The sequence below is a fragment of the Streptomyces sp. NPDC047886 genome (assembly GCF_043204435.1).
Classification (GTDB): domain Bacteria; phylum Actinomycetota; class Actinomycetes; order Streptomycetales; family Streptomycetaceae; genus Streptomyces.
In genome coordinates this window covers 1-112899 of record NZ_JBIDCF010000009.1, presented here as the reverse complement: position 1 = coordinate 112899, position 112899 = coordinate 1, and the positions used below count along the sequence as shown (strand labels likewise).

The window sequence follows — 112899 nt, the reverse complement described above, 5'->3', positions numbered from 1 at the left end:
CGGGACGGAGGATCCCCGGACATCCGCAGCCGGCTCTGCGTTCTACAGGTACTGACCGGTGTTCGCCACCGTGTCGATGGAGCGTCCGGTGTCCGCGCCCTGCTTTCCGGTGACGAGCGTGCGGATGAATACGATCCGCTCGCCCTTCTTGCCGGAAATCCGAGCCCAGTCGTCCGGGTTCGTGGTGTTCGGAAGGTCCTCGTTCTCCTTGAACTCGTCCACGCACGCCTGGAGGAGATGGGAGACCCGGATACCCTTCTGATTGTGGTCCAGGAAGGCCTTGATGGCCATCTTCTTGGCCCGGTCCACGATGTTCTGGATCATGGCTCCGGAGTTGAAGTCCTTGAAGTACAGGACTTCCTTGTCGCCATTCGCGTAGGTGACCTCGAGGAACCGGTTCTCCTCGGACTCCGCGTACATCTGCTCCACGACCGACTGGATCATGGCGTGGGCCGCGGCCTCCTTGGATCCGCTGTGCTCGCCCAGGTCGTCCGCGTGCAGCGGGAGCGAAGGCGTCAGATACTTGGCGAAGATGTCCCTGGCGGCCTCCGCGTCCGGACGCTCGATCTTGATCTTCACATCGAGCCGGCCCGGCCGCAGGATCGCCGGGTCGATCATGTCCTCACGGTTGGAGGCGCCGATGACGATGACGTTCTCCAGCCCCTCCACACCGTCGATCTCGGCGAGCAGCTGCGGGACGATGGTGTTCTCCACGTCCGAGCTGACACCGGAGCCGCGGGTGCGGAAGAGGGATTCCATCTCGTCGAAGAAGACGATGACGGGGGTGCCCTCGCTCGCCTTCTCACGGGCGCGCTGGAAGACGAGGCGGATGTGCCGCTCGGTCTCACCGACGTACTTGTTCAGGAGCTCGGGGCCCTTGATGTTGAGGAAGTAGCTCTTCCCCGCAGGCTGGCCGGTCACCTCGGCGACCTTCTTGGCAAGGGAGTTGGCGACGGCCTTCGCGATCAGCGTCTTGCCGCAGCCGGGCGGGCCGTAGAGCAGGATGCCCTTCGGCGGACGCAGCTCGTGCTCCTTGAAGAGGTCGGGGTACAGATACGGGAGCTCGACCGCGTCACGGATCAGCTCGATCTGGTTCCCCAGGCCGCCGATCTTGTCGTAGTCGACGTCCGGCACCTCTTCGAGGACGAGCTCCTCGACCTCGCTCTTCGGGATGACCTCGTAGACGTAACCGGACCTGGGCTCCAGCAGCAGGGCGTCACCGGGCCGGATGGTGGTGTCCAGCAGCGGCTCGGCGAGCCGCACCACCCGCTCCTCGTCGGTGTGCCCGATGACCAGGGCTCGCTCGCCGTCCTCCAGGATCTCCTTGAGGGTGACGATGTCCCCGGCACGCTCGAACTCCATGGCCTCGACCACGTTGAGCGCCTCGTTGAGCATCACTTCCTGGCCGCGCCTGAGCTCGTCGAGCTCGACGCTGGGGCTCACGTTCACCCGGAGCTTGCGGCCCCCGGTGAAGATGTCGCACGTGCCGTCCTCGTTCACCTGCAGGAAGACACCGAAGCCGGCCGGCGGCTGCGCGAGCCGGTCCACCTCTTCCTTGAGGGCCACGATCTGGTCGCGGGCCTCACGGAGCGTGTTCGCGAGCCGCTCGTTCTGTGCGGACACGCCGGCCAGATTGGTCTGCAGCTCGACGATCCGCTCTTCGAGAATCCTCGTGTGACGCGGAGAGTCGGCGAGCTTACGTCGCAGGACGGCGATTTCCTGCTCGAGATAGGCAACCTGGCCGGCTGGGTCCTCAGACCCCCGCCCCGGCCGGATGCCGCGGTTGATGTCGTCGTCGTGGGCTGCCACGGTCCTCACCTCCTCCAAGGGGAGCTGGACGCTTCCTGACCCTACCTGTGTGGGTGGTGATTGAAACCCCTAGATCACAAAGACTCTCGGGGTGTGTCCGATCTTCACCCTTGCGCTCTCCCTCACGTCAGGGGAATACCCACCCATCAACATCGGAAAGCGGGCGGTTGTATCGTCGGTGGGGTCAACACCCGCCCGAGCGGGCCCGACTTACCTCACGACGCTCCACTCGACGCAGGAAACGGCAGGCGATATGACCGCGCAGCAGGAGACTCTCCCGACGGGTGCCGCGGAGGCTCTGGAGGTCTGGATCGACCAGGACCTCTGTACCGGCGACGGTATCTGCGCGCAGTACGCTCCGGAGGTCTTCGAGCTGGACATCGACGGCCTGGCCTATGTGAAGAGCGCGGACGACGAGCTGCTCCAGGAGGCGGGCGCCACGACGCCGGTGCCGCTCCCGCTGCTCCAGGACGTCGTGGACTCCGCCAAGGAGTGTCCGGGCGACTGCATCCACGTCAGGCGGGTTTCGGACAGGGTCGAGGTCTACGGCCCGGACGCCGGGTAACGGCGCACCGGCACGGAGTCACCTTCAGGCGCACCGCACGGAGTGCCGCCTCAGGCGCCCCGCGCTTCGACGGTGGTACGGACGAACGTGCCGCCCCGCCACCGCCACTTGACCCGCTCCCGCTCGTCGGGGCAGCACCGCGGCACGTCCGGCGACGAGTAGCCGAGCAGTGTCGCGGTGACGGCGCCGTCACGTACGGCGAGATCCGTGACGCTCAGCCGCTGGGCCGGCTCGACGAGGGTGGCCACGACGCGCGGCTCGGCCCCGGCACGCGCGGTGAGTACGTAGAGGCCGCTCGGCGGTGTTCCCGAACCCGCGCGGCAGTGGGCCGCTGCGACCGTCTCGGGCAGGCCGTCGCCGTCGATGTCGCCCGTGGCGTGCCGTGCCACCACGCTGGGCGCTCCGGCGCAGTCGAGCGGGAAGGCCACCTCGTCCGGGTCGGGTGCCGGGCCGGAAGCGGGGGCGGGGGCCGTCGTGGTCGCGGCACCGGCCTGGGAGGCCGTGGCGGCCTCGGGCTGGAGGAGTCCCGCCGCGGCGACGACCGCGGCCATGGCGGCGGCGGTGACGAGCCAGTGCGCGGGGCGGGCGTGGGTGTGCGCGAGGTCCGGGACGGCGGAGGTCTGCACGCGGGGTGTCTCCTGTGGGCTGTGCGGTGCGTCGGGGGTTGGCGGCATCGTGCCATATGTCACAGGTGGGCGGAACAGCGGGGAGGTCGTTCCGGCGCGGTGAACGCGAAAGCGCCGCCCCCGAGTTTCCCGTTCGCCGGGGGAACTCGGGGGCGGCGCCGACGCGTTGTCGGGGCATCAGCCCGGGTACGGGTTCGCGCGGGGCGTCAGCCCTTGTTGGGGCCTTCGTAGTCCTCGCCGTACGCGCCCTTGGCGGGGCGGCGGCGGCGCATCGGGGGCTCGACGCCGTCCGCGAGGCGGCGGGCGGTGACCAGGAACCCGGTGTGCCCGATCATCCGATGGTCGGGGCGCACGGCCAGACCCTCGACGTGCCAGTTGCGGATCATCGACTCCCAGGGCTGCGGCTCGGCGTAGCAGCCGATCTCGCGGATGGACTCGACGGTACGGGCCAGCTGGGTGGTGGTCGCGACGTAGCAGCAGAGGATGCCGCCGGGGACCAGTGCCTTGGAGACGGCCTCCAGGCACTCCCAGGGGGCGAGCATGTCCAGGATGACCCGGTCGACGTCGGTGTCGGTCAGGTTGTCCTGGAGGTCGCCGACGGTGAGCTGCCACGCGGGGTGGGGGCCGCCGAAGTAGCGCTCGACGTTGCCCTTGGCGATCTCGGCGAAGTCCTCGCGGCGCTCGTAGGAGTGCAGCATGCCGGTGTCGCCGATGGCGCGCAGCAGGAAGCTGCTCAGCGAGCCCGAGCCCACCCCCGCCTCGACGACGCGGGCGCCGGGGAAGATGTCGGCGAAGGCCAGGATCTGCCCCGCGTCCTTGGGGTAGACCACGGCGGCACCGCGGGGCATGGACAGGACATAGTCGGGGAGCAGGGGGCGCAGCGCGAGGTAGGCGACGTTTCCCGTGGTTCGGACAACACTGCCCTCGGGGGCGCCGATCAGCTCGTCGTGCGGGAAGGAACCCTTGTGGGTGTGGAAGTTCTTCCCGGCCTCGAGCGTGAACGTGTAGTGGCGTCCCTTGGGATCGGTGAGCTGGACCTGGTCCCCGACCTTGAAGGGCCCGCGACGGCGGGCGGCACCGGTCGGTTCGGACATGGGACCTAGCCTACCTGCTCTCTTTCGGGGCTCGGTGCGCCGCCCGGGGCACCCGGGGCGGGGGGGTGGGCGGAAGGGGCGCGCGGCTGTCGAAGGCGCCCCAGCGGCGGACCGGGCCCGCGACCGAGCCCTCAGGCGGCGGCGCCGGGCCTTGCCATGGCCTTCACGAAGGCGCGTTCCACGTCGGCCGTGGACAGGACGCCGTAGATCTCGCCGGTCTCCTCCACCACGAGGTACTCCGTGGCCGGGGTGGCGCGGAGGTGGTCGAGGAGCGCCTCGCCGGCGAGTTCGGCGGGGACCTTCAGGCCGTCGGTGAGGTCCTGGGCGAGGCCGCTGACGGCGACCCAGGGGCGGCGGTGCTGGGGGATGCCGACGATGGCGGTCTCCCGGACGAGTCCGGTCGGGGCTCCTTGGCCGTCCACGACGACGAGGGCGCGGGCGCCGGCTTCGTTGGCCCGGCGGAGGGCCTCGGAGAGGGGGGTGTCGGAGGCGACGGGCACCGCGCGGCGGGTGAGGGTGCGGGCGCGCAGCTCGGGGAGGTGTTCGCGGAGCCGGGCCATGCGCAGGCTGTTGCCGGCGCCGGTCCAGATGATCGCCGCGAGGATGGCGGCGAGCAGGGCGTCGGTGACGGTGTCCATGCCGCTGATGTCGCCGGTGGCGTTGCCGAGGGCGCCGGTGTGGGTGAGCAGCGGCAGTCCGATGAGGACGGTGACGGCGAGGGCCCGGCCGACCCAGGCGGCGGCGACGGTGCCGCTCATGGGCTTGCCGGTGATCTTCCAGACGACGGCCCGGAGCATGCGGCCGCCGTCGAGGGGCAGGCCGGGCAGCAGGTTGAACGCGGCGACGATCAGGTTGGAGATCATCAGGCCGGCGAGCAGGACGCCGGGGACGGTGCCGGGCTCGACGGCCTGCATCCCGGCGTAGAAGACACCGGCCAGGACGAGGGAGAGGAGGGGGCCGACGAAGGCGAGGACGAATTCGCGGCCGGGTGTCTCGGACTCCTTCTCGATCTCGGATACGCCGCCGAAGAACTGGAGCTGGATGCGGCGCACGGGGAGCTGGAAGCGGAGGGCGGCGACGGTGTGCGCGAGTTCGTGGACGAGGACGGAGGCGTAGAACGCGACGGCGAAGAAGAGCGAGACGAGGTAGCGGGCGTTGCCGAGTTCGGGCAGGACCCGGTCGAGCTGTCCGCCGAACACCCAGGTGATGAGGGCCGCCACGAGGAACCAGCTGGGCGCGACGTAGACGGGCACGCCGAAGACGCGGCCCATGAGGATGCCGCCGCCCGGCTTGTCACCTCCCCGCGGGGTACCGCTCGCGGGGGTGGCGCCGGCCGTGTCGGACCTCGGGCGCGAGCTGCCGCTCTCGTCGTCCTGGTTCACGAGTTCCCTTCACTTACGAGGCGTTTCTCGCTCGATCATGCAGTGTGCGAGGGTCTGACGTCGATGGTATGCCGCTCGCTGTCAGTGGCGGGCCGTAGGGTCTGCGTCATGACTACGAGCCCGCAGCCGCCCGCGTCGCTCTCTCCGTCCCGGGCGAGCGACTTCATGCAGTGCCCTCTGCTGTACCGGTTCCGGGTGATCGACAAGCTGCCGGAGAAGCCGAGCGAGGCCGCGACGCGGGGCACGCTGGTGCACGCGGTGCTGGAGCGGCTCTTCGACGATCCGGCGGCGGAGCGTACGTCGGGGCGGGCCAGGGCGATGGTGCCGAGGCAGTGGGACCGGCTGCTGGAGTCCAAGCCGGAGCTCGGGGAGCTGTTCGACGGCGACGAGGGCGGCGAGCGGCTGGCGCGCTGGCTGAGCGAGGCGGAGCAGCTGGTCGAGCGCTGGTTCACGCTGGAGGATCCGACGCGGCTGGAGCCGGCCGAGCGGGAGCTCTTCGTGGAGACGGAGCTCGAGTCGGGGCTGCGGCTGCGCGGTGTGATCGACCGGATCGATGTCGCGCCGTCGGGCGAGGTGCGGATCGTGGACTACAAGACGGGCAAGGCTCCGCGGCCGGAGTACAGCGAGGGCGCGCTGTTCCAGATGACGTTCTACGCCCTGGTGGTGCGGCGGCTGAAGGGTGTGCTGCCGAGGCGGTTGCAGCTGGTGTACCTGGGCAGCGGTGACGTGCTGACGTACGACCCGGTGGAGGCGGACCTGCGGCGGGTGGAGCGGAAGCTGCTGGCGCTGTGGGACGCGATCAGGACGGCCACGGAGACGGGCGACTGGCGGCCGAGGCCGACGAAGCTGTGCGGGTGGTGCGACCACCAGGCGGTCTGCCCGGAGTTCGGTGGGACTCCCCCGGTCTACCCGCTGTCCGTGCGGCCGGTGGAATCGGGGCAGAATGAAGCCGGTCAAGCGAGCCCTTAAGGAGTACCCGTGGCTATCCGCGTCCTACTGGTCGACGACCAGCCGCTGCTGCGCACCGGTTTCCGGATGATTCTGGAGGCGGAGCAGGACATCGCGGTCGTCGGTGAGGCCGGGGACGGCCTCCAGGCCCTCGACCAGGTGCGGGCGCTGCAGCCGGATGTCGTGCTGATGGACATCCGGATGCCCCGGATGGACGGGGTGGAGGCGACCCGGCAGATCACCGGTCCGGGCCGGGACGGCCCGGCGAAGGTGCTGGTGCTGACGACGTTCGATCTGGACGAGTACGTGGTGGAGGCCCTGCGCGCGGGGGCGAGCGGCTTCCTGTTGAAGGACGCGCCCGCGCATGAGCTGGTGCAGGCGATCCGGGTGGTCGCGGCGGGCGAGGCGATGCTCGCGCCGAGCATCACGCGGCGGCTGCTCGACAAGTACGCGGGTCATCTGCCGTCCGGTGAGGAGCCGGTGCCGGACACGCTGAACACGCTGACGGACCGTGAGGTCGAGGTGTTGAAGCTGGTGGCGCGGGGGCTGTCGAACGCGGAGATCGCCGCGGATCTGTTCGTCTCGGAGACGACGGTCAAGACCCATGTGGGGCACGTGCTGACGAAGCTGGGCCTGCGCGACCGGGTGCAGGCGGCGGTGTACGCGTACGAGAGCGGTCTGGTGCGTCCGGGCGCGCAGTAGCCGCGAAGACGCCGGGCCCCGGGTGGCAGGGGATGCCACCCGGGGCCCGGCGCACGGGCGAGTGAGCCGAAGGGGCGCGCGGCTGTCGAAAGGGAGTCGCGCACAGGGAGCGAGGCACGAGCGACCGAGCACGTCGACCGTCGACAGCCGCATAAAGCGCCCCGGAGGCGAACCGAGCCCCGGAGAAGTGGAACCGAGCCCCCGAGAGGGGGCGCGGTCTCAGCCCTTCTTGATCTCCCAGAAGCGGAAGACGGTGGACGCGTCGAGGGTCCACTCCAGGCCCGTGATGGTGTTGCGGGCCACGGCGTACTGCTTGGCCTGCCAGATCGGCAGCATCGGCAGGTCCTCGGCGACCATGTTCTGGAGCTTGGCGAAGTCCGCCTTGGCGGCGCTGCGGTCGGCGGCGGCGGCCGTGTCGGGGATGATCGTCTCGGAGATCTTGCTGTTCTCGTAGTTGTTCCCGAGGACGTTGTCGTCGCCGAAGAACGGCTGGGTGAAGTTGTCCGGGTCCGGGTAGTCCGGCACCCAGCCCTTCACGTACACGCCGTACTTGCCGGCGGCGATGTCCTTCTCGTACTGGTCGTACTCGACGGACTTCACCTCGGCGTCGAACAGTCCGCTGTCGTTGAGCTGCTTGGCGATGGCGCGGACGTGCTCGTCGGTGGCCGGGCCGTAGCGGCTGGGCGTGGAGTACAGGGTCAGCTTGACCTTGTCGGAGACGCCGGCGGAGCGCAGGGCCTGCTTGGCCTTGGCGGGCTGCGGGCGGTCGCCGTAGCGGTCGAAGAAGGCGGTGTTGTGGCCGAGGATGCCGGCGGGCACGACCGAGTACAGCGGTGTCGCGGTGGACTGGTAGACGCCTTCCACGAGGGCGGCGCGGTCGATGAGGTACGCGATGGCCTTGCGTACGCCCAGCTTGCCGACGACCGGGTCCTTCATGTTGAAGACCAGGTGCTGGACTTCGGCGCTGGAGCCCTCGACGACCTCGATGCCCTTCTCGGCGGCCGTCGGGGAGTCGTTGAGGTTCTTGATGTCGGCGGCGGCGAGTCCTCGGTAGGCCACGTCGATGTCGCCGCGGAGCAGCGCGTCGGCCAGGCCCTTGCGGTCGCCCTGGTAGAACTTCAGCGTGACGCCGTTGTTGCGTACCTTGTTGGTGCCCTGGTACTCGCTGTTGACCGAGAAGACGGCCTGGTTGTCGTTGAAGGACTCCAGCTTGTACGGGCCGGAGCCGACGGCCTTGCCGTCGGTGCGCAGGCCGTCGGCGGAGTATTCGCGGTGGTCCACGATGGAGCCGGCGCCGGAGGCGATCTTGCTGGGGAACGTGGCGTCCGGCACCTTGAGGGTGAAGACGACGGTCCGCTCGTCGGGGGCCTCGATCTTGTCGATGGTGGTGAGGAGCGGTCCGGGACCCTCCTCGTCATCGATCTTCATGGCCCGTTCGAAGGAGAACTTGACGTCCTCGGACGTGAGGGGGTTGCCGTTGCTGAACTTCAGCCCCTCGCGCAGGGTGCAGCGGTAGACCGTGTTGCCGCCCTTGTCGAAGTCGCACTTCTCCGCCGCTTCCGGCTGGGGCGTGGTGGCGCCCTTGGGGAAGCCGAGCAGAGACTGGAAGACGTTGTTGAACAGCAGCCAGGAGCCGGGGTCGTAGCCGGCCGCCGGGTCGGTGGCCAGGACCTCGTCGGACATGCCGACGACGACCGAGTCGCCGCCTTCATCGGCGCCCTTGTCCTTGTCCGTACCACAGCCGCTGAGCATGGCGGCGGCGAGCCCCGCGGCGAGCGGGGCCGTCAGCCACTTGTTGTGTGCCTTCACAGGAACCTTGCCTCTGGATCTCTTGTCGGCCGGGCCATGTGCGCGGCCGTGTACAGCAGGAGTCACGCGGTGCCTCGGCCGAGCTCCCAGAGCTGGAGGTCCGAGGAGGTGTTCAGGGCCCATTCGACGCCGGTCACGTCGTCGCGGGAGGCCACGTACTGCTTGCCCTGCCAGAGCGGGAGCACCGGGACGTCGGTGGCGACGATCTCCTGGAGCTGCTCGAAGGCCGGGGAGGCGGCGGTACGGTCGGCCGCCCGGCGCGAGGCCGGGATGAGCTGCTTGCGCGCGGTGTCGCTGACGTAGGGGCTGTTGAGGAAGTTGCCCTCGTCGAGGAACGGCGCGATGTAGTTGTCCGGGTCGGGGAAGTCGGGGAACCAGCCGAGTCCGTAGGCGGCGTACTCGCCGCGCTTCTGGGCGGGCCGGAAGATGGACCACTTGTCGCCCTTGATGGACACGTCGAAGAGTCCGCCGGCGTTGAGCTGGTCGCGCAGCGCCTTGAACTCCTTCTCGGTGCCGGGGCCGTAGTGGTCGGTGGTGTAGTTCAGCGTCAGCTTCACGGGGGTGGTGATGCCGGCGTCGCGCAGGATGCCGGCGGCCTTCTTCTCGCTGGGCTCGCCGTACTTGTTGAAGAACGAGTTGGTGTGCGTGGCGATGCTGGACGGGACGAGCGAGTACAGCGGTGTGGCGGTGGAGCCGTACACCTTCTCGGCGATCTGTCCGCGGTCCACGACGGCGGCCATCGCCTGGCGGACGGCCCTGTCCTTGACGGCGGGGGCCTTGGTGTTGAAGGCGAGGTAGCGGATCTCGAGACCGGGGACCTCCAGGAGCCTGATGCCGGCCTTGGGCCTGGTCCTGAGCTCCTCGATCTGCTCGGGCGACATGGTGCGGGTCATCATGTCGATGTCACCGGCGTCGAGTGCCTCGCCCATGGCGTCGGAGTCGGTGAAGGAGCGCAGCTCCACCTTCTCGTTGTGGAGCTTGATGTCGCCCTTGTAGTGCGGGTTCCTGGTGAAGACGGCCTTGACCAGCTGGTCGTCCTCGACTTCGGCCTTCATGGTGTACGGGCCTGAGCCGTCGACCTGGAAGCCGTCGCGCAGCTTCTTCGCGTCGTACACGTCCTTGCTGACGATGCCGGCGACGGGCGTCGAGAGCTTGTACGGGAAGGTGGCGTCGGGCGTCTTCAGATGGAAGACGATCTCCGTGTCGCCCTTGGTCTCGATGGTGTCGATGTTCGTGAGGAGGCCGGCCGCGCCGTTGTCGGCGTTGATGGCCAGGACGCGTTCGATGGAGAACCTGACGTCGTCGGCGGTGACGGGCTTGCCGTCCCCGAAGGAGACGCCCTCGCGCAGGGTGCAGCGGTAGCTCTCGTTCGCCCGGTCGGTGAAGTCGCAGTGGGAGGCGGCGTCGGGTACGGGCCGGCCGCCGCCGCGCGGGACGCGCAGGAGGGTCTGGAGGGTCTGGCGGAGCACGTTCCAGACGCCGGTGTCGTAGGCGTAGGCCGGGTCGAACGGGGCGGGGGCGTCGGCTGAGGCGCTGAACTCGTCCGTGGTCCCGACGACGATGGCGCGGCCTTCGCGGCCCTGCTCCCCGTCCATGCCGCCGCAGGCGACGAGTACGGGGGCCAGCAGACCGAGCACGGTCGGCAGCACCAAGGTCTTGCGGTTCATCAGGGACGTTCTCCTCATCCGGCACGGGGGTACGGCGGTGCGGAGACTCCGCCGCGGCCGCCCGGTCGGGGCGGCGGCGATCGGGCCGTGATGCGGAACGATCGATCCGGTGTTCGCGACGGCGGGGTGGCCGTCGAGAACCCCCGGAAAGTGCGGCGAAGCCTCGCGAAGAGATTAGTAGGCAATGCCACCCAAGCTGGACCACGCGCGAGTTGACGCGTCATCAGGAAATGATCAATCTGCCCCGCCCATTCATCCCCGATCACCGGAATGATTCGTACACCGCTTCATGAATCAGGACACATGGACACGGCCGAAGCCGCGCTATCCGGGCATGCGGGCGCTTGGGGACGTTCCCGACGTACGACACTGAGTGAGCAAGGTCACGTTGGGGGCATTTCCGGCAGGTCACAGAAAATACATGCCTCGGCGCCCTGAGTTTTCGCCGTATTCAACGAACGACGCTGGGTGTGCGACTCAGTTCATTTCCGTGATCAATGTGCGGAGAAAACCGAGATCGACTTCTTCGAGGGAGCCGACGACGACCCGGCCGTGCGCGGGCGCGATGGGGGCGAGGGAGGGAACGGCGACGACCCGGCAGCCGGCCGCCTCCGCGGCGGCCACGCCGGTGGCGGTGTCCTCGACGACGGCGCATCTCGCCGGCTCGGCGCGCACCCCGCGCGCGGCGAACAGATACGGGTCGGGGTGCGGCTTCGTACGGGGCACCTCGTCGCCCGCGACGGTGAGCGTGAAGCGGTCGGGGCCGAGGGAGCACAGGACCCGGTCGATGATCCGCCGGTGCGAGGCCGAGACAAGGGCGGTGGGGATCCGGTGCGTGGCCAGCTCGTCCAGCAGCCGTTCGGCGCCGGGCATGAGGGGTACGCCGCCGTCGATGCGCTCCTCGAACCGGTCGTTGAGCAGCACGGTGAGCTCGGCGAGGCCGATGTCGGCGCCGGTGGCCTCGATGAGGTACCCCGCGCTGCGGGTCATCGGCCCGCCGACGACGATGTCCCGCCACGACTCGTCCAGCCGGTGGCCGAGCTCCGCGAAGACGGCGACCTCCGCGTCCCACCAGAAGCCCTCGGTGTCGACGAGTGTGCCGTCCATGTCGAGGAAGACGGCCTGCAGGGCGGAGCCTTCGGCCGTGCGGGTCGCGGACGCGGGGACCGTGCTGGTCATCCGGCACACCTCCATGGGGGACGAGAAGGCCGGCCGCCCTCCCCGCGGGAGACTCCCGGTGGGGTGGAGCGACCGGCCTGCGCTGGACCGACCAGTGTACGTCCCGGCACGTCAGCGCGCGTTGAAGTACTTCGCCTCGGGGTGGTGGATGACGATCGCGTCGGTCGACTGCTCCGGGTGGAGCTGGAACTCCTCCGAGAGGTGGACGCCGATCCGCTCCGGCTCCAGCAGGTCGGCGATCTTGGCACGGTCCTCCAGGTCCGGGCACGCGCCGTACCCGAGCGAGAACCGGGCGCCCCGGTACTTCAGAGCGAACATGTCCTCGACGTCCGCGGGGTCCTCGCCGCCGAAGCCGAGCTCGGCGCGCACCCGGGCGTGCCAGTACTCGGCGAGCGCCTCGGCCAACTGGACGGACAGACCGTGCAGTTCCAGGTAGTCGCGGTACGCGTCGGAGGCGAAGAGCTCGGCCGTCGCCTCGCCGATCCGGGAACCGACCGTGACGACCTGGAGGCCGACCACATCGGTCTCGCCGGACTCCTCGGGGCGGAAGAAGTCCGCCAGGCACAGCCGCCGGCCACGCCGCTGGCGCGGGAAGGTGAAGCGGGTCCGCTCGTTGCCGCGTTCGTCCAGGATGATCAGGTCGTCGCCCTTGGACACGCACGGGAAGTAGCCGTAGACCACGGCCGCCTCCAGCAGGTTCCGTGTGTGCAGCTGGTCCAGCCAGCCGCGCAGCCGGGGCCGGCCCTCCGTCTCGACGAGCTCCTCGTAGCTGGGCCCGTCACCCGTACGGGCCTGCTTCAGCCCCCACTGGCCCTTGAACAGGGCCCCTTCGTCCAGCCATCCGGCGTACTCCTTGAGCTGGATGCCCTTGATGACGCGGGTGCCCCAGAACGGCGGCTCGGGTACGGGGTTGTCGGTGGCCACATCGGAGCGCACGCCGCTCTCGGGCGCCCGCTCCTCGACCACGACGGCGCCGGCGGCGCGTACGCGGCGCTGCCTGAGCTCGGGAAGCGCGGCGCCGGGGACGCCCCGCTTGACGGCGATGAGGGCGTCCATCAGCCGCAGGCCCTCGAAGGCGTCGCGCGCGTAGCGGACTTCGCCCTCGTAGATCTCGTAGAGGTCCTGTTCGACATAGGCGCGGGTGAGGGCCGCGCCGCCGAGGATGACGGGGTACTTGGCGGCCAGCTCGCGCTGGTTGAGCTCCTCCAGGTTCTCCTTCATGATCACGGTCGACTTCACGAGGAGACCGGACATGCCGATGACGTCGGCCGCGTGCTCCTCGGCGGCCTCCAGGATCGCGGAGACGGGCTGCTTGATGCCCAGGTTGACGACGTTGTAGCCGTTGTTGGAGAGGATGATGTCGACCAGGTTCTTGCCGATGTCGTGGACGTCTCCACGGACCGTGGCGAGGACGATGGTGCCCTTGCCCTCGGCGTCGGACTTCTCCATGTGCGGTTCGAGGTAGGCGACCGCGGTCTTCATGACCTCGGCCGACTGGAGGACGAACGGCAGCTGCATCTGGCCGGAGCCGAACAGCTCTCCGACGACCTTCATGCCGTCGAGCAGGGTCTCGTTGACGATGTCGAGGGCCGGGCGCTCGGCGAGCGCCTCGTCCAGGTCGGCTTCCAGACCGTTCTTCTCACCGTCGATGATGCGCCGCTTGAGCCGCTCGTCCAGGGGCAGCGCGAGGAGCTCCTCGGCCTTGCCCGCCTTCATGGACTTGGTGTCGACGCCCTCGAACAGCTCCATCAGCTTCTGGAGCGGGTCGTAGCCCTCGGAACGCCGGTCGTAGATGAGGTCCAGGGCCGTGGTGACCTGCTCCTCGTCGAAGCGGGCGATCGGGAGGATCTTGGACGCGTGCACGATCGCCGAGTCCAGCCCCGCCTTGACGCACTCGTCCAGGAAGACGGAGTTGAGCAGGATCCGGGCGGCCGGGTTGAGGCCGAAGGAGATGTTCGACAGGCCGAGCGTGGTCTGGACGTCCGGGTGCCGGCGCTTGAGCTCGCGGATGGCCTCGATCGTCGCGATGCCGTCCTTGCGGGACTCCTCCTGACCGGTGCAGATGGTGAAGGTGAGGGTGTCGATGAGGATGTCGGACTCGTGGACCCCCCAGTTGGTGGTGAGGTCCGTGATGAGCCGTTCGGCGATCGCCACCTTCGTCTCGACGGTGCGGGCCTGGCCCTCCTCGTCGATGGTGAGGGCGATGAGCGCGGCGCCGTGCTCCTTGGCGAGCGCGGTGACCTTGGCGAACCGCGACTCGGGGCCGTCGCCGTCCTCGTAGTTCACGGAGTTGATCACGGCCCGGCCGCCGAGCTTCTCCAGGCCGGCCCGGATGACGTCGACCTCGGTGGAGTCCAGCACGATGGGCAGCGTGGACGCGGTGGCGAAGCGTCCCGCCAGCTCCTCCATGTCGGCGACACCGTCGCGGCCCACGTAGTCGACGCACAGGTCGAGCATGTGGGCGCCCTCGCGGATCTGGTCGCGGGCCATCTCGACGCAGTCGTCCCAGCGGCCCTCCAGCATGGCGGTGCGGAACTTCTTCGACCCGTTGGCGTTCGTCCGCTCGCCGATGGCGAGGTACGAGGTGTCCTGCCGGAACGGCACGGTCTGGTACAGGGAGGCGGCGCCCGGCTCCGGGCGGGGTTCCCGCTCCGTCGGGGCGAGGTCGCGGACCCGCTCGACGACCTGGCGCAGATGCTCGGGCGTCGTACCGCAGCAGCCGCCGACCAGCGACAGCCCGTACTCGCGGACGAAGGTCTCCTGCGCGTCGGCCAGCTCGGGGGCGGTGAGGGGGTAGTGGGCGCCGTCCTTGCCCAATACGGGCAGGCCCGCGTTGGGCATGCAGGACAGCGGGATACGGGAGTGCCGGGCCAGGTAGCGCAGGTGCTCGCTCATCTCGGCGGGGCCCGTGGCGCAGTTCAGGCCGATCATGTCGATGCCGAGCGGCTCCAGCGCGGTGAGCGCGGCGCCGATCTCGGAGCCGAGGAGCATGGTGCCGGTGGTCTCGACGGTGACGGAGACGATCAGCGGGACGTCGGCGCCGATGGCCTCCAGGCCCCGGCGGGCGCCGAGGACGGCGGCCTTCGTCTGGAGGAGGTCCTGGGTGGTCTCCACGAGCAGGGCGTCGGCGCCGCCGGCGATCAGGCCCTCGGCGTTCTGCTGGTAGGCGTCGCGGAGGACGGTGTACGGGGCGTGGCCGAGCGTCGGCAGCTTGGTGCCGGGGCCCATGGAGCCGAGGACCCAGCGCTGCTGTCCAGTGGAGGCGGTGTACTCGTCGGCGACCTCGCGGGCGATCCGGGCGCCGGACTCCGACAGCTCGAAGACACGGCCCGCGATGTCGTACTCGCCGAGCGCGGCGAAGTTCGCACCGAAGGTGTTGGTCTCGACACAGTCGACGCCCACGGCGAAGTACGCGTCGTGGACGGAGCGGACGATGTCGGGGCGGGTCACATTGAGGATCTCGTTGCAGCCCTCGAGGTTCTCGAAGTCGTCGAGGGTGGGGTCCTGCGCCTGGAGCATCGTGCCCATGGCTCCGTCGGCCACGACCACACGGGTCGCGAGGGCCTCACGGAGGGCAGCGGCACGAGTCCTGCTGTCAGCGGAAGGGGTAGGCAACGAGGCCATGGAATAGCTCCCTGGGATGCGACGGCTGTCGGCTTTGCGGCTTCGGGGGAAGGCGCACCCGGCCAGCGTAGCCGCCCCTGTGCCGGGGTGGACACGTTGTCCCACGTGGCGGACGGCATGCTGTGCGGGGGCGAAGTCCGGCCAGCGCCGTCCCGGGACGTTCAGCCATGTGGCCAGCGGTCGGTAACGACCGATAGTGTTCAGCATTGTCGAACCGCATAGGGAAGGGCCGGGGATGGCGAAGAACATCCAGTCGCTTGAACGGGCGGCGGCGATGCTGCGACTGCTCGCGGGTGGCGAGCGCCGTCTCGGACTGTCCGACATCGCGTCGTCCCTGGGGCTGGCCAAGGGCACCGCCCACGGGATCCTGCGCACCCTCCAGACGGAGGGCTTCGTGGAGCAGGACGCGGCGTCCGGGCGGTACCAGCTGGGCGCCGAGCTGCTCAGGCTCGGCAACAGCTACCTGGACGTGCACGAACTGCGGGCGCGGGCCCTGGTGTGGACGGACGACCTGGCGCGGTCCAGCGGCGAGAGCGTCCACCTCGGTGTGCTGCACCAGCACGGCGTGCTGGTCGTCCACCATGTATTCCGTCCGGACGACAGCCGTCAAGTGCTGGAGGTCGGCGCGATGCAGCCGCTGCACTCGACGGCGCTGGGGAAGGTGCTGTCGGCGTACGACCCGGTGGCGCACAGCGAGGCCCTCGAGGTGGAGCGCAAGGCGTACACACCGCGTACGGTCACGGCCCTGAACGACTTCGAGCACCTCCTGGACGTCACACGCGCGCGCGGCTGGGCCGCCGACGTGGAGGAGACCTGGGAGGGCGTGGCCTCGGTCGCGGCGCCCATCCACGACCGGCGCCGGATGCCGGTCGGCGCGGTGGCCATCACGGGCGCCGTCGAGCGCGTGTGCGACGCGGGCGAGCTGCGCTCGGAGCTGATCGCTGCGGTACGGGACTGCGCCCGCGCGGTCTCCCGCGACCTGGGCGCCGGCCGCTTCTGACCCGGGCGGACGGCCGGGGCGCCTGCCCCCGCAGGGCCCTCGCGGGCCTGGTGACGGGGGGCGGACGGCCGGACACCTGCCACCGCAGGGCTCCTCGCGGGCCCGCGCCGCGCCCTCGCGGGTGTCCCGAGCCCGCGCCCGCCCCCACAGGCCCCTCGCCCGCCGCAGGGGCCCCTCTCGGGCCCCCGCCGTCGAGGCCGCGCGCCCGGGGCCGGTCGCGCCACGAGGGATCGCGCACCCGAGCCCCCTCACGAAGGCCGCCGCCGTCGCCGTACGGCCAAAAGCCTCCCAGCGCCTCCACGCGCGCGTGGGGGCGTTCCCAGGGGTTGCGGGCCGGGTGCCGTCGCCCCTCCGGGCGGGCCGGGTCACGTCGCCGCATCATCGGTAACGATCCGGGTCTCCCGCACGAGAACCCTTGACGCCGAATTAACCCGGGGGCAAAACTGCCGTTCATCGGTCGGCATTGTCGAACACCTACCGGCAATACGCGCTAGAGTGTGGCAACGCCAGGAGGCCGGCAACGCCCTCACCAGAGGGCGCGGACCACCGGAGGGACCCGGTGTCCGCCTTTCCCTGGACGAAGGACAAAGGAGTCGCGGGTGTCCAGCTCCGACATCTTCATCGGCGAGGTCATCGGGACCGCCGTACTCATCCTGCTCGGTGGTGGCGTCGTCGCCGCCGTCGTACTGAAGCGCTCCAAGGCGCAGAACGCCGGCTGGCTGGCGATCACCTTCGGGTGGGGATTCGCGGTCATGACCGCGGTCTACATGGCCGGTTCTCTCTCCGGCGCCCACCTCAACCCGGCGGTCACCGTCGGTATCGCGATCAAGGACGGCGACTGGCAGAACGCCCCCGTCTACTTCGCGGGACAGCTCCTCGGCGCCATGATCGGTGCCGCCCTGGTCTGGATCGCCTACTACGGCCAGTTCCAGTCGCATCTCCGTGACCCGGAGATCGTTTCCAAGCCGGTCGCCGGCGCGATCGAGGGCCCCGGCCCCGTCCTCGGCATCTTCTCCACCGGCCCCGAGATCCGGAACGCCTGGCAGAACCTCGCCACCGAGATCATCGGCACGCTCGTGCTCGTCCTGGCCGTGCTCACCCAGGGCCTGAACGACAGCGGCAAGGGCCTCGGCATCCTCGGCGGACTCATCGTCGCCCTCGTCGTCGTCTCCATCGGCCTGTCGCTCGGCGGCCCGACCGGATACGCCATCAACCCGGCGCGCGACCTCGGTCCCCGCATCGTGCACGCCCTGCTCCCGCTGCCCAACAAGGGCGGCTCCGACTGGAGCTACGCCTGGATCCCCGTCGTCGGCCCGCTGATCGGTGGTTCGCTCGCCGCGGGTATCTACAACCTCGCGTTCGCCTGAGCCCAGCCGATCCGTCCGCCCCTTTACAGACATCGAGGAGCACACCCCCTATGACTGCCACTTCGCACGGCACCGGGCCGTTCATCGCGGCCATCGACCAGGGCACGACCTCCAGCCGCTGCATCGTCTTCGACCGCGACGGACGCATCGTCTCCGTCGACCAGAAGGAGCACGAGCAGATCTTCCCCAAGCCCGGCTGGGTGGAGCACGACGCCGCCGAGATCTGGACCAACGTCCAGGAGGTCGTGGCCGGCGCGATCGAGAAGGCCGGCATCACGGCCGCCGACGTCAAGGCCATCGGCATCACCAACCAGCGTGAGACCACACTGCTCTGGGACAAGCACACCGGTGAGCCCGTCCACAACGCCCTCGTCTGGCAGGACACCCGGACCGACGCCCTGTGCAAGGAGCTCGGCCGCAACGTCGGGCAGGATCGTTTCCGCCGCGAGACCGGACTGCCCCTCGCCTCCTACTTCGCCGGCCCCAAGGTCCGCTGGCTGCTGGACAACGTCGAGGGCCTCCGGGAGCGCGCCGAGCGCGGCGACATCCTCTTCGGCACCATGGACTCCTGGGTCATCTGGAACCTGACGGGCGGTGTCGACGGCGGTCGCCACGTCACCGACGTCACCAATGCCTCCCGCACCATGCTGATGAACCTGCACACCATGGAGTGGGACCAGAAGATCCTGGAGTCCATGGACGTCCCGGCGGCCGTGCTGCCGGAGATCCGCTCATCCGCCGAGGTGTACGGCCAGGTCAAGGGCGGCGTCCTCGACGGCGTCCCGGTCGCCTCCGCGCTGGGCGACCAGCAGGCGGCCCTGTTCGGCCAGACCTGCTTCTCCGAGGGCGAGGCCAAGTCGACCTACGGCACCGGCACCTTCCTGCTGCTGAACACCGGCGAGAAGATCATCAACTCCTACTCGGGGCTGATCACCACCGTGGGCTACAAGATCGGCGACGAGGCGCCGGTGTACGCCCTGGAGGGCTCGATCGCCGTCACCGGCTCGCTGGTGCAGTGGATGCGCGACCAGATGGGCCTGATCAACTCCGCCGCCGAGATCGAGACCCTCGCGTCCTCGGTGGAGGACAACGGCGGCGCGTACTTCGTACCGGCCTTCTCCGGCCTGTTCGCCCCGTACTGGCGCTCCGACGCCCGCGGTGTGATCGCCGGCCTCACCCGGTACGTCACCAAGGCGCACATCGCGCGCGCCGTCCTCGAGGCCACCGCCTGGCAGACCCGCGAGATCACCGACGCCATGACGAAGGACTCCGGCGTCGAACTGACCGCGCTCAAGGTCGACGGCGGCATGACCTCGAACAACCTGCTGATGCAGACCCTCTCGGACTTCCTGGACGCGCCCGTGGTGCGTCCGATGGTCGCCGAGACCACCTGCCTCGGCGCCGCCTACGCCGCCGGCCTGGCCGTCGGCTTCTGGCCCGATACCGACGCGCTGCGCGCCAACTGGCGCCGGGCCGCCGAGTGGACCCCCCGCATGGACGCTGACAAGCGTGACAGCGAGTACAAGAGCTGGCTCAAGGCCGTTGAGCGGACCATGAGCTGGATCGAGGACGAGGAGTAAATCGACATGACCACCCTGCAGAGCGTCCCCTCCCTCGGGACGCACCCGGCTGCCGGTTCCCTGCCGAGCCGTGCGGAGACTCGGGAGCAGCTCTCCAAGGCGACGTACGACCTCCTGGTGATCGGCGGCGGCATCCTGGGCATCTCCACCGCCTGGCACGCCGCGCAGTCGGGACTGCGGGTGGCCCTGGTGGACGCCGGCGACTTCGCCGGCGCCACCTCCTCCGCCTCCTCCAAGCTGCTCCACGGCGGTCTGCGCTACCTGCAGACCGGCGCGGTGAAGCTGGTCGCGGAGAACCACTTCGAGCGCCGTGCGGTCTCCCGCCAGGTGGCACCCCACCTGGCCAACCCGCTCACCTTCTACCTGCCGGTGTACAAGGGCGGGCCGCACGGCGCCGCGAAGCTCGGCGCGGGCGTCTTCGCCTACTCGGCGCTCTCCGCCTTCGGGGACGGCGTCGGCCACCTGCTCAGCCCCGCGAAGGCGGCGCAGGACGTGCCCGAGCTGCGCACCGACAACCTCAAGGCCGTGGCCGTGTACGGCGACGACCAGATGAACGACGCGCGCATGGCCCTCATGACGGTCCGTGCGGCCGTCGAGTCCGGCGCCACCGTCCTCAACCACGCCGAGGTCACCGGCCTGCGCTTCACCCGGGGCCGGGTCACCGGCGCGGACCTCAGGGACCGCACCGACGGCACCGAGTTCGGTGTCGACGCGCGCCTCGTGCTCAACGCCACCGGCCCCTGGGTCGACCACCTGCGCCGGATGGAGGACCCGAACGCGGCCCCCTCCATCCGCCTCTCCAAGGGCGCCCACCTCGTCCTGAAGCGCACCTCGCCGTGGAAGGCCGCGCTGGCGACGCCGATCGACAAGTACCGCATCACGTTCGCCCTGCCCTGGGAGGACATGCTGCTGCTCGGTACGACGGACGAGGAGTACGAGGGCGACCCGGGCGAGGTCGCGGTCACCGAGAAGGACACCGCCCAGATCCTGGACGAGGCCGCCTTCTCCATCCGGGACCAGCAGCTCTCCCGGGACCTGATCACCTACGCCTTCGCCGGTCTGCGGGTGCTGCCCGGCGGGCCGGGCGACACCTCCAAGGCCAAGCGGGAGACCGTGGTCACCGAGGGCCGCGGCGGCATGCTCTCGGTCGCCGGCGGCAAGTGGACGACATTCCGCCACATCGGCCGCACGGTGATGACGAAGCTGGCGTCGCTGCCGGGGCGGCCGCTCGGCGAGGACATGGAGCCGATCGCGTCCCTGCCGAAGAAGCTCCCCCTGCCGGGCATCGCCAACCCGAACGCGGTGGCCCACCGGCTGCTCGTCGACGGCGGTGCGCCGGGACCGCGCATGGCGGCGGACACCGCCCGGCACCTGGCCACGCACTACGGCTCGCTCTCCTTCGACATCGCGCGGCTGGCGAACGAGAACCCCGAGCTGGGGCAGCGCATCCACCCGGACGCGCCGGAGATCTGGGCGCAGGTCGCCTACGCCCGTGACCACGAGTGGGCCGAGACGGCGGACGACGTGCTGCGCCGCCGTACGACGCTGACGATCCGGGGCCTGGCGACGGACGAGATCCGGGGCAAGGTCGAGGAGATGCTCGGCGAGAGGAACTGACCCCCGCACGGGTCGGTGTCGAGGGCGGCTCCCGCGCGGGAGCCGCCCTCGGCGTACCCGGTGGCGGGCCGTACCGGCCGGTACCCGCCCTCGGCCGATACAGCACCCGGACGTGTACAGGGGCTGCGGGAGGGGGCCCCGCACGCCGTAAGGTTGGTCCGTACGCACGGAACTTCGGAAGGAGGCCTGGGTGATCGAGCTCGAGGGGGTTCCCGAGCTGATCGACCCGGTCATGGTGGCCGCGTTCGAGGGCTGGAACGACGCCGGCGACGCTGCCTCCACCGCGGTCGCGCACCTGGAACGGGAGTGGAAGGGCGAGGTGTTCGCGGCGCTCGACGCCGAGGACTACTACGACTTCCAGGTCAACCGGCCCACGGTGTGGCTTGACGGCGGGGTACGGCGGATCACGTGGCCCACCACCCGGCTCTCCGTGGTCCGGGTGGGCGGGGACAAGCCGCGCGACCTGGTCCTGGTGCGCGGTATCGAGCCGTCCATGCGCTGGCGCTCGTTCTGCAACGAGATCCTGGGCTTCGCGCACGAGCTGGGCGTGGAGATGGTCGTGATCCTCGGCGCGCTGCTCGGTGACACCCCGCACACGCGCCCGGTTCCGGTCAGCGGTGTCACGTCCGACCCGGACCTCGCCCGCAGCCTGGACCTGGAGGAGACGCGGTACGAGGGGCCCACCGGCATCGTCGGCATCCTCCAAGAGGCGTGCACGCACGCGGGAGTTCCGGCGGTGAGCCTGTGGGCAGCGGTCCCGCACTACGTCTCGCAGCCGCCGAATCCGAAGGCGACGCTCGCGCTGCTGAACCGGCTGGAGGACCTGATCGACCTGCGGATCCCGCTGGGCGAACTGGCCGAGGACGCCCGGGCCTGGCAGGTCGGTGTGGATCAACTCGCGTCCGACGACAGCGAGGTGGCGGAGTACGTGCAGACGCTGGAGGAGGCGCGGGACACCGCTGAGCTCCCGGAGGCGTCGGGCGAGGCCATCGCCCGGGAGTTCGAGCGCTACCTGCGGCGGCGGGACGGCGGCCCGGGCGGCGGCCCCGGTGGCCCCGGTGGCGGGCCCGGGACGGGCCACGCGACGGACATCGGCGACAGCGCGTACCTGCGGGACACCGGGGGCGGTCGGAGCCGACCGCCGAAACCGCCCGAACCGTCCGAGCAGTCCGGATCCTCCGGGGCCTCCGGATCCTCCGGGGCGTCCGGATCCTCCGGGGCGTCCGGGGCGGACGAGGACACGCCACCGACCGGCGGACCCGGCGGCGAGACCGCCGACGGAGCCGACAGCACGGGCGCCGGCAACACCGGCAACACCGGCGGCGACAGCGACGGCAGCGGGGACGGCGGCCCGGAGAAGTCCGGGGAGTAGCGGCGAAGACGGGGCGGCACCGCATCGGCGGTGCCGCCCCTTTCCGTCGCTCGCACCCCGCCGATCACCGGCCGGCTCGTACACGGTCCGGGGTGGGACGGACGTCGAGGCACACCTGCGGCGGATCCGCACGGCCGCCCCGGGCGCGGTCGTGTGGCACCGAAGCGGACCGCCCCCGGACGGGGTGTCCGGGGGCGGTCGGGGTGGTCCCTCGCGGGCGTGCCGCTGTTACAGGGCGACGCCCATCAGGGCGTCGACGGCGCGTGAGACGACGCCGGGCGCGGTCTCGTCGGTGCCGCCCTCGGTGTCCTGGAGCGCGGCCCAGCGGTCGACCGCCGCGAGCGCCCTCGGGGTGTCGAGGTCGTCGGCGAGCGCGTCGCGGATCTCCTCGACGAGAGCGTCGGCGGACGGTCCGTCGGGCCGGGCCACGGCCGCGCGCCAGCGCCCGAGGCGCTCCACGGCCTCTTCGAGGACCTGGTCGGTCCACTCCCAGTCGGCGCGGTAGTGGTGGGCGAGCAGCGTGAGCCGGATCGCGGCCGGGTCGACGCCCGCGCGCCGCAGCGCGGAGACGAAGACCAGGTTGCCCTTGGACTTGGACATCTTCTCGCCGTGCAGGGCGACCATGCCCGCGTGGACGTACGCCTTGGCGAACGGGTACTCGCCGGTCAGGGCCTGGGCGTGGGACGCCCCCATCTCGTGGTGCGGGAAGACGAGGTCGGAGCCGCCGCCCTGCACGTCGAAGCCCATGCCCAGGTGCTCCAGGGCGATGGCGACGCACTCGATGTGCCAGCCGGGCCGGCCGGGGCCGAGGCTGCGGCCGTCCCAGCTGGGTTCGCCCTCGCGGGCGGCGAGCCACAGGACCGGGTCGAGCGGGTTCTTCTTGCCGGGGCGGTCGGGGTCGCCGCCGCGCTCGGCGGAGAGGGCCCGCATGAACGCGGCGTCGTAGTGGGAGACCTCGCCGAAGTGCGGGTCGGCCTCGACGGAGTAGTAGACGTCGCCTTCGAGCTCGTACGCGGCGCCGGCGTCCCGCAGGCGCTCGATCAGCGGCACGATGCCCGGTATCGCCTCGACGGCACCGATGTAGTGCTTCGGGGGCAGCATCCGCAGGGCGGTCATGTCCTCGCGGAAGAGTGCGGTCTCGCGCTCCGCGAGGCCGGTCCAGTCGATGCCGTCGCGTACGGCCCGCTCCAGGAGGGGGTCGTCCACGTCGGTGACGTTCTGGACGTAGTGGACCTGCCGCTTGGTGTCGAGCCACACGCGCTGAACGAGGTCGAACGCGTTGTAGGTCGCCGCGTGACCCATGTGGGTCGCGTCGTACGGCGTGATGCCGCAGACGTAGATACGGGCGACGGGGCCGGGGTCGAGGGTCACTCGTCCACCGGTCGCGGTGTCGTGGATCCGGAGGTCGCGGCCCTTGCCGGGCAGGGCGGGGACCTCAGAAGCGGGCCAGGCATGCATGTCATGAGCGTAACCGGACGCGTGTTCCGGATACGAACCGGATACGGGATCATGACCGGTTACACACTCTTGTGCGATGCGCCGGGATGTGCGGGGGTCAGACGGGCGGCCAGGGGATCGCGGGCCACTGACCGGAGGGTTCCGGGTGCCTGGCCGCCTTGCGCAGGGCGGCGACCCGGTCGCGAACCGCCGCGACCTCGGCCGGAGTGATCAATTCCGCCAGCCGGGTGGCGAGCGTGGCGCCGGCCGCGAGCCGGGCGTCCAGCCGGGCGAGCACCTCCAGCGCCTCCGCCGGGAGCGGTTCGCCCGCCCAGCCCCACAGCAGCGTGCGCAGCTTGTCGTCCACGTGGAAGGTGACGCCGTGGTCGATGCCGTACAGCCGGCCGTCGGGCGCGGGCAGCAGGTGGCCGCCCTTGCGGTCGCCGTTGTTGATCACCGCGTCGAGCACGGCGAGCCGCCGCAGCCGGATGTCGTCGGCGTGGACGAGCAGGGCCGTGCGGCCCTCGCCGACCTGGGCCTGGCCGACCGCCTTCCAGCCGTCGCCCGGCTCGTCCTCCTCCACGAGCGCGAGGAGCGAGACCGACGGGTCGCCGTCGATCCACAGCTGGACCATGCCCTGGCCGTACGGACCGTCCCGCAGCACGGTCGGCGGGACGAGGTCCCAGCCGGTGGCCCGGGCGACCTCGTAGGCGGCGACCTCGCGCTGGGCGAGGGTGCCGTCGGGGAAGTCCCACAGCGGCCGCTCGCCCGCGACGGGCTTGTAGACGCAGTCGGCCGTCTCGCCCTCGTACGAGACCGAGCAGAGCAGCACCGCGTTCGACGCCTCGCGGACCTGGCCCCGTACGGTCAGCTCCCCCTCGGTGAGCAGCGCGTGCGCGTCCACCGCCGTCAGGCCCCCCGGCGGTATCCGTTCTGGCGCGGGCATACGTGTCCTTCCGGATCGAGCGGCAGGCTGCACAGCGGGCACGGCGGGCGGCCCGCGTTGACCACGTCGAGCGCGCGCTTGGCGAACGCCCTCGCCTGCGCGCCGGTCAGCCGGACCCGCAGCATCGGCGGGCCGTTCTCCTCGTCCTGGAGGAGCCGTTCCTCGGCCTCCGCCAGGTCCTCCTCGGAGTCGGCGTCCAGCTCGACCAGCGCCTGCGCCTCGACGATCATGCGCTGTTCGTCGCCGTCCCAGGCGAGGGCCATCGTGCCGACCCGGAACTCCTCCTCGACCGGCGCGTCGAGCGGGGCGGTGTCGGTGACGTCCGAGGGCGCGACGGCCGGTACCGGGGCGTTGCCCCCGGTGCGCCGCACCACCTCGTCCAGCAGCTCGTCCATGCGCTCGGCGAGCGCCGCCACCTGGGTCTTCTCCAGCGCGACGCTGGTGACCCGCCCCCCGGCGGACGCCTGGAGGAAGAACGTACGGCGACCAGGCAGCCCGACCGTACCCGCCACGAAACGCTCCGGCGGGTCATAGAGGAACACCTGACGGGACACGTTCCCTCTCCCTTGACTCGTGAGTTCGGCACCACGGCGGTTCGGCACCACGGCGACCACAGCGGCGCGTCCACCCTACTGTGCCCGGCGATCACGGTGCGCCCGCGCCGCCGCCCACCTCCGCGGCCCCGTCGCCGCCCGTCTCGCGGGGCGCGAACGCCGTGAAGTCGCCCGTGTCGCCGAGCCGTACGAGGAACGGCCGCAGCCGGGTGTACCGGATCACCGTCACCGAGCACGGGTCCACGTGGATCCGCTGGAACAGGTCGAGGTGCATCCCGAGGGCGTCGGCGACCAGGGACTTGATGACGTCTCCGTGCGAGCACATCACATAGGCGGCGTCCTCGCCGTTCTCGGCGTCCACGCGCGCGTTCCACTCGCGTACGGCGTCGACGGCGCGGGTCTGCATGGCCCGCATCGACTCGCCGCCCGGGAAGGCGGCCGCCGACGGGTGCTGCTGCACGATCTGCATCAGCGGTTCGTCGGAGAGCTCCGCGAGCTTGCGGCCCGACCAGTCGCCGTAGTCGCACTCGTTGATCCGCTCGTCGGTGTGCAGGACCAGCTCCGGGCGGGCGGCGAGAAGCGGTCGCAGGGTCTCGCGGCAGCGCTGCAGCGGGCTGCTGACGGCCAGCGCGAGCGGCACGCCGGCCAGCCGTCCCGGCAGCCCGGCCGCTTGGGCCGCGCCGCGTTCGTCGAGCCCGACGCCGGGGGTGCGGCCCGCGAGCAGGCCCGCGGTGTTGGCGGTGGAACGTCCGTGCCGTACGAGGATCAACGTGGCCATGAACGCCAGCCTAGGCGGCGCCACGCGTGCGTGGGGGCCAGGTCCGGGGAAGAATACGCGCCGTGATCGTGGACTGTGCCATCTACCGGGACGGGCGCCGCCGTGCGGGGCCCACCGATGTCGTCGCCGCGCTGGAACAGGCCAGGGACGCCGTCGACGCGTTCCTCTGGATCGGCCTGCACGAGCCGACGGCCCAGGAGTTCGACCGGGTGGCCGAGGAGTTCGGGCTGCACCCGCTGGCGGTGGAGGACGCCCTGAAGGCGCACCAGCGCCCGAAGCTGGAGGTGTACGAGGACTCGCTGTTCATGGTCCTCAAGCCGATCGTGTACGAGCCGCGGGGCGACACGGTGTCGGCCGGGGAGCTGATGGTCTTCATGGGCGACTCGTTCGTCGTGACGGTCCGGCACGGCGAGGGGGCGCCGCTGGCGGCGGTCAGGCAGCGGCTGGAGGCGGAGCCGGAGATGCTCCGGCACGGCCCGACGTCGGTGCTGTACGCGATAAGCGACGCCGTCGTGGACTACTACATCGACGTGGCGTCGGAGCTCCAGGTGGACCTGGAGGAGCTGGAGGCGGACGTGTTCCAGCCGACGGGAGGGGACGCCAAGAACACGGCGTCACGGATCTACACGTTCAAACGGCAGGTGCTGGAGTTCCGCCGGGCCGCGGGGCCGCTCGCCCCGCCGATGGCCCGGCTCGCGGGCGCGGGCGTGCCGTACGTCAGCGAGCGGGCGCAGCCGTTCTTCCGGGACGTCAGCGACCACCTCACCCGGGCCACCGAACAGGTGGAGGGTCTCGACCGGCTGCTTTCGGACATTCTCTCCGCGCATCTCGCGCAGATGGGCGTGCGGCAGAACGACGACATGCGGAAGATCTCGGCGTGGGCGGCCATGGCGGCGGTGCCGACGATGGTGGCCGGCGTCTACGGCATGAACTTCACGCACATGCCGGAGTTGCACTGGCTGTGGTCGTACCCGGCGCTCATCGTGCTGATGGCCGTCGCGGTCGCGAGCCTGTACCGGCTCTTCAAGCGGCGCGGCTGGCTGTAGCGCGCGGCGCCCGCCACTGCCCGACGGGTCGCCCAGGGTGCCGGGGCCCGCCCGGAGCGCCAGGGCTCGCCCGGAGCGCCGGAGGCCGGTCAGAGCGCCGGGGCCCGGTCAGAACGCCGGGGCCGCCTGCGCCGGGCCACCGAGGGCGTCGCGCCGCTGGGGCATCTTCAGGTCGACCATGCGCCGCCAGCCGCCGGCCCGCTCGTACGCGTACATGGCGCGGATGCCCCCGGCCAGGACGGCGGACTTGGCACGGGGCCATCGCAGGATGCGGCCCATGTGGTCCATGACGGCGAGGCTCACGTCGCGGTAGACGGCGATCTCGGCGAGGGCGCACTCGCGCAGGGTGCGCTGGATGGCCCGGCCGTGCCCCGCGTACGCGAGGCGGAGAAGCTCCTCGTGGCAGTAGGCGAGGTGGTTGTCCTCGTCGGCACCGATCATGCGGATGGCCTTGCCCACCTCGGGGTGGTCGCCGAAGTGCTTGACCAGCATGTCCATCTGGTCGGCTGCGCGCTGCTCGGTGACCCGGCTGTGGGACAGGTAGACCAGGATGTCGTCCTCGGTGAGGGCCTCGTCACGGCGGAGCTTTTCGTGGGCGAGACCGATGCCGCGCTGTTCGAGGAGCATCGTGTAGTCGGTCTCCGGCGGGACCGGGACCGGGTCGAGCCCGCGCTTCTTGAGCAGGGCGTTGAAGATCCGCCCGTGCTTGTCCTCGTCGGCGCCGTGCCGGGTGATCTTGGGCGCGAGTTCGCGCAGGGACTCCGGCACGAGGGCCGCGATCCGGGCGTTCTCCCAGCCGCCCTGCGCCTCCCCACTGGCCGCGATGGAACAGAACAGCTGATAGGACTCGTCGTTGTCGACGATCTCCTGGAACAGACTCCGGGCCGAAAGCATCGCTGCCACCTCCACGTGCGCGTCCTGCGCAAAGCGCGTCCTGCTGCAAGGTACGAGTGAAGTGCCGGAGGGATGGGGTGGCAACAGCTGGGCCGGTCGACTCCGCCGAACGGCGGAGCGCGTCGGCAGCCGGGAGGTGTACGGAGGTGTGAGCACGGGAACGCAGGTACCCGCCCGCCCTCGGGTGTCGCGGCGTAACCCGGCGGACCGGTGGCGCGTTGTGCTGCGTGACGGCCGTGGCGGGGATGACCCCGAGCCCCCACCACGGCCGCAGACCTCCTCACAGGGAGCCCGCGCGGATCTCCGCCGCGCGGGTCTCCGGGCCTAGTCGACGAGCCCGGCGCGCTCCAGCGCCTCGGTGCCGGCCCTCAGGGCGGCGATCCGCTCGTCGAGCGTGAACCCGGCGGGGGCGAGGGTCAGGGTCGTGACACCGGCCGCGGCGTACGCCGCCATCCGGTCGGCGATCCGGTCGACCGAGCCCAGCAGGGCGGTCTGGTCGATCAGCTGGTGCGGGACGGCGGCCGCGGCGCCCTGCTTGTCACCGGACAGGTACCTGTCCTGGATCTCGGCGGCCTCCTTCTCGTACCCCATCCGCTGCGCGAGCTGGTTGTAGAAGTTCTGCTTCCGGCTGCCCATGCCGCCGACGTACAGCGCGGTGTACGGCCGGAACGTGTCCGCGAGGGCGTTGACGTCGTCGCCGACGGCCAGCGGCAGGGTGGGGCAGACGTCGAAGCCGTCCATGGTCTTGCCGGCCTTCTCGCGGCCCGCGCGGATGTGCCGCAGCGCCGTGTCCTCCAGGTGCGCGGCGGACGGGAAGATCAGCAGGGCACCGTCGGCGATCTCACCGGTCTGCTCCAGGTTCTTCGGGCCGATCGCCGCGATGTAGAGCGGGATGTGCTCGCGCTGGGGGTGCACGGTCAGCTTGATCGGCTTGCCGGGGCCGCCGGGGAGCGGCAGCGTCCAGTGCCGCCCCTCGTAACTGAGCCGCTCGCGGGACATGGCCTTGCGGACGATCTCGACGTACTCGCGGGTGCGGGCCAGCGGCTTGTCGAACTTCACGCCGTACCAGCCCTCGGAGACCTGCGGTCCCGACACCCCCAGGCCGAGGCGGAAGCGGCCGCCGGAGAGCGAGTCGAGCGTGGCGGCCGTCATCGCGGTCATCGCGGGCTGGCGGGCCGGGATCTGCATGATCGCGGAACCGACGTCGATGTTCTCCGTCTGGGCGGCGACCCAGGACAGGACCGTCGGGGCGTCCGAACCGTACGCCTCCGCCGCCCAGCAGACGTCATAGCCGAGGCGGTCCGCCTCCTGGGCGACCGCGAGGTTGTCGCCGTCCATGCCCGCACCCCAGTAGCCGAGGTTGATGCCGAGCCGCATGCCGGTCCCCTTACTCATCGACTTACTCATCGACTCACGTACTCACGTACGCCCGTACATCCGTACGCCGGTACGCCCGTACGTCATTTACCCACGGGTAACGTTCTTGGTCTGCGGACTCTAGCGCGCGGGCCGTCGATCCGTCAGGGGACGTCGGCGACCTTGGCGCGGGAAGGTTGTCCACAGGCTCTCTCCGCGTGGGCCCTTGGCCAGTAATCTCGCGCCCATGGAGCAGAGGCATCTCGGCCGTACCGGCCTGCGCGTGTCCCGGATAGGGCTCGGCACCCTCACCTGGGGCCGGGACACCGACGAGCACGACGCCGCGGACCAGTTGAAGGTGTTCTGGGAGGCCGGCGGCACGCTGATCGACACCGCCGACGTGTACGGCGGCGGCGAGGCCGAGTACCTGCTCGGGCAGCTCGTGGAGCGGCTGGTGCCGCGCCGCGACCTGGTGATCGCGACGAAGGCGGGCAGCGTGGCCGACCCGGACCGGCGGTTCGACGGGTCGCGCGGCCATCTGCTCGGGGCCCTCGACGCCTCGCTGGCCAGGCTCGGCACCGACTACGTCGACCTGTGGCAGGTCCACGCCTTCGACCCGCAGACCCCGCTGGAGGAGACGCTCCAGGCGCTGGACATCGCGGTCGGCACCGGACGGGCCCGCTATGTCGGCGTGTCGAACTTCTGCGGCTGGCAGCTCGCCAAGGCCGCGACGTGGCAGCTCGCGGCGCCCGGCACGCGGGCCAGGCTCGCCGGCACGCAGATGGAGTACTCGCTGCTCCAGCGGGGCGTGGAGCGGGAGGTGCTGCCCGCCGCGCTCGACCTGGGCGTGGGACTGCTGCCGTCGTCGCCGCTGGGGCGGGGCGTACTGACGGGCAAGTACCGCAACGACGCCACACCGATCGACTCGCGGGGCGCGTCGGAGCAGCTGGCGCCGTTCGTGGAACCGTATCTGGACGACGCCGCGAGCCGGATCGTGGACGCGGTGGTGACGGCCGCCGACGGGCTGGCCGTGACACCGCTCCAGGTGGCGCTGGCATGGGTGCGGGACCGGCCCGGCGTGGCGGCACCGGTGGTCGGCGCGCGCAACGCGCGGCAGCTGTCGGCCGCGCTGTCAGTGGAGGCGCTTACGCTTCCGGACGAGATCTGCCAGGCGCTGGACGATGTGTCGGCGCCCGTGCACCGCTATCCCGATCAGGACTGGAGCACGCTGTGACCGCGCTACCCCGGGGGGCGGCCCCCGGTACCCCGGCCGACGACCAGGACGCCGCCGCACCCGCCGCCGAGGCGGAGACCGGCTCTCCCGCAGCCGACTCCTCGGCAGCCGGCTCCCCCGGCGCGCCCGAGGAGGGCGCCGCCGTGGAGAACGCCGCAGCGGAACCTGACGAGCCGGAAGAGCCCGGCGAGACGGAGGAGCCCGCGGAACCGGACGAGCCCGGGAGCGGCGGGAACGCCGAGGCCCCCGTGGACGCCGAGGGCGCGGGAGCCGCAGCGGCGGCCGATGACGCCGCGCCGTCGGAGACGGAGGCCGAGCTGGCCGCCCAGCGCGAACTGCGGGCCCGGATCGAGCGCCGGAAGGCCGAGAAGGCCGGCCCGATCGAGGCCGGCACCAAACTCAGCGGTACGGCGGCCGACCTGCTGGCGGCCGTACGGGCGGTGGAGAGCGGCGAGAAGTCCGGCGCCGGGTTCTTCGCCTCCCCCGCCCCGGCGCCCGCGCCCCGGAAGGCCGCCCCCGCACCGGCCGCGCCCACGCGGCCGCAGACCGCCGAGGTCGTCGCACGCGCCGCCCGGACGGCGACGCCGGAGACGGTCGCGGCGGTACGGGCCGTCCTGGCCGAGGGCGGCGCTCCGGAGACGCTCGCCCCCCGGGTGGCGACGGCGCTCGGCGACACGGCGCCGGACGCCCTGCGCGACGACCCCTGGCTGCTGCTGTCGGTGTCCGGGGTGCGGCCGGAACAGGCGGACGGCTTCGCCCGCGCGCTGCTCGGAGCCGAGTGCGGCCCCGGGGACGGCCGGCGGACGGACGCGTTGATCGGCTGGCTGCTGGAGCGGGCGGCGCTCCAGGGGCATACGGCGCTGGACGCGGCCGCCGTACGCGCGGCCCTCGCTGAGCGGTCGGTGCCCGAGCCCGACAAGGCGGTGGAGCACGCCGTCGCCGGGGGCGCGGTACTGGTGTTCCACGACGGGGCGGACGAGGAGGAGCCGGAGGAGACCGCGCAGGACGCCGCGCCGGACGCCGGTGGGGCCGCGCCCGTGGTGGAGCCGGTGCCGGTGCTGCTCGGACTGGACCGGTACGCGCTCGCGGAGGAGAGCCTCGCCGACGGCCTGGCCAGGCTCGCCCGGTCAGGGCCCGACGCCCGCTGGGAGGCGGCGCCGCCGACGGAACTGGCCCGGGCGGTCGCCGCGCACGGGCTGGTCGCGCACACCGGCGGCGAGGCGGCGCGCGCGGAACCCGTCGCCCTGGCCGGGGCGGCGCGGGAGCTGGGGCTGCGGGTGGCGGTGGCCACGCACTGCGAGAACGGCCGCCGCCGGCTCGGCCGGGACAGCGGCGCGGTCACGGTGACCGGGCTGCTCTCCGCCGCGGACGGTCCCGGCCGGGACGAGGACGGGGCCCTGGCGCTGGACCTGCTGGTCGTGCTCGACGCCCCGCAACTGGACGTCGAGACCGCCGCGATGCTGGTGGAGTCGGTACCGGACGGGTGCCGTCTGGTGCTCAGCGGCGACCCGGCGGTCCTGCCGTCGGCGGGCGCCGGCCGGGTCTTCGGGGATCTGCTCGCCGCGCGCGCGTGCCCGCAGGTCGCCTCGCGGACGCCGGACTCCGGGCCGATCGGTGAGCTGGTGTCGGGCATCGGCATCGGCGAGCTGAACCAGGTCGACGCACCCGGCAAGGAGATCGTCATCGTCCCCGTGCGGGACGCGGGCGAGGCCGTGCACCGGACGGTTCAGCTCGTCGCCGACTCGGTGCCGAGGGCGTTCGGGGTGACGCCGGAGGAGACCCAGGTCATCACGGTGGGCCATGGCGGCTCGGCGGGGACGCGGGCCCTGAACACAGCGCTGAAGCAGCGGCTCAATCCCGGCCCCGGACGGTTCGGCGGGTTCGATCCGGGCGACCGCGTGGCGTACGCGGCGGCGCCGGGGCGCACGGCGCAGGGCACGGTGCTCTCCGCCGACCCGGCGGGTCTGCACCTGGACTGCGAGGGCGAGCGGCTCGTCGTGCCCAAGGAGCGGGTGGAGTCGGCGGTGCGGCACGGCTGGGCGCTCACCGCGCACCAGGCCGCCGGAATGCGCTGGCCCGCCGCGGTGGTCGTGCTGCCGGGGGACGCGGCGCCGGCCTTGGACCGGAGCTGGGTCTACACCGCGTTCGGCCGGGGCGCCCGGCACCTGTCGGTGGTCCACGGGGTGGACCAGGCCCTGCCGCAGGCGGTCGCCCAGCCGCCGTCGCAGGACCGTACGACGCGGCTGCGCGGCCTGCTGGAGGGGCTGTCGGCCGTGCCCGAGGAGTAGTCCGGCAGCAGCCCCGGAAGCAGCAGAGCCCGCCGGCGGTACACCTGTGGCGGGTCCGCCAGCCGGCGGACCGCCCGCCACGGAGGGCCGCACCCGGCCCGAGCCGGCACCCGGCGGAGGCGGCACCCGCGAGGGCCGCACCCGCGAGGGCCCACCCGGCGGAGGGCCGCACCGGCCGGGGACAGCGCCCGACGGAGGCCGCAGCCCCGAGGGCCGCACCCGGCCGAGCCGGCACCCGACGGAGGCCGCACCGGCGAAGGCCGCACCCGCGAAGACCGTACGTGCGAGGGCGCACCCGGCCCAAGACGGCACCCGGCGGACGGCCGCACCCGCGAAGGCCGCACCCGGCCGGGGACGGCGCGCGGGGGCGGCGCGACCGTGCTTCCCGGGCGGGGACACGTCCGCCCGGGGCGGACCGGCCTCAGCGCGTGTCGTCGGGTCGGTCGGTGAGGTCCTCTCCGTACATCTCGTCCTCGTCGAAGACGGCACTGACGTCGAAGCGGCAGACGACCCGGCCGGGGTCGGCCTGGTCGAACGGGGTGCTGAGCCACTCCCCCGGTTCGGGCAGGTCGTCGGCGGCCGCCACCCAGAGGGTCGAGTCGCCCTCCTCCAGGCCGAACTCCTTGTGCCGGGAGGCGATCTCGTCGGGCTCGTACTCGCCGAACAGCACGCCGAGCGCCGCGTGGATGCTGGAGCCCACCACCGGTGCCGCTTCCGATCCGTCGTCGGCGCGTTCCACGTCCGCGATGCGCTGGGCCTGCGCGAGCAGCCGCTGCGGCTCGGCCACCGCGTAGTCGCGGCGGATCATCACGCTCAGCGCACTCGGCTCGTCGGGACCCGTGTACGGCGGGAGGGTGTCCTCCACGCCCGGGATCTCGAAGGGCGTGACCTCGTCGTACCGGTCGTACAGCCGCTCGTCGTACGCCTCGGCGGCGGACGCGAGGGCGTTGAACGCGGCGTTGACCGCCGGGTCGTCATCACCCGTGCGGTTCTCGACCGCCTCCAGGTGACGGTCCAGTGCGGCCTTGACCGCCTCGGCGGCGGCACGTACCTCGGCAGCGGTGGGCTGCGCAGCATCAGACATAGTGCAGACGCTATCCGTACCTGGGCCGTGCCCGCACAATAGATGCGATGCCGGAATACGAATTTGTCGACGTGTACGTGCCGCGGGGCGTCTCCCGCAAGGAGGCGACCCGCCTGCTCACCGACCGGGCCGAGTACGGGCACTGGGAGCTGGACCGTCTGAGCCTGCACCGGGACGGAAGCCGGAGGGTGCGGCTGCGCCGCCGCATCATCCGCCAGGTCCGGGCCACCTGGTGAACGGCGGAGGGGGAAGAACAGGAGGGAGCGGGCCCCGCCGTGGCGGGGCCCGCTCCTGTGTGCGCCTCGGTGGCGTCTCGCGCGCCTAGGCGGACTGGCGGGCGCGACGGTAGAGGAGCGTGCCGCCGAGCAGCAGGCCGGCGCCTGCCGGGATCAGCATCTCGAGCGGGGCCGCACCGGTGTGCGCGAGCTCGTCGACACCCTTCGGCGGGGTGGCGTCGTGCGGGGCCGGCTTGTTCGGCTCGATCGGCGAGCCGGGCTCACCGGGCGTGCCGGGCTGTCCCGGAGTGCCGGGCTCACCGGGCTTGCCGGGCTCACCCGGGTTGCCGGGGTTACCGGGCTCACCGGGGTTCCCAGGGTTGCCGGGGTTACCGGGCTCACCGGGGTTCCCAGGGTTGCCCGGGTTGCCGGGGTTACCCGGGTTCCCAGGGTTACCGGGGTTGCCCGGGTTCCCAGGGTTACCGGGGTTGCCGGGGTTACCCGGGTTGCCGGGGTTGCCGGGGTTACCGGGGTTACCGGGGTTACCCGGGTTGCCGGGGTTCCCCGGGTTGCCCTGCGGCGAGCCGTTCGCGCAGCTGTTGCCGAACGACGGGTTCAGGCCCCCGACGACGTTGACGCTGTTGCCGCAGGCGTTGACCGGGACGTTCACCGGGGCCTGGACGTTGTTGCCGGACGCGACGCCCGGCGACTTGCTGGTCGAACCGCTCGCGTGCGCGCCGTTCGACTTGTTGACGCACTTGTTCCCGAACGTCGGGTTGAGCGCACCGACGACGTTGACCGAGTTGCCGCACGCGTTCACCGGCACGCTCACCGGCGCCTGGACCGAATTCCCGGACGCGACGCCCGGGGAGTTCGCGGCGCCGCCGTGGGCGCCGGCGCCCGTGTGCGCCTGTGCGTACCCGCCGCCGAGGGCGAGTACGCCACCCGCGGCCGCCACGATGGTCAGGCCCTTTCGAGTGACCTGTCGCATAGCTAGTTCCCTGCCTTCTAGGCTTCCGAATCCCCCCGAGCCCCACGCCCGGAGGCCGAATGCCCACCGGCCCCGGAGCGCATGGCGCGCGCTCCGAGGCCGGCCGGGCTCAAACCCTTACGGGTCGAGGCTCAACGTCAGGCGTTGACGCAGGTGTTGCCGAAGGCGGGGTTCAGCAGGCCGATGATGTTGACCGTGTTGCCGCACGCGTTGATCGGGATGTGGATCGGCACCTGGACGACGTTGCCCGAGATGACGCCGGGGGAACCGACGGCCGCACCCTGCGCACCCGCGTCGGCGACGGCCATGCCCGCACCAGCGAGCACCAGACCACCAGTGGCAGCCGCAGTAGCGACGACCTTCTTGATCATTATTCCTCCTTGTTGGCAATGCGGTCCCAGCCGCGGACCGCACCACCTGTAACGAGGAGAAGTTGAGGGGGCTACGAGCTGATGACTCCGTTCACCCTTTTCGGTCAGACGTGCACACGCGGACGATTATTGGAGTGTCGTTTCAGCCGACTATCCGGTCAGCTGGCGTCGATGAACCGGTCCAGGACGCGTACGCCGAACTTCAGGCCGTCCACCGGTACCCGCTCGTCCACGCCGTGGAACATTCCGGCGAAGTCCAGCTCGGGCGGGAGCTGGAGCGGCGCGAAGCCGAAGCAGCGGATGCCGAGGTCGTCGAAGGACTTGGCGTCGGTGCCGCCGGAGAGCATGTACGGCACGGCACGGGCGATCGGGTCCTCGGCCTTCAGCGCCGTCTGCATGGCGTCCACCAGGGCGCCGTCGAAGCTGGTCTCCAGCGCCTTGTCGCCGTGCACGTCCTCGCGGCGGACGCGCGGCCCCAGGATGCGGTCGAGGTCGGCGAGGAACTCCTCCTCGTACCCGGGCAGGAAACGCCCGTCGACATGGGCGGTGGCCTGGCCGGGGATGACGTTCACCTTGTAGCCGGCGCCGAGCATGGTGGGCGCGGCGGAGTTGCGGAGCGTCGCGCCGATCATCTTGGCGATGCCGCCGAGCTTGGCGAGGGTCGCGTCCATGTCCTCGGGGTCGAGCGGGGTGCCGAGCGCGTCGGACAGCTCGTCCAGGAAGGACCGCACGGTCTTGGTGACCCTGACCGGCCAGGTGTGCCGGCCGAGCCGTCCCACGGCCTCGCACAGCTCGGTGATGGCGTTGTCGTCGTTGGTCATGGAGCCGTGGCCGGCCGTGCCCTCCACGGTGAGCCGCATCCAGTGCATGCCCTTCTCGGCGGTCTCCACCAGGTACAGGCGCAGCTTCTCGTTGACCGTGAACGAGAAGCCGCCGACCTCGCCGATGGCCTCCGTGACGCCTTCGAAGAGGTCGGGGTGCTTGTCGACCAGGTACCGGGCGCCGTAGGTGCCGCCCGCCTCCTCGTCGGCGAGGAACGCCAGCACGATGTCGCGGGGCGGCTTGCGGCCGCTGCGGAGCCGGTCCCTGACGACCGCGAGGGTCATCGCGTCCATGTCCTTCATGTCGACCGCGCCGCGCCCCCACACGCAGCCGTCGGCGACCTCCCCGGCGAACGGGTCGTACGTCCAGTCGGCCGCGTTGGCGGGCACGACGTCGGTGTGGCCGTGGATGAGCAGGGCCGGCCGGGAGGGGTCCTCGCCCTCGATCCTGGCCACGGTGGAGGCGCGGCCCTTGTGGGACTCGAAGATCTTCGGTTCGAGGCCCACCTCGGCGAGCTTCTCGGCGACGTACTCCGCGGCGGCCCGCTCGCCGGGTCCCGAGTGGTCGCCGTAGTTGCTCGTGTCGATCCGGATCAGGTCGCGACAGAGATCGACGACCTCGTCCTCACCGGTCACGGTCCGGGCCGCGTTCGACTCGCTCACGCTGTTCCTCCCACGTCGCTGCTGGTGGTCCCCCACATCCTCCTCCTGACCGCCCCCGGACCCAAGGCCGCCCCCGGGGCGGGGGGCGTGATCGGGCACCTCGAATGTTTGCTATGGTTTTCCACGTCGGAACGGCCCAGGGCCGCGAGACAGACACCTTGTCCGGGTGGCGGAATGGCAGACGCGCTAGCTTGAGGTGCTAGTGCCCTTTATCGGGCGTGGGGGTTCAAGTCCCCCCTCGGACACCAGCGGAAGACCCCAGGCGACCTGGGGTCTTTCTTGTTGTCCGGCGGGCCGTGAGCCGCGCCGTGCCGTCGCATAGGCTCGGCCGCGATGAAGAAGACTCTGGATCCGCTGGAGCCCAAGGCCGACAAGGCGACCGTGCGGCGGCACAACCTGAGCCTGGTGCTGCGGGCCGTGCACGACGAGGGCGAGGCGACCCGGGCGGCGGTGGCGGCGCGGGTGGGGCTGACGCGCGCGGCGGTGTCGTCGCTGGTGGAGCAGTTGCTCGGCGGTGGGTTCCTCACCGAGTCGGGCAAGACGTTCAGCGGGCAGGCGGGGCGGCCCGGCACGGCGCTGCGGGTGGCGCGGACCGGACCGGCCGGGCTCGGGGTCGAGATCAACATCGATTACGTGGCGGTCTGTGTCGTCGATCTCGCGGGCACCGACCGGGTACGGCTCACCGAGCACCTCGACAACCGGGACGTGCCGCCCGGTGAGGTGCTGGCGCGGGCCGCCCGGATCGCGGCGCGGACGCTGGAGTCGGCGGCGGAGCAGGACCTGCACCCGGCGGGGGCGCGGCTGGCGCTGCCCGGCCTGGTGTCGGGGGGCACCGTGCGCCAGGCGCCCAACCTGGGGTGGAACCGGGTCGCGGCCGAGGGGCTGTTCGGGCAGGCGCTCGGGGCGGTGCGGCCGGGCCGGCGGGCGCTGCCGGTCGGCTCGGACAACGAGGCGAACGCGGCGGCGCTGGCCGAGCTGTGGTTCGGCGAACGCGAGGGCGGCGCGGCGCAGGCGCGGAGCTTCCTGTACCTGTCCGGGGAGATCGGGGTGGGCGGCGCGATCGTCGTGGGCGGTGAGCTGCTGCGCGGTGCGCACGGGTTCGCCGGGGAGATCGGGCACGTGGTGGTGGACGCGGAGGGGCCGGAGTGCCGGTGCGGTTCGCGGGGCTGTCTCGAGCAGTACGCGGGGCAGTCGGCGCTGCTGCGGGACGCTGGCGTCGGCGAGCAGGCCGGGCTGCCGGGGGTCGCGGAGCTGGAGCGGCGCGCGGGGGCGGGGGACGCGCGGGCGGTGGCGGCGCTGGAGCGGGCCGGGCGGATGCTCGGGCTGGTGCTGTCCGGGGCGGTGAACCTGCTGGATCCGGACGCGGTGGTGCTCGGCGGGATCTACCGGCCGCTGATGCCGTGGCTGGGTCCCGCGGCGGACGCGGAGCTGACCCGGCGGGTCGTGTCGGGGCTGTGGCCCGCCGGGAGCGGGCGGCTGCGGGCCTCGTCGTCGTCGGGTGACGCGGCCCGGGGCGCCGCCGCCCTCGTCGTACGGGATGTGATCGCCGATCCGGCGGGGCACGCGGAGCGGGCGGGGTAGTCCCGGGCGGCGGCGTTCCCGGGACGGGCCCGGGGCCGCGCGGGTCAGCGGACCGCCAGGAGGTGGTCCATCGCGAGCTGGTCGAGTCGTTCAAAGGCCATGGAGCGGGCCGCGGCGGCCGTGACGTCGAAGTCCTCGTACGCGGTCGGGTCCGCCAGCAGGGCCGCGAGGCCGTCGTCGGCGGTGGGGCGGGCCAGTTCGTGGAGGCGGGAGGCGGTCAGGGCCTCCTGGACCTCGGGGTCGGCACGGAACGCGGCGGCGCGCTCCTTGAGGATCAGGTAGTTGCGCATGCAGTTCCTGGCGGACTCCCACACGCCGTCGAAGCCGTCGGTGCGGACCGGCTTGAAGTCGAAGTGGCGGGGGCCGTCGTAGCCGGCCGTCTCCAACAGGTCGACCAGCCAGAACGCCTGGCGCAGATCGCCCGCGCCGAAGCGGAGGTCCTGGTCGTACTTGATGCCGCACTGGCCGTTGAGGTCGATGTGGAACAGCTTGCCCGCCCACAGTGCCTGGGCGATGCCGTGCGGGAAGTTGAGGCCGGCCATCTGCTCGTGGCCCGTCTCGGGGTTCACGCCGACGAGGTCGGGGCGCTCCAGGCGCTCGATGAAGGCCAGTGCGTGGCCGATGGTGGGCAGGAGGATGTCGCCGCGGGGCTCGTTGGGCTTGGGTTCGATGGCGAAGCGCAGGTCGTAGCCCTGTTCGGTGACGTACTGGCCGAGCAGGTCGAAGGCTTCCCTCATACGGTCGAGGGCGACGCGCACGTCCTTGGCGGCGCCGGACTCGGCGCCCTCGCGGCCGCCCCAGGCGACATAGGTGTGCGCGCCGAGCTCGACGGCGAGGTCGATGTTGCGGAGGGTCTTGCGCAGGGCGTAGCGGCGCACGTCGCGGTCGTTGGCGGTGAAGGCGCCGTCCTTGAACACCGGGTGGGTGAAGAGGTTCGTGGTGGCCATCGGGACCTTCATGCCGGTGCGGTCCAGGGCGTCGCGGAACCGCTTGACGGCGGCCTCGCGCTCGGCGTCGGAGGAGCCGAACGGGATGAGGTCGTCGTCGTGGAAGGTGACGCCGTAGGCGCCGAGCGCGGCGAGCCGCTCCACGCTCTCGACCGGGTCGAGGGCCGGCCGTGTCGCGGTGCCGAAGGGGTCGACCCCTTGCCAGCCCACGGTCCACAGACCGAATGTGAAGGTGTCATCGGGGGTGGGCGTGTAGCGCTCCGACATGGTTCGGCCTCTCAGTGGGCTCAGATTTGTTTTCTTCCATTACTAATATGCCATCCGCCACCTCCGGCCAAGAGCCCAGGGGGCCCGCCACGCCGAAACAGCCCCTGTGCGGAGGAATTTGTTTTGTGTACGATCAAAAAATGGACTCCGTAGTCATCGGGGTGGACAGCTCCACGCAGTCCACCAAGGCCGCCGTCGTGGACTCCTCGACCGGCCGGGTGCTCGCCGTCGGCCGGGCCCCGCACACCGTGAGCGGTGCGGCCGGCGCCCGGGAGAGCGACCCCGAGCAGTGGTGGGCGGCGCTCGCCGAGGCCGTCGCGGCCGGGCTGAGGGAAGCCGGGGCCGAGCCGGCCGCCGTCACCGGGCTCGCGGTCGCCGGGCAGCAGCACGGGCTGGTCGTCCTCGACGGCGCCGGCCGGCCGCTGCGCCCCGCACTGCTGTGGAACGACACCCGGTCCGCGCCGCAGGCCGCCGCCCTCACCGGCGAACTCGGCGCCCGGGGCTGGCTGGAGCGCACCGGCTCCGTACCCGTGGCCTCCATGACGGCGGCCAAGTGGCGCTGGCTGCGCGAGAACGAGCCGCGCACCGCCGACGCCGCCGCCGCCGTGCGCCTCCCCCACGACTTCCTCACCGAGCGGCTCACCGGGACCGCGGCCACCGACCCGGGCGACGCGTCCGGCACCTGCTGGTACAACACGGCGACCGGCGCCTACGACCCGGTCCTCCTCGACCTGCTCGGGCTCGCCCCGGGCCTCCTGCCCGCGCTCGCCCCGTCCGGCGCCGCCCGCGTGGGCACCCTGACCGCGGGCGCCGCCGACGCGCTGGGCCTGCCCGCCGGGGTCGCCGTCGCCGCGGGCACCGGCGACAACATGGCGGCCGCCGTCGGGCTCGGCCTCGGCGCCCGGGGACTGCTGGACCACCCGGTGCTCTCCCTCGGCACGTCCGGCACCGTCTTCGCCGCGACCCGCGCCCGCCCCGCGACGGCCGCGCTCGCCGGGTTCGCCGCAGCCGACGGCCACGGCACCTACCTGCCGCTGGGCTGCACCCTCAACTGCACGCTCGCCGTCGACAGGGTGGCCGCCCTGCTCGGCATCGACCGCGAGGACGCCGCGCCCGGCGGGGAGGCCGTCCTCCTGCCGTACCTCGACGGGGAGCGCACCCCCGACCTGCCGGGCGCCTCCGGGCTGCTCACCGGGCTGCGCCACACCACCACGCCCCAGCAGCTCCTGGGCGCCGCCTACGAGGGCGCCGTGTTCACCCTGCTGCGCGCCCTGGAGGAGCTGCCCGGGGCGGCAGGCGCCGGCGCGCCGCTGCGGCTGATCGGCGGCGGGGCCCGGGGGCGGACCTGGGTGGAGACGGTGCGCCGGCTGTCCGGGCGGGCCGTCGTGCTGCCGCGCGGCACCGAACTCGTCGCGCTGGGCGCCGCCGCGCTCGCCGCCGCCGCCGTGACCGGGGACGACCCGGTGGACCTCGCGACCGCGTGGCGGACCGGCGAGGGCGAGACCCTGCCACCGGTTCATCAGGACCATTCCGCGACGGCCCGGATCGAGGCCGTGCTCGACCGGGCCGCCCCCGCTCTCCTCACCACACTGGGACACCGATGAAGTTCACCGACGGCTTCTGGCTGATGCGTGACGGCGTCCGCGCCTCGTACGCCACCGAGGTCCGCGACCTGCACGTCAGCGACGACCACGTCACCGCGTACGCGGCGGTCAAACGGGTCGAGCACCGGGGGCACACCCTCAACTCGCCGCTGCTGACCGTGGAGTGCTTCTCCCCCGCCGAGGGCGTCATCGGCATCCGCACCACCCACCACGCCGGGAAGGCCCACCGCGGTCCCGACTTCGCGCTGCCCGGCGCCGACACCGGGGGCGGGGCCTTCGCGCGGACCCGGCGCGACGGGCCCGTCACCGAGCTGACCAGCGGCCCGCTGACCGTACGCCTCGACCGGGACGGGCCGTGGGGCCTGACGTTCCTGGACGCCGACGGCCGACGGCTGACGGCGGTCGAGCCGAAGGGCACGGCGTTCGTCGTGGACGCGGACGGCACCCACCACATGGCCGCGCAGCTCGCGCTGGCCGTCGGCGAGAACGTGTACGGGCTCGGCGAGCGGTTCACGCCGTTCGTCAGGAACGGCCAGACCGTCGACATCTGGCAGGCCGACGGCGGCACGAGCAGCGAGCAGGCGTACAAGAACATCCCGTTCCACCTGTCATCGCGCGGCTACGGCGTCTTCGTCAACCACCCGGGCAAGGTGTCGTACGAGATCGGCTCGGAGTCCGTCGGCCAGGTCCAGTTCAGCGTCCAGGACCAGTCACTGGAGTACTACGTCGTGGCCGGGCCGACGCCCAAGGAGGTGCTGGCCCGCTACACCGCGCTCACCGGGCGGCCCGCGCTGCCGCCTGCCTGGTCGTTCGGGCTGTGGCTGACGACCTCGTTCTGCACCTCGTACGACGAGGAGACGGTCACGTCGTTCGTGGACGGCATGGCCGAGCGGAACATCCCGCTGTCGGTGTTCCACTTCGACTGCTTCTGGATGCGCGAGTACCAGTGGTCGGACTTCCTGTGGGACCCGGAGACCTTCCCCGACCCGGAGGGCATGCTGCGCCGCCTCAAGGAGCGCGGCCTGCGGATCAGCATGTGGATCAACCCCTACATCGCGCAGAAGTCGGCGCTGTTCGCCGAGGGCGCGCAGCTGGGGTACCTGGTGCGGAGACCGAACGGCGACGTCTGGCAGTGGGACCTGTGGCAGGCCGGGATGGCGCTGGTGGACTTCACCGACCCGGAGGCGAGGGCCTGGTTCCAGTCGAAGCTCAAGGTCCTGCTCGACCAGGGCGTCGACTGCTTCAAGACGGACTTCGGCGAGCGGATCCCCACCGATGTGGTGTGGTCCGACGGCTCGGACCCGGAGCGGATGCACAACTACTACACGCAGTTGTACAACCAGTGCGTCTTCGAGCTCCTGGAGAAGGAGCGCGGGACGGGCGAGGCCGTGCTCTTCGCCCGGTCGGCGACGGCCGGCGGGCAGCAGTTCCCGGTGCACTGGGGCGGTGACTGCTTCGCCTCCTTCGAGGCCATGGCAGAGTCGCTGCGCGGCGGTCTGTCGCTGAGCCTGTCCGGGTTCGGGTTCTGGAGCCATGACATCGGCGGCTTCGAGGGCACGCCCGACCCGGAGGTGTTCAAGCGGTGGCTGGCCTTCGGGCTGCTGTCGTCGCACAGCAGGCTGCACGGCAACATGTCGTACCGGGTGCCGTGGGAGTTCGGCGACGAGGCGGTCGAGGTGGCGCGGCGGTTCACCGAGCTCAAGCACCGGCTGATGCCGTACCTGTACGGGGCGGCCGTCGAGGCGCGCCGCGACGGCACACCGCTGATGCGGCCGATGCTGCTGGAGTTCCCCGACGACCCGGGCTGCCGGACCCTGGACCGGCAGTACATGCTGGGGCCCGATCTGCTGGTCGCGCCGGTGTTCTCGGCCGACGGCGAGGTCGAGTTCTACGTACCGGAGGGCGTGTGGACGCACCTGCTGACCGGCGAGACGGTGACCGGCCCGGTGTGGCGACGCGAGACGCACGGCTTCGACAGCCTGCCGCTCTACGTCCGGCCGGGCGCGGTGCTGCCGCTGGGCGCGGACGACCAGCGCCCTGACGGGGACTGGCTCGACGACCTGACGCTGCTGGTCCAGCCGGACGCGGACGGGGCCACGGTGGCGGTGCCGGACCTGGCGGGCGCGCCGGCCGCGACGTTCACGGTGGTGCGGGAGGGGGGCGCGCTGCGGGTGACGGCCGACGGCACCGACCGGGAGTTCCGGGTGCGGGTGGCCGGCGGGGAGTCGGCCAGGGGCGCGGGCGTGGTGACGGTGCCGGTGGGGTGACGCCGGGCGGGCGGTGGGTGCGGGGTGCCGGTGGGGTGACGCCGGGCGAGCCGTGGGGTGCGGGGTGCCGGTGGGATGACGCCGGGCGGGCCGTGGGGTGCGGGGTGCCGGTGGGGTGACGCCGGGCGGGCTGGTTACCGTTGTCGGGTGCGACGACGTGGAACGAAAGCCCCGGTGGCCCCGTTGCCGCAGCTCGCCGGGGTCGATCCGGTGCGGCTGCGGCTGCCCGTCGACCCGGAGGGGGCGTGGGCGACCGTACGGGACCATCTGGCCGGGCGGTACGCCGGGGCCGTCGGGGCCGGACGGGTCGACGCGATGCTCGCGGCGGGGCGGTTCGTCGGCGTGGACGGGACGCCCGTGCGCGGCGACGAGCCGTACACCGCCGGGCGGTACCTGTGGTTCCACCGGGACTTCCCGCCGGAGGTGCCGGTGCCGTTCGAGGTGGGCGTCGTCTACCGGGACGAGCGGATCGTGATCGCCGACAAGCCGCACTTCCTCGCCACGACGCCGCGCGGCCGGCATGTCACCGAGACGGCGCTCGCGCGGCTGCGGCGCGACCTGGGGTTGCCGTACCTGCAGCCCGCGCACCGGCTGGACCGGCTGACGGCGGGGCTCGCGCTGTTCGTGGTGCGGCCGGAGGACCGGGGCGCGTACCAGACGCTGTTCCGGGACCGGCGGGTGCGCAAGGAGTACGAGGCGGTCGCCCCGTACGATCCGGGGCTCGCGCTGCCGGTGACCGTGCGCAGCCGGATCGTGAAGGAGCGCGGGGTCATGGCCGCGTACGAGGAGCCGGGCGGCGAGCCGAACAGCGAGAGCCGCGTCGAGCTGCTGGAGCGGCCGGGGCGCGGGGGCGGGCGGCTCGGCCGCTACCGGCTGGTTCCGGCCACCGGCCGCACCCATCAGCTGCGGGTCCATATGAACCGCCTCGGGATACCGATCCTGAACGACCCGGTGTACCCGGTGGTCCGTGAGGACGGGCCGGATGACTGGTCGCGGCCGCTGCAACTGCTGGCGCGGGCGCTGGAGTTCACCGACCCGGTCACGGGAGCCCCGGCACGGTTCGAGAGCCGGCTGCGGCTCAGTGCCCTCGGCTGATCCACTCCTCCAGGTGGGGTGCCTCGGCGCCGACGGTGGTCGGTTCGCCGTGTCCCGTGCGGACGACGGTGTCCGGCGGGAGCGTCAGCAGCCGGTCCCGGATCGAGTCGATGATGGTCGGGAAGTGGGAGAAGGACCGGCCGGTGGCTCCGGGACCGCCGTGGAACAGGGTGTCGCCGGTGAAGACGGTCCCGAGCGCGGGGGCGTGGAGGCAGACGGCGCCCGGGGCGTGGCCCGGCGTGTGCAGCACGGTGAGGCCGGTCCCGGCGACGGTCAGGGTCTGTCCGTCGGCGAGCGGGCCGTCGGGCGCCCGCTCGGGGTGGGTGTGCTTCCACAGGGGCAGGTCGTCCGGGTGCAGCAGGACGGGCGCCCCGGTGGCCGCCGCGAGGGCCGGTGCCGCGTCGATGTGGTCGTTGTGGGCGTGGGTGCAGACGATCGCGCGGAGCGTACGGCCCGCGAGCGCGGCGAGGATGGCGTCGGCGTCGTGGGCGGCGTCGATGACGATCGCCTCCGTGTCGTCGCCGACGATCCACACGTTGTTGTCGACGTCCCAGACCCCGCCGTCCAGCGCGAACGTGCCGGAGGTGACGAGGTGGTCGATGCGGGCGGCCATCAGAAGACCACCACCGAGCGCAGGACGTCGCCCTCGTGCATCCGGGCGAAGGCCTTCTCGACGTCGTCGATGCCGATGGTCTCGGTGACGAACGCGGCCAGGTCGATCCGCCCCTGCTGGTGCAGGTCGATGAGCATCGGGAAGTCCCGGGACGGCAGGCAGTCGCCGTACCAGGAGGACTTCAGGGCGCCGCCCCGCCCGAAGACGTCGAGGAGCGGCAGTTCCAGCTTCATGTCGGGGGTCGGCACGCCGACGAGGACGACGGTGCCGGCGAGGTCCCGGGCGTAGAACGCCTGGGTGTACGTCTCGGGCCGGCCGACCGCCTCGATGACGACGTCCGCGCCGAACCCGCCGGTGAGTTCGCGGATCGCCTCGACGGGGTCCGCGGCGCGCGAGTCGACCGTGTGCGTGGCGCCCATGGACAGCGCGGTGGCGAGTTTGCGCTCGTCGACGTCGACGGCGATGATCCGGGCCGCGCCGGCGAGCCGGGCTCCGACGATCGCCGCGTCGCCGACGCCGCCGCAGCCGATGACGGCGACCGTGTCGCCCCGGCCGACCTGTCCGGTGTTGAGGGCGGCGCCGATGCCGGCCATGACGCCGCAGCCGAGGAGTCCGGCGACGGACGGGGCGACCGCCGGGTCGACCTTGGTGCACTGGCCGGCCGCGACGAGCGTCTTCTCGGCGAAGGCGCCGATGCCGAGGGCCGGTGTCAGTTCCCGTCCCCCGGCGAGGGTCATCCGCTGCCCGGCGTTGTGGGTGTCGAAGCAGTACCAGGGCCGTCCGCGCAGGCAGGCCCGGCAGCGGCCGCAGACCGCACGCCAGTTGAGGACGACGAAGTCGCCCGGCTCGACGTCGGTGACGCCGGCGCCGACCGACTCCACCACGCCCGCGGCCTCATGGCCCAGCAGGTACGGGAAGTCGTCGCCGATGCCGCCCTGTTTGTAGTGCAGGTCGGTGTGGCAGACGCCGCACGCCTGGATCCGCACCACCGCCTCGCCGGGCCCGGGGTCGGGGATCAGGATCGTCTCGACCCGTACGGGCTCGTTCCTGCCGGGGGCGACAACTCCTCGGACCTGCTGTGCCATGGCGGCGCTTCCCTTCGTCACGGTGGTCGTCCCGTACCACTATTCCCTGTGGCACGGGACGAGGGGGGGACGGCCCCGAGGCCCGGCGTCAGTCGCGCCGCTGTTCCGGCGCCGTGCCCGCCGGCTCCGGCGCCAGGGCCAGGACGCGCTTCCTGACCAGGAACCAGCCGCCGACCAGCAGGGCCGCGATCAGCGGCAGACAGGCCACCGTGGTGCGGCCGATGCCGCCGCCCCACCACATCAGGACGAGCACGGACGCCAGGAAGGCGAGCGTGACGATCTGGGTGAACGGGGCCCAGGGCAGCCGGTAGTGGGGCCGGGTGACCTTGCCCTCCTTGGCGCGCCACCAGAACAGCAGCGAGCAGAGCATGATCATGCCCCAGGTGCCGAGGATGCCGATCGAGGCGAAGTTCAGGACGAGCTCGAACGCCTCGCCGGGCATCCAGTAGTTGAGGCCGACGCCGAGGACGCCGAAGCCCGCGGTGAGCAGGATGCCGCCGTAGGGGACCTGGCCCTTGTTCATCCGGGCGGTGAACTTCGGCGCGGAGCCGGCCATCGCCATGGAGCGCAGGATGCGGCCGGTGGAGTACAGGCCGGAGTTGAGGCTGGAGAGGGCGGCGGTGAGCACGACCAGGTTCATCACGCCCGCGGCGCCGGGGACGCCGAGCTTGTCGAAGACGGTGACGAAAGGGCTCTGGTCGGCGGAGTACGCGGTGTACGGCAGGAGCAGCGCCAGCAGCACGACGGAGCCCACGTAGAACAGGCCGACGCGCCACATGATCGAGTTGATCGCCTTCGGCATGATCTTCTCGGGGTTCTCGGTCTCGCCCGCTGCGACGCCGACGAGTTCGACGGAGGCGTAGGCGAAGACGACGCCCTGGACGACCAGCAGCATCGGGAGCATGCCGAGCGGGAAGACACCGCCGTTGCCGGTGATGCTGTGCAGGCCGGGGGTGTGGCCGCCGACGTCGTGCGAGGTGGCGACGAGGAAGATGCCGACGCCCATGAAGATCACCAGGGCGGCGACCTTGACGATCGCGAACCAGAACTCCATCTCGCCGAAGTACTTCACGGAGATGAGGTTGGCGGCGAGCACGATCGCGAGGGCGATCAGGGCGAGGATCCACTGGTCGATGTCGCTGAACAGGGCCCAGAAGTGGGCGTAGGTCGCGGCGGCGGTGATGTCGGCGACGGCGGTGGTCGACCAGTTCAGGAAGTACAGCCAGCCGGCCGTGTAGGCGCCCTTCTCACCCATGAACTCACGGGCGTAGCTGACGAAGGCGCCCGACGAGGGGCGGTAGAGGACCAGTTCGCCGAGTGCGCGCACCACGAAGAAGGCGAACACGCCGCAGACCGCGTAGGCGATGGCGAGGGAGGGGCCCGCGCCCGCGAGGCGGCCGCCCGCGCCGAGGAAGAGGCCGGTTCCGATCGCGCCGCCGATGGCGATCATGTTGACGTGGCGGGACTTGAGGTCCTTGCTGTATCCGGCGTCACCGGCGTCGATGTGGGGCGCGCCCGGAGCCGGGGTGCCGGCTGTCGGGGTCTCGGCCGCAGGCATGGTGCGGTCACTCATCTACGTGTTCGCCTTTGTGAGGGGGTCGTGCGGACCGGCCGTCACACCCGGTGATGAGGGTGGTCACCGTGGCGGAGGGGCCGGTGGCACATCGTCACAGTCCGGCGCCCGCTTGACTGTGGCCTATGTCACGTACAGGCCATATAACGGCAGATCTGAGGTGTTTCTGAGGTTACGCGCGAGTTTCGACGGCGCCTACCGGCCGGTGGGCCCCGGAGCGAGGACGTCCAGCTCTTTCAGCGCGCCCAGGGCGATCCGGCGGGTGAGGTCCTCGGCGCGGTCGGCGTCGCGTTCGCGTACGGCCTCGGCGACCTGGACGTGCAGGGTGACGGCCGCCGGGTCGGGGTCGTCGAACATGACCTGGTGGTGGGTGCGGCCGGTGAGCACCTCGGCGACGACATCGCCGAGCCGGGCGAACATCTCGTTCCCGGAGGCGTTGAGCACGACGCGGTGGAAGGCGATGTCGTGCACCAGGTACGCCTCCAGGCGGCCGCCCCGCGAGGTGGCGACCATGCCGAGCGCCTCCTCGGTGAGGGCGCGGCACTGCTCCGGGGTCGCGTTGCGGGCGGCGAGACCGGCGGCGACCGGCTCGATCGCCGAGCGCAGGACGGTGAGCGAGCGGAGCTGGCGGGGGCGGTCGGCGCCGGCCAGCCGCCAGCGGATCACCTGCGGGTCGTACACGTTCCACTGCTCGGTGGGGCGGACGGTGACACCGACACGGCGGCGTGAGACGACCAGGCGCATGGACTCCAGGACGCGCACCACCTCCCGGACGACGGTGCGGGAGACGTCGAAGCGCTGGGCGAGCTCGTCGGTGCGCAGCACGCTGCCGGGCGGATAGTCACCCGCCGTGATCGCGAGACCCAGGGTCTCCAGCACATGCGTATGGAGCCCCCCGGCCTGTGTCGTCATGGGCCAAGCGTAAGGCGCGGGCGGCGGCGCCGAGAGCGTGGCACTCACCCCCCGGCTTAAAAGTATGACTTTTACATCACAGGCTCTTGAATATGTCGTACCTCATGGGATTCAGTGTGCGGCGAGAAGCCGGAAGACGTCGCGGAAGACAGCGAGGCAGCAACCCCATGCAGATCCCCCATGTCGTCGTCGTGATGGGTGTGGCCGGCACCGGCAAGACCACCGTCGGTCCCCTCGTCGCCGACCGCCTCGGCGTCCCGTACGCCGAGGGTGACGACTTCCACCCGGAAGCCAACATCGCCAAGATGTCCGCCGGGATCCCGCTGGACGACGCGGACCGATGGCCCTGGCTCGACGCCATCGGGCGCTGGGCCCGCGAGCGCTCGGGACTCGGCGGGGTGGTGAGCAGCTCGGCGCTGAAGCGGTCCTACCGGGACCGGCTGCGGGCGGCCGCCCCCGATCTCGTGTTCCTGCACCTGACCGGCGACCGGGCCCTGATCGAGCGTCGGATGGCCGAGCGCCGGGGCCACTTCATGCCCACCGCCCTGCTGGACTCGCAGTTCGCCACGCTCCAGCCGCTCGGCGACGACGAGCCGGGGGTCGCCGTCGATGTCGCCGGCGGCCCCGAGGACATCGCCCGACGGGCCGTCGCCGCGCTGCGCCGGCTCGGCCAGTCCCCCGACACCGTCAAGGAAGCACCGTGACCGGACTCAGCGTCGAGATACTGGCGGCGGACGCCGCCGAACCGATCACTTCGGCGGGCGACGCCCGGCTGGGCATCGCCGTGCTCGCGGGCATCGCCCTCATCGTCCTGCTCATCACCCGGCTCAGACTCCACGCCTTCCTGGCGCTGACCGTCGGCTCGCTGGCCCTCGGCGCGCTCGCGGGAGCACCGCTCGACAAGACCGTCGCGTCGTTCACCCAGGGCCTCGGGTCGACCGTCGCCGGGGTCGGCGTGCTCATCGCGCTCGGGGCGATTCTGGGCAAGCTGCTCGCCGACTCGGGCGGTGCCGACCAGATCGTGGACACGATCCTGGCGAGGGCGAGCGGCCGGGCCATGCCGTGGGCGATGGTGCTGATCGCTTCCGTGATCGGGCTGCCGCTGTTCTTCGAGGTCGGCATCGTCCTGCTGATCCCCGTGGTGCTGATGGTGGCCAAGCGCGGCGGCTACTCGCTGATGCGGATCGGGGTGCCGGCGCTCGCCGGGCTCTCCGTGATGCACGGTCTGATCCCGCCGCACCCCGGCCCGCTGGTAGCGATCGACGCGCTCGGCGCCAACCTGGGCATCACCCTGGCGCTGGGTCTGCTCGTCGCCATACCGACGGTGATCATCGCCGGTCCGCTGTTCTCCCGGTACGCCGCCCGCTGGGTCGACGTCCCGGCGCCCGACGGCATGGTGCCGCAGCGGAACCCGGAGGGCGCCGAGAGGCGTCCGGGGTTCGGCGTCACCGTCGCCACGGTGCTGCTGCCCGTCGTCCTCATGATGGCCAAGGCCCTGGTCGACATCGTCGTCGACGACCCCGCCGACGGCGTGCGGCGGGTCACGGACGTCATCGGCTCCCCGCTGGTCGCCCTGCTCACCGCCGTCGTCGTCGCCCTGTTCACGCTGGGCCGGGCGGCCGGGTTCACCAGGCAGCGGATCTCCACGACGGTCGAGAAGTCCCTCGCGCCGATCGCCGGCGTGCTGCTGATCGTCGGCGCGGGCGGCGGCTTCAAGACCACGCTGATCGACATCGGCGTGGGCCGGATGATCCTGGACTTCTCCGAGGACTGGGCCATCCCGGCGCTGCTGCTCGGCTGGCTGATCGCGGTGGCGATCCGGCTGGCGACCGGTTCCGCGACGGTGGCCACCATCTCGGCGGCCGGTCTGGTGGCGCCGCTGGCCGCCGACATGCCGACCGCGCACGCGGCGCTGCTGGTGCTGGCGATCGGAGCGGGCTCCCTCTTCTTCAGCCATGTCAACGACGCCGGGTTCTGGCTGGTGAAGGAGTACTTCGGGATGGACGTCGGTCAGACGATCAAGACCTGGTCGGTGATGGAGACGATCATCTCGGTCGTCGGGATCGTGTGCGTGCTGCTGCTGTCACTCGTCCTGTAGCCAGTCGGGGTGCCGCTCGCGCGCCCACCGGCGCTCGACCGACCCGGTACGCATGCCACGGCGTGCCTCCGGGTCGGCGAGCGCCTTCGCGATGTGACCCGCGAGCACGACGCCGACGGCGAGGGCCAGCCAGTCGTGGACGAACGTCGCACCCGTACGCCACACCAGCGGGGCGAGGTCCGTGAACCACATCAGCAGTCCGGTGCCCAGCATGACGAGCACGGCTCCGGCGATCCAGGCGGCGTACAGCTTCTGCCCGGCGTTGAACTTGCCCGCGCCGCGCGGCCCCCGGTCCCGGCGCAGCGCCGCCTTCAGCCACGCCCGGTCGGACGTCCCGAACCGGTTCAGCCGCCGCAGGTCCGCCCGGAAGTCCCGGTCCACCAGGCCCAGCAGGAACGGCGCGGGCAGCAGCAGCCCCGACCACTCGTGCACGGTGACGACGAGATGGCGGCGGCCCACGAGCTCGGCGAGCTGCGGTACGTACAGGGCGGCCGCCGTCGCGACGCACAGCAGCGTCAGGGCGGCGGTGGCGCGGTGGACGAGCCGCTGCGCCCGGCCGAACCGCCGCACCACGAGCCCCGGCCGCGTCGCCGCGCCGTCCGGCGCGGACGGCTCAGACGGTGGGGGTGTCGTCCCGGCCGTTGGAACGGCCGACCCAGGCGTCGACGTCATAGCCCCTCTCCTCCCAGTAGCCGGGCCGCACGTCCGAGGTGACGGTGATCCCGGACAGCCACTTCGCCGACTTGTAGAAGTACATCGGTGCGACATAGAGCCGGACCGGACCGCCGTGCGCGTGGCCGAGCGGCTCGTCGCGCATCCGCAGCGCCACCAGGACATCGGGGCGGCGGGCCTGCTCCAGGGTGAGGCTCTCGCTGTACGCGCCGTCGAAGCAGGTGAACCGGATCGCCCTGGCACCCGGGCGCACGCCCGCCGCGTCCAGCAGCCGGGAGAGCGGCACCCCTTCGAACGGGGTCTTCGGGACCCGCCACCCCGTCACGCACTGGACGTCCCGCACGAGGCGGGTCTGCGGCAGCGCGCGCAGCCCGTCGAGGGTGTAGGTGGCGGGCCGCTCGACCAGGCCGTCGACGGTGAGGCGGTAGGTGCCGGCGTCCTTGCGCGGTACGGAGGAGGTCACCGAGTAGTAGCGGAAGCCGCCGCCGTTGGGCAGGAGGCCGGTCAGGCCGGTGGGATCCCTGTCGGCCGCCGAGCCCAGTACGGACTCCAGGCCGCGCTGGAGGTACGGGGCGGCGGCGACCCCGGCGGCGCCCAGGCCGAGCATGGCCAGGACGACCCGCCGGCCGACCGGGGCGCCGCCCGTGTCCTCGGCACGCCCACCGGCCCCCGCGACTTCCGCCCCCTCGGCCCCCTCGGCGCCCTTCGCGCCCTCCGCGCCCTTCGCGCCCTCGGCGTCGTACGGTTCAGTGCTCACGCCGTCGATTCGAGCATCCGGCGGCGGCGCGGGCCAGGGGACGGGGGCGCCCGTCAGAATTCCGTCACATGTGGTCGGGGTGCGTGCGAGACTCGGCGCCATGTCGATCACGCCGGACGTGCCCTCCCGGCACACTGTGCCCGCCGAGACTCCCGTGCCCGCCGAGACCTCCGTGGCCGCCGACTCCCCTGTCGCCTCCGCGCCAGGTCACCGGGAGGCGCTGAAGCCGTATCTGCTGGCGTATCCCGGGCCGTTGCGCGACCGGCTGGTCGCCGCCGTGCTGTCGGGCGAGAAGGTGTCCACGACCGGGCTGCTCGCCGAGTACGAGGCGGAGCGGGAGGAACTCCCGCCGGTCGGCGAGCGCTCGGCGCTCATCGACTCGGACGGACGCGAGGTCGCGGTGCTGGAGGTGACCGAGGTGCGGGTGCTGCCGCTCGGCGACGTGGACCTGCGGCACGCCCTGGACGAGGGCGAGGGGCACCGGTCGGTCGCCGAGTGGCGAGCGGCCCACGAGCGGTTCTGGCACGGCGAGGAGACGCGGGAGGCGCTGGGCGACCCGGACTTCACGGTGGACGACGCCACGATGGTGGTGGCCGAGCGCTTCCGGGTGGTGGAGCGGCTGGACGCGGTCGGTGCGGCGATCGCGGGCGAACTGCGGCTCATGGACCCGGCCGTACGCCGGTCGCGGACGGAGGCGGCCCGGCTGCTGGACCCGGAGTTCACGGAGGTCGGCGCGTCCGGCCGGCTCTGGACCCGCGACGAGATGCTGGCCTCGCTGCCGGGGAAGCCCGGTGCCGCCGACGACGGCCCCCGGTACAAGCCGTCCGGGATGAAGGGCACGGAACTCGCCCCCGGCCTCGTCCACCTGACGTACGAGACCCGTATCGCGGGGCGGCGCGCCCGGCGCAGCTCGTTGTGGCGCCAGGCGCCGGACGGCGAGGGCGGCGCCTGGCGGATGTACTACCACCAGGGGACGCCCGTCCCGGAGTGACCGTCAGCCGACCGCCTTCGCCGCCGCCCGGCCCGCCGCCCGGCCGGAGAAGAGGCAGCCGCCCAGGAACGTGCCTTCCAGGGAGCGGTAGCCGTGCATGCCGCCGCCGCCGAAGCCGGCCGCCTCGCCCGCCGCGTACACGCCGGGCAGGGGCTCCCCGTCGGGGGTGAGGACCCGGGAGGCGAGGTCGGTCTCCAGGCCTCCCAGCGACTTGCGGGTGAGGATGCTGAGCCGTACCGCGATCAGGGGGCCCGCCTTGGGGTCCAGGATGCGGTGCGGGGTCGCCGTGCGGATGAGCCGGTCGCCCAGGTACTTGCGGGCGCCGCGGATCGCGGTCACCTGGAGGTCCTTGGTGAACGGGTTGGCGATCTCCCGGTCGCGGGCGACGATCTCGCGGCGCAGCTCGGCCTCGTCGATGAGCGGCTCGCCGGTGAGCGCGTTCATGCCGCGCACCAGGGCGGACAGGTCCTTCTCCACGACGAAGTCGGCGCCCCGGTCCATGAACGCCCTGACCGGTCCCGGCACGTCGGCGCGGGCGCGGCCGATGACGTCACGGACCGACCTGCCGGTCAGGTCGGGGTTCTGCTCGGAGCCGGAGAGGGCGAACTCCTTGCCGATGATCTTCTGGTCCAGGACGAACCAGGTGTGGTCGTGGCCGGACTTCATGATGTGTTCCAGCGTGCCGAGCGTGTCGAAGCCGGGGAACAGCGGGACGGGCAGCCGGCGGCCGCGGGCGTCCAGCCAGAGCGAGGAGGGTCCGGGCAGGATGCGGATGCCGTGCCGGGCCCAGATCGGGTTCCAGTTCTCGATGCCCTCGGTGTAGTGCCACATCCGGTCGCCGTTGATGTGGTGGGCGCCCGCCTTCTCCGCGATGCCGAGCATCAGTCCGTCGACGTGGGCGGGCACTCCGGACAGCATCCGCTCGGGCGCGGTGCCGAGCCATTCGGGCCACTGGGCGCGGACGAGGTCGTGGTTGCCGCCGATGCCGCCGGAGGTGACGATGACGGCCTGTGCCCGGTACTCGAAAGCGCCGGCGACCTCCCGGCTGCTGGCGGCGCCGCGTTCGGCGTCGGACGGCTCCAGCACCTCGCCGCTGACGGTGTCCACGGCGCCCGCGGTGCGGCCGAGACCGGTGACCCGGTGACGGAACCCCAGCCGGACGAGGCCGCGGGCGACTCCGGCGCGGACGCGCCGCTCGAACGGCGCGACGACACCGGGTCCCGTGCCCCAGGTGATGTGGAACCTCGGCACCGAGTTGCCGTGCCCGGTGGCGTCGTAGCCGCCGCGCTCGGCCCAGCCGACGACGGGGAAGAACCTGACGCCCTGCCGGTGCAGCCAGGCGCGCTTCTCACCGGCCGCGAAGTCGACGTACGCCTCGGCCCAGGTGCGCGGCCAGTGGTCCTCGGGCCGGTCGAACCCGGCCGTGCCGAGCCAGTCCTGGAGGGCGAGTTCCGGGCTGTCCTTGACGCGCATCCGGCGCTGCTCGGGCGAGTCGACCAGGAAGAGGCCGCCGAACGACCAGTGGGCCTGTCCCCCGATGGACTGCTCCGGCTCCTGGTCGAGGAGGATGACGCTGCGTCCGGCGTCGACCAGTTCGGCGGTGGCGACCAGACCGGCCAGGCCCGCCCCGATCACGATGACATCAGCGTCGTACGCCATGGTGGGGTTCCATCCTTCTGGGATGCTCGGGCCGTCGGCCGGACCGCCCGGTCGGTGTGGTCCGATCTTCGGTACGCGGCGGTAACTCGTCAACCTTTCGGAGGGGCACATCGTGAACCATTCGTCCGCGGACGAGATCCTGGACGTCGTCGACGAGCGGGACGAGGTGGTCGAACGGCTGCCGCGCGGTGAGGTGTACGCCCGAGGGCTGCGCCACCGGGCGGTGTTCGTCCTCGTCAGGGACGCCGATGACCGGATCTTCGTCCACCGCAGGACCGCGACGAAGCTGATCTTCCCCTCGCTGTACGACATGTTCGTGGGCGGGGTCGTCGGCGCGGGCGAGAGCTACGAGGAGGCGGCCCTGCGCGAGGCCGAGGAGGAACTCGGCGTGACCGGCCTGCCGCGCCCCGAGCCGCTGCTGAAGTTCCTGTACGAGGACGCCGGCGGGCGCGGCTCGTGGTGGTCGTCCGTGTACCGGGTGCGCTGCGACCTGCCGGTGTCCCCGCAGGTGGAGGAGGTCGCCTGGCACGCGTTCCTGCCGGCGGCCGAGCTGGAGGAGCGGCTCGCCGAGTGGGCGTGGGTGCCGGACGGCCTGGCGGCGTGGGAGCGGCTGAGGACCTCGGGCGCGGCGCCGGCGGGGCGCGGTTAGGGTGCTCGTGTGAGCGAGTTCGGGCGGAGCGTGCGGGGGTTGCGGTGGTGGTTCGCCCCGCAGCGGATGCGGGACGAGGGCGAGACGCCCGACTACCGTTTCTCGCTCGCCAACGAGCGTACGTTCCTGGCGTGGCTGCGCACCGGTCTCGCGCTGGTGGGCGGCGGGTTCGCCGTCGACCAGTTCCTGCCCGACCTGCGCTGGGGCGTCCGGGTGGGGATGGCGCTCGCGCTGCTCGTCGCCGGGGCGCTGTGCGCGCTGCGGGCGGTGAACCACTGGGTGCGGTGCGAGCGGGCGATGCGGCGCGGCGAGGACCTGCCGATGAGCCGGTTCCCGATGCTGCTGAGCCTCGCGGTGGGGCTGGTGGCCGTCGCGATGGTGCTGGTCGTGCTGTTCGGATGGGCCGGGTGATCCCGGGCGATGGCGGAGGGCGTGACCCCGGGCTGCAGCCCGAGCGGACACGGCTCGCGTGGCGGCGTACGACGCTGTCGTGCACCGTCGCCGCGGTACTCGCCGCCCGGCAGGCCGTGCACGACGGGGCGACCCCGGCCGGGCTGGTCGGCGCCGCCCTGTCGCTGCTGGTGTGGCTGGCGTTCCTGGTGGTCGCCCATCGCCGGATGGCGGCGCTGGGGCCGGCCAGGCCCCGGCCGCTGACGCCCCGGGTCGCGGTCGGGGCGGCGGCCTGCACGGTGGCGCTGGCCGCCTTCGCGGTGGCGGTGGTGGTCTGACGGGCGGCGGCGGTGGCCGGGCGGGGAGCACCGGGGTCAGCCGGTGCGGTCCACGGTGACGACGACCTTGCCGTTGAGGCCGCCCTCCATGCTGGCGCGCTGTGCGTCGGCGGCCTCCTCCAGCGGGAACGTCCGGGCGACCCGTACCCTCAGTACGCCCTGATCGGCGAGGTCCGCGAGCGCGGCGAGGTCCACCGGGTCGGGCCGGACGAAGACGTAGTGGCCGCCGAGGCCGATGACGTCGCCGTCCGCGACGGAGGCGAGCCGCCCCTCGGGGGCCAGGAGGTTCGCCGCGTCCTTGAGGGATGTCCCGCCGATGGTGTCGAACGCCGCGTCCACGCCCTGCGGGGCCAGTGCGCGGACCCGCTGGACGAAGGCGTCGCCGTACGGCACGGGCTCGGCGCCCAGCTCCCTGACGTGGTCCTGGCCCGGTTCGCGGGAGCCGCCGATGACCCGGGCCCCCAGGTGCCTGGCCAGCTGGACGGCCATGCCGCCGACCCCGCCGGCCGCCGCGTGGACGAGCACGGTGTCACCGGCGCGCACGCGCAGGGCCCGGTGGAGCACCTGGTAGGCGGTGAGCCCGGCCAGCGGGAGTGCGGCCGCCTCCTCGAAGCCCAGGGCGCGTGGTTTGCGGGCCAGGGTGCGGACGGGCGCGGCCACGTACTCGGCGAAGGTGCCGTGGCACAGGACGTCCTCGCGTACGTACCCCATGACCTCGTCGCCGACGTCGAACTCCTCCACGGCGACGCCGGGCTGGACGACGACACCGGAGACGTCCCAGCCGGGGACGACGGGGAACACCGCGTCCAGGACGGTGTCCAGGTAGCCGGCCTGGCACGCGCGGTCCACCGGGTTGACGGCCGCCGCACGCACCTTCACCAGCACCTTGTCCGGTCCGACCTTGGGGTCGGGCCGCTCGCCGAACTCCAGGACCTCGGGGCCGCCGTAGCGGCTGTAGCTGATCGCCTTCATGGTCCGACCCTCCGGCCGGTACGCGGCACCCGCAACCCAAAAGGGATCAAAGCCTTGAAAAGGGATAGCCTGGAAGGGTCAGCGGACACTCGGACAGAGGACCCTGCCATGACCGTCCTCCACCAGGAGCACGCAGCTCACCCGCACACCCACGGTCCTGCCTGCGGACACCGGTCCGTCGTGCACGGCGACCACGTCGACTACGCGCACGACGGGCATGTACACCGCGAGCACTCCGGGCACTGGGACGAGTGCGAGCCGGGCGAGCACATCGCGCACAGCGGTCACACCCATGAGCACAGCGAGACGTGCGGGCACCCGGCCGTCGTCCACGGCGACCACGTCGACTACGTGCACGACGGACACCGGCACGCCGCCCACGACGGGCACTGGGACGACCACTGACGGACAGCGCGCCCCGCGACGCCGGCCGGCGTCCCGCGTGACCCGGCCGGGCGGCGGCGCGTCACGCCCCGAGGCCCCACCGGACGACACCCCGCCTTCTCCCGGGCCCGCGCCGACTGGCACCCTGCTGTGACCAGTTCGGCCACGACCCGGGGGGACGCCGGTGCCCGCTACCGACCCGTACACCGTCCAGCTCACATCTGAAGTGCACGCGTACGTGCAGCCGGACGGGGGCTGGTGCCTCAACAACGCCGGTTTCATCAGCGACGGGACGGACACCGTCCTGGTCGACACCACCGCCACCGAACAACGTGCGCTGGCGCTGCGCGACGCCCTGGTGGAGTGCGGGGCCCCGCTCCCCCGCACGCTGGTCAACACCCACCACCACGGTGACCACACCTACGGCAACGGCGTGTTCGCGCCGCGGGCGACGGTCGTCGGACACGAGGCGTGCCGCCGCGAGGTGCTCGCCGCCGGACGGCAGCTCCACCTGATCTGGCCGCAGACCGACTTCGGCGACATCCGGGTGACGGCGCCGACCGTGACGTACCACGACCGGCTGACGCTGTACGCGGGCGACACCGAGGTGCGGCTGCTGCACCCCGGGGTCGCGCACACGGCCGGGGACACGATCGTGCACCTCCCGGAGCAGGGCGTCGTGTTCACCGGCGACCTGGTCTTCCACGGCGGTACGCCGTTCCTGGCGACGGGTTCGCTGCGCGGCTCCCTGCGCGCCGTCGAACTGCTGCGGTCGCTGGACGCGGGGACCGTCGTCCCCGGCCACGGCCCGCTCACGGACCCGTCGGCGTACGACACGACCGAGCGCTATCTGCGGTACGTCGCCGAACTCGCCGACGAGGGCCGGGCCAAGGGGCTGACGCCGCTGGAGGTGGCCCTCCAGACCGACCTGGGCGAGTTCGCCGCGCTGCGCGAGAGCGAGCGGCTGGTCGCCAATCTGCACCGGGCGTACGCGGAGCTGGACGGGCTCCCGGAGGGCTCCCCGCTGGACCTCGCCACCGTCTTCGGGGACATGGCGGCGATGAACGGCGGGGTTCCGGTCGCCTGCCACGCCTGACGGTTCACCAGCGCGGTACGGCGGGACGGCCCACCCGGGCCGGCCCGCCGTCGCCTTGACCCCGGTCGCCACCAGCGCTTTCCCCCCAGCCTCCCGCTGCCCTCCCCACGCCTTCCCGAGGCGTTCCCGGCGAGTTTCCCCACCCGGCCCTGGACGACATACCGACTGGTCGGTCATGATGCCCGGGAAGTGTCGCGAACTGCTCCCACCCCCGGAGGTGCCCACGATGAGCTCAGCCCCGCCGCCAGGTCTCGACCCCGTGCGGTTGCGCGGCCTCCTGGACCGCGAACGGCCCGGACTGGTGAGCGGCCCGCTCAGCGCCCGGCTCATCGAGGGCGGCCGGTCGAACCTGACGTACGTCGTCACCGACGGCACCGGTCACTGGGTGGTGCGCCGCCCCCCGCTCGGCCACGTCCTGGCCACCGCGCACGACATGAAGCGGGAGCACCGGGTCATCAGCGCACTCCACCCCACGGCCGTGCCCGTGCCGGAGCCGGTGCTGCTGTGCGAGGACGACACGGTGCTCGGCGCGCCGTTCTACGTCATGGAGTTCGTGGCCGGGACGCCGTACCGCACGGCCGAGCAGCTCGCCGCGCTCGGACCGGAACGCACCCGGGACGCCGTCCTCGGCCTGGTGGACACCCTGGTCGAGCTGCACGGGGTCGACCCCGACACGGTCGGGCTCGGCGACTTCGGCCGGCCCGACGGCTTCCTCGACCGGCAGCTGCGCCGCTGGGGCAAGCAGCTCGCCGCGTCCCGGGCCCGGGACCTGCCCGGTGTCGACGAACTGCACGCGGCGCTCGGCAGGAAGCTGCCCGTCTCCTCCGCGGCGACCGTCGTCCACGGCGACTACCGCCTCGACAACGTCCTGATCGGCGAAGACGACCGCATCAAGGCCGTCCTGGACTGGGAGATGTCCACGCTCGGCGACCCGCTGACGGACCTCGGGCTCCTGGTGATGTACAGCGCGCGCCTCGACCTGCCGGACTCCCCCGTCAGCACGACGGCCGGCGCCGCGGGTCACCCCGCGCCGGACGAACTGATCGAGCGGTACGCCGTCCGCTCCGGCCGCGACACCTCCGCCATCGCCTGGTACACGGCGTTCGCCTGGTTCAAGCTCGCCGTGATCCTGGAGGGCATCCATTACCGCTACACCCTCGGGCAGACCGTCGGCGCCGGCTTCGACCGGATCGGCGAGCTCGTCCCCGTCTTCATCGAGCACGGCCTCACCACGCTCCAGAACCTGCAGGAAGGCTGACCGGTCATGGACTTCGCATTCGACGCGCGCACCGAGGAGCTGCGGGCCCGGCTGCTCGCCTTCATGGACGAGCACGTGTACCCGGCCGAGCCGGTCGCGGAGGAGCAGCGGGCACGGCTCGCCTCGCCGTGGGACACCCCGGCGGTCGTGGAGGAGCTCAAGGCGGAGGCCCGCAGGCAGGGCCTGTGGAACCTCTTCCTGCCGGACGCGGAGTACGGGGCCGGGCTCACCAACCTCCAGTACGCGCCGCTCGCCGAGATCACCGGCCGCTCGCCGCACCTGGCGCCGACCGCGCTGAACTGCGCGGCCCCGGACACCGGCAACATGGAGGTGCTCGCCCAGTTCGGCACCGACGAGCAGCGGAAGCGGTGGCTGGAGCCGCTGCTCGCCGGCGAGATCCGGTCGGCGTTCGCGATGACCGAGCCGGAGGTCGCCTCGTCCGACGCGACGAACATCGAGACCCGCATCGCGAAGGACGGCGACGACTACGTCGTCGACGGCCGCAAGTGGTACATCTCCGGCGCGATGAACCCGGACTGCGAGATCTTCATCGTGATGGGCAAGACCGACCCCGACGGGACGGACATCCGCCGCCAGCAGTCGATGGTCCTCGTCCCCCGCGACACCCCGGGCGTCGAGGTGCGCCGCGCGATGCGGGTGTACGGGTACGAGGACCACTACCACGGCGGTCACGCCGAGATCGTCTTCGACGGCGTCCGCGTCCCCGCCGCGAACCTCATCGGCGAGGAGGGCGGCGGCTTCGCCATCGCCCAGGCCCGGCTCGGCCCCGGCCGCATCCACCACTGCATGCGGCTCATCGGCATGGCTGAGCGGGCGATCGAGCTGATGTGCCGCCGGGCCGTGTCCCGTACGGCCTTCGGCAAGCCCCTGGCCGCCCAGGGGCAGGTCCACGGGTGGATCGCGGACTCCAGGGTGGCCGTCGAGCAGCTGCGGCTGCTGGTGCTGAAGACCGCCTGGCTGATGGACACGGTCGGCAACAAGGGCGCGCACACCGAGATCCAGGCCATCAAGATCGCGACGCCGCGCACGGTCCTGGACGTCATCGACCGTGCGGTGCAGCTGCACGGCGCGGGCGGGGTGAGCCAGGACTTCCCGCTCGCCGACCTGTGGGCGGCCGCGCGGACGCTGCGGATCGCCGACGGTCCCGACGAGGTGCACCAGCGGTCGCTGGCGCGCCGGGAGCTGAGGAAGTACGCCTGACCGGCCGGGCCTACGGCCGCAGCGCCCGCAGCAGGAGGTCGGCGAGGTGGTCGGCGACCTCCTGCGGGGTGAGCGGCCCGTCCGGGCGGTACCAGGTGGACAGGTGGTGGACGGAGCCGAAGTGGTAGTCCACCACCAGGTCCGCCGGCGTGGCGGAGGAGAAGACGCCGCTGCGCTGCCCCTCCTCGATCAGGGCCCGGAACCGCTCGTGGTAGCGGCGCCGCTCGGCCCGCACCTGCCTGTTCTTCTCCGGGCTCAGATGGTGCATGGAGCGGAAGAAGATGGCCGCGTCGTCCAGGTTGTCGATGGTGGTGACGACGACGTCGGCGGCGGCGTCCCTGAGCCGCCGCTCCACCGGGGCGTCGGCCGTGGCGAACGCGTCGAGCCGCTCCTGCTGGAGCCGCAGCACCCGCGCGTACACCTCCTGGAGGAGGTCCTCCTTGGAGCCAAAGTAGTGGTAGAGGGCTCCCTTGGTGACACCGGCCGCCTCGACGATCTCCTGGACGGAGGTGCGGTCGTAGCCCTGTTCGGCGAAGAGCCGGGTGGCGGTGGCCAGCAGCCTCTGTGGGACGGGGGTACCGCTCCCGTCCGTCGTCCTGGCCATGTGCCGCCACCTCTTTCTCGTCCTGGACCGTGTGTCGTCTTCCGGTCGTTGTGCCCGACCGGTCTTTACAGCGTGCGGTACGCCGGGTAACGCGCCGCCCGCCCCGAGATCTTCCCACCTGCCGCCCGGTGGCTCACCGTCCGGTGGCCTCCCACGTCCGCTGGATCCGGTTCATGCCGCCGAGCCAGCGCTCGGGGTCGTCGGCGCGGGCCCGGTAGTACTCGGCGACCTCGGGGTGCGGCAGGATCAGGAACCGGTCGTCGGCGATGCCCGCGAACAGCGCGTCGGCGACGTCCTCGGGCTCGATGGCGGTCGGCGCGAGGACCAGCTCGCCGGCCGTTCCCGCGGCGGTGAGCATGTCCGTACGGACGCCCTGCGGGCAGATGGCGTGGACCTTGACGCCCCGGTGCCGGTAGGTGAGCGACAGCCACTCGGCGAAGGCGTACGCCGCGTGCTTGGTGGCGCTGTAGGGGGCGGCACCGACCATGGTGAGCAGCCCGGCCGCCGAGACGGTGGACACGAACCGGCCGCCGCCGCGCTCCAGCCACTCGGGAAGCAGCGTACGGGCGGCGCGGACGTGCGCCATGACGTTGACATCCCAGGCCGACGCCCACACCCGCTCGTCGGCGAACGCGTCGCCCGGGGACGCGAGTCCGGCGTTGGCGCAGTAGACGTCGACGGTGCCGCCGAGCGCCTCGCGGGCCTCTTCGACGATCGTGGAGGCGTCTCCCGGGACGGCGGTGCCGCCGATCTCGTCGGCGACCGCCTTCGTACGGCCCGGGTCGAGGTCGTTGACGACGACGCGCGCGCCCTCTGCGGCGAACCTGCGCGCGAGCGCGGCTCCGATCCCGCCGCCCGCTCCGGTGACCACCACGCCCGCGCCCCGCACCGTACCCATGAGAACCCCTTCCGTCGGCCCGTCTTCTCTCCGCCGGGCAGACTAACCGGTCGGTATGTAGGGAAGGAAGGGTCCGCGCGTTAGCGTGCGTGGCCATGACAGCACGTGCCGGAACGATCACGGAGGTGTCCATGAACGTGTCCAGACGGGGTCTGCTGGCCGCCGGAGCGGTCGGTGCGGCGGCCGCGGCCGGGGCCGCCGGTACCGCGTCGGCGGCCGGGCGGCGGGTGCGCACCGGCTTCGACCGGCTCGCGGCCGACGGGTACGCCGCACTCGCCGGACAGCGGGTCGGCGTCGTCACGAACCCGACCGGGGTGACGGCGTCGGTACGGCACATCGTGGACGTCATGCACGCCGACGACCGGGTGGACCTGCGCGCGGTGTTCGGCCCCGAGCACGGCTTCCGGGGCACGGCGCAGGCGGGCGGCTCCGAAGGGCGGTACGACGACCCCGCGACGGGTCTGCCGGTCTACGACACGTATCTGAAGAGCGGCCAGGCGCTCGCGGACATCTTCACCGCATCGGGCGTGGACACGGTCGTGTTCGACATCCAGGACGTGGGCGCCCGCTTCTACACCTACATCTGGACCATGTACGACTGCATGGCCGCCGCGGCCCTCGCGGGGAAACGCCTCGTGGTGCTGGACCGGCCGAATCCGCTGGGCGGCCGCGAGGCGCACGGCCCCGTGCTGGACAAGGCGTTCGCGACGTTCGTCGGCCGCGAGCCGATCGCGCAGGCCCACGGCATGACGGTGGCGGAGCTGGCCCGTCTGTTCAACAAGGAGTTCCTCACCCGCCCCGTGGAACTCACGACCGTACGCATGGCAGGCTGGCGCCGCAGGGACTTCTTCGACACCACAGGACTGCCCTGGGTGCCGCCCAGCCCCAACATGCCGACGCCGGACACCGCACTGGTCTACCCGGGCACCTGCCTGTTCGAGGGCACCAACCTGTCGGAGGGGCGGGGCACGACACGCCCGTTCGAGCTGCTGGGCGCCGAGGGGATCGACCGGCGGTGGGCCGAGGCGGCGAACGCGCTGGAGCTGCCCGGCGTACGTTTCCGCGAGGCGTACTTCGCGCCGGCGTTCTCCAAGTTCCAGGGGAAGACGGTCGGCGGTGTGCAGCTCCACGTCCACGACCGGGAGGCGTTCGATCCCGTACGGACCGGCATCGCGCTGCTGGTGACCGCGAAACGCACCTGGAGCGGGTTCGCCTGGCGTCCCGACCACTGGATCGACAAGCTGACCGGCTCGGCCCGGGTCCGCACGCTCGTCGACGCGGGTGCGGACCCGGACGAGGTGGTGGCCGCCTGGCAGCAGGACCTCCGGGCTTTCCGGGCGGTACGGGGGAGGTACCTGCTCTACCGCTGACGGCGGCCCGCCGTCCGGCGCGAGCCACCGCGGCCACCACCGACAGGCGTGCTCACCGATGGGAAGGGAACTCCACGACCTGCTGGTACGTCGGCCGGTTCTGCCAGTGCGCGGCGGGGTGGGTGATTCCGCCGAGCGCCCGGTGGATCAGCGCGTCGGCGCACCACTGGTCACCGGCGGCGCAGCTGTCGTCGCCCGGGTAGACCTCGGTCGCGGGCGACGCGGCCGCCTGGCCGAGTGCGGTGAGCAGGACGGCCCGGCACGCCGCCAGGTCGCCGTCACCGCAGTACGCGCGGGCGGGCGGGTCGGCCACCGGCCGGCCGAGGACCAGGCGCAGGTCCTTGTCGGCGAAGCCCCACCACCCGTACTGGAAGGCGGATCCGCCGTGCGCGCCCGTCGGGCCGTGCTGGGCGCCCGGGGACTCGTCGATGGACAGGCTCGCGGTGAGCGCGGCGTACAGCTCGTCGCCGAGGCCCGGCCGGAACTCGGCCTCGATCAGCCGGGGCCACCACGCGTCCATGATCCGGACGGCGTCGGCGTGGCCGTAGGCGCGTGAGCCGGGGGCGGTCTCCTTGCGCGGCGCCCCGGCGGCGGCCCATGCCTCCAGCCGCTGGATCGCGGTGGTGAGCCGGGGATCGGTGACGGGTGCGCTCCGTACGACCGCGAGGAGCTCCGGCAGCAGCTGCTCGCCGCGCAGATCGGTGACGCCGGCCTCGGCCATGGCCCGGGTCAGGGAGGAGCGTGTCACACCGCCCTGCGCCACCAGCCGCTTCACCCGCTGGTCGAGCAGGTCGCCGCGGTGGACGGAGCCGAAGCCGAACGCGGCCGTGTTGTACCCCTTGGCCTGCCGGTTGTTCCACGAGACGTAGTAGTCCTGGCCGATGGAGCGCGGGTGCCGGTCGAACGGCGTGTAGGCGGCGGTGTTGTGCGCCGGGTCGAAGTCCTGCCACTCGTACGCCGGCTGGGCCGTGACCGGCAGCGCCGGGTCGACGCCGGCCGCGCGCACCGGGTTGAGGCCGCTGTTGTAGTACGCGGTCTCGCGGGCGTCCGCGTAGAACCAGTTGAAGGCGTAGCCGATGTGGTGGACGGCCTGCTGGAAGCTCCGCGCGTCCGTCACGTAGGACGGGTCGTTGAGCATCTGGAAGCCGATGATGGAGTCGGCCTCGTGGCGGTAGGTGGTGCGCAGCGAGGTGTACGCCACGGGTTTGCCGCCGATCGTGGCGCGGTGCGTGACGATGCCGTACGCGGTGCGCCACACCTGCATCCGGTAGGAGCCGGCGGCCGTGGAGTCGGCGACGCTCGGCTTCCAGGCGTTGCGCTTCTCCAGCTTCTCCATCGCGACGCACCGCCCCCGGTGGAGGTAGTGGTGGTCGTCCTGGCACAGCTCGACGGCGTAGGTGTCGGTGATGTCCTGGGCGGCCGACGTGGCGGACCAGGCGAAGTCCTGGCCCCGGCCCATCTGGACGTACATGCCGGCGCCGGCGAAGGACACGCCGCGTGCGGAGATGCCGGGGCCCTGGAGCTCCTGGAGCATCAGCAGCTGGGGGGCGAAGTATCCGGTCTGGGGTCCGAACACGGCGATCGGGTGGCCGCTCGCGGTGTGGGCGCCGGAGACGAGCAGCGCGTTCGACATGCCCTTCTTCGGGTCGAGGGCACCGGGCGGGAGGACTCCGTCGTCGTACATGCCCTGGGCGGGCTTCAGCGGCGCGGGCGCCTTCAGGGGTGCCTTGGTGCCGGTGCCCGCGGAGCCGGTGCGGTCGTACACGAGCTGTTCGGGCCGTACGGATCCGGGGTCGGGCAGGGCGGTGCCGCGCGGGTTCGCGGGCTTCTCGGCGTACGGGAAGGCGGTGCCGTCGTGGACGGTGAGCACGGCCTCGGCGTCGTCGCGCTGCCGGAAGGACTCCCAGACGCGGGTGCCCTCGACGACGCCGTACTTCTGCTGGGCGGCGAGCAGCGAGAGCGCGGCCTGCACCTCGCCGCCGCCTCCGCCGCCGAACTGGCCGCCGACCACCGAGGCGATGGCGATGAGGTCGGTGAGCTTGAACGGCTGGATCTCGCCGACGTTGGTGAGGGAGTCGATGTGGCCGGTGAGGACGTACTCGCCGGGGAAGTACCGGCCGTCCTTGGCCTGCTTGCGGTAGGCGTTGATGCCGTCGACGTACGCCTGGGCGTCGGCCATGGCCTGTTCGCCGCGCGGGCCGGCGCTGCTCCTGATGAAGGCGATCTGCGCCTCGTAGTCGGCCTCCGTGTACGGGGCCTGCGGCCAGAACTGCTGTTCCAGGCCCTGGTTGGCGAGCGCGCCGCCGGCGAACGGCGTCAGGTCGCCGCGGCCGATGTGCCGGAACAGGTCCATCATCCACAGCCGGTCCTGGGCGGCCGCGTAGCCGGCGCCGAACTCGGTGCCGTAGCGGGTGGTGCCCTGGATGTGCGGGACGCCGGTCTTCTTGTCGCGGGTGATGGTGACGTCCGCGCGGGGCCGGGTCACGGACTCGACCTGGTCGGCGGGGACACCGAAGGAGGCGTCGTTGAAGAAGTCGGTCAGTCTGGCGTCGGTCAGGGTGCCGTAACCGCCCACGAGGGCGGTGTAGCGGGCGAGTTGGTCGGAGCTGTGGGCGGGGCGGGTGCCGAGGACCCGGTGGGCGAGGATCTCGGCCAGGGTGGCGTTGCCGTTCTGGCCGGGCGGCAGGATGTCGGCGCACTGTCCCCGGCAGTGGTCGGCGACGGCCGGGGCGGCGGGCTGGGCGGCCGGTCCGGCGGCCAGGGCGGCGTGGACGGCCGGGGGGACGACCGTCGTGGCGGGCTCGGCGGCGGCCGTGGCCGCAGCGGTGAGCGGCGGGGGAACGAGCAGGGCGGCGGCCAGGGCGAGCACCGCGGCGCCGGCGGTCCTGAGTCTTCCGATGGGCTGGCGTCGTCGCATGGGGGGGCTCCTCGGAGAGAGGCGGATGCGCCGGAGGTTACTTGCGGTACGCCTCATCGGTAAGGTGAGCGGCCGTCACCTTTTCGCCAACTCCCCACCTCACGCCACGATCTCCGTCACTTCGTCACCGATGATGGGACCCATCCGTTTTTCGATGGAGCCGGAGAGGGCACTCGTACGTCCCTTCAACGACGCCGAAGTACCAGCGACGGAGGTGGCAGGGCGATGGCCGGTTTCCGAAGTCTCGCAAGACAGGTACGTGACCCGGGGTGCGATCCGGCACTGCGGCGGTACTCGCTGCGCAAGTGCCTGGAGCGGTTCGCCCCTTACGGGCACCGTGCCACCTGGGACCATCTGTGCACCCGGCACAGGTTCGGGCCCGAGGACCGGGACCCCGATCCGGCGCGGCTCGTGGCCGCGCTCGACGAACTGGAGGAGGCACGGGCGGTCTGGCTCGCCTACGAGCACCGGTTCGCGGAACGCCGCAGGCGGGAGAAGCACGACGGGCTGCGTCGGCCGGGCGCGCTGGACGACTGGCACCGGCATACCTGGGGCGGCAACGGTGTCGCCCGCTGCGACGACCCGGCGGTGCATCCGGCGGTGCCGCTCGGCGAGGCGCTGCGGCGGCTGATCGCCGCACTGGAGGCGGCGCCGGGAAGGTGTTGCCCGGTGTGCGCGGGGCACCGGCTGGTGCGGCGGCGGGAGCAGGCCCGCGAGCCGTGGCACGGGCCGGTCTGCGCCGGGTGCGGCGTGGCGGTGCCGCGTCCCGTACTGACGGAGGAGGCCCTGGCGGCGGCCGAGCGCCGGCACGAGCCGCGACGCGGGTCCGAGCGCAGGGAGCTCATGACGGTGCGCTGACGGCGCGGGGGCGGCGGGGGCGCCCTCGCGACACGGCCTCACACGGAGCGTCCTGGCGGTGCCGCGACACCTCGCGGCGGCCGCGACGGGAGACGAGGGCACGGCGAAATCCGCTGGCCAACCGGTTTTCCCGTGGCGAGAGTTGACGGCGATGCGAACCACACCCTGAGGAGCAACGCCATGTCGACGCTGCGCGTCACCGCGGAACTGCTGACCGTCCACGAGCACCCGAACGCCGACGCCCTGGAACTGGCCCAGGTGGGCCTGTACCGCGCCGTCGTCGCGAAGGGCGCCTACCGCAGTGGCGACGCCGCCGTCTACATCCCGGAGCAGTCCGTGCTGCCGGCCGCGCTGATCGAGGAGCTGGGCCTGACGGGCCGGCTCAGCGGGAAGGCCGCGAACCGGGTCAAGGCCGTACGCCTGCGGGGCGAGCTGTCGCAGGGCATCGTGTGCCGGCCCCGGGCGCTGGACGGCGTCGATCTGGCGCGGGCGGCGGCCGAGGGGACCGACTTCGCGGAGCCGCTGGGCATCACCAAGTGGGTGCCGCCGGTGCCGACCACGATGAACGGCGAGGTCGAGGCGGCCCCGGAGCTGCTGCCCTGGGTGGACATCGAGAACCTCCAGCGGTATCCGGACGTCTTCGAGCCGGGCGAGCCGGTCGTCCTGACGGAGAAGGTGCACGGCACGGCCTGCCTGCTGACGTACCGCGCCGGCGGCGAGCTGGTGCACGTCACGTCGAAGGGCTTCGGCGCGAAGAGCCTCGCGCTGGTGGAGGACCCGCGGAACCTGTACTGGCGGGCGGTCCGCGGGTACGACGTGCCCGGCGTCGCGGCGCGCGTCGCCGCGCTGCTGGGCGCCACCCGGGTCGGTGTCTTCGGCGAGGTGTACGGGGCCGGCGTGCAGGACCTCGGCTACGGCGCCGACGGGCGCGGCGGCGGCATCGGGTACGCGGTGTTCGACGTGTCGGCCGAGATCGACGGCCGGGTGGTCTGGCTGGACCAGGACCGGCTGGCCGAACTGCTGGAGGACGAACTGCCCCTCGTACCACGGCTGTACGCCGGGCCGTACGACCAGGCGAAGGTGCTGGAGCTGGCGACGGGCCGGGAGACGGTCTCGGGGCGGGACCTGCACCTGCGCGAGGGCGTGGTGGTCCGCCCGGCCATCGAGCGGTACAGCCCGGTGGTGGGCGGACGCGCCATCGCGAAGGCGGTGAGTCCGGCGTACCTGACCCGCAAGAACGGCACCGAGTACGAGTAGGGCCCCCGCCGGCCGCTCAGCGGGACCGCCGCCGGGCGGGCGCCGGCTGTTGTCCCCGGCCTTCGGGCAGCAGTCGCGAGCCGGTCATGGCCTCGCCGAAGACGTCGTCGGGGTTGGACAGCACACAGGTCTCCAGCGACAGGCAGCCGCAGCCGATGCAGTCGGTGAGGTGGTCGCGCAGCCGGCCGAGCTGCTGGATGCGCTCGTCCAGTTCCGAGCGCCAGGTCTCGGAGAGCCGCGCCCAGTCCTCGCGGGTGGGGGTGCGTTCCTCCGGCAGCTCGGCGAGGGCGTTCCGGATCGTGGCGAGGGGGATGCCGACGCGCTGGGCCGCGCGCACGAACGCGACGCGGCGCAGCGCGTCCCTGCTGTAGCGGCGCTGGTTGCCGCTGGTGCGGCGGCTGCTGATGAGGCCCTTGGACTCGTAGAAGCGCAGGGCCGACACGGCCGCGCCGCTGCGCGCGGAGAGCTGGCCGACCGTGAGCTCGTGGATCTTCTCTGGAATCTGCGGCACCCCTCGAACCCTACTGGTCCGTTGACAGGGAAAGCCCGCGCAATCATGCTGAGCAAGCGCTTGGAAAGTACCTGGGTGCGTCGGAGCGACAGGGAGCAGGGATGGCAGAGCCGAGGATCTTCACGTCTGCGGAGGAGCTGCGTGCCGGGGTCGGCGAGCAGCTCGGTCACAGCGACTGGCTGGAGGTCGACCAGAAGCGGATCGACCTCTTCGCCGACGCCACCGGCGACCATCAGTGGATCCATGTGGATCCGGAGCGGGCGGCGGCGGGACCCTTCGGGACGACGATCGCGCACGGCTATCTGACGCTGTCGCTGCTCCCCCTCCTCGTCCCGCAGATCCTGCGGGTCGAGGGCATGAGGATGGGCGTCAACTACGGGACGAACAAGGTCCGCTTCCCCGCGCCCGTGCCGGTGGGCTCGCGGCTGCGGGCGACCGCCGTGCTGAAGGATGTCGCGGACGCGGGTGGCGGCGGTGTGCAGGTGACCGCCGTGGTGACCGTGGAGCGCGAGGGCGGCGACAAGCCCGTGTGCGTCGCCGAGTCGCTGTCCCGCTACTACTTCTGAGCGCTCACCATGCGCAGGACGAGGTCGGCGTAGAGGTCGCCGACCTCGTCGGGCGTCCGGCGCCCCTGGGCGTTGAACCAGCGGGCCACGTCGATGCAGAGCGAGAGCACGGCGAGTGTGGTGCCGGGCACGTCGGGGACGTCGAACTCGCCGGCCTCGACGCCTTCGTTGATGATGCGGCGCACCACCGCGTCGGTCCTGCGGCGCAGGGCGACGATCTCGGCGCGGTGATCGGGGCCGAGCGCGTCCAGCTCGTACTGGACGACCCGCGCGGTGGTGTGCCGCTCGGCGTGCCAGCGGACGAAGGAGCGTACGGCCTCGGCGAGCCGCTCGGCGGCGGTGCCGGGGCGGTCCGCCGCCGCCTCCAGGATGTCCAGGGCCCTGTCGTGGCCGATCCGGCTGATCCGGTGGAGCAGCTCTTCCTTGGTCTTGTAGTGGATGTAGAGCGCGGCGGGGCTCATACCGGCCCGGCCCGCGATGTCGCGGGTGGTGGTGGCGTGGTAGCCCCGCTCGGCGAACGCCTCGACGGCGGCGACGAGCAGCCGCCTGGCCGCCTCAGGGGTGACCTCGTCCCACGGCGTGCCCTCGCCGCCGGCCGTCTCCTCCGCCGTGCTCATCGTTCGCCCCTTCCGCGCATCAGGACGAACACCATACCCCGAAGGTGAGCAAGCGCTTAGCGCCGTGCGGGCCGACCGGTCCCGTCTTTCGGCCCCGCCCCCCTTCCGGTCGGCCCTCAGAGCTTCTGGAACGGGTCGTGCTCGGCGAGGAGCTTCTCCAGCCGCGCCTGGTCGACCCGGCTCACGATCTGCCCCGCCTCCTGCCGGTCGCGGACCACCTTGGCCAGGGTGAAGGCGGAGGTCGTGAGGTAGAGGACGGCGATGCCCAGGAAGGCCCGCACCCATACGTCGGCCTCCAGGTTGGCGATGCCGAGCGCCACGGCGCCCAGGGCGACACCGAAGGAGGCGACGGCCTGACCGTAGTAGGCCGCCGTGTTCTGCTGCTTGACCGGTGTGTCACTCATGGGCAACAGCCTGCGCCACCCCGGCGCGGAGCGCCTCCGTCGCCGTACTCAGTCGGGGTACTCAGCCGCTGCGCCGGGGATGGCCGGAACCCGGAGACGCCGGTCGGGGCGGGGGTGCCGGTCAGGGCGCGAAGACAGCGGGTCAGGGCGGGGAGAGACGGCGGTCAGAACGCGGAGACCCCGGTCAGGGCGCGGCCGATGATCAGTTTCTGGATCTGGCTCGTGCCCTCGTACAGCGTCATCACACGGGCGTCGCGCACCAGCTTGCCGACCGGGTACTCGTCGATGTAGCCGTAACCGCCGAAGACCTGGAGGGCGTTGTTGGCCGCGCGGACGGCGGCCTCCGAGGCGAACAGCTTGGCCTGCGACGCCGCGGTGGCGAACTCCTCCCCCCGGTCCACCAGGTCGGCGACCCGCCAGGTCAGCATCCGGGCCGCCGCCACGTCGACGGAGATGTCGCTGATCAGCTCCTGCACCAGCTGGTACGCGGCGATCGGCCTGCCGAACTGCTCGCGCTCGCCCGCGTAGCCGACGGCGGCGTCCAGGGCCGCCTGCGCGATGCCCACGCAACCCGCCGCGACCGACATGCGGCCCTTGGCGAGCGCGGACATGGCGATGGAGAAGCCCTTGCCCCGCGGGCCCATCAGGGCGTCCGCCGGGACCCGGACGTCCTGGAGGACCAGCTCGGCGGTGGCCTGGCCGCGCAGCCCGAGCTTGCCGTGCACGGTCCGGCGGGTGAGGCCTGGCGTGTCGGTCGGGACGAGGAAGGCGGAGACGCCCCGGTGGCCCGGGGTGTCGTCGGTGCGGGCGAAGAGGAGCGCGACATCGGCCCAGGTGCCGTTGGTGATGAACATCTTGGAGCCGTTCAGCACCCAGTCGCCGCCGGGACCGCCGTCGCGTACGGCGCGGGTGGCGAGGTTGCCGGCGTCGGAACCGGTGCCGGGTTCGGTGAGGCCGAAGCAGCCGAGCAGCTCCCCCGAGGTGAGACCCGGCAGCCAGCGCCGCTTCTGGTCCTCGTCGCCCCAGGCCGCGATGGTCTTGGCGACCAGCCCGAGCGAGACGGACACGATGCCGCGCACGGAGGAGTCGCCGCGCCCGAGCTCCTCGGTCACCAGGCAGTACGCGAGGTGGTCGCCGCCCGATCCGCCGTACTCCTCGGGGACGGTGAGGCCGAGGAAGCCGAGCGCGCCGAGCTTCGCGACGATCCCCCGGTCGACGTTCTCGGCCCGGTCCCAGGCTGCGGCGTACGGGGCGACCTCGCGCCGTACGAAGTCCTCGGCGAGCCGACGGACGGCCGCCTGCTCCTCGCTGAGCTCCAGGTCCATCCCCGGACCCCCCTTTAACTATCAGCGCTAGTTTCTGCTGGGCAGGCCCTACTATGTGCCGCATGGCCAGACCGCGCAAGCCCCTGCTCAGCCGAGACCGCATCGTCGCCGCGGCGGCCGCGCTCGTGGACGCCGAGGGGCTCGCCGCCGTCTCCACCCGCCGCCTCGCCACCGAACTGGGCGTCAGCGGGCCCTCGCTCTACAACCACTTCCGCACCAAGGACGAGATCCTGGACGCGGTCGCCGACCGGGTCAGCGCACAGGTCGACCTGTCGATGTTCGCCGAGGACGACGACCGGGACTGGCGCACCGCGCTCCACGACTGGGCCGTCTCCTACCGCGCCGCCCTCACCGACCACCCGAACATCGTCCCGGTGCTCGCCCGCGGCCCCGGCCGCCGCCCGGCCGGGCTCCGGGTGGCCGACGCGGTGTTCGGCGCGATGGTCCGGGCGGGCTGGCCGCCGGCGCAGGCCACCCACATCGGCGCGCTCATGCGGTACTTCATCACGGGCTCGGCGCTCGGCTCGTTCGCGCGCGGCTTCGTGGACGACGAGGCCGCGTACGACCCGGCCGACTACCCGCACCTCGGCCAGGCCCACCTCCTCGCGGAACACCGCGAGAAGGTGGACGAGGGCGCCTTCGAGACGGGCCTGCGCGCCCTGCTGGACGGACTCGCCGTGCAGTACGCGGCCTGCGGACGCTGACCGCCCGCCCCGTACGCCGACACCGACGCAGGCGCAGGCGCAGGCGCTCAGCGGTCGGACTCCGTGGGGGTCAGAAGACGACCAGTGCCCGGCCTCCCCGGCCCGCGCGCATGTTGGCGAACGCCGCCGGGATGTCGTCCAGGCCGATGCGGTCGGTCACCAGGGCGCTCAGGTCCAGGCGGCCCGCGCGGATGTGCCCGGCGAGCACCGGCAGGTCCTCGGCCGGGTCGGAGTTGCCGTAGACGCAGCCGGAGAGCGTACGGCCCCAGTGGAAGATCTCCAGGGCGTTGAACGACACCTGCTGGTCCTTGCCGCCGATGCCGACGACCGTGGTGCGGCCGCCGCGCCGCGTGGAGTCCCACGCGGCACGGATGGTGGCGGCGCGCCCGACGCACTCGACGGCCACGTCGGCGCCCCGGCCTCCGGTGAGCCTGCGGACCTCCTTGGCGGTGGCGTCGGAGGCGACGACGTACTCGGTGGCGCCCGCCGCCCGCGCCAGCGCCTCCTTCTCGGGCGAGACGTCGACCGCGACGATCGTGCCCGCGCCCGCGATACGGGCCGCCTGGAGGGTGGCCAGGCCGACCCCGCCCACGCCGAACACCACCACGGACTCGCCCTCGCGGACGCGGGCCGAGTGGTGGACGGCGCCGTAGCCGGTGAGGACGGCGCAGCCGAGCAGCGCGGCGTCGGTGAGCGGGACTCCGTCGGGGACGGGCAGCACGCAGTTCGCGGCGACGACGGTCTCCTCGGCGAACGCGCCGACGTTCAGGCCGGGGTGGAGCTCGATGCCGTCCTCGGTGACGGCGTGGATGTTCCCCGCCCCCGTGAGGGCGTCGACGCAGAGCCACACCTCGCCGATGGCGCAGTGGTGGCAGGCTCCGCAGGAGGGAGCCCAGTTGAGGACGACACCGTCGCCGGGGGCGACGTGGGTGACGCCCTCGCCGACGGCGACGACGGTGCCGGCGCCCTCGTGGCCGAGCACGGCGGGGACGGGCACCCGCATGGTGCCGTCCGAGAGGGACAGATCGGAGTGGCAGACCCCGGCGGCGGCGAGCCGGACCCGCACCTGGCCGGGGCCGGGGTCGGGGAGCTCTATTCCGGTGGTCTCCAGCGGAGACCCGACGGCGGACAGGACGGCGGCACGGACCACGATCGGCTTCTCCCGGCTCAGAACTGGAGGGACTTGGTCTGGAGGTACTCGGCGAGGCCGTGGGCGCCCAGCTCGCGGCCGACGCCCGACTGCTTGTAGCCGCCGAACGGGGCGAGCGGGTTGAACCGGCCGCCGTTGACGTCGACCTGGCCGGCCTCCATCCGGCGGGCGAAGGCGACGGCGGCCTCCGGCTCGCCCCATACGGCGCCCGCGAGCCCGTAGACGGTGCCGTTGGCGATCCGCAGCGCGTCGTCCTCGTCCTCGTACTTCAGGATCGCGACGACCGGGCCGAAGATCTCCTCCTGGGCGACGGTCATCTCCGGCGTGACGTCGGCGAAGACGGTCGGGCTGACGTAGTAGCCCCGGTCCAGGGGCGCTTCGGGGCCCCCGGCGACGACCCGGGCGCCTTCGGCGATGCCCTTCTCGATGTAGCCGACGACGCGGTCGCGCTGCTGAGCGCTGACCATCGGGCCGATGCGGTCCCCCGGCGTGTACGCGGCCACGGCCTCGGCGGCGAGCGCGACGGCCTCGTCGTACTGGTCCTTGTGGACCAGGACCCGGCTCAGGGCGCTGCACCGCTGGCCGGCGTTGGAGAGGGCGTTGGCGAGGCCGGAGGTGATGGCCGGGGCCAGGTCGGCGCCGGGCAGCACGACGTTGGCGGACTTGCCGCCGAGTTCCAGGGCGACCCGCTTGACGGCGGCGCCCGCCGCCGCGCCGATCCGCCTGCCGACGGCGGTGGAACCGGTGAAGGACAGCAGGTCGACGCCCTCGTGCTCGACCAGGGCCTGGCCCGCGACCGGGCCGAGGCCGGTGACCAGGTTGAACACCCCGGCGGGGAAGCCCGCCTCGTGCACGGTCTCGGCGAAGAGCTGGGCGGTCAGCGGGGTGTCCTCGGCGGGCTTGAGGACGACGGTGCAGCCTGCGGCGAGCGCCGGGGCGACCTTGGCGACGATCTGGTGCAGCGGGTAGTTCCAGGGCGTGATGGCGCCCACCACACCGACCGGTTCGAGGAGGACGGTGGAGTTGCCGACCTTCTCCTCGAAGGGGTACGTCTCCGTGAGTTCGGCGTACGAGCCCGCGATCATGATCGGCAGTCCGGTGTGCACGGCCTGCGCGAGCTTCGGCGGGGCGCCCAGCTCGGCGGTGACCGTCTCGGCGATCTCGTCCTTCCGCGCGGCCATGGCGTCGCGGAGGGCGGCGAGCCGTGCGGCGCGCTCGGCGGGCGGCGTCGCGGCCCAGCCGGGGAAGGCGGCGCGTGCGGCGCGTACGGCGGCGTCCACGTCGGCGGCGGTACCCGCCGGGACGTGGGCGATGACCTGCTCGTCCACCGGGTTCACCACGGGAACGGTGCCGTCGCCCGCTGCGGGGCGCCATGCGCCGCCGATGTACATCGCGTCCTGGGCCTTCATCCGCTTCTCCTTCGGCACTGGCTCGGTCGACCGCCCCAAACTAGCGGCGATAGTTTTCCGGCGCCAGAGGTTCCGGTGCGGTGTGACGGAGCACCCGCGCGCGGGGCGCCGCGCCCGATCCTGCCATCCGCCCGGAATCAGAAGTCGACCCGGACCCGGTTGTCGACGCGGCCCACGGACTCCTGGCCGAAGGAGCTGCGGTACGCCTCGCGGATCCGCTCGATCTTCGGGCCGGCCGGCCCCGCGTCGGCCGTCGGGTACAGCAGGATCAGCTCGTACGAGCGCTCCCGGACGATCCGCCCGGCCGCGTCGCGCCACTGGCCCCGCCCCTCCTGGACGGTGAGCCCGGCCGGGAACTGGGGGGTGACCTCACGGTCGACGAACGCCGTGAACTCCGTGTCGGTGACAGCGGGGCCGCCGTCAGAGCGTTCGGTACCGAAGAGCAGCCGGGTCTCCAGGAACGGCTCGCTCTCCGCCCCCGAGCCGACCGCCGGTGCGGCCACCGTGCCGGTGGAGTCGCCGAGCGTGGCGTACGCGGCGGGCGCGCCGAGCGCGACGAGCGCGGCGGCCGCCGCGACGGAGAGGCGCGCCCGGGTGGTCAGGGCGCGGATCGGCGCGCGTCGGATCGGTGCGAGGCTCGGCATACGCGGATCTCCTCCGGAGGCGGGGGCGGTCTGGGGTCTGCGGTCTCTCGTCTGCGGCCTGCGGTCTCTGGCCTGCGGCCTGCGGTCTGCTGCCTGCGGTGTGCGGCCTGCGGTCTGCGCTGTGCGGCCTGCGGCCCGCGCTGTGCGGGAGGCCCCGGCCACGCGGGACCACCCGGGCGCCCGACACTCTGGCAGCCGGACGGCGCGCGGCGGCCGGGAACACCGTTTCCGGCCATGCGGATGACCGGCGGGCCCGCACCGCTCGGCACGGGCCCGCCGGTTCACGCGTGGCGGGACGCCCCCGCGCCCCACCGCTCCCTACGGGCCACACCGGATCACACCGCCGTGGCGACGTCCGTGAGATGGGCGAAGACGACGATGTTGGAGGCGTAACCCGTTCTGGGGCTGAACTCTCCGCCGCAGGTGAGCAGCCGCAGTTCGGGGCGGCCTCTCGGGCCGTACACCTCCTCGTCCGGGAACTCGTCCTTCTCGTACGTCCGCACCCGGTCGACCGTGAAGACGGCGGTGAGGCCGTCCGCGCGCGCGACCCGGACGGTGTTGCCCCGCTTGAGGGAGGTGAGGTCGAGGAAGACGGCCGGTCCCCTGCGGGTGTCCCGGTGGCCGACGACGACGGCGGTGCCGTTCTCGCCGGGCGCGGGGCCGTCCTCGTACCAGCCGGCCAGCTTGGGGTTGTCGACCGGTGGCGAGAGGAGCCGCCCGGCCCGGTCGAGGCCCAGACCCATGAGCGGGGCCTCGACGGTGATCGCCGGGATGGCGATGCTCCTGGCCGGTGACGCCGGGAGCGGCGCCGGCGGCGGCTTGGGCCGGGCCGCGCGGCGGCGCTCGGGCGCGGCGCGGGGCGAGGGCGGCGCCGACGGGGGCGTGGCCCGGGGGCCGGGCCCGCCTTCCGCGTCCTGCCGCGCCGCCGGGGCACTCGCGGCGGGGGCGGGCCCGGACGGCTTGCCGTCCTGGGCCCACCAGATACCGCCCGCCGTCAGCGCCACGGCCACCAGCAGGGTCCTGGTGAGCCGCAGGAGGCGCCGCTGCCTGCGGGTGAACAGGGCGTACGGCGAGTAGCGCGGGTGCCCTGAGTACGGCGCGTGGCCGGGGTTGCCCGCCTTACGCCGCGCCATCGGCGCGACGGCGACGGCGGACGAGGATCAGTCCGGCCGTCCCCGCCAGGCCCGCCGCGAGCGCCGCGCCGACGCCGAACGCGGAGCTTCCGCCGCCGGCCGTGTCGGCCATGCCGCCACCGCCCGCGCCGACACCGCCGCGCGGGGGCTTGCCGTTGCCGTTGCCGTTGGCGCAGTCGACCTGGAAGACCTTCATCTTGCCCGCGCCCGACGCGCCCGCGAAGGTCCACGTCAGCTTGTACATCCCGTTGGGGAGCGTCTGCGGGCCGGTGTGGCCGGTTCCGTCGGTGAGGGTGATGTTGCCGGAGAGGGTCTGGCCCGGTCCCGCGGGCTGCGGCTCGATCTTCCAGGTGACCTGCTGGAGCGTGTCGAAGTTGAAGGCGGCGAGGTAGAACTTGCACACCTTCGGCTCGTTGACCGGGTTGGTCGGCGAGGTTTCGAGGCTGTGGATCTTGACGTCTCCGTTGTCGCCCGGCGCGGCCACCGCCGCGGGCGCGCCGGCGACGGCGACACCGCTGAGGGCGAGCGCGGCGACCGCGGCGCGCAGGAGTGGTCGGACAGCAGTCATGGGGGGTTCCTCCGTGAGGATGTCGGATGGCTAACCGATAATCTGACTATCGGTCACCCCATCGACACGAAGAGTGCGCGCAACGCCGTGCCGGCTCTCCGAATCCCCCGGTCAGCCCAGCGCCGACACCTCCACGGGGAAGCCGTTCAGTACCGCCGTGCCCGACAGCGGGTCCAGCAGCGTCCCGTCCAGCAGCTGGTTGACGTTGACACCCGGCCCCGCGGCGGCCACCGCCATGCGTGTGCCGGGCCGGTCGTGCCCCCAGCCGTGCGGCAGGCTGACCACGCCGGGGCGCACCGTGTCGGTGACCTCGACCGGAACCCGCAGCTCGCCGCCCTCCCCCTTGACGCGTGCCGGAGCGCCGTCGGCCAGCCCGAGCCTGGCCGCGTCCTCGGGGTGGACCTGGAGCGTGCAGGTGTTGGTTCCGCCGCGCAGCGCGGGGATGTTGTGCAGCCAGCTGTTGTTGGACCGCAGGTGCCGACGGCCGACGAGGACGAGCGGCGCGGCCGGTCCCGCCAGGGCGCGGCGCAGCCGGGGCAGGTCGTCGGCGATGGGCGCGGGCAGCAGTTCGACGCGTCCGCTGCGGGTCTTGAGCAGCCCGGGGATGCGGGGCCCCAGCGGCCCGAGGTCGATTCCGTGCGGCCGGGCGCGCAGCTCGTCGAGGGTGAGGCCGTACGGGCCGAGGCGCAGCATCAGGTCCAGGCGCCGCTCGGCTCCGCTGGCCCCGGTGAGCCGGGCCGCGTACTCCTTCGGGTCCTGGCCGTGGGCGGGCGAGTGGGGCTGGGCGACGGCCTTGGCGAGGGCGGCGTCGATCGCCATGGCGTCGACGGCCTCGGGGCCCGCGGTGCCGTGGAGCCCCGTCGCGGCGAGGACGAGCCGGGCGTGGATCTCGCACTCGTCCATGCGCCCCTCCTCCAGGGGGAGGGCGGCGGGGGTGTAGCGGACCTGGTTGCGGACGGCGAAGTTGTTGAACGCGAAGTCGAAGTGTGCGCTCTGAGTAGGCGGCGGCGGGGGCAGGATCACATCGGCGTGGCGCGTGGTCTCGTTGAGGTACGGGTCGACGGCGACCATGAAGTCCAGGTCGCGGCTCAGTGCGCGGTCGAGGCGGTCGCCGTCCGGGGCGGACAGCACCGGGTTGGCGGCGATGGTGACGAGCGCCCGGATCCGGCCGTCGCCCGGGGTGTCGATCTCCTCCGCGAGCGCGGCGAGCGGCAGTTCGCCCTTGGCCTCGGGGTGCCCGGAGACGCGGCTCGTCCAGCGGCCGAGCGCGAAACCCCGGCCGGGCCCGGCCGGGCGGGGCGCGGGGGCGGTGGCGGCGAGCGGGAAGAGGGCGCCGCCGGGCCGGTCGAGGTTGCCGGTGAGCACGTTGAGGACGTCGACCAGCCAGTTGGTGACGGTGCCGTGGGCGACGGCACTGCCGCCGATGCGCCCGTACACGGCGGCGGCCGGAGCCGCGGCGAGCTCGCGGGCGATGGCGCGGATGGTGTCGGCGTCCACGTCGCACGCGCCGGCGACCGCCTCGGGGGTGAAGTCCCGGAGGGCGTCGGCCAGGTCGTCGACGCCCTCGACATGGCCGTCGAGCGCCCCGAGACCGGTGAGCCCCTCCGCGAACAGGACCTGCGCGAGCGCGGCGAGCAGCAGGGCGTCCGTGCCGGGCCGGATGGCCACGTGCCGGTCGGCGAGGCGGGCGGTGCGGGTGCGGCGCGGGTCGACCACGGTGAGCGTGCCCCCGCGTGCGCGCAGCGCCTTGAGCCTGCCGGGGAAGTCGGGGGCTGTGCACAGGCTGCCGTTGGAGTCGAGGGGGTTGGCGCCGAGCATCAGCAGATGGCCGGTGCGGTCCAGGTCGGGTACGGGGATGGCGTGGGGGTCGCCGAAGAGGAGCCCGCAGGAGACGTGCTTGGGCATCTGGTCGACGGTGGAGGCGGTGAACAGGCTACGGGTGCCCAGCGCGCCGAGCAGCAGGGGCGGGTAGAGGGCGCCGGCCATGGTGTGGACGTTGGGGTTGCCGAGGACGACGCCGACGGTGTGCGGTCCGTGTTCGGCGGCGAGCGGGGGCAGCCTGCGGGCGATCAGGTCGAACGCCTCGTCCCAGCCGGCCTCCCTGAGGGTGCCGTTCTCCCGTATCAGCGGGGTGCGCAGGCGGTCCGGGTCGGCGTCGACCTCGCCGAAGGAGGCGCCCTTGGGGCAGATGAACCCCCGACTGAAGATGTCGTCGCGGTCGCCCCTGGCGCGGGTGACGCGGGGCCCGGCGCCGGTGTCCTCGATGGTCAGGGTGAGTCCGCAGGTGGCTTCGCAGAGCGGGCAGATGCGCGGTGCGGTGGCGGTCATGGGGTCTCCCCGGGGAGCGGCGACGGCGGGTGGCGGCGGGCGACGCGCGTCGGGCGAGGGCGGTCGGCCGCGCGGACGACCCGAGCATACCGACCGGTACGCATGCTGGCGACGGCTCAGACCGGGGCACTTCGGTCCAGCACCGGGCCGAGGTAGGAGTGGAGCAGGTCGCGGGTCTCGGCGATCAGCGCGGGGTCGCCCTCGGGGCCGACGCGGAAGGCGAGCCCGAGCAGGGCGTCGGCGGCCTCGACGGCGACGAGGAGCTTGCGGTGCAGGGTGTCGTCGGCGGGGCGGCCGAGGTGGCCGGCGAGGAGGCCGCACAGCCGCTCGGCGACCAGGTGGTTGGGGTCGGCACCGGCGCCGTCCTCCTCCGGGTCGGCCGGGGCGGGCGCGGGGACGCCGAAGTCGACCAGCGCGAAGCCGGGCACGGTGCGCTTCATGGCGAGGTACTCGTCCAGGACGGCGTCGATCGTGCCGTACGCCCCGAGGCCGGGCAGCCGGGCCAGGCGGGCGGATACCCGCTCGGCGTAGCGGTCGAGGTTGCGGCGGGCGAGGGCTCCGGCCATGGCCCGCTTGTTGGAGAAGAAGCGGTAGACGGAGCCGATGGGCACACCCGCGCGCAGCGCGACGTCCCGGGTGGTCAGCTCCTCGTAGCCGGTCTCGTCGAGGAGTTCGGCACAGGCGTCGAGGATGCGGGCGAGGCGTTCGGCACTGCGGCGCTGGACGGGGGTTCGGCGGAGCGGGTGGGGCCGCGACAGGGGATCCATGATGCCCACGAGCCTGGCCGGAACCGGAGGCGACCGGAACCCCCTCGGCGGCGGAACCGTCCCATCACCACCCGTGCGGGCGGTTCCCCGTTGACGGGGAGACCCTCTGAATCCTACGGTCTTACATAGGATTCCATGAGCGGCAGGGAGCACCCGATGGGCATGGGCGACACCGGACAGAGCGGCGAGCAGGCGCACGCCGGACAGGCACGGGACGAGCGGGCGCGGGCCCGCAAGACGGCCGAGGCGCTGGAGTACCTCGCCGGATTCGGCAACGAGCACAGTTCGGAGGCGGTACCCGGCGCGCTGCCGCTGGGCCGCAACTCCCCCCAGCGCGCGCCGCTCGGCCTGTACGCGGAGCAGCTCAGCGGCAGCGCGTTCACCGAGCCGCGCGCCCACAACCGCCGCTCGTGGCTGTACCGGATCCGCCCGTCGGCCGCGCACCCGCCGTTCACGCGCGCCGGCAACGGCTCCCTCCGGACCGCCCCGTTCACCGATGCGGCCCCCGACCCCAACCGGCTGCGCTGGAACCCGCTCCCCGCACCGGCGCCCGGCACCGACTGGCTGGCCGGCCTGTGGACGCTCGGCGGCAACGGCGACGCGGCCCAGCGCACCGGCATGGCCGTGCACCTCTACCACGCGGACACGTCCATGGACCGGGTGTTCAGCGACGCCGACGGCGAGCTGCTGATCGTCCCCGAGAAGGGCGGCCTGCTGCTGCGCACGGAGCTGGGCCTGCTCGCCGCCCACCCCGGTGACGTGGCGCTGATCCCGCGGGGCGTCCGCTTCCGCGTCGAGCTCATCGACGACACCGCGCGCGGATACGTGTGCGAGAACTACGGGCAGCCGTTCCAGCTGCCGGACCTCGGCCCGATCGGAGCCAACGGCCTCGCCAACCCCCGCGACTTCCGCGCGCCCGTCGCCGCGTACGAGGACGTGGAGGGCCCGGTCGAGGTGGTCAACAAGTACTGCGGGAACCTGTGGACCGCGACGTACGGCCACTCGCCGCTGGACGTCGTCGCCTGGCACGGCACCCATGTGCCGTACGTCTACGACCTGCGGACCTTCAATGTCATCGGCAGCATCAGCTACGACCACCCCGACCCGTCGATCTTCACGGTGCTCACATCGCCGACGGACACCCCCGGTCTCGCGGGCGTGGACTTCGTCGTGTTCGCGCCGCGCTGGCTGGTCGGCGAGGACACCTTCCGCCCGCCGTACTTCCACCGCAACGTGATGAGCGAGTACATGGGCCTGATCGAGGGCGCGTACGACGCGAAGACGGCCGGAGAAGGGGGCTTCGTGCCGGGCGGCGGGTCGCTGCACACCATGATGTCCGCGCACGGGCCCGACCGGGAGACCTTCGACAAGGCGAGCGCCGCCGAGCTGAGGCCGCAGAAGATCGACGACGGTCTGGCGTTCATGTTCGAGACCCGCTGGCCCATCGCGGCCACCGCCCAGGCGGCGAACGCCGACCATCTGCAGCAGGGCTACGACGACGTATGGCAGGGTCTTGAGCGCCACTTCCGGTCGTAGTACGACCGTTTCCGGTCGCACCACGGAGAGTACGGAGATGCCGTGACCGCCTTCGCCCCGGACTCGCTGGTCCTCAACCGCAAACTGCCGCTCTGGTACCAGGTGTCGCAGTCGCTGCGCGCCTCGATACTCGGGCGCGCCCCCGACGCCTCACTGCGCCTGCCCACCGAGGAGCAGCTCGCCGCGCACTACGGGGTGAGCGTGCTGACCATGCGGCAGGCGCTGAAGGAGCTGGAGGCGGAGGGGCTGATCACCCGGCACCGGCGGCGCGGCACCTTCATCGAGCCGGGTGCCCGCCGCAGCGCGCCGCGCCGGCTGCTGGGGTCGATCGACGCGATCGTGGCCCAGCAGTCCGGTGAGCGGACGACGATCCTCGGCCACGGCACGGCCGCGGTCCCGGGCGAGCTGGCCGAGCACTTCCCCGACACGGCGGAGGTCGTCACCTACCGGCGGCTGCGCCGCGACGGGGAGAGCGGAGAGCCCACGAACTGGGCGGAGAACGCGGTCCGCCCGGACATCGCGGGCAGGATCGACCTGGCCGACCTGGAGCGCTGGCCGATGACCAAGGTGCTGCGGGACGCGGTCGGGGTACGGATCAGCCGGATCACCGACACCGTCGAGGCGCGCCTCGCGGACCCGGAGACGGCGGAGCTCCTCGACGTGCCGCTGCTCTCCCCGATCCTGCACTACACGGGCGTCACCTACGGCGAGGACGGCCGTGTCGTGGATGTGGCCAGGATCCGCTACCGGGGCGACCGGTTCTCGTTCACGGTGACGGTGGAGGCCGACTGAGCCGGCCGCGCCGCCCGCTCGGGCCGTCCCCGCCACGGGCGGGCACGCCCCGGCACCCCGCGCCCCGCCCCCGCTCCCGCGCCCCACCCCGGGCACGGCTGCGCGGCTAGCATGCAGCGCGTGATGGAGGATGTGCCGCTGCTGGACGACCTGATGCCCTGGGGCGTGGCGCCGCTACGGCTGGGCCGCGACTGGGTGGTCGCCCCGGACCGGCGTACGCTGCGCGCCCGCTGGGACGCCCTGCTCGCCGCGGAGGGCGCGGCACGCGAGGCACTGTTCCGCCCGAGCCGCGCACGCACCCCCCGCAGCGCGGTCGCCGCCCTGCCGGGCCGGCGGACCGGCACGGCACGCCTGGCCCATGAGCCGGGACCGCGACCGGAACCGGTCCGCATCGCGTACGGCCCCTTCGACGAGCAGTGGCTCCTCCCCGACCATCGTCTGATCGACGTGGCCCGCCCGGAGCTGTGGCGGGTCGCCGACGGACGGCAGCTGTTCCTGGTCGAGCAGGGGTACGCGCCGCACGCCGCCGACCCCGCGCTCCTGGCGACGGCCCACCTGCCCGACGGCCACTCCCCGGCGGGCCGCCGCGGCCGCATCCGCCCCCTGTACCGCCTCACCGGCGGCCGGGAGCCGAACGCGACCCCGGGCCTCCTCCCGCTGCTGCGCGAGCGGCACGGGCCGGAGGTCACCGCCGAGGACCTCGCGGCATGGGCGGTGGCCGCCGCCCGGCACTCCCCCGCCGGGTGCCGGGTCCCGCTCCCCGCCGACCCGGACGTGTGGACGTCCGGCGTGGACCTGGGCCGTCGTATGACGGACGTGCAGTCGCGCGGCGCCCGGGGCGGTGAGCGGCCGCGGCTGCCGGGCGGGCGCCGCCCCTATGTGCGCGCCGCGATCCCGGCGCGCCCCGAGACGCTCGTCTACGACGCGGACGACGAGACCCTGTATCTGGGCGAGGGGCGTATCGCCCCGGTCCCGGCGGAGGCGTGGGCGTTCCGGGTGGGCGGCGTACGGGTGCTGGAGCTCTGGTTCGGGCGGCGCACCGCCACCGCCGAGCCGGGCACGCTGGAGGCGATCGGCCCGTCGGCCTGGCCGCAGGAGTGGACGTCCGACCTGCTGGAGCTGATCACGGTCCTCGCCCTGCTCGGCGGGCTGGAGGAGGAGCGGGCGGCGTTCGTCACCGGTCCGCTCGCCGCCGCACCCGCGCTGACCAGGACCGAACTGACCGCCGCCGGCGTCCTGCCGGTCCCGGCGGCGGCACGCCGCCCCGCCTCCGTACTGGACCACCCCGAAGAGGGCCCGGACGGCCAGCTCGCCCTCCTGTAGTCACGAAGGGGTGACAAAGGTGGCACGTACACGATAGGTACGGCTGTCATGAGCACTCATCCCCTGGGCGGGATCCCGCTGCCGCTGGACGGGGTCACCGTCGTCGCCGTCGAGCAGGCCGTCTCCGCGCCCTTCGCCACTCGCCAGCTCGCCGACCTCGGAGCCCGGGTCATCAAGATCGAGCGGCCGGACGGCGGTGACTTCGCGCGCGGCTACGACACCGCCGCACGCGGGCTCGCCTCGCACTTCGTGTGGTGCAACCGCGGCAAGGAGTCCGTCGCCGTCGACCTCAAGGACCCGCGCGGCATCGCCCTGGTGCGGCGGCTGGTGGCGGGCGCCGACGTGTTCGTGCAGAACCTGGCGCAGGGCGCGGCGGCGCGGCTCGGTCTCGACGCGGCGACGCTCTGCGCCGGGGACCCCCGGCTGATCGCGGTGGACATCTCCGGGTACGGCGCGGGCGGTCCGTACGCGCACAAGCGGGCGTACGACATGCTCGTGCAGTGCGAGGCGGGCCTCGTGTCGGTGACCGGCACCCCGGACCGGCCGGTGAAGGCGGGTGTCCCGGCGGCGGACATCGCGGCGGCCATGTACGCGTTCTCGGGGGTGCTGGCGGCGCTGCTGCGGCGGGCGACGTCCGGCCGTGGCGGCCCGGTGGAGATCTCCATGCTGGAGTCGCTGGCCGAGTGGATGGGTCACCCGCTGCACCACGGGATGCATGGAGGCGAGGCACCGGCGCGTACGGGGGTCGCGCACGCGGTCATCGCCCCGTACGACGCCTATCCGACGGCGGACGGGGGCCAGGTCCTGCTGTCGGTCCAGAACGACCGTGAGTGGCGGCGGCTCGCCGAACGGGTTCTGGAGCGACCGGAGTTGGGTGATGATCCGGTGTTCGCCACGAACACGGCCCGGGTGGCGCACCGGGAGAAGACGGACGCCGTGGTGGCGGAGGCGCTGGCCGTGCTGGGCACGGCGGAGGCGATCGGCCGGCTGGAGGCTGCGGGCATCGCCTGCGCCCGGCTCAACACGGTCGCGGACGTGGCGGCGCATCCGCAGCTCGCGGCCCGGGACCGGTGGCGCGAGGTGGGCACACCGGTGGGGCCGCTGCGGGCGATGCTGCCCCCCATCACCCTGCCCGGCGGGCCGGAGCCGCGCATGGGTGCCGTCCCCGGGCTCGGGGAGCACACGGACGCGGTACTGGGCGAACTGGGTGTCTCGCCGGAGGAGCGGCTACGGCTCCGTGAGGCCGGTGTCGTCGCCTGAGCCGGGGGCGACGGGGATCGGAGCCGGTACGGGGACGGACGGTACGGGACGTCACGGGAACGGAACGGGGACGGGTACGAAGGCGGGCAGGTCCGGGGACGACCTGCCCCGTCGGGCGGCTCGGCGGTGGCGGCTTCGGCGTCGGCGGCTTCGGTGGGGCAAGCCTCGGCGGGGTCGCCTCGGCTATGGCCGTCTCAGCCGTGGCCGTCTCAGCCGTGGTTGCCGAAGAGCGAGCGGCGCAGTCGGCGCAACGGCGCGAAGAGCGAGACGCGCGCGCCCCGGCTCTTGCGACTGTGTGCGACATCACGCGTCGTCAGCTCACGCATCAGCGAGGTCGCCTCGGCCGCCTCACGCTGCGGCACGGCGGGCCCGCCGAGAACCGACAGATGACGGTCGAGGCGCGAACTCGTCGCGCTGCTCCGGCAGGTGATCGCAGGCACACGCGGCCTGCTGCGCACTGTTATCTGATCCATGTCACTCCCCACCCGTACAAGGGCACCCGGCCCGGGCCACGTTAACCCTATCGTCCCCGCAACGCAGTCGTGTATCCCGGTATCGGGATTCACCGCACACATACGAGGGTTGACAGTTACTCTCCGAATATGTCTGATTCCAGGGTGAGTTGGTCATCGCTCCACGGCCCTGGTCCGGATGCGAAGGGGGACCCGCTGTGAGTCAAGGCTCGGGTGCTGGACGGCTGGTGGCGGGGCGCTACCGCCTGGCGGGTCCGCTCGGCGAGGGCGGCATGGGGGTCGTCTGGCGGGCCCGTGACGAGGTGCTCGGACGCGAGGTCGCCGTCAAGGAGGTGCGTGCTCCCGCCGGTCTCGGCGGCGCCGATGTGCGGCGCCTCTACGCCCGGCTCGAGCGGGAGGCGTGGGCCACCGCCCGGGTCGCGCACCGCAACGTGGTCACCGTGCACGACGTGGCCGCCGAGGACGGCCGGCCGTGGATCGTGATGGAGCTGGTCCGCGGGCTGACGCTCGCCGAGACGCTGGAGGCCGAGGGCCCCATGCCGCCCCGGCGGGCCGCGCACATCGGCGCGGAGATCCTCGCCGCGCTGCGGGCGGCGCACGCGGCGGGGGTGCTGCACCGGGACGTGAAGCCGGGCAACGTCCTGCTGGGCAACGACGGCCGGGTGGTCCTGACCGACTTCGGGATCGCCGCGGTGGCGGGCACACCCCATCTCACGATGACGGGCGAGCTCGTCGGCTCGCCCGAGTTCCTCGCGCCGGAGCGTGCCCTCGGCCGTACGCCGGGCCCGGCGTCGGACCTGTGGTCGCTGGGCGTGCTGCTGTACGCCGCGGTGGAGGGCGGCACCCCGTTCCGCAGGGACACCGCGCTGAGCACGCTGCGGGCCGTGGTCGACGACGCGCTGCCGCCGCCGCGCCGGGCGGGGGCGCTGACGCCGGTCGTGGAGGGGCTGCTGCGCAAGGAGCCGGACGAGCGGCTGTCCGCCGACGAGACGGAGCGCCTGCTGCACCTCGTGAGCGCGGGCGGCGCCCCGGTGGCGGACCCGCCGCCGCCGGGCCCGGACCCTCGTCCCGCCGCCCCCGCCGGTCAGGCCGGGGCGGAGTCGCCGGCCGGCGGCCCCGTCGCGGGCGGCACGGTTCCGGGCGGCACCGTCCGTACGGCGGGCGGCGTGGTCACCGCGACGGCGGATCCGGAGCCCGGCCGTCCGCGCCGCCGCCCGGGGGCCGTCATCGCGGCGGGTGCCGCGCTGTCGCTGCTGACCGCCGGCACCCTGGCGTACGTCCTGCTGCGCGACGGCGGCGCGGGCGACCGGAGCGGTGACGGTGTGGAGGGGGCGGGCGGGCGGGTGGTCCCCGCCGCCAGCACGGCCGGCACCCCGGGGCCCACGAGCGGGAGCACGGGCGGCGGCGGCGCCGACGGCAAGGGCGGTGGCGGTGGCGGTGGCAACGGGGCTGGTACCGGGACCGGCTACGGGGAGAGCGGCGCCGGCGGCGCGACTTTGGAGCAGTCCGTGCGGGTGCGCCTCGCCGCGCTGCGGGACGCGTACAGCGGGACCTGCCCGATGCCGGGCGACCGGGCCCCGTCCTTCACCGCCGTCATCACGGTGGGCCGCGTCCCGGCGTCCGTCCACTACCGCTGGGCGACGGAGAGCGGCGAGACCTCCGACTCGGCCTGGAAGACGGCCGAGTTCGGCTCGGCGTACGGGGAGGCGGGCATGGCCGCGCGGCAGCGGCGGGTCGAGCACACGGAGCTCGCGTACGACGAGGGCTCCATGCGCCGGGACCGGGTCCGGCTGGAGATCCGGAGCCCGGTCCACGTCCATTCCGAGTGGGTGGGATTCTCGGTGACCTGTCAGGAGGAGACGCCGTCGGGCGGCGGCTCCCCGTATCCGGACGGCTCGGTCACGCCGCGGTCCTGAAGGCGGGCAGGTAGCCGCCGGACTGTCCGGCGGCCGTCGGGTGGTACGACTCACCGATGTTGAGCCAGTTCACGCTGTGCAGCCACGGGGAGCTGGAGCAGATCTCGTGGCCGGTGAAGGTTCCGGTGACGTCGGCGAAGGTGAAGCCGTGGTCGGCGGCCCGCTTCGCGGTCGCGGTGTTGAGGTGGTCGGCGGCGTCGTTGATGGCACGGCGTTCGTTCTCGGTCAGGCCGGCCACGCACGAGCCGCCCAGCCGGTAGAACCTCGGGTAGCCCAGGACAACGACCCTGGCGGACGGGGCCTTGGTCCTGATGGCCGAGTACACGGAGTCGAGGCGGCCGGGCAGGGTGGTGTCGACGTAGCTCCTGGCCTGGTTGATGCGGGCGATGCAGTTGGCCTCGGACTGCAGGACGCAGGTGGTCATGACGTCGGCGAAGCCGGCGTCGTTGCCGCCGACCGTGACGGAGACGAGGTCGGTGGCGGAGGTGAGCGGACCGAGCTGGTTGGCCGTCACATCACTCGTACGAGCGCCCGAGCAAGCGGTGAACGCGAACGACGAGGGTGCGTTGGCGGCCGCCCAGAGCGCCGGGTAGGCGCGGGGTGTGCGCTTGCAGGAGCCGCTGGCGCTGTCGTAGTTGCCGGCGCCCACTCCGGAGGAGTAGGAGTCGCCGACGGCCACGTAGTCGACGGCGGCTGCCTGTGAGTCGGCCTGCGCCGCGCCGGCCCCGGTGAGGGCGAGAGCGGCGCCGAGGAACAACGAGGTCGAGAATGCCGCGAAGCGGGACAGTTTCATGGAACCCCCTAATAGCAGGATCTCTGCCTCGACTTTCGTAGCAGTTCTGCAGTGTCCATGCCAAGGTTGCTGCATCAACTGTTCCGCTCAAGGGAGTTGAGGATCTGACGTCGCGAAACTTCACGCCCCCGTCGCGCCTGTCGCGCCCCCGTCGCGCGTACTCATACCACCGGCGTATTCACGATCTGATCATCATCATTTCAAGATCGGGAATATGGCCGGATACTGAAAGCGGATCACCGAAATCCGACCGGGACGGTTCGACACGTGACCGTCGAAGCACAACAAAAATGCAAAAAGGTGAGTCCGGCTCCAGCTCTTGCCATAGAGTCTGAATTATCAATACCGTCGTACATCCACCCGCAACGGCTCATCATGCACAGCGACTCCAGGGGAGGGGTCCCGCGTCGCGATGAGGCCCGTGGCGGGGCGCGGTAGGGGGGTGCCGTGCTCGGCGACCGTGACCAGACGTGTGCCGAGTCGCGTGCCGCGCGGAAAGCAAGGCCAGCTCACCCATGACGTACGGAGATCGATTCCGTCATGACCGGGGTGAGAAAAGAACCCCCCTTTCGAACCGGACCCACATCCGGACCGCCCGGGGGGCGGGCGGTCCACCGGACGAGAGGGAAACCGACTCATGAGCTCATTCCTGCGCCCGGCCGTCGGCGTGACCGCCGACGACTCCGCCGTCACCACCGCCGGGAGCACCATCGCGGGCAGGACCGCGAGCACGGCCGCCGGCGACGCCGCCGGCGACGCCCGTTCCCGGTACCGTGCCATCAGCTCGCACCTGGCCATCGCTCCGCCGGTGAGCGTGGTCATCCCCGCCATGAACGAGGCGGAGAACCTCCCGTACGTCTTCAAGACACTGCCCGACTGGATCCACGAGGTGGTCCTGGTCGACGGCAACTCCACCGACGACACCGTCACCGTCGCCCGGGACCTGTGGCCCGGCGTCAAGGTCGTCAAACAGGCGGGCAAGGGCAAGGGCGACGCGCTCATCAGCGGTTTCGCCGCCTGCACCGGCGACATCATCGTCATGGTCGACGCGGACGGCTCGGCCGACGGCCAGGAGATCGTCAGCTACGTCTCCGCCCTCGTCGGCGGCGCCGACTTCGCCAAGGGCTCCCGGTTCGCCAACGGCGGCGGGACCGACGACATGACGCCGGTCCGCAGGCTCGGCAACCGCCTGCTGTGCGCCGTCGTCAACGCCAAGTTCGGCGCCCGCTACACCGACCTCTGCTACGGCTACAACGCCTTCTGGCGCCACTGCCTGGACGCGATCACGCTCGACTGCACCGGCTTCGAGATCGAGACCCTGATCAACATACGGGTCGTCAAGGCCGGGCTGCGCGTCCAGGAGGTGCCCAGTCACGAGTACGTGCGCATCCACGGCGTCAGCAACCTCAACGCCGTACGCGACGGCATACGGGTCCTGAAGGTGATCCTCCGGGAGAAGGGCGTCCGGCGTGCCGCGCGCCGCCGCCCGGCCTCCTTCTCGGTGAACGTGCCGCGAGGAGAGATCTCTTGAGCGACCACCCCGCAGAACGTCCCGGCGGTCGCCGGTTCTCCGTGGTGATCTGCGCCTACACCGAGGAGCGCTGGGCGGACATCCTCGCGGCCGTCGACTCCGTACGGGGCCAGTCGCCGCCCGCGCTGGAGACGCTGCTCGTCGTCGACCACAACGCGGCGCTGCTGGACCGGCTCACCGAGGAGTACGCGGGGGACGAGGAGGTGCGGGTGCTCGCCAACGCGGGCCCCCGCGGCCTGTCGGCCGGCCGCAACACCGGGATCGCCGCCGCCCGCGGCGAGTTCGTGGCCTTCCTGGACGACGACGCCGTCGCGGGACCCGACTGGCTGCGGTACTTCGACGCCGCCTACGCGGACCCGGCCGTCGTCGCCGTCGGCGGGCGCACCCTGCCCGTCTGGGCGTCGGGGCGCCGCCCGGTCTGGTTCCCCGAGGAGTTCGACTGGATCGTCGGCTGCACGTACCGGGGGCTGCCGGCAGGGCGGGTACGGGTGCGCAACGTACTCGGCGGCAACGCCTCCTTCCGGCGGGACGCGTTCGACGTCGTGGGCGGCTTCGCCAGCGGTATCGGCCGGGACGGCGACAAGCGGCCCCTCGGCTGCGAGGAGACCGAGCTGTGCATCCGGCTCGGCACGGCCCTGCCGGGCGCGGTGCTGCTGATCGACGACCGGGCGGTCATCCACCACAAGGTGCCCGCCGCCCGGGAGCGGTTCGGCTACTTCCGCACCCGCGCCTACGCCGAGGGGCTGTCCAAGGCGCTCGTCGCCCGCAGTGTCGGCGCCGGTCCGGGCCTGCGCACCGAGCGGCGGTACACCACGCGGGTGCTGCCCGCGGGGGTGGCACGCGGCCTGCGGGACTTCGCGCTCGGGCGACCGGGCGGCGCGGGCCGCGCGGCCGCCATCGTCACCGGGGTGGTCGCGGCGGCCGGCGGCTACGCCCTCGGGACGCTGCGGGCGCGCAGGGACGGCACGACGTTCTCGTCCGGTCCGATCAGGCGGAGCGGACCGGACGGACGAGCCGGACCGGTCGGACGGGTCGGGTCGGACGGTCAGGTCTGGTCGGACGGACCGGACGGACCAGTCGGACCGGACGGAGTGGTCGGACCGGACGGACAGGTCGGGCCGGTCGGACGGGTCGGGCCGGTCGGACGGGTCGCCAGGGAGACGGAAGGAGTCTGACGCGGTGGGTGAAGCCGTACCGATCCTGATGTACCACGCCGTGGGGCACCGGCCCGCGCGGGCGGCGTACGGGCTGTCCGTCTCGCCGGAGGCGTTCGCCGAACAGATGGCTCTGCTCGCCGGACACGGCCGCACGCCCCTGACCACGGCCGAGCTCGGCGCGGCGTGGCGCACGGGCGGGCCGCTGCCGGACCGGCCGGTGCTCATCACGTTCGACGACGGGTACGAGGGGGTGCACCGGCACGCCCTGCCGGTGCTCGCCGGGCACGGCTTCGCCGCCACCCTGTTCGTGTCCACGGGGTGGCTGCGCGGCCCCCACGAGCGGGGCGGCGCCCCGGACACCATGCTCGACTGGGACCAGGTCCGCGAACTGGCCGCCGCCGGTACGGAGATCGGCGGCCACACCCACTCCCACCCGCAGCTCGACCAACTGGACGACGAGCGGCTCCGGTCCGAGACCGTACGGTGCCGGGAGATCGTCGCCGACGAGCTGGGCGCCGCCCCGGTGTCCTTCGCCTACCCGTACGGCTACTCCAGCCGACGGGTGCGGCAGGCGGTGCGCGCCGCCGGGTTCGCGCAGGCACTCGCTGTCGGCAACGACCTGGCGCGGCGCCGGCAGGGCCCGTACGCGCTGCGGCGCGTCACGGTACGGCGCTCCACCGGCGCCGAGGAGTTCGCGCGGCTGGTAGAGGGCCGGGCGGTCGGCCGGGTCTTCGCCCGGGACCGGGCGCTGACCAAGGGGTACGCGGTGGTGCGCCGGGCCCGCCGGGCGGCCGCCCTGCTCGCCGGGACACGTGGGTAGTGGCGCGGCCAAAACGCGGTGCGGGAAACGGGCATGTGCCGGATCATGGGCGCATGCCCGCCACCCCTGAGGATGCCCTGCCCATCCGGCTGACCGTCGACGACAGCGATTCGCCCGCCGACGTCGTCGACGCGCTGTTCCTCGGACGCTTCGCGACCGGCGAGCAGCCCTACTCGCACAGCCGCACCATCGACCGCGTCAAGCCCGGTTCGAACCTGCTGCCGCCGGGCGCCGACGTACTGCGCTCGGCCCGCGACGACGACCGCAGCGCCACGCTCGCCGAGGGCGACGGCTGGACCCTGCTGGTCTCCCGCTGGAACCGCGGGGCGGACGTGACGGTCACCGCGACCGACTCCGAGCTGGCCGAACGCATCCTGAAGCAGGCCACCGACGGGGCGCAGGACGACCCCGAGCCCCAGCCGGAGAACGTGACCATGGGGTTCTGGTACGTGTCACCGCGGCGCGGTCCGCACCGTACGACCCGGCAGATCGCCGCCGGCACCTGGGACGAGGTGAGGCCCAACTACACCGCGCCGGTGGCGGCGGCCATGGACCGGCTGATGAAGGTCACGCCCGACGACATCGCGGGCCGGCTCCTGCTGCTGCACGGCCCGCCCGGCACCGGCAAGACATCCGCGCTGCGCACGCTGGCAAGGTCGTGGCGCGACTGGTGCCAGGTGGACTGCGTCCTGGACCCGGAGCGGCTCTTCAACGACGTCGGCTATCTGATGGACATCGCGATCGGTGAGGACGAGGGAACCGCGAAGGGCCGGTGGCGGCTGCTGCTGCTGGAGGACTGCGACGAGCTGATCCGGGGCGAGGCGCGGCACACGGCGGGCCAGGCGCTGTCCCGGCTGCTGAACCTGACGGACGGTCTGCTCGGCCAGGGCCGCAACGTCCTGGTGGGGGTGACCACCAACGAGGACCTGGAGCGGCTGCACCCGGCGGTGGTCCGGCCGGGCCGCTGTCTGGCCCGGATCGAGGTGGGCGCGCTGACCCGGCCGGAGGCGGTGGCGTGGCTCGGCTCCGACGAGGGGGTCGGCCGCGAGGGCGCGACCCTGGCGGAGCTGTACGCGCTGCGGCGCGGCACGGGCCCGGCGTCCGTACCGGACCAGCCGAAGGGCGTGGACGCGGGCCTGTACCTGTAGCGGGGCGGGGCCTACTGCCCGTACGCCGCGCGCAGGGCCTCCGTCACGGTGGCCTGCGCCTGCGCCCGGGACAGCCCGAGCCGCCGGGCCTCCGCGGCATAGGCGGCGGCCGCCGTCGCGGCGCGGCGTTCGGCGGCGTCGCCCGCAGCGGCGACGAACGTCCCGGCCCGGCCGCGGGTCTCGATCACGCCGTCGGTCTCCAGCGCCCGGTACGCCTTGGCGACCGTGTTGGCGGCGAGCCCGAGATCCTGCGCGAGGCCGCGCACGGTGGGCAGTTTGCAGCCGGCGGGCAACCGCCCGGACCTGGCCTGCTCGGCGATCTGGGCGCGCACTTGCTCGTACGGCGCGGTCGCCGTCTCCGTATCGATGACGATCTTCAGGGTCACGGCCCGATTGTCCCCCACCGGAGAGAAACCGGCAGGCGCCCGGGGCGGGTCGCGCGTAGCGTGCGGGACCATGACGGTTGTCGATGTGGTGCTGGTCAAGGCGGGCCGGACGAAGATCAGGTATCCGGCCGACGTGGTCGCGGACGACGGTACCCGGATCACGGTCCGGGCGGCGTGGGCGGGCGACGGGGTACGGGACTTCGGCTTCGTACGGTTCGAGCCGGGTGATGTCTTCGAGGAGGACTACTGGCGGGACCGCTGGTACGCGGTGAAGGAGGTCAGGGCGGCCGACGGCACGCTCAAGGGCTGGTACTGCGACATCACGCGGCCCGCGTCCGTCACCGCCTCCGAGGTGGTGGTCGAGGACCTGGATCTGGACCTGTGGGTGTCGGCGGACGGCACGGAGGTCCTGCGGCTGGACGAGGACGAGTTCGAGGCGAGCGGTCTCGCGGACCGCGACCCGGAGGCCGCGGCCCGCGCGCGGGAGGCGCTGGACGAGCTGGAGGCCCTGGCCCGTGGGGGCGGCGGCGTGCGGTAAGCGAGGCGGTCGTGGGCGCCTTCCCCGGGTGGCGACCGCTTCGGTCGCCACCCGGGGGACGCCGTGAGCCGGCGGCGGTCCCGAACCGGTGGCGGTCGCGAACCGGTGGCGGTCGCAAACCGGTAGCGGTCCCGAACCGGTGCCGACTCCGAAGCGGTGCCGATCCCGAACCGGTGGCGGTCCCGATGCCGCCGGTCATGCCGCCACGTCACGGCGGCGGACGATCACCTTCCTCAGCAGGGGCCAGGCCAGCAGGAGCGCGATCACCGCGTAGACGGCGACCGAGAACGGGGTGTTCACCAGACCGGTGAGGCCGCCGTCGCTGATCTGGAGGGCACGGCGCAGTTGCTGTTCGGCGGCCGGGCCGAGGATGACCCCGATGACGGCGGGCAGCACCGGCAGGCCGTAGCGCCGCATTCCGAGCCCGATCAGACCGATGACCAGCAGGATCACCAGGTCCAGTGCCTCTCCGCCGACCGCGTACGCGCCGACCGCCGCGAAGAACAGGATGCCCGCGTACAGGTGGGGGCGGGGCACCCGCAGCAGCTTCGCCCACAGCGGGGCCAGCGGCAGGTTCAGCGCCAGCAGCAGGATCATGCCGATGAACAGCGAGGCGATCAGGCCCCACACCAGCTCGGACTCACGCTGGAAGAGCAGCGGGCCGGGCTGGATGCCGTACTGCTGGAACGCGGCGAGCAGCACGGCGGCGGTCGCCGTCGTGGGCAGGCCCAGGGTGAGCATGGAGACGAGGGTGCCGGCCGCCGACGCGGACGCCGCGGACTCCGGTCCGGCGACGCCTTCGATGGCCCCCTTGCCGAACTCGCCCTTGTGCTTCGACAGCCGCTTCTCCGTGACGTACGACAGGAACGTCGGGATCTCCGCGCCGCCCGCCGGGATCGCCCCGAACGGGAAGCCGATGAGCGGTCCGCGCAGCCAGGGCTTCCAGGTCCGCCGGATGTCCGCCGCGCCCAGCCAGGGCCGGCCGACGGGGATGGCGTCGCCGCCGCCGCGCCGCAGATGGGCGGCGACCCACAGCGCCTCGCCGATGGCGAAGAGACCGACCGCGACGATGACGACGTCGATGCCGTCGGCGAGCTGGAGGGAGCCGAAGGTGAGCCGCTGCTGTCCGGTCATCTGGTCCAGGCCGACCAGGCCCAGGGTGAGGCCGATCAGCAGGGACGCCGCGCCCCGGACGCGGGACGAGCCGAGCACCGAGGTCACCGCCATGAAGGCGAGCACCATGAGGGCGAAGTAGTCCGGCGCGCCGATGTCGACGGCGAGCGCGGCGACGGTCGGGGCGAGCGCGACCAGCAGGATCGTGCCGATCATGCCGCCGGCGAAGTGGCCGCCGGCCGCGGCGGCGAGCGCCTGGGCGCCGCGGCCCGCCTTGGCCATCGGGTTGCCCTCGATGGCGGCGACGACGGCGGCGCTCTCGCCGGGCGTGTTCAGCAGGATGGAGGTGGTGGAGCCGCCGAACATGGCGCCGTAGTAGATGCCGGCGAACATGATGAACGCGCCGGTCGGGTCGAGGCCGTAGGTGACGGGCAGGAGCAGGGCGACCGCCATGGCGGGGCCGATGCCGGGCAGGACGCCGATGGCGGTGCCGAGCAGGACGCCTATCGCGGCCCAGAGCAGGTTGACCGGCGTGAGGGCGGTGCCGAAGCCGTCGATGAGGGAGTTCAGGGAATCCATCAGACCACTCCCATCAGCGGGCCGCCGGGCAGCGGGACGCCGAGCAGGTTGTTGAAGACGACATAGGTGACGAGCGAGAGGACGGCCGCGATCAGCGGGTCCCGGTCGGGCCGGCGGCTGCCGAGCGCGTAGGCGGAGCCCCAGAAGAGCAGCGCGCCGGAGACGGGGAAGCCGAGCGGGTCGATGAGGACGGCGTTGCCGAGGAACACCCCGGCGAGCAGCAGGACGGTGCGCCAGTCGCCGGGTCCTGACAGGTCGACGTCCTCGCCGCCCTCGGCTTCGCCCCGGCCGCCGCGCAGCACGTCGACGGTGAGGAGGACCGCCACGAGCAGCAGTCCGGCACCGATGACGAGGGGCACGGTCCTGGGGCCGACGGGGCCGCGCTGGGTGATCTCGATGTCCATCGTGACGGCGTCGGTCAGGACGAGGACGCCGATCAGGAACAGCAGGGCTCCGACCCCGAGTTCGGACTTCTCCCGCAGCCGGTCGGTGAGGCGCCGGCGGGCGCCGTTCGCGGGGGGCCGGGTGCCGGTCGCGGGGGTGCTCACAGTCCCAGCTCCTTCAGTACGGTGTCGACGCGCCGGTTCTGCTCGTCGAGGAAGGTGCCGAACGCGTCCCCGGTGAGGAAGGCGTCGTCCCAGCCGTTCTTCTTCAGCGACTCGCGCCACTGCCGCGATCCGTGGAGCTCGGTGACGAGACCGACGAGCTTGTCGCGTTCGGCGTCGGAGAGGCCCGGTGGTGCGACGATGCCGCGCCAGTTGGTGAAGTCGGTGTCCAGGCCGGCCTCGCGGAGCGTGGGCGCGTCGAGTCCGGGAACCCGCTTCGGGCCGGTGACGGCGAGCACCCGCAGCTCCCCCGCCTTGATCTGGTCGAGGTACTCGCCGACGCCGGACACCCCGAAGGCGACCTTGTCGCCGAGGATCGACGCGAGGAGTTCACCGCCGCCGTCGAACGGGATGTAGTTGACGGACCGGGGCGCGATGCCGGCCGCCTGGGCCATCAGCATGGGCGCGAGGTGGTCGGGGCCGCCGGGCGACGAGCCGCCGCCGACGGGCAGCTTGCCGGGGTCGGCCTTCCAGGCCCTGAGGAGGTCCTGCAGGGTCCGGTACGGGGAGTCGTCGGACACCACCACGATGTCCTGCTCCTCGGTGAGCCGGGCGATCGGGGTGGTGTCGGCGAGGGTCCTGGGCGTCTTGTTGGTGTGGACGGCTCCGACGACACCGAGGCCCATGGTCATGGCGAGCCTGCCGTTGCCGTGCTCGTTGACGAGCCGGGTCAGGCCGACGGTGCCACCGGCGCCGGGCAGGTTGAAGACCTCGATGTTGTGCGTGAGGCCGGCGTCCTCGGCGTTCTTGGCCGCGGTGCGCGCGGTGATGTCGTAGCCGCCGCCGGGCGTGTTGGGGACCATGAAGCGCAGGCCGGGGATCTGGGTGCCGGTGTCGGAGCCGCTGCCCGTGCTGAGCAGCGGCGGCCCCACGAGCACCAGAAGCGCGGCCCCGATGAGGGCGAGGGGAGTGCGCGATCGCACGTGTGCCGCCTTTCGGTTCTTTCCGGGCTGGCCGGGGGAACTGTGAAGTGGCCCACATGTTGCCCGCGCGTTAAGAACCTGTCTCTCTTCCGCAACCAACGGACGTTGTGGTCCTTGTGGTCGCGACCTAGCGTGGCGGGGTGACGACAGTGCTGGTGGTGGACGACGACTTCATGGTCGCCAAGCTGCACAGCCGCTATGTGTCCGCCGTGGGCGGTTTCTCGGTCGCGGGCGTGGCGCACAGCGGCGCCGAAGCGCTGCGCGCGGCCGAGGCGCTCCGTCCCGACCTGGTGCTGCTGGACGTCTATCTGCCCGACATGGACGGGCTCGAGGTCCTGCGTGCCCTGCGGGCGGCGGAGGAGCGCGACGAGGAGCGCGGCCATGCCGACGTCCTGTTCATCACGGCCGCCCGGGACGCGGACACGGTCCGCTCGGCGCTGCGTGCCGGGGCTCTGCACTATCTGATCAAGCCGTTCAGCCAGGCCGCGCTGCGGGAGCAGCTGCTGCACGTGGCGTCGCTGCGGACGCGCCTGGAGGCGTTGGACGAGGCGCGGCAGGAGGACGTCGACCGGCTCTTCGGCGCCCGCCCCCGGGGCTCGCGGGAACTGCCCAAGGGCCTCGCGGCGCACACGGCGGACCTCGTGGACCGGATCCTGCGCGCCCACCCGGCGGGCCTGTCGGCGACGGAGTGCGCCGAGGCGGGCTCGCTGTCCCGGGTGAGCGCCCGCCGGTACCTGGAGTACTTCGCGGAGACGGGCCGCGCCGAGGTCACGCTCCGCTACGGCGGCACGGGCCGCCCGGAACGCCGCTACCGCCACACGGGCTGACCGCGCGGGTGCGGTCGCCGGGGCGTCTGTGCGAGGACCGCCCCCGACTCCCTCGCGACGGCCTCACCCGGAGCCGTCCGGGAGCCGTCCCGAGCCCTTCCCGCGCCCTCACCCGGAGCCCTCCCGGTCCTTCCTCCGGTTCTTCCTGAGGGCCTGCTTAGCGGTGCCTTAAGCGGACCATAAGGATCCCCATCTCCCGCCTCCGGCAGGCGGTTTCGGCGTTTCGAGGGGCTAGCTTGCTGATCACCGGGGCTGGTTCGGGCCATCGGCGCTGTCGGGGGGCCGCGCCGCGTGCCCGGTCGGCCGGCCCCGTCCGCCCCGGGCCGTTCCCCCGGGGCCGCGTGACCCCCACACTCCCCGTTCCACCGAAGGAGAACGCACCGTGAGCGCTTCCCGCATCGCTCCCCGTACCGCAGCCGCCGTCACCGCCGCCGTCGTCGGGGTCGTCCCGCTGGCGCTGGTGGGGCTGACCGCCGCTCCCGCCGCCGCGCACGGTTCGATGACGGACCCGGTCAGCCGGGTGTCCGCCTGCCATGCCGAGGGGCCCGAGAGCCCGAAGTCGGCGGCGTGCAAGGCGGCGGTCGCCGCGAGCGGCACCCAGGCGTTCTACGACTGGAACGAGGTCAACATCGGTGACGCGGCCGGCCGGCACCGGGAGCTGATCCCGGACGGCAAGCTGTGCAGCGCCGGACGCGACAAGTACAAGGGTCTCGACCTCGCGCGCGGCGACTGGCCTGCGAGCGCCCTGACGTCGGGGAACCACACGTTCCGCTACCGCGCGACGGCCCCGCACCGGGGCTCGTTCGAGCTGTACGTCACCAAGGACGGCTACGACCCGTCGAAGCCGCTGACCTGGGCGGACCTGGAGGACAAGCCGTTCGCCAAGGTGACCGACCCGAAGCTGGAGAACGGCTCGTACGTCTTCGACGGCACCGTCCCGGCCAAGTCGGGCCGCCACCTGGTCTACTCGATCTGGCAGCGTTCGGACTCCCCCGAGGCCTTCTACACCTGCTCCGACGTGGTGTTCGGCAAGGACAGCGGCGGCAGCGGCCCCGCGCCGACCGCTTCGGCGCCCTCCGAGGAGCAGATCGCCGACAGTGCCGAGAAGTCGACCGTCGACCACAACGGGCACGGCGGCGACGACCACGGCGACACGGCGTCCCAGGCGCCCACGGCGTCCGCGTCGCCCGAGGCGTCCGGAGCGCCCACCGCCTCCGCGGTGCCGCTCGCGGCGGGGTCGCCGGAGCCGAACGCGCCCGCGCCGAATTCCGACGGCCAGAACCTGGCCGCCACCGGCGGCGACGGCACGGTGCCGTACGTCGCCGCCGGCGGGGCCGCCGTCCTGGCCGCCGGTGCCGGGCTGATGTTCGCCGCGGCCCGCCGCAGGGCGTCCTAGCCGAGGACGGACGCGCAGGTGGTCGGCGTCGCCCGCGCCGGGTCGAGGGCGTTGGCCACCTCGTGGAAGGCGATCCGGTCGAGCAGTCCGATCGCCAGGTGCTCCGAGAGGTCGACGGCGCACAGGTCCTGGAGGAGGACGTTGCGGACGGCGGGGCCGTCCAGGAACTGCGAGCGGTACGGCGTGACGACCTGGTCGTACCTGGTGGCGATGACCGTGTACCGCACCCCGGGCACGGTGTCGCCGCCCTCGTTGAGCTTCTGGAGGAACGGGGAGCCGGCCACCTGGTCGGCGAGGCCCGGCGTCTTCTCGTTCAACAGGTCGGCCGCGCCCGGGAAGTGCGGCAGCAGCCGGGTGAGACCCAGCAGGGTCGTGCCGTGGTTGTCGGGCGCGAGACCGACGAGGGCGTTCACCTTCGCGGCCCCGCCGAGGAACTTCAGATAGTGGCGGGGCATCATGCCGCCCTGCGAGTGGCCGACGATGTCGACCTCGGCCTTGCCGGTCGCGGCGAGCACCTTGTCCACGTACGCGTCGAGCTGTTCGGCGGACTTGGCGATGGGGCCGAGGCCGTGGAAGAACGGCACGCCGGGCAGCTGCCCGTAGTCGAGGGAGAAGACGCAGTAGCCGCGCCGCACCAGGTAGGGGGCGAGGCCGAGCCAGTTGTCGATGGAGTTCCCGAGCGTTCCGTGGACCAGGACGACCGGCCGGGGATGAGCGGCGGACGGTTTGCAGGAGTAGTCGTTCCAGCCCCGGTCGGGGGCTGAGGCGGCCTGCGCCGTACCGGCCGGCACGAGTGCGGCGGTGGCGATCAGGAGCAGGACGGTCAGGGCTCTGAGCACCGACCGCAAGCGTGGGGGCAGCATCGAGTGGTCTCCTCGCGGCTCAAGGAAAAGGGCGATGGCGGTACGCCCCAGCGGCCCGGACCACTGATGGGGATGCGCGGCACGGGGATGCCGCGCTCATGCCAAGTTACGTACGGGTAGCGGTAAGAGGGAAGTTACGCGTCGGTAAAAAATGCGCGAGCCCGCCCCGACCGCGCTACGGGCCTAGGCGGCCAGCGAACCCGGGATGATCGCGCCGGGCCCGAACCTGGCCCGTGCCCGGTCCGCCACCGCCTCCAGCCGCCGCGCCTTCTCGTCGGCGGGGTCGAGGGAGAGCTGGTGCGCGGCCTGTTCGGCGGGCGTCAGGTCCTCGGCGCGCAGCGCGATCGCCCGCACCCGGGCGCGTTGCAGCCCGAGCGCCTCGTGCATCGCGTACGCGACGGCGGTGAGCTCCGCCGAGTGCGCCGTCGGTTCGCGCAGGGTGCGGGTCCTCGTGGTGACGGTCCGGTCGGCGTACCGCACGGTGAGGGTCAGCGCACGGCACACCTGCTCGTCGGCCCGCATCCGCGCGCCCAGTTCCCCGGCGAGGGACAGCAGGGCGCGCCGGTGCCGTTCCCGGTCCAGCTCGTCGCGGGGGAAGGCCCGTTCGGCGGCGACCGAGCGGGCGGCACCGTTGGGGACGACCGGGTTCCGGTCGATGCCCCGCGCCCTTTCCCACAGCTCGCGTCCGGCCCGTGCCCCGATGACGCGCTGGAGCACGGCGAGCGGGGCGTCCGCGACCCGGCCGACGGTGTCGAGCCCGTACGAGCGGAGCGTACGGGCGGTGGCGGGGCCCGCCCCGTCCAGCGCGTCGACCGGCTTGTCGCGCAGGAAGCCGTCCGGGTCCGTGACCACCAGGGTCGTGCCGGGCACGGCCTCGCGGGCCGCCATCCGGGCCAGCATCGGATTGGGGCCCGCCCCGATGACGCAGTCCACGCCGTACCGGGCGAGTGCCCGCACCCGGATCAGCGCGGCCAGTTCGGCGGGTCCGCGCCCGAAGTACCGCAGGGCGCCGCGTACATCGGCGAGTGCGGCGTCGGGCGGGGCGGCCTGCACGACCGGGGTGAGCTCGCCGAGCAGCCCGAGCAGCCGTGGCAGCATCGCCTCGTACATGGGCTCCAGCCGGAACCGTACGTAGAGAATCCTCCCGGCCGTCCCGTACCCGTCTCCCGTGCCGGTGGTCATCCCGCGCTCCCCTGACTCTGGTGCCACAACTTCCTTCCGGGTGCCGCTCCTTCGCCCGCCGGGCGCAGATCCGCCCAGGGGTTCATCTCGTATCCGGTGGGCATCGTGATCCGGCGGCCGCTGTCGGCCGGCGGCGGCTCGGCGGATGCGGCCGGTGCCGGCGCGGCCAGCCGGGCGGCGACCGCGTCGAGGCCGCCGTCGCGGCGGAGCTCGATCAGTTCGGCGAGGTTCCAGGCGGCGGAGCCGACCACGCTGAGGCTGCGCGGGCCGCGCCGCTGGACCACTCCGCGTACGAGGAGCAGCCAGGAGTGGAAGACGGTGTGGGCGCACCGCTCGTGGCTGTCGTCGAAGAAGGCCAGGTCGACCAGGCCCGTGCCGTCGTCCAGCGTGGTGAAGATGACGCGCTTGCCGGAGCGGATCGGCGGGGTCTGGGTGGCCGCCTTGGCGCCCGCGACCAGGACGGTCTGCCCGTTCGTCGCGGTACGCAGCCGCTGGGCGGTGACCGCGCCGAGCTCCTCGAGGAAGCCCTGGTGATCGCTCATCAGATTGCGGGAGGCGTCCATGGAGAGCACGCCCAGTTCGGCGCTGAGGCGTTCGGCGTCGGTCAGGTCGGGCAGACCGAGGGGCGCGGCCTTCCGGCCTCCGGCGAGCGGGAGCTGGTCGCCGTACGAGCCGGCGCCCCGCTGGGCGCGGTGGAGTTCGGCGAGGTACAGCAGCAGGTCGCGCCGGTTGGCGCCGAACGCGTCGAGTCCGCCGACCTGGGCGAGCCGTTCGGCGACGGGGCGGCTGGGCCTGGCCCGCTCCCAGAAGTCCAGCAGGGAGGAGTAGGGCTGGGCCGCTTCGATCCTGGCGGCCTCCGCCTCGCTGATGCCGTGGACGTCCGAGAGCGCGAGCCGCAGCCCCCAGTTACGGGACGAACCGGACACGCCATCAGACACCAGTTCGATACGGTGTGCGGCTCCCGAGCGGTTCACATCCAGCGGCAGCACCGGCACCCCCTGCCGCCGGGCGTCCGCGAGCAGCAGCCGCTTCGGATACATCCCGGGGTCGTGGGTGAGCAGCCCCGCGTAGAAGGCCGCCGGGTGGTGCGCCTTGAGCCACGCCGACTGGTACGTCGGCACGGCGAAGGCCACCGCGTGGGCCTTGCAGAACCCGTACGACCCGAACGCCTCGACGATCTCCCAGGTACGCGCGACGACCTCGTCCGCGTACCCCCTCTCCTTCGCCCGCCGCGCGAACCAGACCTTGATCCGCCCCTGCGACTCCGGGTCGGAGAGACCGCGCCGTACCGCGTCGGCCTCGGCCCGGCCGCAGCCGGTCATGATGTCCACGATCTTGATGATCTGCTCATGGAAGACCACGACCCCGTACGTCTCCTCCAGCGCGTCCTTCAGATCCGGGTGCGGGTAGCGGACCGGGGCCCGCCCGTGCCGGGCCGCGATGAACGGGCGGACCATGTCGGCCGCGACCGGTCCCGGCCGGAACAGCGAGATGTCGACCACCAGGTCGTGGAAGGTGGACGGCTGGAGCCGGCCGAGCAGATCGCGCTGACCCGGCGACTCGATCTGGAAGCAGCCCAGCGTCTCGGTGGACCTGATGAGCCGGTACGTCGCGGGATCACCCGGTCTGACCTGCGCCGGGTCGTCGATGTCCACCCGCTCCCCCGTGGTGCGCCCGATCTCGGCGACCGCGTGCGCCATCGCCGACTGCATCCGCACGCCGAGCACGTCGAGCTTGAGCAGCCCCAGCTCCTCCACGTCGTCCTTGTCGAACTGGGACATCGGGAAGGGGGAGCCTCCCCGGCCCTCACCGGCCAGGGGGATCTCGCCGCTGGTCGGCACCACCGGGGTACGGGAGAGCAGGGACGCGTCCGACAGCAGCACCCCGCACGGGTGCATGGCGACGCCGCGCGGCAGCGCGTCCAGCGCCTCCACCAGCTCCCACAGCCTGCCGTACCTCTCCCGCTCGCCCGCGAGTCCGCGCAGCTCGGGCAGCTCGTCCAGGGCGGCGCGGGCGTCCCGGGCGCGGATGTGCGGGAACGACTTGGCGATCCGGTCGATGTCGGCCGGGTCCATGGAGAGGGCGGCGCCCACGTCCCGTACGGCATGACGCACCCGGTAGGTCTCGGGCATGGCGACGGCGGCGACCCGCTCGGGACCGAACCGGTCCAGGATCGCGCGGTAGACCTCCAGGCGGCGCGCGGACTCCACGTCGATGTCGATGTCGGGCAGCGCGGGCCGCCGCACCGACAGGAACCGCTCCATCAGCAGGTCCTGTTCGACCGGGTCGGCGTGGGCGATGCCGAGCAGGTGGTTGACGAGCGACCCGGCGCCCGAGCCGCGCGCGGCGACCCGGATGCCCATGCCCCGTACGTCGTCCACGACCTGGGCGACGGTGAGGAAGTACGTGGCGAAACCGAGCCGCTCGATGGTGCGCAGCTCGTCCTCCAGCCGGTTCCAGTACGCCCTGTCCTGGTCGTGGCCGCGCAGCACCATCCCGGCGGCGCAGCGCGAGCGGAGCACCCGCTCGGCGGTACGGCGGTCCGCGCCGACCAGGTGGGGTTCGGGGAAGTGGACGCTGCCCATGCCGAGGTCGTCCTCGGGGTCGACGAGGCACTCCCCCGCCGTGTCCTCGGTCATGGCCAGCAGCCGGTGGGCCGCGTCCCCGCGGAGCCCGGCGGCCTCGGCGACGCGTTCGGCGCCCGCGGCCATCGCGGCCGGGTCCTTGAGCCAGCGCTCGCCGCTGTCCAGGCCCTTGCGCGGGTCGACGGGGACCAGGCGGCGGGCCGCGTCGAGAACGTCGGCGACCGGCCCCTGGCCGGGGTCGGCGTACCGGACGGCGTTGCTGAGCACGGCCCGTACGCCCTGGTCGGCGGCGAGGCCGAGGGTGCGGGCGGCGTGCCGGAGCGAGCCGGGTCCCGTGCCGGTGCGGCCGTGGTGGACGACCTCCAGGCGCAGGGCGTCGCCGTACACCTCGCGCCAGGGGGCGAGGAGCCGGGCGGCGCGGTCGGGGCGGCCGGCGGTCAGGGCGCGGCCGACGTCGGAGTCGGGGCCGAGGAGGACGGTCACGTCGTCGCCGCGGTTGTCCGCCCAGGGCAGCAGCGGCCGGCCGCCGCCGGTGGCGTGCGCGGCGGTGACGAGCCGGCACAGGGTGGCCCAGCCGCGCCGGGAGCGGGCCAGGAAGATCGCGCGGGGTGCGGATTCGTCGATGAAGGCGCCGCCGCGCACGGGGGTGCGCCGGCGTTCGGTGGGGCCCGTGACCTCGGTGGTCCGGGCGCCGATCGCGAGGTTCACCCCGAACAGCGGGCGGACGCCCTCCTTGGCGCAGGCGCGGGCGAACCGGACCGCGCCCGCGACGGTGTCACGGTCGGCGAGCGCGACGGCGTCCATGCCCCGTTCGGCGGCGCGGGCGGCCAGCCGCTCCGGGTGCGAGGCCCCGTACCGCAGGGAAAAGCCCGAAACGGTGTGCAGATGCGTGAACCCGGGCACCCACACCTCCTGGATCGATCGAACCTCACCTCCCCCTCCACCACCATAGACCAAGTTTCGAACGTCTGTACGACATCGGGTGCGTCCACCATTCGGCCCCGCCCCACCTGCGGAAACAGGGGGCTGCCCGGAGCGTGGGGGCATGACGCTCGCCGAAGAACTGAGAAACGCCGTCACGCCCCGGGCCGCGTTGCTGGTCGTCGGCGTCCTCGCTCTCCAGCTGCTGTTCATCGCCTCCTATGTGGGCGCCCTGCACAACCCGAAGCCCCAGGAGGTCCCCTTCGGGGTGGTCGCTCCCGGACAGGCCGCCGGGCAGGCCGCCGCACGGCTCGGCGCGCTCCCCGGGAAGCCGCTGGATCCGCGGGTCATCGCCGACGAGGGCGAGGCCAGGCGGCAGATCATGGACCGGGAGATCGACGGCGCCCTGATCATCGACCCGGCGGGCACCACCGACACCCTGCTGGTCGCGTCGGGCGGCGGTACGGTCCTGGCCACCGCCCTGGAGCGGATCGCCGTCGAGGTCGAACGGCCGCGGCACCGCACGGTACGGACGGTGGACGTCGCCCCCGCGTCCGACGAGGACTTCGACGGCCTGTCGGCGTTCTACCTGGTCGTCGGCTGGTGCGTGGGCGGCTATCTGCTGGCGTCGATCCTCGCGATCAGCGCGGGCGCCCGGCCCGCCAACACCCGGCGCGCGATCATCCGGCTCGCCGTCCTGCTGGTCTCGGCGCTCATCGGCGGCCTGGGCGGCGCGATCATCGTCGGCCCGGTCCTGGGAGCCCTGCCCGGCAGCCTCGCGGCACTGTGGGGGCTGGGCGCGCTGGTGGTCTTCGCGGTCGGGGCGGTCACCCTGGCACTCCAGGCGCTCACCGGGATCGTGGGCATCGGCCTGGCCGTCCTGCTGATCGTCATCGCGGGCAACCCCAGCGCGGGCGGCGCCTTCCCCGGCCCGATGCTGCCCGACTTCTGGCGGGCGATCGGCCCCGGCCTGCCGCCGGGCGCGGGCACCTGGGCGGCGCGCTCGATCGCGTACTTCCGGGGCAACGCGGTCTCGGGCGCGCTCCAGGTCCTCTCGGTCTGGGCGATCGCCGGCACGGTGATCACCCTGGTGCTGTCCACGCTCCGCAGGGACAACGGCACCCCCGGCAGGCCGGTCGACACCTGAGCCCCGGCACCCGTGAACGCATGCGCCGGAGGCCGCACCCCCGTGGCAGCCTCCGGCGCATGCGAAAGGCGAGGACTCGTGCGGTTTGCCGCAGACCGCACGAGCCCTCGCCGTCATACCCGGCCGGCCGGCCCGTCAGCAGCCGGCCGGCCGGGCAGCTCTCACGCCTCCTTCGGGGCGACCTCCCGCGTTCCGTAGTACGCCTGCGTCATCAGCCGCTGCATCTCGTCCAGCATCGGCATCCGCGGGTTCGCGGGCGCGCACTGGTCGGCGTAGGCGTTCATCGCCTGCTGCGGCAGCGCCTCCAGGAAGGCCTCCTCGTCCACCCCGGCCGCCTGGAACGAGGCCGGTATGCCGCACCGGTCACGCAGTTCCTCCACCGCGCGGGCGTAGGACTCCACGCCCTCCTCGGGCGTCGCGGCCGGCAGGCCCAGCATCCTGGCGATCTCCTGGAACCGCTCCGGGGCCCGGTAGACCTCGGCCTTCGGCCACGGGGTGGCCTTGCCGCTGATCTGGCCGTTGTGCCGGATGACGTGCGGCAGGAGCAGCGCGTTGGTGCGGCCGTGGGCGACGTGGAAGGTGTTGCCCAGGGTGTGGGCCATCGCGTGGACCAGGCCCAGGAAGGCGTTGGCGAAGGCCATACCGGCGACCGTCGACGCGTTGTGCATCTTCTCGCGGGCCTCGGGGTCGTCCGCGCCCTTCACCACGCACCGCTCCAGGTTCTCGAAGATCAGCTTGATCGCCTGGAGGCACAGCCCGTCGGTGTAGTCGTTCGCGTAGACCGACACGTACGCCTCGGTGGCGTGGGTCAGCGCGTCGAATCCCGAGTCGGCGGTGACCGTCGGAGGCAGCCGCATCGGGAGCACCGGGTCCACGATCGCGACGTGCGGGGTGAGCGCGTAGTCGGCGAGCGGGTACTTCTGGGCCGCCACCGGGTCGGAGATCACCGCGAACGGGGTGACCTCGCTGCCGGTGCCCGAGGTGGTCGGGACGGCGACCAGCTTGGCCTTCTCGCCGAGTCCCGGGAACTTGTAGGCGCGCTTGCGGATGTCGAAGAACTTCTCCTTCGTGTCCGCGAACTCGACCTCCGGGTGCTCGTACATCAGCCACATGATCTTGGCCGCGTCCATCGGCGAGCCACCGCCGAGCGCGATGATCGTGTCCGGCTCGAAGTCCCGCATCATCGCCGCGCCGGCCCGTACGGTCTCCAGCTCCGGGTTGGGCTCGACGTTGTCGATCACCTGGAGGACCACCGGGGACGGCCGCGACTGGAGGATCCGCGTGACCTTCTGGACGAAGCCCAGCTCACCCATCGTCTTGTCCGTCACGATGGTGACCCGCTTCAGGCCGTCCATCTCGCCGAGGTAGCGGAGGGCGTTGCGCTCGAAGTAGATCTTCGGGGGGACCTTGAACCACTGCATGTTGGTGTTGCGCCGTCCGATCCGCTTGACGTTGATCAGATTGACCGCGGTGACGTTGTTCGACACCGAGTTGTGCCCGTACGAGCCGCAGCCCAGGGTGAGCGAGGGCAGGAAGGCGTTGTAGACGTCGCCGATGCCGCCGAAGGTCGACGGCGCGTTGACGATGACGCGCACGGCCTTGACCCGCTTGCCGAACTCCTCGGCGAGCTCCTCGTCCTCGGTGTGGATGGCCGCGCTGTGCCCCAGGCCGTGGAACTCGACCATCCGGGCGGACAGGTCGAGACCGTGCTCGGTCGAGTCGGCCTTCAGGGCGGCCAGGACCGGGGAGAGCTTCTCGCGGGTGAGCGGCTCGGCCTCGCCGACCTCCGCGCACTCGGCGATCAGGATCGAGGTGCCGTCGGGGACGGCGAACCCGGCCTGCTCGGCGATCCACCCGGCCGACCGGCCGACGACGGCGGCGTTCAGCTTGGCGCCCGCGCAGTTCTCGGCGTTGGCGGTCGTACCGAACAGGTACTCCTCCAGCTTGGCCTTCTCCGCGGCGTTGACCACGTACGCGCCGAGCCGCTCGAACTCGGCGATGCCCTGCTCGTACACCTCGTGGTCGAGGATGACCGCCTGCTCGGAGGCGCAGATCATGCCGTGGTCGAAGGACTTCGACAGCACGATGTCGTGGACGGCGCGCCGCAGCTTGCCGCTCCGGGTCACATACGCCGGTACGTTGCCCGCGCCGACGCCGAGGGCCGGCTTGCCGCACGAGTAGGCGGCCTTCACCATCGCGTTGCCGCCGGTGGCGAGGATGGTGGAGACGCCCTCGTGGTGCATCAGCAGCCCGGTGGCCTCCATCGACGGCTCCTCGATCCACTGCACGCAGTCCTCGGGCGCGCCGGCCGCGATCGCGGCGTCCCGCACGGTGCGGGCGGCCTCGACGGAGCAGCGCTGCGCCGACGGGTGGAAGGCGAAGATGATCGGGTTGCGCGTCTTGAGCGCGATGAGCGCCTTGAAGACGGTCGTGGACGTGGGGTTGGTGACGGGGGTCATCGCGCAGATCACGCCGACGGGCTCGGCGATCTCGGTGACGCCGTTGAGTTCGTCACGGGAGATGACACCGGCCGTCTTGAGCCCTGCCATCGAGTTCGTGACGTGCTCGCAGGCGAAGAGGTTCTTGACGGCCTTGTCCTCGAAGAGGCCCCGTCCGGTCTCCTCGACGGCCAGCCGGGCGAGATCCCCGTGTCGGCTGAGGGCCGCCAGTGAGGCCTTCTTGACGATGTGGTCGACCTGGTCCTGGTCGTACGACTCGAACCGGTCGAGCGCCACGAGGGCTCCCCGGACGAGACCGTCCACCATGTCCTTGGCCTGCATGGCAGGTACTCCTTCATGGAACTTTTCGCTGACACCTCCATTCGACACCTGGGGGTGTCCCTGTTCCGCCCGAAAAGGACCCGGACCGGCGGACAAAGGTCCCGAGCTTGTGAATACTTTCACAAGCCTTCGCAAGGGCATGCCCGGACCACCGGCAGGCGGTCCGGGCATGAGATCAACCGATCTGAGCCCCGTACTCCGCCAGCGCCTCGGTCACGGGCTGGAAGAAGGTCACACCACCGGAGGAGCAGTCGCCGCTGCCGCCCGACGTGAGACCGATCGCCGCGTCACCCGAGAACAGCGAGCCGCCGCTGTCGCCCGGCTCGGCGCAGACCGAGGTCTGGATGAGCCCCTCCACGACCTGGCCGTTGCCGTAGTTCACCGTGGCGTCCAGACCGGTGACCTCACCCTCGTGCACCTGGGTGGTCGAACCGCTGCGGGTCACCTTCATGCCGACCGTCGCCTCGGCCGCCTGCCTGATCTCCTGGGCACCGCCGTCGTACAGGTTGACCGCGCTCGGGCGCTCCACCTCCCGGTCGTACTTGACCAGCGCGAAGTCGTTGCCGGGGAACTGCGAGTCGACCATGGTGCCCACGGCCGGACCGCCCTGCGACTCGGCCCACTTGCTGCCGGTGTCACCGCAGTGCCCGGCGGTGACGAAGTGCGGCTCGCCGTCCTTGACGACGTTGAACCCCAGCGAGCAGCGACCGCCACCGGTGTGGATCGCGTCACCGCCCGCCAGGAAGGGCGTGAACGTACCGGCGGAGCGCTTCAGCTCCGCCTTGGAGCCCAGCCCCTTCACGACCTGGGTGAGCTTCTCCCAGGACGCGCCGGTGACCGTACGGTCCGCCGTGACGAGCACCTTGTTCGTCACCGGATCCACCGCCCAGGACGTGCCGGGGATGGTCGCGCGGTTCTTCAGCGTCTGCCGGGCACCCGAGAGTTCGGTGAGCGAGTTCTCCACGACCCGGGCCTTGCCGCCGGCCTGCCGGACGGAGTCGGCCGCCGCCTCGCTGACCACATTGACCACGAGGGTCTTCGACCTGACGTCGTAGTAGGCGCCCGCGGCCTCGTCACCGAGCTCCTGGTGGAGCGTCGACGCGAGGTTTCCGGCCGCCGTCGCCGACAGCGCCTTCACCGCGGAAGACGGTACGTCCTCACTGGCGTTCGCAGTCTGGAAGGTGACGGCCGCGCCCAGCAGAGCCACAACGGCTCCGCCCGCGAGGGCAGCACGGCGTGCGGGTATGCGTCGGTGCTTCAAGAATCGACCTCCTGTGGGGCCGTGCCGGGACAAGTGGGGTGCCCAGACACGGAGGATGGGGGGCCTACTATCCCGAGACCGGCCGGTAGCACACAAGGTCGACTTCAGGACGCGCACACGATGTGCACAGTGCGCCCCCACTTCATCGGGCTACCCGAGGTCACTACTGGTCGATCCCGACTGCGAACACCGTGTGCAACGACCCGATGGCCGCCAGGTGAGGACTAGTCCTGTCCGGTTCTCCTCACACAAGCGGCCTGAACCACCCACTTCCCCCACCACTTTGATGAGGCATCATCAGTCCGGGGGAACACCAGCGAAGGAGGCGGGGGCTCTTGCGACGTCGGGTGCGCACGCCGGACGGCCGGCAGCTGATGGTGGAGCGCCTGGGCGACCCGCAGGGCCGTCCGGTCTTCCTGCTGCACGGCACGCCCGGCAGCAGACTCGGCCCCGCGCCCAGGGGCATGGTCCTCTACCAGCGCGGGATGCAGCTGATCGCCTACGACCGGCCGGGCTACGGCGGTTCGGACCGCCTGCCGGGGCGCAGCGTCGCCGACGTGGCCCGTGACGTGGCGGCGATCGCCGACGCCCTCGGCCTGGAGCGGTTCGCCGTGGTGGGCCGCTCCGGCGGCGCCCCGCACGCGCTGGCCTGCGCGGCCCTGCTGCCCGACCGGGTGACCCGTACCGCCACGCTGGTCTCCCTGGCGCCCCGGGACGCGGCCGGCCTCGACTGGTTCGAGGGCATGACCGCGCACAACGTCGTCGAGTACACCGCCGCGACCCTCGACCCGGACGGTGTCGCCGACCGGCTCACCCCCCGCGCCGACGCCATCCGCAAGGACCCGGTCCAGCTGCTCGACGACCTGCGCCGCGAACTGACGCCCCCGGACCGCCGGGTCGTCAAGGACGCGGGCGTCCGCTCCATGCTGCTCCGCAACTACCAGGAGGCGCTGCGCACCTCGGCGTACGGCTGGATCGACGACGCCGTGGCGTTCTGCAGCCCCTGGGGCTTCGACCCGGCCGACATCCCGGGCGAGGTCCTGCTCTGGCACGGGGAGCAGGACGTCTTCTCCCCGCCCGGTCACTCCCGCTGGCTGGCCGAACGCATCCCGGGTGCGACGGCCGTCCTGGAACCGGCCGCCGCGCACTTCGACGCGCTGCACGCCCTGCCGCAGGTCCTCACCTGGCTCCTGAACGCCCCCTAGGAACTGCACGGGTCCGGCGGAAGGGGCCGCGCAGGGTCGCCTCCTGAACGCCCCCCCTAGAACAGCGCGGGGTCACCCGGGCCGGCGGAAGGGGCCGCGCAGGGTCGCCCCCGCAGGGGTTGGCGGCTTCGGGACAGCGCCCAAGACGTGAAGCCAAGGCCGCCGACCCCGAGGAGGTGAGCCCGGAGAGGCCCCGACCCCCCACCGGACGAAGGGAACACCACCCCCCCCCCCCCCCCCCCCCCCCCCCCCCCCCCCCCCCCCCCCCCCCAAACCCCCCCCCCCCCCCCCACCCCAACCCCCCCCCCCCCCCCCCCCCCACCCCCCCACCCCCCCCCCCCCCCCCCCCCCGGGGCTAACC

The 112899-nt window shown here is 72.6% G+C and carries 97 protein-coding genes, 1 tRNA gene and 1 pseudogene; 47 read left to right on the top strand and 52 right to left on the bottom strand.

Annotated elements, in window-relative coordinates; genetic code table 11:
• Positions 1–42 precede the first annotated feature (42 nt).
• A complete protein-coding gene (gene arc / locus ACGF5U_RS26040) occupies positions 43–1809 on the bottom strand; it encodes a proteasome ATPase (RefSeq protein WP_392715318.1) in 1767 nt (588 codons plus the stop codon).
• Between the two features lie 253 nt (positions 1810–2062).
• On the opposite strand from arc, the gene ACGF5U_RS26035 reads away from it, so the two are divergent.
• Positions 2063–2374, top strand: coding sequence for a ferredoxin (locus ACGF5U_RS26035; RefSeq protein ID WP_392715319.1), 312 nt, complete (start codon positions 2063–2065; stop codon positions 2372–2374).
• 50 nt (positions 2375–2424) lie between these two features.
• On the opposite strand, the gene ACGF5U_RS26030 is transcribed toward ACGF5U_RS26035, so the two are convergent.
• From ACGF5U_RS26030 to ACGF5U_RS26020, 3 genes are all read right to left on the bottom strand, one after another.
• Positions 2425–3000: a hypothetical protein gene (locus tag ACGF5U_RS26030; RefSeq protein ID WP_392715320.1), complete on the bottom strand. Its 576-nt coding sequence runs from the start codon at positions 2998–3000 to the stop codon at positions 2425–2427.
• 206 nt (positions 3001–3206) lie between these two features.
• Entirely contained in the window at positions 3207–4094 is an 888-nt protein-coding gene (locus ACGF5U_RS26025) for a tRNA (adenine-N1)-methyltransferase (protein ID WP_392715321.1), read from the bottom strand.
• A gap of 131 nt (positions 4095–4225) precedes the next feature.
• Entirely contained in the window at positions 4226–5476 is a 1251-nt protein-coding gene (locus ACGF5U_RS26020; RefSeq protein WP_392715322.1) for a site-2 protease family protein, read from the bottom strand.
• Between the two features lie 108 nt (positions 5477–5584).
• Between ACGF5U_RS26020 and ACGF5U_RS26015 the strand changes: the two genes are divergently transcribed.
• Complete coding sequence (locus ACGF5U_RS26015) at positions 5585–6445, top strand: RecB family exonuclease (protein ID WP_392715323.1); 861 nt, start codon at positions 5585–5587, stop codon at positions 6443–6445.
• A 9-nt stretch (positions 6446–6454) separates the two neighbouring features.
• A complete protein-coding gene (locus tag ACGF5U_RS26010; protein ID WP_392715324.1) occupies positions 6455–7126 on the top strand; it encodes a response regulator in 672 nt (223 codons plus the stop codon).
• 219 nt (positions 7127–7345) lie between these two features.
• On the opposite strand, the gene ACGF5U_RS26005 is transcribed toward ACGF5U_RS26010, so the two are convergent.
• From ACGF5U_RS26005 to metH, 4 genes are all read right to left on the bottom strand, one after another.
• Positions 7346–8935 carry an ABC transporter substrate-binding protein gene (locus tag ACGF5U_RS26005; protein ID WP_392715325.1) on the bottom strand — a complete coding sequence of 530 codons (1590 nt, stop codon included), beginning with the start codon at positions 8933–8935 and terminating at the stop codon, positions 7346–7348.
• Positions 8936–8997: 62 nt separating this feature from the next.
• Positions 8998–10602, bottom strand: a complete 1605-nt coding sequence (locus tag ACGF5U_RS26000) for an ABC transporter substrate-binding protein (protein ID WP_392715326.1) — start codon at positions 10600–10602, stop codon at positions 8998–9000.
• 477 nt (positions 10603–11079) lie between these two features.
• On the bottom strand, positions 11080–11781 hold the full coding sequence (locus ACGF5U_RS25995) for an HAD family hydrolase (RefSeq protein ID WP_392715327.1): 702 nt from the start codon (positions 11779–11781) through the stop codon (positions 11080–11082).
• Between the two features lie 111 nt (positions 11782–11892).
• Complete coding sequence (gene metH / locus ACGF5U_RS25990) at positions 11893–15405, bottom strand: methionine synthase (protein WP_392715328.1); 3513 nt, start codon at positions 15403–15405, stop codon at positions 11893–11895.
• Between the two features lie 235 nt (positions 15406–15640).
• Here metH and ACGF5U_RS25985 point away from each other — a divergent pair, with 235 nt between their 5' ends.
• From ACGF5U_RS25985 to ACGF5U_RS25965, 5 genes are all read left to right on the top strand, one after another.
• Positions 15641–16405, top strand: coding sequence for an IclR family transcriptional regulator (locus ACGF5U_RS25985; RefSeq protein ID WP_392715329.1), 765 nt, complete (start codon positions 15641–15643; stop codon positions 16403–16405).
• Positions 16406–17004: 599 nt separating this feature from the next.
• Positions 17005–17772 carry an MIP/aquaporin family protein gene (locus tag ACGF5U_RS25980; RefSeq protein WP_392715330.1) on the top strand — a complete coding sequence of 256 codons (768 nt, stop codon included), beginning with the start codon at positions 17005–17007 and terminating at the stop codon, positions 17770–17772.
• 50 nt (positions 17773–17822) lie between these two features.
• Positions 17823–19352, top strand: coding sequence for a glycerol kinase GlpK (gene glpK / locus ACGF5U_RS25975; RefSeq protein WP_392715331.1), 1530 nt, complete (start codon positions 17823–17825; stop codon positions 19350–19352).
• 6 nt (positions 19353–19358) lie between these two features.
• Positions 19359–20969 (top strand): FAD-dependent oxidoreductase, encoded by a 1611-nt coding sequence (locus tag ACGF5U_RS25970; protein WP_392715332.1) that lies wholly within the window; start codon positions 19359–19361, stop codon positions 20967–20969.
• 190 nt (positions 20970–21159) lie between these two features.
• The gene (locus ACGF5U_RS25965) at positions 21160–22341 is read left to right on the top strand and encodes a PAC2 family protein (RefSeq protein WP_392715333.1); all 1182 of its coding nucleotides are present in this window, start codon (positions 21160–21162) and stop codon (positions 22339–22341) included.
• A 228-nt stretch (positions 22342–22569) separates the two neighbouring features.
• On the opposite strand, the gene mshC is transcribed toward ACGF5U_RS25965, so the two are convergent.
• The 4 genes from mshC to ACGF5U_RS25945 all read right to left on the bottom strand — a co-directional run bounded on the left by mshC (position 22570) and on the right by ACGF5U_RS25945 (position 26056).
• The gene (gene mshC / locus ACGF5U_RS25960; RefSeq protein WP_392715334.1) at positions 22570–23799 is read right to left on the bottom strand and encodes a cysteine--1-D-myo-inosityl 2-amino-2-deoxy-alpha-D-glucopyranoside ligase; all 1230 of its coding nucleotides are present in this window, start codon (positions 23797–23799) and stop codon (positions 22570–22572) included.
• Between the two features lie 97 nt (positions 23800–23896).
• Complete coding sequence (locus tag ACGF5U_RS25955) at positions 23897–24724, bottom strand: SCO1664 family protein (protein ID WP_392715335.1); 828 nt, start codon at positions 24722–24724, stop codon at positions 23897–23899.
• Positions 24688–25278, bottom strand: coding sequence for a DUF3090 domain-containing protein (locus ACGF5U_RS25950; protein WP_392715336.1), 591 nt, complete (start codon positions 25276–25278; stop codon positions 24688–24690). Before ACGF5U_RS25950 ends, ACGF5U_RS25955 begins: the two co-directional genes overlap by 37 nt.
• Positions 25279–25369: 91 nt before the next feature.
• Positions 25370–26056, bottom strand: coding sequence for a histidine phosphatase family protein (locus tag ACGF5U_RS25945; RefSeq protein ID WP_392715337.1), 687 nt, complete (start codon positions 26054–26056; stop codon positions 25370–25372).
• A 53-nt stretch (positions 26057–26109) separates the two neighbouring features.
• Between ACGF5U_RS25945 and corA the strand changes: the two genes are divergently transcribed.
• A complete protein-coding gene (gene corA / locus ACGF5U_RS25940; RefSeq protein WP_392715470.1) occupies positions 26110–27102 on the top strand; it encodes a magnesium/cobalt transporter CorA in 993 nt (330 codons plus the stop codon).
• 108 nt (positions 27103–27210) lie between these two features.
• On the opposite strand, the gene ACGF5U_RS25935 is transcribed toward corA, so the two are convergent.
• Together ACGF5U_RS25935 and ACGF5U_RS25930 are read right to left on the bottom strand one after the other, a co-directional pair.
• A complete protein-coding gene (locus ACGF5U_RS25935; protein WP_392715338.1) occupies positions 27211–27996 on the bottom strand; it encodes a ferritin-like domain-containing protein in 786 nt (261 codons plus the stop codon).
• Positions 27997–28320: 324 nt separating this feature from the next.
• Positions 28321–29373: an LLM class F420-dependent oxidoreductase gene (locus ACGF5U_RS25930; RefSeq protein WP_392715471.1), complete on the bottom strand. Its 1053-nt coding sequence runs from the start codon at positions 29371–29373 to the stop codon at positions 28321–28323.
• A gap of 226 nt (positions 29374–29599) precedes the next feature.
• Between ACGF5U_RS25930 and ACGF5U_RS25925 the strand changes: the two genes are divergently transcribed.
• On the top strand, positions 29600–30586 hold the full coding sequence (locus ACGF5U_RS25925) for an aldo/keto reductase (RefSeq protein ID WP_392715339.1): 987 nt from the start codon (positions 29600–29602) through the stop codon (positions 30584–30586).
• A complete protein-coding gene (locus tag ACGF5U_RS25920; RefSeq protein ID WP_392715340.1) occupies positions 30583–32874 on the top strand; it encodes a helix-hairpin-helix domain-containing protein in 2292 nt (763 codons plus the stop codon). Before ACGF5U_RS25925 ends, ACGF5U_RS25920 begins: the two co-directional genes overlap by 4 nt.
• A gap of 421 nt (positions 32875–33295) precedes the next feature.
• On the opposite strand, the gene ACGF5U_RS25915 is transcribed toward ACGF5U_RS25920, so the two are convergent.
• A complete protein-coding gene (locus ACGF5U_RS25915) occupies positions 33296–33958 on the bottom strand; it encodes a hypothetical protein (protein WP_392715341.1) in 663 nt (220 codons plus the stop codon).
• Between the two features lie 47 nt (positions 33959–34005).
• Here ACGF5U_RS25915 and ACGF5U_RS25910 point away from each other — a divergent pair, with 47 nt between their 5' ends.
• Complete coding sequence (locus tag ACGF5U_RS25910) at positions 34006–34194, top strand: DUF5703 family protein (RefSeq protein WP_392715342.1); 189 nt, start codon at positions 34006–34008, stop codon at positions 34192–34194.
• A gap of 85 nt (positions 34195–34279) precedes the next feature.
• Here ACGF5U_RS25910 and ACGF5U_RS25905 read toward each other — a convergent pair whose 3' ends face one another.
• The 3 genes from ACGF5U_RS25905 to ACGF5U_RS25895 all read right to left on the bottom strand — a co-directional run bounded on the left by ACGF5U_RS25905 (position 34280) and on the right by ACGF5U_RS25895 (position 37019).
• Entirely contained in the window at positions 34280–35164 is an 885-nt protein-coding gene (locus ACGF5U_RS25905; protein WP_392715343.1) for a chaplin, read from the bottom strand.
• 137 nt (positions 35165–35301) lie between these two features.
• Complete coding sequence (locus ACGF5U_RS25900) at positions 35302–35535, bottom strand: chaplin (protein ID WP_392715344.1); 234 nt, start codon at positions 35533–35535, stop codon at positions 35302–35304.
• Between the two features lie 158 nt (positions 35536–35693).
• Positions 35694–37019, bottom strand: coding sequence for a M20/M25/M40 family metallo-hydrolase (locus ACGF5U_RS25895; protein ID WP_392715345.1), 1326 nt, complete (start codon positions 37017–37019; stop codon positions 35694–35696).
• A gap of 160 nt (positions 37020–37179) precedes the next feature.
• Here ACGF5U_RS25895 and ACGF5U_RS25890 point away from each other — a divergent pair.
• Both ACGF5U_RS25890 and ACGF5U_RS25885 read left to right on the top strand, forming a co-directional pair.
• Positions 37180–37267: transfer RNA gene (locus tag ACGF5U_RS25890), tRNA-Leu, on the top strand.
• A gap of 85 nt (positions 37268–37352) precedes the next feature.
• A complete protein-coding gene (locus tag ACGF5U_RS25885; protein WP_392715346.1) occupies positions 37353–38600 on the top strand; it encodes an ROK family protein in 1248 nt (415 codons plus the stop codon).
• Positions 38601–38644: 44 nt separating this feature from the next.
• Here the strand turns inward: ACGF5U_RS25885 and xylA are convergent, their stop codons facing one another.
• Positions 38645–39814 (bottom strand): xylose isomerase, encoded by a 1170-nt coding sequence (gene xylA, locus ACGF5U_RS25880; RefSeq protein ID WP_392715347.1) that lies wholly within the window; start codon positions 39812–39814, stop codon positions 38645–38647.
• A 140-nt stretch (positions 39815–39954) separates the two neighbouring features.
• Here xylA and xylB point away from each other — a divergent pair, with 140 nt between their 5' ends.
• The 3 genes from xylB (at position 39955) to ACGF5U_RS25865 (ending at position 44780) form a co-directional block, all read left to right on the top strand.
• Positions 39955–41418, top strand: a complete 1464-nt coding sequence (xylB, locus tag ACGF5U_RS25875; RefSeq protein WP_392715348.1) for a xylulokinase — start codon at positions 39955–39957, stop codon at positions 41416–41418.
• Positions 41415–43685: an alpha-xylosidase gene (gene yicI, locus ACGF5U_RS25870; RefSeq protein WP_392715349.1), complete on the top strand. Its 2271-nt coding sequence runs from the start codon at positions 41415–41417 to the stop codon at positions 43683–43685. Before xylB ends, yicI begins: the two co-directional genes overlap by 4 nt.
• Positions 43686–43832: 147 nt before the next feature.
• Complete coding sequence (locus ACGF5U_RS25865; RefSeq protein WP_392715350.1) at positions 43833–44780, top strand: pseudouridine synthase; 948 nt, start codon at positions 43833–43835, stop codon at positions 44778–44780.
• Here ACGF5U_RS25865 and ACGF5U_RS25860 read toward each other — a convergent pair.
• From ACGF5U_RS25860 to ACGF5U_RS25845, 4 genes are all read right to left on the bottom strand, one after another.
• The gene (locus ACGF5U_RS25860) at positions 44764–45393 is read right to left on the bottom strand and encodes an MBL fold metallo-hydrolase (protein ID WP_392715351.1); all 630 of its coding nucleotides are present in this window, start codon (positions 45391–45393) and stop codon (positions 44764–44766) included. The two genes, ACGF5U_RS25865 and ACGF5U_RS25860, sit on opposite strands and share 17 nt — an antisense overlap.
• Positions 45393–46478 carry an S-(hydroxymethyl)mycothiol dehydrogenase gene (locus tag ACGF5U_RS25855; RefSeq protein WP_392715352.1) on the bottom strand — a complete coding sequence of 362 codons (1086 nt, stop codon included), beginning with the start codon at positions 46476–46478 and terminating at the stop codon, positions 45393–45395. Before ACGF5U_RS25855 ends, ACGF5U_RS25860 begins: the two co-directional genes overlap by 1 nt.
• Before the next feature lie 88 nt (positions 46479–46566).
• Positions 46567–48051, bottom strand: coding sequence for an amino acid permease (locus ACGF5U_RS25850; protein ID WP_392715353.1), 1485 nt, complete (start codon positions 48049–48051; stop codon positions 46567–46569).
• Positions 48052–48246: 195 nt separating this feature from the next.
• Entirely contained in the window at positions 48247–48963 is a 717-nt protein-coding gene (locus ACGF5U_RS25845) for a FadR/GntR family transcriptional regulator (RefSeq protein ID WP_392715354.1), read from the bottom strand.
• A gap of 167 nt (positions 48964–49130) precedes the next feature.
• Between ACGF5U_RS25845 and ACGF5U_RS25840 the strand changes: the two genes are divergently transcribed.
• Together ACGF5U_RS25840 and ACGF5U_RS25835 are read left to right on the top strand one after the other, a co-directional pair.
• On the top strand, positions 49131–49667 hold the full coding sequence (locus ACGF5U_RS25840; protein ID WP_392715355.1) for a gluconokinase: 537 nt from the start codon (positions 49131–49133) through the stop codon (positions 49665–49667).
• Positions 49664–51061 carry a gluconate:H+ symporter gene (locus tag ACGF5U_RS25835; RefSeq protein ID WP_392715356.1) on the top strand — a complete coding sequence of 466 codons (1398 nt, stop codon included), beginning with the start codon at positions 49664–49666 and terminating at the stop codon, positions 51059–51061. Before ACGF5U_RS25840 ends, ACGF5U_RS25835 begins: the two co-directional genes overlap by 4 nt.
• On the opposite strand, the gene ACGF5U_RS25830 is transcribed toward ACGF5U_RS25835, so the two are convergent.
• Together ACGF5U_RS25830 and ACGF5U_RS25825 are read right to left on the bottom strand one after the other, a co-directional pair.
• A complete protein-coding gene (locus ACGF5U_RS25830) occupies positions 51047–51733 on the bottom strand; it encodes a cytochrome b/b6 domain-containing protein (protein WP_392715357.1) in 687 nt (228 codons plus the stop codon). The genes ACGF5U_RS25835 and ACGF5U_RS25830 overlap by 15 nt on opposite strands.
• Complete coding sequence (locus ACGF5U_RS25825; protein ID WP_392715473.1) at positions 51675–52340, bottom strand: molybdopterin-dependent oxidoreductase; 666 nt, start codon at positions 52338–52340, stop codon at positions 51675–51677. Before ACGF5U_RS25825 ends, ACGF5U_RS25830 begins: the two co-directional genes overlap by 59 nt.
• A gap of 322 nt (positions 52341–52662) precedes the next feature.
• On the opposite strand from ACGF5U_RS25825, the pseudogene ACGF5U_RS25820 reads away from it, so the two are divergent.
• Positions 52663–53112 (top strand): annotated as a pseudogene (locus ACGF5U_RS25820) (ASCH domain-containing protein); the annotation flags it as partial.
• A gap of 39 nt (positions 53113–53151) precedes the next feature.
• Positions 53152–53481, top strand: a complete 330-nt coding sequence (locus ACGF5U_RS25815; RefSeq protein ID WP_392715474.1) for a DUF4440 domain-containing protein — start codon at positions 53152–53154, stop codon at positions 53479–53481.
• 3 nt (positions 53482–53484) lie between these two features.
• Here ACGF5U_RS25815 and ACGF5U_RS25810 read toward each other — a convergent pair whose 3' ends face one another.
• Positions 53485–55140 (bottom strand): FAD-binding dehydrogenase, encoded by a 1656-nt coding sequence (locus ACGF5U_RS25810; RefSeq protein WP_392715358.1) that lies wholly within the window; start codon positions 55138–55140, stop codon positions 53485–53487.
• A 112-nt stretch (positions 55141–55252) separates the two neighbouring features.
• Here ACGF5U_RS25810 and ACGF5U_RS25805 point away from each other — a divergent pair, with 112 nt between their 5' ends.
• From ACGF5U_RS25805 to ACGF5U_RS25795, 3 genes are all read left to right on the top strand, one after another.
• On the top strand, positions 55253–55789 hold the full coding sequence (locus tag ACGF5U_RS25805; protein WP_392715359.1) for an NUDIX domain-containing protein: 537 nt from the start codon (positions 55253–55255) through the stop codon (positions 55787–55789).
• Between the two features lie 66 nt (positions 55790–55855).
• The gene (locus ACGF5U_RS25800) at positions 55856–56200 is read left to right on the top strand and encodes a YidH family protein (protein ID WP_392715475.1); all 345 of its coding nucleotides are present in this window, start codon (positions 55856–55858) and stop codon (positions 56198–56200) included.
• Complete coding sequence (locus ACGF5U_RS25795; RefSeq protein WP_392715360.1) at positions 56188–56517, top strand: DUF202 domain-containing protein; 330 nt, start codon at positions 56188–56190, stop codon at positions 56515–56517. The genes ACGF5U_RS25800 and ACGF5U_RS25795 overlap by 13 nt, the downstream gene beginning before the upstream one ends.
• Positions 56518–56553: 36 nt before the next feature.
• Here the strand turns inward: ACGF5U_RS25795 and ACGF5U_RS25790 are convergent, their stop codons facing one another.
• Positions 56554–57489 carry an NADP-dependent oxidoreductase gene (locus tag ACGF5U_RS25790; RefSeq protein ID WP_392715361.1) on the bottom strand — a complete coding sequence of 312 codons (936 nt, stop codon included), beginning with the start codon at positions 57487–57489 and terminating at the stop codon, positions 56554–56556.
• A 108-nt stretch (positions 57490–57597) separates the two neighbouring features.
• Here ACGF5U_RS25790 and ACGF5U_RS25785 point away from each other — a divergent pair, with 108 nt between their 5' ends.
• The 4 genes from ACGF5U_RS25785 to ACGF5U_RS25770 all read left to right on the top strand — a co-directional run bounded on the left by ACGF5U_RS25785 (position 57598) and on the right by ACGF5U_RS25770 (position 61448).
• Positions 57598–57894 carry a hypothetical protein gene (locus tag ACGF5U_RS25785; RefSeq protein WP_392715362.1) on the top strand — a complete coding sequence of 99 codons (297 nt, stop codon included), beginning with the start codon at positions 57598–57600 and terminating at the stop codon, positions 57892–57894.
• 163 nt (positions 57895–58057) lie between these two features.
• Positions 58058–58969, top strand: a complete 912-nt coding sequence (locus tag ACGF5U_RS25780) for an MBL fold metallo-hydrolase (RefSeq protein WP_392715363.1) — start codon at positions 58058–58060, stop codon at positions 58967–58969.
• Between the two features lie 226 nt (positions 58970–59195).
• Positions 59196–60227 (top strand): phosphotransferase family protein, encoded by a 1032-nt coding sequence (locus ACGF5U_RS25775; protein ID WP_392715364.1) that lies wholly within the window; start codon positions 59196–59198, stop codon positions 60225–60227.
• Between the two features lie 6 nt (positions 60228–60233).
• Positions 60234–61448 carry an acyl-CoA dehydrogenase family protein gene (locus tag ACGF5U_RS25770; RefSeq protein ID WP_392715365.1) on the top strand — a complete coding sequence of 405 codons (1215 nt, stop codon included), beginning with the start codon at positions 60234–60236 and terminating at the stop codon, positions 61446–61448.
• A 10-nt stretch (positions 61449–61458) separates the two neighbouring features.
• Here ACGF5U_RS25770 and ACGF5U_RS25765 read toward each other — a convergent pair whose 3' ends face one another.
• Complete coding sequence (locus ACGF5U_RS25765) at positions 61459–62052, bottom strand: TetR/AcrR family transcriptional regulator (protein WP_392715366.1); 594 nt, start codon at positions 62050–62052, stop codon at positions 61459–61461.
• A 133-nt stretch (positions 62053–62185) separates the two neighbouring features.
• The gene (locus ACGF5U_RS25760; protein ID WP_392715367.1) at positions 62186–62950 is read right to left on the bottom strand and encodes an SDR family oxidoreductase; all 765 of its coding nucleotides are present in this window, start codon (positions 62948–62950) and stop codon (positions 62186–62188) included.
• Between the two features lie 131 nt (positions 62951–63081).
• Between ACGF5U_RS25760 and ACGF5U_RS25755 the strand changes: the two genes are divergently transcribed.
• Complete coding sequence (locus tag ACGF5U_RS25755) at positions 63082–64320, top strand: exo-beta-N-acetylmuramidase NamZ domain-containing protein (RefSeq protein WP_392715368.1); 1239 nt, start codon at positions 63082–63084, stop codon at positions 64318–64320.
• Positions 64321–64372: 52 nt separating this feature from the next.
• On the opposite strand, the gene ACGF5U_RS25750 is transcribed toward ACGF5U_RS25755, so the two are convergent.
• A complete protein-coding gene (locus tag ACGF5U_RS25750; protein ID WP_392715369.1) occupies positions 64373–67237 on the bottom strand; it encodes a penicillin acylase family protein in 2865 nt (954 codons plus the stop codon).
• Positions 67238–67462: 225 nt separating this feature from the next.
• Between ACGF5U_RS25750 and ACGF5U_RS25745 the strand changes: the two genes are divergently transcribed.
• A complete protein-coding gene (locus ACGF5U_RS25745) occupies positions 67463–68095 on the top strand; it encodes a hypothetical protein (protein ID WP_392715370.1) in 633 nt (210 codons plus the stop codon).
• 180 nt (positions 68096–68275) lie between these two features.
• Positions 68276–69352 carry an RNA ligase (ATP) gene (locus ACGF5U_RS25740; RefSeq protein ID WP_392715371.1) on the top strand — a complete coding sequence of 359 codons (1077 nt, stop codon included), beginning with the start codon at positions 68276–68278 and terminating at the stop codon, positions 69350–69352.
• Between the two features lie 16 nt (positions 69353–69368).
• Here ACGF5U_RS25740 and soxR read toward each other — a convergent pair whose 3' ends face one another.
• Positions 69369–69863, bottom strand: coding sequence for a redox-sensitive transcriptional activator SoxR (gene soxR, locus ACGF5U_RS25735; RefSeq protein WP_392715372.1), 495 nt, complete (start codon positions 69861–69863; stop codon positions 69369–69371).
• A gap of 101 nt (positions 69864–69964) precedes the next feature.
• On the opposite strand from soxR, the gene ACGF5U_RS25730 reads away from it, so the two are divergent.
• Positions 69965–70429, top strand: a complete 465-nt coding sequence (locus tag ACGF5U_RS25730) for a MaoC family dehydratase (protein WP_392715373.1) — start codon at positions 69965–69967, stop codon at positions 70427–70429.
• On the opposite strand, the gene ACGF5U_RS25725 is transcribed toward ACGF5U_RS25730, so the two are convergent.
• The 3 genes from ACGF5U_RS25725 to ACGF5U_RS25715 form a co-directional block, all read right to left on the bottom strand.
• Positions 70420–71046 carry a TetR/AcrR family transcriptional regulator gene (locus ACGF5U_RS25725; RefSeq protein ID WP_392715374.1) on the bottom strand — a complete coding sequence of 209 codons (627 nt, stop codon included), beginning with the start codon at positions 71044–71046 and terminating at the stop codon, positions 70420–70422. The genes ACGF5U_RS25730 and ACGF5U_RS25725 overlap by 10 nt on opposite strands.
• Before the next feature lie 116 nt (positions 71047–71162).
• Positions 71163–71450, bottom strand: a complete 288-nt coding sequence (locus ACGF5U_RS25720; RefSeq protein ID WP_392715375.1) for a YiaA/YiaB family inner membrane protein — start codon at positions 71448–71450, stop codon at positions 71163–71165.
• A 164-nt stretch (positions 71451–71614) separates the two neighbouring features.
• Positions 71615–72775 carry an acyl-CoA dehydrogenase family protein gene (locus ACGF5U_RS25715; RefSeq protein ID WP_392715376.1) on the bottom strand — a complete coding sequence of 387 codons (1161 nt, stop codon included), beginning with the start codon at positions 72773–72775 and terminating at the stop codon, positions 71615–71617.
• Between the two features lie 62 nt (positions 72776–72837).
• Here ACGF5U_RS25715 and ACGF5U_RS25710 point away from each other — a divergent pair, with 62 nt between their 5' ends.
• A complete protein-coding gene (locus ACGF5U_RS25710) occupies positions 72838–73479 on the top strand; it encodes a TetR/AcrR family transcriptional regulator (protein ID WP_392715377.1) in 642 nt (213 codons plus the stop codon).
• 70 nt (positions 73480–73549) lie between these two features.
• Here ACGF5U_RS25710 and ACGF5U_RS25705 read toward each other — a convergent pair whose 3' ends face one another.
• The 7 genes from ACGF5U_RS25705 to ACGF5U_RS25675 form a co-directional block, all read right to left on the bottom strand.
• Positions 73550–74629 (bottom strand): zinc-binding dehydrogenase, encoded by a 1080-nt coding sequence (locus ACGF5U_RS25705; RefSeq protein WP_392715378.1) that lies wholly within the window; start codon positions 74627–74629, stop codon positions 73550–73552.
• A 17-nt stretch (positions 74630–74646) separates the two neighbouring features.
• Positions 74647–76038 carry an aldehyde dehydrogenase family protein gene (locus ACGF5U_RS25700; RefSeq protein WP_392715379.1) on the bottom strand — a complete coding sequence of 464 codons (1392 nt, stop codon included), beginning with the start codon at positions 76036–76038 and terminating at the stop codon, positions 74647–74649.
• Positions 76039–76175: 137 nt separating this feature from the next.
• Positions 76176–76682, bottom strand: a complete 507-nt coding sequence (locus ACGF5U_RS25695; RefSeq protein WP_392715380.1) for a DUF3574 domain-containing protein — start codon at positions 76680–76682, stop codon at positions 76176–76178.
• 335 nt (positions 76683–77017) lie between these two features.
• Positions 77018–77815: a class F sortase gene (locus ACGF5U_RS25690; RefSeq protein WP_392715381.1), complete on the bottom strand. Its 798-nt coding sequence runs from the start codon at positions 77813–77815 to the stop codon at positions 77018–77020.
• Positions 77802–78383, bottom strand: a complete 582-nt coding sequence (locus tag ACGF5U_RS25685; RefSeq protein ID WP_392715382.1) for a hypothetical protein — start codon at positions 78381–78383, stop codon at positions 77802–77804. Before ACGF5U_RS25685 ends, ACGF5U_RS25690 begins: the two co-directional genes overlap by 14 nt.
• Positions 78384–78494: 111 nt before the next feature.
• Positions 78495–80711 (bottom strand): molybdopterin oxidoreductase family protein, encoded by a 2217-nt coding sequence (locus ACGF5U_RS25680; protein ID WP_392715383.1) that lies wholly within the window; start codon positions 80709–80711, stop codon positions 78495–78497.
• Between the two features lie 116 nt (positions 80712–80827).
• Positions 80828–81478, bottom strand: coding sequence for a TetR family transcriptional regulator (locus tag ACGF5U_RS25675; protein ID WP_392715384.1), 651 nt, complete (start codon positions 81476–81478; stop codon positions 80828–80830).
• A gap of 162 nt (positions 81479–81640) precedes the next feature.
• Between ACGF5U_RS25675 and hmgA the strand changes: the two genes are divergently transcribed.
• From hmgA to ACGF5U_RS25655, 4 genes are all read left to right on the top strand, one after another.
• Positions 81641–83014, top strand: coding sequence for a homogentisate 1,2-dioxygenase (gene hmgA, locus ACGF5U_RS25670; RefSeq protein ID WP_392715476.1), 1374 nt, complete (start codon positions 81641–81643; stop codon positions 83012–83014).
• 42 nt (positions 83015–83056) lie between these two features.
• Positions 83057–83806 carry a GntR family transcriptional regulator gene (locus ACGF5U_RS25665; RefSeq protein ID WP_392715385.1) on the top strand — a complete coding sequence of 250 codons (750 nt, stop codon included), beginning with the start codon at positions 83057–83059 and terminating at the stop codon, positions 83804–83806.
• A 111-nt stretch (positions 83807–83917) separates the two neighbouring features.
• Complete coding sequence (locus ACGF5U_RS25660; RefSeq protein WP_392715386.1) at positions 83918–85129, top strand: type ISP restriction/modification enzyme; 1212 nt, start codon at positions 83918–83920, stop codon at positions 85127–85129.
• Between the two features lie 48 nt (positions 85130–85177).
• Positions 85178–86389: a CaiB/BaiF CoA transferase family protein gene (locus ACGF5U_RS25655; protein WP_392715387.1), complete on the top strand. Its 1212-nt coding sequence runs from the start codon at positions 85178–85180 to the stop codon at positions 86387–86389.
• Positions 86390–86598: 209 nt separating this feature from the next.
• On the opposite strand, the gene ACGF5U_RS25650 is transcribed toward ACGF5U_RS25655, so the two are convergent.
• Entirely contained in the window at positions 86599–86862 is a 264-nt protein-coding gene (locus ACGF5U_RS25650; protein WP_392715388.1) for a hypothetical protein, read from the bottom strand.
• A gap of 197 nt (positions 86863–87059) precedes the next feature.
• Between ACGF5U_RS25650 and ACGF5U_RS25645 the strand changes: the two genes are divergently transcribed.
• On the top strand, positions 87060–88778 hold the full coding sequence (locus tag ACGF5U_RS25645) for a serine/threonine-protein kinase (RefSeq protein ID WP_392715389.1): 1719 nt from the start codon (positions 87060–87062) through the stop codon (positions 88776–88778).
• Here ACGF5U_RS25645 and ACGF5U_RS25640 read toward each other — a convergent pair.
• Positions 88762–89571 (bottom strand): SGNH/GDSL hydrolase family protein, encoded by an 810-nt coding sequence (locus ACGF5U_RS25640; RefSeq protein WP_392715390.1) that lies wholly within the window; start codon positions 89569–89571, stop codon positions 88762–88764. The two genes, ACGF5U_RS25645 and ACGF5U_RS25640, sit on opposite strands and share 17 nt — an antisense overlap.
• Before the next feature lie 637 nt (positions 89572–90208).
• Here ACGF5U_RS25640 and ACGF5U_RS25635 point away from each other — a divergent pair.
• The 4 genes from ACGF5U_RS25635 to ACGF5U_RS25620 are packed head-to-tail and all read left to right on the top strand — an operon-like array spanning position 90209 to position 94227.
• Positions 90209–91102 carry a glycosyltransferase family 2 protein gene (locus tag ACGF5U_RS25635; protein ID WP_392715391.1) on the top strand — a complete coding sequence of 298 codons (894 nt, stop codon included), beginning with the start codon at positions 90209–90211 and terminating at the stop codon, positions 91100–91102.
• Positions 91099–92277, top strand: a complete 1179-nt coding sequence (locus ACGF5U_RS25630; RefSeq protein ID WP_392715392.1) for a glycosyltransferase — start codon at positions 91099–91101, stop codon at positions 92275–92277. Before ACGF5U_RS25635 ends, ACGF5U_RS25630 begins: the two co-directional genes overlap by 4 nt.
• A 28-nt stretch (positions 92278–92305) precedes the next feature.
• Positions 92306–93079 (top strand): polysaccharide deacetylase family protein, encoded by a 774-nt coding sequence (locus tag ACGF5U_RS25625; protein ID WP_392715477.1) that lies wholly within the window; start codon positions 92306–92308, stop codon positions 93077–93079.
• A 53-nt stretch (positions 93080–93132) separates the two neighbouring features.
• The gene (locus ACGF5U_RS25620) at positions 93133–94227 is read left to right on the top strand and encodes a DUF5925 domain-containing protein (RefSeq protein ID WP_392715393.1); all 1095 of its coding nucleotides are present in this window, start codon (positions 93133–93135) and stop codon (positions 94225–94227) included.
• Between the two features lie 11 nt (positions 94228–94238).
• Here the strand turns inward: ACGF5U_RS25620 and ACGF5U_RS25615 are convergent, their stop codons facing one another.
• A complete protein-coding gene (locus ACGF5U_RS25615) occupies positions 94239–94613 on the bottom strand; it encodes a GntR family transcriptional regulator (protein WP_392715394.1) in 375 nt (124 codons plus the stop codon).
• 70 nt (positions 94614–94683) lie between these two features.
• Between ACGF5U_RS25615 and ACGF5U_RS25610 the strand changes: the two genes are divergently transcribed.
• Positions 94684–95151: a DUF402 domain-containing protein gene (locus ACGF5U_RS25610; RefSeq protein ID WP_392715395.1), complete on the top strand. Its 468-nt coding sequence runs from the start codon at positions 94684–94686 to the stop codon at positions 95149–95151.
• Between the two features lie 195 nt (positions 95152–95346).
• Here the strand turns inward: ACGF5U_RS25610 and ACGF5U_RS25605 are convergent, their stop codons facing one another.
• From ACGF5U_RS25605 to ACGF5U_RS25595, 3 genes are read right to left on the bottom strand one after another with little or no spacing between them, the layout of a single operon-like run.
• A complete protein-coding gene (locus ACGF5U_RS25605) occupies positions 95347–96843 on the bottom strand; it encodes a tripartite tricarboxylate transporter permease (RefSeq protein WP_392715396.1) in 1497 nt (498 codons plus the stop codon).
• The gene (locus tag ACGF5U_RS25600; protein WP_392715397.1) at positions 96843–97391 is read right to left on the bottom strand and encodes a tripartite tricarboxylate transporter TctB family protein; all 549 of its coding nucleotides are present in this window, start codon (positions 97389–97391) and stop codon (positions 96843–96845) included. The genes ACGF5U_RS25605 and ACGF5U_RS25600 overlap by 1 nt, the downstream gene beginning before the upstream one ends.
• Positions 97388–98371, bottom strand: a complete 984-nt coding sequence (locus ACGF5U_RS25595; RefSeq protein WP_392715398.1) for a Bug family tripartite tricarboxylate transporter substrate binding protein — start codon at positions 98369–98371, stop codon at positions 97388–97390. Before ACGF5U_RS25595 ends, ACGF5U_RS25600 begins: the two co-directional genes overlap by 4 nt.
• Before the next feature lie 140 nt (positions 98372–98511).
• Between ACGF5U_RS25595 and ACGF5U_RS25590 the strand changes: the two genes are divergently transcribed.
• Both ACGF5U_RS25590 and ACGF5U_RS25585 read left to right on the top strand, forming a co-directional pair.
• Positions 98512–99198 carry a response regulator gene (locus ACGF5U_RS25590; protein WP_392715399.1) on the top strand — a complete coding sequence of 229 codons (687 nt, stop codon included), beginning with the start codon at positions 98512–98514 and terminating at the stop codon, positions 99196–99198.
• A gap of 382 nt (positions 99199–99580) precedes the next feature.
• Positions 99581–100594 (top strand): lytic polysaccharide monooxygenase, encoded by a 1014-nt coding sequence (locus ACGF5U_RS25585; RefSeq protein ID WP_392715400.1) that lies wholly within the window; start codon positions 99581–99583, stop codon positions 100592–100594.
• Here the strand turns inward: ACGF5U_RS25585 and ACGF5U_RS25580 are convergent.
• From ACGF5U_RS25580 to ACGF5U_RS25570, 3 genes are all read right to left on the bottom strand, one after another.
• Positions 100591–101457, bottom strand: coding sequence for an esterase/lipase family protein (locus ACGF5U_RS25580; RefSeq protein ID WP_392715401.1), 867 nt, complete (start codon positions 101455–101457; stop codon positions 100591–100593). The genes ACGF5U_RS25585 and ACGF5U_RS25580 overlap by 4 nt on opposite strands.
• A gap of 183 nt (positions 101458–101640) precedes the next feature.
• Positions 101641–102639 (bottom strand): hypothetical protein, encoded by a 999-nt coding sequence (locus ACGF5U_RS25575; RefSeq protein ID WP_392715402.1) that lies wholly within the window; start codon positions 102637–102639, stop codon positions 101641–101643.
• A complete protein-coding gene (locus ACGF5U_RS25570; protein ID WP_392715403.1) occupies positions 102636–106127 on the bottom strand; it encodes a DNA polymerase III subunit alpha in 3492 nt (1163 codons plus the stop codon). The genes ACGF5U_RS25575 and ACGF5U_RS25570 overlap by 4 nt, the downstream gene beginning before the upstream one ends.
• 142 nt (positions 106128–106269) lie before the next feature.
• On the opposite strand from ACGF5U_RS25570, the gene ACGF5U_RS25565 reads away from it, so the two are divergent.
• Positions 106270–107292: a DUF3533 domain-containing protein gene (locus ACGF5U_RS25565; RefSeq protein ID WP_392715404.1), complete on the top strand. Its 1023-nt coding sequence runs from the start codon at positions 106270–106272 to the stop codon at positions 107290–107292.
• A 161-nt stretch (positions 107293–107453) separates the two neighbouring features.
• On the opposite strand, the gene adhE is transcribed toward ACGF5U_RS25565, so the two are convergent.
• Both adhE and ACGF5U_RS25555 read right to left on the bottom strand, forming a co-directional pair.
• Positions 107454–110072 carry a bifunctional acetaldehyde-CoA/alcohol dehydrogenase gene (adhE, locus tag ACGF5U_RS25560; protein ID WP_392715405.1) on the bottom strand — a complete coding sequence of 873 codons (2619 nt, stop codon included), beginning with the start codon at positions 110070–110072 and terminating at the stop codon, positions 107454–107456.
• Positions 110073–110247: 175 nt separating this feature from the next.
• Positions 110248–111333 (bottom strand): S1 family peptidase, encoded by a 1086-nt coding sequence (locus tag ACGF5U_RS25555; RefSeq protein ID WP_392715406.1) that lies wholly within the window; start codon positions 111331–111333, stop codon positions 110248–110250.
• Between the two features lie 335 nt (positions 111334–111668).
• Between ACGF5U_RS25555 and ACGF5U_RS25550 the strand changes: the two genes are divergently transcribed.
• The gene (locus ACGF5U_RS25550; protein WP_392715407.1) at positions 111669–112538 is read left to right on the top strand and encodes an alpha/beta fold hydrolase; all 870 of its coding nucleotides are present in this window, start codon (positions 111669–111671) and stop codon (positions 112536–112538) included.
• Positions 112539–112899: the final 361 nt, after the last annotated feature.

What these genes read in the sequence shown, in the direction of transcription:
- ACGF5U_RS25725 (WP_392715374.1), bottom strand. Translation starts at nt 71,046, where the DNA reads ATGAGCACGGCGGAGGAGACGGCCGGCGGCGAGGGCACGCCGTGGGAC.
- ACGF5U_RS25610 (WP_392715395.1), top strand. Translation starts at nt 94,684, where the DNA reads ATGACGGTTGTCGATGTGGTGCTGGTCAAGGCGGGCCGGACGAAGATC.
- ACGF5U_RS25680 (WP_392715383.1), bottom strand. Translation starts at nt 80,711, where the DNA reads ATGACCGCCACCGCACCGCGCATCTGCCCGCTCTGCGAAGCCACCTGC.
- ACGF5U_RS25930 (WP_392715471.1), bottom strand. Translation starts at nt 29,373, where the DNA reads ATGCGGCTCGGCATCAACCTCGGCTACTGGGGTGCGGGCATGGACGGC.
- metH (WP_392715328.1), bottom strand. Translation starts at nt 15,405, where the DNA reads ATGGCCTCGTTGCCTACCCCTTCCGCTGACAGCAGGACTCGTGCCGCT.
- ACGF5U_RS25800 (WP_392715475.1), top strand. Translation starts at nt 55,856, where the DNA reads ATGCGGGACGAGGGCGAGACGCCCGACTACCGTTTCTCGCTCGCCAAC.
- ACGF5U_RS25850 (WP_392715353.1), bottom strand. Translation starts at nt 48,051, where the DNA reads ATGAGTGACCGCACCATGCCTGCGGCCGAGACCCCGACAGCCGGCACC.
- glpK (WP_392715331.1), top strand. Translation starts at nt 17,823, where the DNA reads ATGACTGCCACTTCGCACGGCACCGGGCCGTTCATCGCGGCCATCGAC.
- ACGF5U_RS25925 (WP_392715339.1), top strand. Translation starts at nt 29,600, where the DNA reads ATGGAGCAGAGGCATCTCGGCCGTACCGGCCTGCGCGTGTCCCGGATA.
- ACGF5U_RS26035 (WP_392715319.1), top strand. Translation starts at nt 2,063, where the DNA reads ATGACCGCGCAGCAGGAGACTCTCCCGACGGGTGCCGCGGAGGCTCTG.
- ACGF5U_RS25685 (WP_392715382.1), bottom strand. Translation starts at nt 78,383, where the DNA reads ATGACTGCTGTCCGACCACTCCTGCGCGCCGCGGTCGCCGCGCTCGCC.
- ACGF5U_RS25740 (WP_392715371.1), top strand. Translation starts at nt 68,276, where the DNA reads ATGTCGACGCTGCGCGTCACCGCGGAACTGCTGACCGTCCACGAGCAC.
- ACGF5U_RS25765 (WP_392715366.1), bottom strand. Translation starts at nt 62,052, where the DNA reads ATGGCCAGGACGACGGACGGGAGCGGTACCCCCGTCCCACAGAGGCTG.
- adhE (WP_392715405.1), bottom strand. Translation starts at nt 110,072, where the DNA reads ATGCAGGCCAAGGACATGGTGGACGGTCTCGTCCGGGGAGCCCTCGTG.
- ACGF5U_RS25970 (WP_392715332.1), top strand. Translation starts at nt 19,359, where the DNA reads ATGACCACCCTGCAGAGCGTCCCCTCCCTCGGGACGCACCCGGCTGCC.
- ACGF5U_RS25660 (WP_392715386.1), top strand. Translation starts at nt 83,918, where the DNA reads ATGCAGCGCGTGATGGAGGATGTGCCGCTGCTGGACGACCTGATGCCC.
- ACGF5U_RS25985 (WP_392715329.1), top strand. Translation starts at nt 15,641, where the DNA reads ATGGCGAAGAACATCCAGTCGCTTGAACGGGCGGCGGCGATGCTGCGA.
- mshC (WP_392715334.1), bottom strand. Translation starts at nt 23,799, where the DNA reads ATGCATGCCTGGCCCGCTTCTGAGGTCCCCGCCCTGCCCGGCAAGGGC.
- ACGF5U_RS25810 (WP_392715358.1), bottom strand. Translation starts at nt 55,140, where the DNA reads ATGGCGTACGACGCTGATGTCATCGTGATCGGGGCGGGCCTGGCCGGT.
- ACGF5U_RS25565 (WP_392715404.1), top strand. Translation starts at nt 106,270, where the DNA reads ATGACGCTCGCCGAAGAACTGAGAAACGCCGTCACGCCCCGGGCCGCG.
- ACGF5U_RS25905 (WP_392715343.1), bottom strand. Translation starts at nt 35,164, where the DNA reads ATGCGACAGGTCACTCGAAAGGGCCTGACCATCGTGGCGGCCGCGGGT.
- ACGF5U_RS25575 (WP_392715402.1), bottom strand. Translation starts at nt 102,639, where the DNA reads ATGACCACCGGCACGGGAGACGGGTACGGGACGGCCGGGAGGATTCTC.
- ACGF5U_RS25790 (WP_392715361.1), bottom strand. Translation starts at nt 57,489, where the DNA reads ATGAAGGCGATCAGCTACAGCCGCTACGGCGGCCCCGAGGTCCTGGAG.
- ACGF5U_RS25785 (WP_392715362.1), top strand. Translation starts at nt 57,598, where the DNA reads ATGACCGTCCTCCACCAGGAGCACGCAGCTCACCCGCACACCCACGGT.
- ACGF5U_RS25650 (WP_392715388.1), bottom strand. Translation starts at nt 86,862, where the DNA reads ATGGATCAGATAACAGTGCGCAGCAGGCCGCGTGTGCCTGCGATCACC.
- ACGF5U_RS25620 (WP_392715393.1), top strand. Translation starts at nt 93,133, where the DNA reads ATGCCCGCCACCCCTGAGGATGCCCTGCCCATCCGGCTGACCGTCGAC.
- ACGF5U_RS25770 (WP_392715365.1), top strand. Translation starts at nt 60,234, where the DNA reads ATGGACTTCGCATTCGACGCGCGCACCGAGGAGCTGCGGGCCCGGCTG.
- ACGF5U_RS25830 (WP_392715357.1), bottom strand. Translation starts at nt 51,733, where the DNA reads ATGACGTCGACGCCTGGGTCGGCCGTTCCAACGGCCGGGACGACACCC.
- ACGF5U_RS25910 (WP_392715342.1), top strand. Translation starts at nt 34,006, where the DNA reads ATGCCGGAATACGAATTTGTCGACGTGTACGTGCCGCGGGGCGTCTCC.
- ACGF5U_RS25885 (WP_392715346.1), top strand. Translation starts at nt 37,353, where the DNA reads ATGAAGAAGACTCTGGATCCGCTGGAGCCCAAGGCCGACAAGGCGACC.
- ACGF5U_RS25795 (WP_392715360.1), top strand. Translation starts at nt 56,188, where the DNA reads ATGGGCCGGGTGATCCCGGGCGATGGCGGAGGGCGTGACCCCGGGCTG.
- ACGF5U_RS26025 (WP_392715321.1), bottom strand. Translation starts at nt 4,094, where the DNA reads ATGTCCGAACCGACCGGTGCCGCCCGCCGTCGCGGGCCCTTCAAGGTC.
- hmgA (WP_392715476.1), top strand. Translation starts at nt 81,641, where the DNA reads ATGGGCGACACCGGACAGAGCGGCGAGCAGGCGCACGCCGGACAGGCA.
- ACGF5U_RS25775 (WP_392715364.1), top strand. Translation starts at nt 59,196, where the DNA reads ATGAGCTCAGCCCCGCCGCCAGGTCTCGACCCCGTGCGGTTGCGCGGC.
- ACGF5U_RS25825 (WP_392715473.1), bottom strand. Translation starts at nt 52,340, where the DNA reads ATGCTCGGCCTGGGCGCCGCCGGGGTCGCCGCCGCCCCGTACCTCCAG.
- xylA (WP_392715347.1), bottom strand. Translation starts at nt 39,814, where the DNA reads ATGTCGGAGCGCTACACGCCCACCCCCGATGACACCTTCACATTCGGT.
- ACGF5U_RS25945 (WP_392715337.1), bottom strand. Translation starts at nt 26,056, where the DNA reads ATGGCCACGTTGATCCTCGTACGGCACGGACGTTCCACCGCCAACACC.
- ACGF5U_RS25955 (WP_392715335.1), bottom strand. Translation starts at nt 24,724, where the DNA reads ATGCCCGCGCCAGAACGGATACCGCCGGGGGGCCTGACGGCGGTGGAC.
- ACGF5U_RS25855 (WP_392715352.1), bottom strand. Translation starts at nt 46,478, where the DNA reads ATGGCACAGCAGGTCCGAGGAGTTGTCGCCCCCGGCAGGAACGAGCCC.
- yicI (WP_392715349.1), top strand. Translation starts at nt 41,415, where the DNA reads ATGAAGTTCACCGACGGCTTCTGGCTGATGCGTGACGGCGTCCGCGCC.
- ACGF5U_RS26015 (WP_392715323.1), top strand. Translation starts at nt 5,585, where the DNA reads ATGACTACGAGCCCGCAGCCGCCCGCGTCGCTCTCTCCGTCCCGGGCG.
- xylB (WP_392715348.1), top strand. Translation starts at nt 39,955, where the DNA reads ATGGACTCCGTAGTCATCGGGGTGGACAGCTCCACGCAGTCCACCAAG.
- ACGF5U_RS25690 (WP_392715381.1), bottom strand. Translation starts at nt 77,815, where the DNA reads ATGGCGCGGCGTAAGGCGGGCAACCCCGGCCACGCGCCGTACTCAGGG.
- ACGF5U_RS25675 (WP_392715384.1), bottom strand. Translation starts at nt 81,478, where the DNA reads ATGGATCCCCTGTCGCGGCCCCACCCGCTCCGCCGAACCCCCGTCCAG.
- ACGF5U_RS25715 (WP_392715376.1), bottom strand. Translation starts at nt 72,775, where the DNA reads ATGGACCTGGAGCTCAGCGAGGAGCAGGCGGCCGTCCGTCGGCTCGCC.
- ACGF5U_RS25635 (WP_392715391.1), top strand. Translation starts at nt 90,209, where the DNA reads ATGAGCTCATTCCTGCGCCCGGCCGTCGGCGTGACCGCCGACGACTCC.
- ACGF5U_RS25935 (WP_392715338.1), bottom strand. Translation starts at nt 27,996, where the DNA reads ATGCTTTCGGCCCGGAGTCTGTTCCAGGAGATCGTCGACAACGACGAG.
- ACGF5U_RS25750 (WP_392715369.1), bottom strand. Translation starts at nt 67,237, where the DNA reads ATGCGACGACGCCAGCCCATCGGAAGACTCAGGACCGCCGGCGCCGCG.
- ACGF5U_RS25840 (WP_392715355.1), top strand. Translation starts at nt 49,131, where the DNA reads ATGCAGATCCCCCATGTCGTCGTCGTGATGGGTGTGGCCGGCACCGGC.
- ACGF5U_RS25860 (WP_392715351.1), bottom strand. Translation starts at nt 45,393, where the DNA reads ATGGCCGCCCGCATCGACCACCTCGTCACCTCCGGCACGTTCGCGCTG.
- ACGF5U_RS26000 (WP_392715326.1), bottom strand. Translation starts at nt 10,602, where the DNA reads ATGAACCGCAAGACCTTGGTGCTGCCGACCGTGCTCGGTCTGCTGGCC.
- ACGF5U_RS25655 (WP_392715387.1), top strand. Translation starts at nt 85,178, where the DNA reads ATGAGCACTCATCCCCTGGGCGGGATCCCGCTGCCGCTGGACGGGGTC.
- ACGF5U_RS25730 (WP_392715373.1), top strand. Translation starts at nt 69,965, where the DNA reads ATGGCAGAGCCGAGGATCTTCACGTCTGCGGAGGAGCTGCGTGCCGGG.
- ACGF5U_RS25700 (WP_392715379.1), bottom strand. Translation starts at nt 76,038, where the DNA reads ATGAAGGCCCAGGACGCGATGTACATCGGCGGCGCATGGCGCCCCGCA.
- ACGF5U_RS25605 (WP_392715396.1), bottom strand. Translation starts at nt 96,843, where the DNA reads ATGGATTCCCTGAACTCCCTCATCGACGGCTTCGGCACCGCCCTCACG.
- ACGF5U_RS25995 (WP_392715327.1), bottom strand. Translation starts at nt 11,781, where the DNA reads ATGACCAGCACGGTCCCCGCGTCCGCGACCCGCACGGCCGAAGGCTCC.
- ACGF5U_RS25625 (WP_392715477.1), top strand. Translation starts at nt 92,306, where the DNA reads ATGTACCACGCCGTGGGGCACCGGCCCGCGCGGGCGGCGTACGGGCTG.
- ACGF5U_RS25710 (WP_392715377.1), top strand. Translation starts at nt 72,838, where the DNA reads ATGGCCAGACCGCGCAAGCCCCTGCTCAGCCGAGACCGCATCGTCGCC.
- ACGF5U_RS25695 (WP_392715380.1), bottom strand. Translation starts at nt 76,682, where the DNA reads ATGCCGAGCCTCGCACCGATCCGACGCGCGCCGATCCGCGCCCTGACC.
- ACGF5U_RS25755 (WP_392715368.1), top strand. Translation starts at nt 63,082, where the DNA reads ATGAACGTGTCCAGACGGGGTCTGCTGGCCGCCGGAGCGGTCGGTGCG.
- ACGF5U_RS25815 (WP_392715474.1), top strand. Translation starts at nt 53,152, where the DNA reads ATGGACCCGGCCGTACGCCGGTCGCGGACGGAGGCGGCCCGGCTGCTG.
- ACGF5U_RS25640 (WP_392715390.1), bottom strand. Translation starts at nt 89,571, where the DNA reads ATGAAACTGTCCCGCTTCGCGGCATTCTCGACCTCGTTGTTCCTCGGC.
- ACGF5U_RS25580 (WP_392715401.1), bottom strand. Translation starts at nt 101,457, where the DNA reads ATGCTGCCCCCACGCTTGCGGTCGGTGCTCAGAGCCCTGACCGTCCTG.
- ACGF5U_RS25760 (WP_392715367.1), bottom strand. Translation starts at nt 62,950, where the DNA reads ATGGGTACGGTGCGGGGCGCGGGCGTGGTGGTCACCGGAGCGGGCGGC.
- ACGF5U_RS25845 (WP_392715354.1), bottom strand. Translation starts at nt 48,963, where the DNA reads ATGACGACACAGGCCGGGGGGCTCCATACGCATGTGCTGGAGACCCTG.
- ACGF5U_RS25900 (WP_392715344.1), bottom strand. Translation starts at nt 35,535, where the DNA reads ATGATCAAGAAGGTCGTCGCTACTGCGGCTGCCACTGGTGGTCTGGTG.
- ACGF5U_RS25720 (WP_392715375.1), bottom strand. Translation starts at nt 71,450, where the DNA reads ATGAGTGACACACCGGTCAAGCAGCAGAACACGGCGGCCTACTACGGT.
- ACGF5U_RS25745 (WP_392715370.1), top strand. Translation starts at nt 67,463, where the DNA reads ATGGCCGGTTTCCGAAGTCTCGCAAGACAGGTACGTGACCCGGGGTGC.
- ACGF5U_RS25915 (WP_392715341.1), bottom strand. Translation starts at nt 33,958, where the DNA reads ATGTCTGATGCTGCGCAGCCCACCGCTGCCGAGGTACGTGCCGCCGCC.